Source organism: Calditrichia bacterium, assembly GCA_020634975.1.
In the GTDB taxonomy this organism is placed as follows: Bacteria; Calditrichota; Calditrichia; order RBG-13-44-9; family J075; genus JACKAQ01.
Window position 1 is genome coordinate 1 of the sequence record JACKAQ010000002.1, and the last position, 115,343, is coordinate 115,343.

Annotated in this window: 86 protein-coding genes and 2 pseudogenes (1 of these 88 running past the window's edge); 29 read left to right on the plus strand and 59 right to left on the minus strand. The window is 48.6% G+C overall.

Annotation, left to right across the window (positions count from 1 at the left end; all coding sequences use genetic code 11):
• Positions 1 to 363 precede the first annotated feature (363 nt).
• The 8 genes from H6629_14235 to dacB all read left to right on the plus strand — a co-directional run bounded on the left by H6629_14235 (position 364) and on the right by dacB (position 8,536).
• Entirely contained in the window at positions 364 to 1,377 is a 1,014-nt protein-coding gene (locus H6629_14235; protein MCB9068953.1) for a MoxR family ATPase, read from the plus strand.
• 296 nt (positions 1,378 to 1,673) lie between these two features.
• Positions 1,674 to 2,630, plus strand: a complete 957-nt coding sequence (locus H6629_14240) for a D-2-hydroxyacid dehydrogenase (protein ID MCB9068954.1) — start codon at positions 1,674 to 1,676, stop codon at positions 2,628 to 2,630.
• A gap of 14 nt (positions 2,631 to 2,644) precedes the next feature.
• Complete coding sequence (locus tag H6629_14245; GenBank protein MCB9068955.1) at positions 2,645 to 2,983, plus strand: tRNA-binding protein; 339 nt, start codon at positions 2,645 to 2,647, stop codon at positions 2,981 to 2,983.
• A gap of 102 nt (positions 2,984 to 3,085) precedes the next feature.
• Positions 3,086 to 4,486, plus strand: coding sequence for an alanine:cation symporter family protein (locus H6629_14250; protein ID MCB9068956.1), 1,401 nt, complete (start codon positions 3,086 to 3,088; stop codon positions 4,484 to 4,486).
• Positions 4,487 to 4,491: 5 nt separating this feature from the next.
• Complete coding sequence (locus H6629_14255) at positions 4,492 to 5,559, plus strand: DUF1611 domain-containing protein (protein ID MCB9068957.1); 1,068 nt, start codon at positions 4,492 to 4,494, stop codon at positions 5,557 to 5,559.
• A 3-nt stretch (positions 5,560 to 5,562) separates the two neighbouring features.
• Positions 5,563 to 6,399: an esterase family protein gene (locus tag H6629_14260; protein MCB9068958.1), complete on the plus strand. Its 837-nt coding sequence runs from the start codon at positions 5,563 to 5,565 to the stop codon at positions 6,397 to 6,399.
• Complete coding sequence (locus H6629_14265; protein ID MCB9068959.1) at positions 6,383 to 7,009, plus strand: HAD-IA family hydrolase; 627 nt, start codon at positions 6,383 to 6,385, stop codon at positions 7,007 to 7,009. The genes H6629_14260 and H6629_14265 overlap by 17 nt, the downstream gene beginning before the upstream one ends.
• Positions 7,010 to 7,027: 18 nt before the next feature.
• Complete coding sequence (gene dacB, locus H6629_14270) at positions 7,028 to 8,536, plus strand: D-alanyl-D-alanine carboxypeptidase/D-alanyl-D-alanine-endopeptidase (protein MCB9068960.1); 1,509 nt, start codon at positions 7,028 to 7,030, stop codon at positions 8,534 to 8,536.
• Between the two features lie 199 nt (positions 8,537 to 8,735).
• Here the strand turns inward: dacB and H6629_14275 are convergent, their stop codons facing one another.
• The 3 genes from H6629_14275 to H6629_14285 all read right to left on the minus strand — a co-directional run bounded on the left by H6629_14275 (position 8,736) and on the right by H6629_14285 (position 13,525).
• Positions 8,736 to 10,160, minus strand: coding sequence for an aldehyde dehydrogenase (locus tag H6629_14275; GenBank protein MCB9068961.1), 1,425 nt, complete (start codon positions 10,158 to 10,160; stop codon positions 8,736 to 8,738).
• A 22-nt stretch (positions 10,161 to 10,182) separates the two neighbouring features.
• Entirely contained in the window at positions 10,183 to 11,271 is a 1,089-nt protein-coding gene (locus tag H6629_14280) for a hypothetical protein (protein ID MCB9068962.1), read from the minus strand.
• 157 nt (positions 11,272 to 11,428) lie between these two features.
• Positions 11,429 to 13,525 (minus strand): chloride channel protein, encoded by a 2,097-nt coding sequence (locus H6629_14285; GenBank protein ID MCB9068963.1) that lies wholly within the window; start codon positions 13,523 to 13,525, stop codon positions 11,429 to 11,431.
• 268 nt (positions 13,526 to 13,793) lie between these two features.
• Between H6629_14285 and H6629_14290 the strand changes: the two genes are divergently transcribed.
• Positions 13,794 to 15,887, plus strand: a complete 2,094-nt coding sequence (locus H6629_14290) for a chloride channel protein (protein MCB9068964.1) — start codon at positions 13,794 to 13,796, stop codon at positions 15,885 to 15,887.
• A gap of 311 nt (positions 15,888 to 16,198) precedes the next feature.
• On the opposite strand, the gene H6629_14295 is transcribed toward H6629_14290, so the two are convergent.
• The 5 genes from H6629_14295 to H6629_14315 all read right to left on the minus strand — a co-directional run bounded on the left by H6629_14295 (position 16,199) and on the right by H6629_14315 (position 20,955).
• Positions 16,199 to 16,600, minus strand: a complete 402-nt coding sequence (locus H6629_14295; protein ID MCB9068965.1) for a co-chaperone GroES — start codon at positions 16,598 to 16,600, stop codon at positions 16,199 to 16,201.
• A gap of 47 nt (positions 16,601 to 16,647) precedes the next feature.
• Complete coding sequence (locus H6629_14300; GenBank protein MCB9068966.1) at positions 16,648 to 16,989, minus strand: histidine triad nucleotide-binding protein; 342 nt, start codon at positions 16,987 to 16,989, stop codon at positions 16,648 to 16,650.
• Positions 16,990 to 17,173: 184 nt separating this feature from the next.
• Complete coding sequence (locus H6629_14305; protein ID MCB9068967.1) at positions 17,174 to 17,887, minus strand: 16S rRNA (uracil(1498)-N(3))-methyltransferase; 714 nt, start codon at positions 17,885 to 17,887, stop codon at positions 17,174 to 17,176.
• A gap of 17 nt (positions 17,888 to 17,904) precedes the next feature.
• Positions 17,905 to 19,200, minus strand: a complete 1,296-nt coding sequence (locus H6629_14310; GenBank protein ID MCB9068968.1) for a BamA/TamA family outer membrane protein — start codon at positions 19,198 to 19,200, stop codon at positions 17,905 to 17,907.
• Positions 19,201 to 19,305: 105 nt separating this feature from the next.
• A complete protein-coding gene (locus H6629_14315) occupies positions 19,306 to 20,955 on the minus strand; it encodes a CehA/McbA family metallohydrolase (protein ID MCB9068969.1) in 1,650 nt (549 codons plus the stop codon).
• A 1,013-nt stretch (positions 20,956 to 21,968) separates the two neighbouring features.
• Between H6629_14315 and H6629_14320 the strand changes: the two genes are divergently transcribed.
• Positions 21,969 to 23,795 carry a T9SS type A sorting domain-containing protein gene (locus tag H6629_14320; GenBank protein ID MCB9068970.1) on the plus strand — a complete coding sequence of 609 codons (1,827 nt, stop codon included), beginning with the start codon at positions 21,969 to 21,971 and terminating at the stop codon, positions 23,793 to 23,795.
• A 56-nt stretch (positions 23,796 to 23,851) separates the two neighbouring features.
• Here H6629_14320 and H6629_14325 read toward each other — a convergent pair whose 3' ends face one another.
• The 5 genes from H6629_14325 to H6629_14345 all read right to left on the minus strand — a co-directional run bounded on the left by H6629_14325 (position 23,852) and on the right by H6629_14345 (position 31,099).
• Entirely contained in the window at positions 23,852 to 26,092 is a 2,241-nt protein-coding gene (locus H6629_14325; GenBank protein ID MCB9068971.1) for a cation:proton antiporter, read from the minus strand.
• Between the two features lie 119 nt (positions 26,093 to 26,211).
• A complete protein-coding gene (locus H6629_14330; protein MCB9068972.1) occupies positions 26,212 to 27,219 on the minus strand; it encodes a D-alanine--D-alanine ligase in 1,008 nt (335 codons plus the stop codon).
• A 50-nt stretch (positions 27,220 to 27,269) separates the two neighbouring features.
• Entirely contained in the window at positions 27,270 to 28,721 is a 1,452-nt protein-coding gene (locus H6629_14335) for a glutamate--tRNA ligase (protein MCB9068973.1), read from the minus strand.
• A gap of 22 nt (positions 28,722 to 28,743) precedes the next feature.
• A complete protein-coding gene (locus tag H6629_14340; protein ID MCB9068974.1) occupies positions 28,744 to 29,373 on the minus strand; it encodes a DedA family protein in 630 nt (209 codons plus the stop codon).
• A 7-nt stretch (positions 29,374 to 29,380) separates the two neighbouring features.
• Positions 29,381 to 31,099, minus strand: a complete 1,719-nt coding sequence (locus tag H6629_14345) for a glutamine--tRNA ligase/YqeY domain fusion protein (GenBank protein MCB9068975.1) — start codon at positions 31,097 to 31,099, stop codon at positions 29,381 to 29,383.
• A 249-nt stretch (positions 31,100 to 31,348) separates the two neighbouring features.
• Here H6629_14345 and H6629_14350 point away from each other — a divergent pair, with 249 nt between their 5' ends.
• The 3 genes from H6629_14350 (at position 31,349) to H6629_14360 (ending at position 35,346) form a co-directional block, all read left to right on the plus strand.
• On the plus strand, positions 31,349 to 31,522 hold the full coding sequence (locus H6629_14350; GenBank protein ID MCB9068976.1) for a hypothetical protein: 174 nt from the start codon (positions 31,349 to 31,351) through the stop codon (positions 31,520 to 31,522).
• A 65-nt stretch (positions 31,523 to 31,587) separates the two neighbouring features.
• Entirely contained in the window at positions 31,588 to 33,813 is a 2,226-nt protein-coding gene (locus H6629_14355) for a PQQ-binding-like beta-propeller repeat protein (protein MCB9068977.1), read from the plus strand.
• Positions 33,814 to 33,900: 87 nt separating this feature from the next.
• Positions 33,901 to 35,346 carry a PQQ-binding-like beta-propeller repeat protein gene (locus tag H6629_14360; GenBank protein ID MCB9068978.1) on the plus strand — a complete coding sequence of 482 codons (1,446 nt, stop codon included), beginning with the start codon at positions 33,901 to 33,903 and terminating at the stop codon, positions 35,344 to 35,346.
• A gap of 141 nt (positions 35,347 to 35,487) precedes the next feature.
• Here the strand turns inward: H6629_14360 and H6629_14365 are convergent, their stop codons facing one another.
• The 4 genes from H6629_14365 to H6629_14380 all read right to left on the minus strand — a co-directional run bounded on the left by H6629_14365 (position 35,488) and on the right by H6629_14380 (position 40,658).
• Complete coding sequence (locus tag H6629_14365) at positions 35,488 to 37,158, minus strand: T9SS type A sorting domain-containing protein (GenBank protein MCB9068979.1); 1,671 nt, start codon at positions 37,156 to 37,158, stop codon at positions 35,488 to 35,490.
• A gap of 101 nt (positions 37,159 to 37,259) precedes the next feature.
• Positions 37,260 to 38,741, minus strand: coding sequence for a T9SS type A sorting domain-containing protein (locus H6629_14370; protein ID MCB9068980.1), 1,482 nt, complete (start codon positions 38,739 to 38,741; stop codon positions 37,260 to 37,262).
• A gap of 116 nt (positions 38,742 to 38,857) precedes the next feature.
• The gene (locus H6629_14375) at positions 38,858 to 40,405 is read right to left on the minus strand and encodes a T9SS type A sorting domain-containing protein (protein MCB9068981.1); all 1,548 of its coding nucleotides are present in this window, start codon (positions 40,403 to 40,405) and stop codon (positions 38,858 to 38,860) included.
• Positions 40,287 to 40,658, minus strand: a complete 372-nt coding sequence (locus tag H6629_14380; protein MCB9068982.1) for a hypothetical protein — start codon at positions 40,656 to 40,658, stop codon at positions 40,287 to 40,289. The genes H6629_14375 and H6629_14380 overlap by 119 nt, the downstream gene beginning before the upstream one ends.
• A 573-nt stretch (positions 40,659 to 41,231) precedes the next feature.
• On the opposite strand from H6629_14380, the gene H6629_14385 reads away from it, so the two are divergent.
• The 7 genes from H6629_14385 (at position 41,232) to H6629_14415 (ending at position 52,196) form a co-directional block, all read left to right on the plus strand.
• Positions 41,232 to 44,054 carry a TonB-dependent receptor gene (locus tag H6629_14385; GenBank protein MCB9068983.1) on the plus strand — a complete coding sequence of 941 codons (2,823 nt, stop codon included), beginning with the start codon at positions 41,232 to 41,234 and terminating at the stop codon, positions 44,052 to 44,054.
• A gap of 40 nt (positions 44,055 to 44,094) precedes the next feature.
• A complete protein-coding gene (locus tag H6629_14390) occupies positions 44,095 to 47,709 on the plus strand; it encodes a hypothetical protein (GenBank protein ID MCB9068984.1) in 3,615 nt (1,204 codons plus the stop codon).
• A 78-nt stretch (positions 47,710 to 47,787) separates the two neighbouring features.
• Positions 47,788 to 48,831, plus strand: coding sequence for a PorV/PorQ family protein (locus tag H6629_14395; protein MCB9068985.1), 1,044 nt, complete (start codon positions 47,788 to 47,790; stop codon positions 48,829 to 48,831).
• Positions 48,832 to 49,051: 220 nt separating this feature from the next.
• Entirely contained in the window at positions 49,052 to 50,575 is a 1,524-nt protein-coding gene (locus tag H6629_14400; protein MCB9068986.1) for a VCBS repeat-containing protein, read from the plus strand.
• Positions 50,576 to 50,825: 250 nt separating this feature from the next.
• Complete coding sequence (locus H6629_14405) at positions 50,826 to 50,981, plus strand: hypothetical protein (protein ID MCB9068987.1); 156 nt, start codon at positions 50,826 to 50,828, stop codon at positions 50,979 to 50,981.
• The gene (locus tag H6629_14410; GenBank protein ID MCB9068988.1) at positions 50,975 to 51,520 is read left to right on the plus strand and encodes a T9SS type A sorting domain-containing protein; all 546 of its coding nucleotides are present in this window, start codon (positions 50,975 to 50,977) and stop codon (positions 51,518 to 51,520) included. Before H6629_14405 ends, H6629_14410 begins: the two co-directional genes overlap by 7 nt.
• A 79-nt stretch (positions 51,521 to 51,599) precedes the next feature.
• Entirely contained in the window at positions 51,600 to 52,196 is a 597-nt protein-coding gene (locus H6629_14415; GenBank protein MCB9068989.1) for a trimeric intracellular cation channel family protein, read from the plus strand.
• A gap of 41 nt (positions 52,197 to 52,237) precedes the next feature.
• Here the strand turns inward: H6629_14415 and H6629_14420 are convergent, their stop codons facing one another.
• Positions 52,238 to 53,230, minus strand: coding sequence for a ketoacyl-ACP synthase III (locus H6629_14420; protein MCB9068990.1), 993 nt, complete (start codon positions 53,228 to 53,230; stop codon positions 52,238 to 52,240).
• A gap of 96 nt (positions 53,231 to 53,326) precedes the next feature.
• The gene (locus tag H6629_14425) at positions 53,327 to 54,274 is read right to left on the minus strand and encodes an NAD-dependent epimerase/dehydratase family protein (GenBank protein ID MCB9068991.1); all 948 of its coding nucleotides are present in this window, start codon (positions 54,272 to 54,274) and stop codon (positions 53,327 to 53,329) included.
• Between the two features lie 274 nt (positions 54,275 to 54,548).
• Between H6629_14425 and H6629_14430 the strand changes: the two genes are divergently transcribed.
• Positions 54,549 to 55,649, plus strand: coding sequence for a VWA domain-containing protein (locus H6629_14430; GenBank protein ID MCB9068992.1), 1,101 nt, complete (start codon positions 54,549 to 54,551; stop codon positions 55,647 to 55,649).
• A gap of 244 nt (positions 55,650 to 55,893) precedes the next feature.
• Positions 55,894 to 56,232 carry a DUF2853 family protein gene (locus H6629_14435; protein ID MCB9068993.1) on the plus strand — a complete coding sequence of 113 codons (339 nt, stop codon included), beginning with the start codon at positions 55,894 to 55,896 and terminating at the stop codon, positions 56,230 to 56,232.
• Between the two features lie 84 nt (positions 56,233 to 56,316).
• On the opposite strand, the gene H6629_14440 is transcribed toward H6629_14435, so the two are convergent.
• The 21 genes from H6629_14440 to H6629_14540 all read right to left on the minus strand — a co-directional run bounded on the left by H6629_14440 (position 56,317) and on the right by H6629_14540 (position 77,922).
• Positions 56,317 to 57,846, minus strand: a complete 1,530-nt coding sequence (locus H6629_14440) for a glucose-6-phosphate dehydrogenase (GenBank protein MCB9068994.1) — start codon at positions 57,844 to 57,846, stop codon at positions 56,317 to 56,319.
• 20 nt (positions 57,847 to 57,866) lie between these two features.
• Positions 57,867 to 58,763, minus strand: a complete 897-nt coding sequence (gene gnd / locus H6629_14445) for a decarboxylating 6-phosphogluconate dehydrogenase (protein ID MCB9068995.1) — start codon at positions 58,761 to 58,763, stop codon at positions 57,867 to 57,869.
• A gap of 261 nt (positions 58,764 to 59,024) precedes the next feature.
• On the minus strand, positions 59,025 to 60,467 hold the full coding sequence (locus H6629_14450; protein ID MCB9068996.1) for an aldehyde dehydrogenase: 1,443 nt from the start codon (positions 60,465 to 60,467) through the stop codon (positions 59,025 to 59,027).
• Between the two features lie 26 nt (positions 60,468 to 60,493).
• Positions 60,494 to 61,285 carry an SDR family oxidoreductase gene (locus H6629_14455; GenBank protein MCB9068997.1) on the minus strand — a complete coding sequence of 264 codons (792 nt, stop codon included), beginning with the start codon at positions 61,283 to 61,285 and terminating at the stop codon, positions 60,494 to 60,496.
• A gap of 16 nt (positions 61,286 to 61,301) precedes the next feature.
• Complete coding sequence (locus H6629_14460; GenBank protein MCB9068998.1) at positions 61,302 to 62,399, minus strand: tryptophan 2,3-dioxygenase; 1,098 nt, start codon at positions 62,397 to 62,399, stop codon at positions 61,302 to 61,304.
• Positions 62,400 to 62,581: 182 nt separating this feature from the next.
• On the minus strand, positions 62,582 to 62,950 hold the full coding sequence (locus tag H6629_14465) for a response regulator (protein ID MCB9068999.1): 369 nt from the start codon (positions 62,948 to 62,950) through the stop codon (positions 62,582 to 62,584).
• 4 nt (positions 62,951 to 62,954) lie between these two features.
• On the minus strand, positions 62,955 to 64,391 hold the full coding sequence (gene gatB / locus H6629_14470) for an Asp-tRNA(Asn)/Glu-tRNA(Gln) amidotransferase subunit GatB (protein ID MCB9069000.1): 1,437 nt from the start codon (positions 64,389 to 64,391) through the stop codon (positions 62,955 to 62,957).
• Complete coding sequence (gene gatA / locus H6629_14475; GenBank protein ID MCB9069001.1) at positions 64,381 to 65,799, minus strand: Asp-tRNA(Asn)/Glu-tRNA(Gln) amidotransferase subunit GatA; 1,419 nt, start codon at positions 65,797 to 65,799, stop codon at positions 64,381 to 64,383. The genes gatB and gatA overlap by 11 nt, the downstream gene beginning before the upstream one ends.
• Positions 65,800 to 65,955: 156 nt before the next feature.
• Positions 65,956 to 66,207, minus strand: a complete 252-nt coding sequence (gene tatA / locus H6629_14480) for a twin-arginine translocase TatA/TatE family subunit (protein ID MCB9069002.1) — start codon at positions 66,205 to 66,207, stop codon at positions 65,956 to 65,958.
• 135 nt (positions 66,208 to 66,342) lie between these two features.
• On the minus strand, positions 66,343 to 66,609 hold the full coding sequence (locus tag H6629_14485) for a DUF4321 domain-containing protein (protein ID MCB9069003.1): 267 nt from the start codon (positions 66,607 to 66,609) through the stop codon (positions 66,343 to 66,345).
• 12 nt (positions 66,610 to 66,621) lie between these two features.
• Positions 66,622 to 67,299, minus strand: coding sequence for a phosphoribosylformylglycinamidine synthase subunit PurQ (gene purQ, locus H6629_14490; GenBank protein MCB9069004.1), 678 nt, complete (start codon positions 67,297 to 67,299; stop codon positions 66,622 to 66,624).
• A 2-nt stretch (positions 67,300 to 67,301) separates the two neighbouring features.
• The gene (gene purS, locus H6629_14495; GenBank protein MCB9069005.1) at positions 67,302 to 67,550 is read right to left on the minus strand and encodes a phosphoribosylformylglycinamidine synthase subunit PurS; all 249 of its coding nucleotides are present in this window, start codon (positions 67,548 to 67,550) and stop codon (positions 67,302 to 67,304) included.
• Entirely contained in the window at positions 67,547 to 68,269 is a 723-nt protein-coding gene (gene pssA, locus H6629_14500; protein MCB9069006.1) for a CDP-diacylglycerol--serine O-phosphatidyltransferase, read from the minus strand. Before pssA ends, purS begins: the two co-directional genes overlap by 4 nt.
• Before the next feature lie 83 nt (positions 68,270 to 68,352).
• Positions 68,353 to 69,063 (minus strand): phosphatidylserine decarboxylase family protein, encoded by a 711-nt coding sequence (locus H6629_14505; protein MCB9069007.1) that lies wholly within the window; start codon positions 69,061 to 69,063, stop codon positions 68,353 to 68,355.
• A 28-nt stretch (positions 69,064 to 69,091) separates the two neighbouring features.
• Positions 69,092 to 69,778 (minus strand): hypothetical protein, encoded by a 687-nt coding sequence (locus H6629_14510; GenBank protein MCB9069008.1) that lies wholly within the window; start codon positions 69,776 to 69,778, stop codon positions 69,092 to 69,094.
• A 14-nt stretch (positions 69,779 to 69,792) separates the two neighbouring features.
• Positions 69,793 to 71,091, minus strand: a complete 1,299-nt coding sequence (locus H6629_14515; GenBank protein MCB9069009.1) for an adenylosuccinate lyase — start codon at positions 71,089 to 71,091, stop codon at positions 69,793 to 69,795.
• Positions 71,088 to 72,242 (minus strand): trypsin-like peptidase domain-containing protein, encoded by a 1,155-nt coding sequence (locus tag H6629_14520; GenBank protein MCB9069010.1) that lies wholly within the window; start codon positions 72,240 to 72,242, stop codon positions 71,088 to 71,090. The genes H6629_14515 and H6629_14520 overlap by 4 nt, the downstream gene beginning before the upstream one ends.
• 152 nt (positions 72,243 to 72,394) lie before the next feature.
• The gene (gene truA / locus H6629_14525) at positions 72,395 to 73,126 is read right to left on the minus strand and encodes a tRNA pseudouridine(38-40) synthase TruA (GenBank protein ID MCB9069011.1); all 732 of its coding nucleotides are present in this window, start codon (positions 73,124 to 73,126) and stop codon (positions 72,395 to 72,397) included.
• Positions 73,127 to 73,343: 217 nt separating this feature from the next.
• Positions 73,344 to 74,576 carry an HlyC/CorC family transporter gene (locus tag H6629_14530; protein ID MCB9069012.1) on the minus strand — a complete coding sequence of 411 codons (1,233 nt, stop codon included), beginning with the start codon at positions 74,574 to 74,576 and terminating at the stop codon, positions 73,344 to 73,346.
• 21 nt (positions 74,577 to 74,597) lie between these two features.
• Complete coding sequence (locus H6629_14535; protein ID MCB9069013.1) at positions 74,598 to 77,513, minus strand: insulinase family protein; 2,916 nt, start codon at positions 77,511 to 77,513, stop codon at positions 74,598 to 74,600.
• A 133-nt stretch (positions 77,514 to 77,646) separates the two neighbouring features.
• Entirely contained in the window at positions 77,647 to 77,922 is a 276-nt protein-coding gene (locus H6629_14540) for a DUF2007 domain-containing protein (GenBank protein ID MCB9069014.1), read from the minus strand.
• A 332-nt stretch (positions 77,923 to 78,254) separates the two neighbouring features.
• Here H6629_14540 and H6629_14545 point away from each other — a divergent pair, with 332 nt between their 5' ends.
• Positions 78,255 to 79,397: an AraC family transcriptional regulator gene (locus H6629_14545; protein ID MCB9069015.1), complete on the plus strand. Its 1,143-nt coding sequence runs from the start codon at positions 78,255 to 78,257 to the stop codon at positions 79,395 to 79,397.
• A gap of 130 nt (positions 79,398 to 79,527) precedes the next feature.
• Here H6629_14545 and H6629_14550 read toward each other — a convergent pair whose 3' ends face one another.
• Positions 79,528 to 79,818 (minus strand): hypothetical protein, encoded by a 291-nt coding sequence (locus H6629_14550; GenBank protein MCB9069016.1) that lies wholly within the window; start codon positions 79,816 to 79,818, stop codon positions 79,528 to 79,530.
• A 235-nt stretch (positions 79,819 to 80,053) separates the two neighbouring features.
• Here H6629_14550 and H6629_14555 point away from each other — a divergent pair, with 235 nt between their 5' ends.
• Positions 80,054 to 80,965: a T9SS type A sorting domain-containing protein gene (locus tag H6629_14555; GenBank protein ID MCB9069017.1), complete on the plus strand. Its 912-nt coding sequence runs from the start codon at positions 80,054 to 80,056 to the stop codon at positions 80,963 to 80,965.
• A gap of 159 nt (positions 80,966 to 81,124) precedes the next feature.
• On the opposite strand, the gene H6629_14560 is transcribed toward H6629_14555, so the two are convergent.
• Both H6629_14560 and H6629_14565 read right to left on the minus strand, forming a co-directional pair.
• Entirely contained in the window at positions 81,125 to 81,862 is a 738-nt protein-coding gene (locus tag H6629_14560) for a TlpA family protein disulfide reductase (GenBank protein ID MCB9069018.1), read from the minus strand.
• Between the two features lie 85 nt (positions 81,863 to 81,947).
• Positions 81,948 to 82,274: a hypothetical protein gene (locus H6629_14565; GenBank protein ID MCB9069019.1), complete on the minus strand. Its 327-nt coding sequence runs from the start codon at positions 82,272 to 82,274 to the stop codon at positions 81,948 to 81,950.
• A 303-nt stretch (positions 82,275 to 82,577) separates the two neighbouring features.
• On the opposite strand from H6629_14565, the gene H6629_14570 reads away from it, so the two are divergent.
• The 5 genes and pseudogenes from H6629_14570 (at position 82,578) to H6629_14590 (ending at position 88,535) form a co-directional block, all read left to right on the plus strand.
• A complete protein-coding gene (locus tag H6629_14570; GenBank protein ID MCB9069020.1) occupies positions 82,578 to 83,084 on the plus strand; it encodes a PHP domain-containing protein in 507 nt (168 codons plus the stop codon).
• A complete protein-coding gene (locus tag H6629_14575) occupies positions 83,047 to 84,021 on the plus strand; it encodes a hypothetical protein (protein ID MCB9069021.1) in 975 nt (324 codons plus the stop codon). The genes H6629_14570 and H6629_14575 overlap by 38 nt, the downstream gene beginning before the upstream one ends.
• Before the next feature lie 56 nt (positions 84,022 to 84,077).
• Positions 84,078 to 86,039, plus strand: coding sequence for a DNA polymerase III subunit alpha (dnaE, locus tag H6629_14580; GenBank protein MCB9069022.1), 1,962 nt, complete (start codon positions 84,078 to 84,080; stop codon positions 86,037 to 86,039).
• A 279-nt stretch (positions 86,040 to 86,318) separates the two neighbouring features.
• Positions 86,319 to 87,776, plus strand: a complete 1,458-nt coding sequence (locus H6629_14585; GenBank protein MCB9069023.1) for a family 10 glycosylhydrolase — start codon at positions 86,319 to 86,321, stop codon at positions 87,774 to 87,776.
• Positions 87,777 to 87,927: 151 nt separating this feature from the next.
• Positions 87,928 to 88,535: pseudogene (locus tag H6629_14590) on the plus strand (prolyl oligopeptidase family serine peptidase).
• An 86-nt stretch (positions 88,536 to 88,621) separates the two neighbouring features.
• Here the strand turns inward: H6629_14590 and H6629_14595 are convergent.
• From H6629_14595 to H6629_14670, 16 genes and pseudogenes are all read right to left on the minus strand, one after another.
• A pseudogene (locus H6629_14595) lies at positions 88,622 to 89,655 on the minus strand (sugar kinase).
• On the minus strand, positions 89,652 to 90,173 hold the full coding sequence (locus H6629_14600; GenBank protein ID MCB9069024.1) for a gluconokinase: 522 nt from the start codon (positions 90,171 to 90,173) through the stop codon (positions 89,652 to 89,654). Before H6629_14600 ends, H6629_14595 begins: the two are co-directional and overlap by 4 nt.
• An 8-nt stretch (positions 90,174 to 90,181) precedes the next feature.
• On the minus strand, positions 90,182 to 90,823 hold the full coding sequence (gene eda / locus H6629_14605) for a bifunctional 4-hydroxy-2-oxoglutarate aldolase/2-dehydro-3-deoxy-phosphogluconate aldolase (protein MCB9069025.1): 642 nt from the start codon (positions 90,821 to 90,823) through the stop codon (positions 90,182 to 90,184).
• 20 nt (positions 90,824 to 90,843) lie between these two features.
• The gene (locus H6629_14610) at positions 90,844 to 92,262 is read right to left on the minus strand and encodes a T9SS type A sorting domain-containing protein (protein ID MCB9069026.1); all 1,419 of its coding nucleotides are present in this window, start codon (positions 92,260 to 92,262) and stop codon (positions 90,844 to 90,846) included.
• A 116-nt stretch (positions 92,263 to 92,378) separates the two neighbouring features.
• The gene (locus tag H6629_14615) at positions 92,379 to 94,721 is read right to left on the minus strand and encodes a heparinase II/III family protein (protein MCB9069027.1); all 2,343 of its coding nucleotides are present in this window, start codon (positions 94,719 to 94,721) and stop codon (positions 92,379 to 92,381) included.
• The gene (locus H6629_14620; GenBank protein ID MCB9069028.1) at positions 94,718 to 96,349 is read right to left on the minus strand and encodes a hypothetical protein; all 1,632 of its coding nucleotides are present in this window, start codon (positions 96,347 to 96,349) and stop codon (positions 94,718 to 94,720) included. The genes H6629_14615 and H6629_14620 overlap by 4 nt, the downstream gene beginning before the upstream one ends.
• 12 nt (positions 96,350 to 96,361) lie before the next feature.
• A complete protein-coding gene (locus H6629_14625) occupies positions 96,362 to 98,356 on the minus strand; it encodes a 9-O-acetylesterase (GenBank protein ID MCB9069029.1) in 1,995 nt (664 codons plus the stop codon).
• 9 nt (positions 98,357 to 98,365) lie between these two features.
• Positions 98,366 to 100,261, minus strand: a complete 1,896-nt coding sequence (locus H6629_14630; protein MCB9069030.1) for a T9SS type A sorting domain-containing protein — start codon at positions 100,259 to 100,261, stop codon at positions 98,366 to 98,368.
• 282 nt (positions 100,262 to 100,543) lie between these two features.
• Positions 100,544 to 103,225 carry a DUF4957 domain-containing protein gene (locus tag H6629_14635; GenBank protein ID MCB9069031.1) on the minus strand — a complete coding sequence of 894 codons (2,682 nt, stop codon included), beginning with the start codon at positions 103,223 to 103,225 and terminating at the stop codon, positions 100,544 to 100,546.
• Positions 103,226 to 103,290: 65 nt separating this feature from the next.
• On the minus strand, positions 103,291 to 104,706 hold the full coding sequence (locus H6629_14640) for a T9SS type A sorting domain-containing protein (GenBank protein ID MCB9069032.1): 1,416 nt from the start codon (positions 104,704 to 104,706) through the stop codon (positions 103,291 to 103,293).
• Positions 104,707 to 104,841: 135 nt separating this feature from the next.
• Positions 104,842 to 106,362 (minus strand): outer membrane protein transport protein, encoded by a 1,521-nt coding sequence (locus H6629_14645; GenBank protein ID MCB9069033.1) that lies wholly within the window; start codon positions 106,360 to 106,362, stop codon positions 104,842 to 104,844.
• Between the two features lie 38 nt (positions 106,363 to 106,400).
• Complete coding sequence (locus H6629_14650; GenBank protein ID MCB9069034.1) at positions 106,401 to 107,372, minus strand: PorV/PorQ family protein; 972 nt, start codon at positions 107,370 to 107,372, stop codon at positions 106,401 to 106,403.
• A 10-nt stretch (positions 107,373 to 107,382) separates the two neighbouring features.
• Positions 107,383 to 109,623: a T9SS type A sorting domain-containing protein gene (locus H6629_14655; protein MCB9069035.1), complete on the minus strand. Its 2,241-nt coding sequence runs from the start codon at positions 109,621 to 109,623 to the stop codon at positions 107,383 to 107,385.
• 62 nt (positions 109,624 to 109,685) lie between these two features.
• Positions 109,686 to 112,541, minus strand: coding sequence for a TonB-dependent receptor (locus H6629_14660; GenBank protein ID MCB9069036.1), 2,856 nt, complete (start codon positions 112,539 to 112,541; stop codon positions 109,686 to 109,688).
• Between the two features lie 55 nt (positions 112,542 to 112,596).
• Positions 112,597 to 113,352, minus strand: a complete 756-nt coding sequence (gene kduD, locus H6629_14665) for a 2-dehydro-3-deoxy-D-gluconate 5-dehydrogenase KduD (GenBank protein ID MCB9069037.1) — start codon at positions 113,350 to 113,352, stop codon at positions 112,597 to 112,599.
• A 71-nt stretch (positions 113,353 to 113,423) separates the two neighbouring features.
• Positions 113,424 to 115,343, minus strand: partial view of a T9SS type A sorting domain-containing protein gene (locus tag H6629_14670; protein ID MCB9069038.1) — the 3' portion only. It continues 1,029 nt past the right edge of the window; the window shows 1,920 of its 2,949 coding nt (coding positions 1,030-2,949); its start codon lies off the right edge, out of view; it ends in the stop codon at positions 113,424 to 113,426.

Sequence of the window (115,343 nt, forward strand, 5' to 3'; positions counted from 1 at the left end):
TTTCCGAAACGGGGTTAAAAACATCTTCTGCAATTCGATTACACCGCGTAATAACGATTACGACTTCTATTATTCAACGCGAATTGGGGAATTTGACGCCCGAACTGCAAATGCAGGTTGATGAAAAACTCCGGAAGCTTTTTCAATTGTAGGTGATTTCAAATATTTTTACGACGGTAATAAACAAATTAGTTGTGGATATTGAATGAGGGATATGGCTAACTGACGGGATATTTTTCCGGCAAGCGGGGATTTCTTCATTAGATTAGTTTTCAAAAAGCGTTATCAAAATACTACATTACCAATTTTCTTTATCAACGAATCAGGAAAAAACAAAACCAAATCGAAATAAAAGGAACCTGAATGGAAACACCCACAGAAATGCTCTCGAACGAAACGGTATTGGCTTGTCAGGCAAAAGCGGAAGCGTTGCGCAACAACATCGGTAAAATTATTCGCGGAAAAGACGCGGAAGTGGCAAAAGTTGTGACCTGCATGGTTGCCGGCGGACATTTGTTGCTGGAAGATTTGCCGGGATTGGGAAAAACCAGCATGGCCAAGTCGCTGGCGTTTTCCATCGAAGGGAAACATACGCGTAACGAATCAGACAGTCATGTGGAGTTCAAGCGCATCCAGTTTACCCCGGATTTGCTCCCGATGGATTTGATCGGTACCTATATTTTTGATGATCGCAATAAAGATTTTCTGTTCAAAGCGGGACCGCTGTTCTCGAATATCGTGCTGGCGGACGAAATTAACCGCGCATCGCCGAAAGTGCAATCCGCGTTGCTCGAATGTATGGCGGAAAACCAGATCACCGTTGGGGAGAAAACCTATCCGCTCGATCCTTTTTTCTTTGTGATCGCCACCCAAAACCCCATTGAGTTTGAAGGCACTTATCCGTTGCCTGCCGCACAGCTCGATCGTTTTTTCATGAAGTTCAACTTCGGCTATGTTTCCGAAGATAAGGAAATGGAAATTTACCGCGATTATCTCTCGATCAACAAAATTCCCGAAACTGTTCATCCGGTGATCAAATATGAAGATATCATGATGCTGCGCAACAACGCGGAGTTTGTGTTTGTCCATCCGGAAATTATTCACGCGGTGAGCAATATCGTTCGCCATACGCGTAGCGACGATGCGATTCGACTGGGCGCATCCACCCGGAGCGGGATTATTTATTTGAAATGTTTGCGGGCATACGCGCTGCTGCACGGCCGCAATTATGTGGTGGAAGACGATTTGAAAACGCTGGCGCACAGCGTGCTCAATCACCGCCTGATTTACAAAAACCAGGATGAAGGCGAGGCGGCGCTCAATCGCATTGTGCAACGGGAAGTGGAGCGTTTGGCGAATTTGAATATCGAAAATTGAGTGTGAAACCGGGAGATATTTGACAGGATTAACATAATCGTTTTGTGTGTTACGATAACAGAATGAATTTCTGATAATTTTCAGTGGTCAATTGATACGCCGTTTAAAAGAGAAAAGAGATTCCTGCCTTCGCAGGAATGACACATTTAGCTGTCACCCCTGCGCATGCAGGGGTCTCCCGATAAACGGATAGGCATTATTTTCTGTTAATTCATCCCGTAAATCCTGTAATGCTGTCAAAACAAAACAGAAGCATCATGTAAAGCCTGTCACCCTGTCTAAAAATAGATAAAACCATGAAAATAGTTGTCATCGAAAGCTACACGTTGAATCCCGGTGATTTGAGTTGGGATTCGCTGCAATCGCAGGGCGACTGCGATTTTTATGAACGCACGTCTGCAAAACAACTGGTGGAGCGCTGCCGCGATGCGGAAATTGTGCTCACCAATAAATCCGTGTTTACTGCGGATACATTTTCGCAACTGCCGAAGTTGCGTTATCTGGGGGTGATGGCAACCGGTTACAACGTTATCGAAATCGATGCTGCGAAGAAAAATAATGTGATCGTAACCAACGTGCCGGATTACGGCGCGCCGTCTGTCGCGCAAATGGTATTCGCGCATGTTTTGAATTTGACGCAACGGGTTGCCCATCATCACGATGCCGTGCTGAGCGGAAAATGGGAGAAATCCGGTGATTTTTGTTTCTGGGATTATCCTTTGGTTGAACTGAACGGGCTGACGCTCGGGATTCTCGGATACGGGAACATCGGCAAAGCGGTTGCGAAAATCGCACTCGGATTCGGGATGAAGGTTATTTTCCACACGCCGCATCCGCCGGAAAATCTGCCGGAAAATGTTGTCGCAGTCGATCTCGAAACGCTGTTTCGCAACAGCGATGTGCTCAGCCTGCATTGCCCGCTCACCGATGAAACACATAAAATTGTCAACGCAGAACGGCTGGCGAAAATGAAATCTTCTGCGCTGCTGATCAACACCAGTCGCGGACCGTTGATCGATGAAGCCGCGTTGCGCAATGCGCTCAACAATGAACGCATCGCCGGTGCCGGACTGGATGTGCTGGACAGCGAACCGCCGAAATCCGGTCACCCGTTGTTTGGCGCAAACAACTGCATCATCACGCCGCATATTGCCTGGGCAACCCGTGCATCGCGCCAGCGATTGCTGAATACGGTTGTCGAAAATGTGCAGGCATTTCTCAACGGCAAGCCACAGAATGTTATTCATTCTTGATCGAGTCAATTTCAATGGAAACAATCAATTGGGATGATTTTCAAAAAGTGGCGCTGTGCGTCGGCACCATTATCGATGCGCAGGAATTTCCCGAAGCCCGAAAACCCGCATACAAACTTTGGGTAGATTTTGGGGCGGATATCGGCATCAAACAATCATCGGCGCAAATTACGGCGCACTATTGTTTATCAGAACTGATCGGCAAACAGGTAATTGGTGTGGTCAATTTCCCACCCAAACAAATTGGTCCGTTTATATCGGAATGTCTGGTCACCGGATTTCATGATCAAAATGGCGATGTTATTTTGGCAATCCCCGAAAAGCCCGTTCCCAACGGCACCCGATTGCTTTAGCACAGCAAACGAATATCAACACTGGCAAGATCTGCATTTGTAAATTCCAAACTCAGTTCGTATCTTCACCTTCGAAATTTTCATAAAAAAAGAGGTACCATTTTGCAGAATATCGAACAATGGATTGTCGCATTTGCCGATGCAGCCTGGGGACCGTGGTTGTTGGTGCTGTTGTTGGGGGGCGGGTTGTTTTTTCTGGTGTTTTCGCGATTGATTCCGTTCCGCTATTTCCGGCACGGGGTAAATATTCTTCGCGGAAAATACGACGATCCCAACGACGAAGGGGATATTTCCCATTTTCAGGCGTTATCCAGCGCGTTAGCAGGCACCATTGGCATGGGCAATATTGCCGGGGTTGCTATCGCGATTGCCACCGGTGGTCCGGGTGCGATATTCTGGATGTGGATGAGCGCAATTGTTGGCGTTGCAACCAAATTTTTCACCTGCACTCTGGCAGTGATGTATCGCGGAAAGGACAGCAAGGGGCATTTGCAGGGCGGACCGATGTATGTCATCACCGAAGGTCTCGGCAAAAAATGGCGACCGCTGGCGGTGTTTTTTTCATTAGCCGGATTGATCGGCTGTTTGCCCGCATTTCAGGCCAACCAACTGACGCAGGTGTTGCGGGATGTTATTTTTATCCCGAACGGCTGGGTGGGTGATGATCCCTTTCTGTTCAACCTGATGACCGGGTTAATTATTGCCGGACTCACATCTGTGGTTGTATTTGGCGGTATTGCGCGAATTGGGCAAGTTACCTCAAAGCTGGTTCCGGCAATGGTTGTGTTGTATCTGCTGGCAGCCATTTGGATTTTGGGTACAAACTACACGGAAATCCCTTTTTATTTGAACCTTATTTTTACCGATGCCTTTACCGGTGCAGCCATTGGCGGCGGTGCGTTGGGAACGGTGATTATCACCGGTGTCCGGCGGGCGGCGTTTTCCAATGAAGCGGGCATCGGCACCGAAGCAATGGCACATGGTGCTGCAAAAACCGATGAACCGGTTCGCGAAGGTCTGGTTGCCATGCTCGGACCCTTTGTGGATACGATCGTGGTTTGCACAACAACCGCAATGGTTATCCTCATTTCCGGCGTTTGGAAAACCAGCGCAGATAACGGCGTAACGCTCACCTCTACAGCGTTTGAATCGGCGATGCCGGGCGTTGGCGCGTATGTGCTCATCATTTGTGTGCTGTTTTTTAGCACCAGCACTATGTTCAGCTATTCCTATTATGGCACCAAATGTCTCGGTTTTTTGATTGGCGCAGAGCGTCAACATTATTATAATTACTTTTATGTGGCGTTGATTGTTGTGGCGTCCGTTGTTTCGCTCGATGCCGTTGTGAGCCTCATCGATGGCATGTACGCGCTGATGGCGATCCCGACAATGAGCTCCGCATTGATATTATCTCCAAAAGTGATGAACGCAGCAAAAGATTATTTCCGGCGAATGGACGCCGAAACAGAACTGGGTTACAGACAACAACTTAGCGAGGATTAATATTTATGATTAAGGGCACAGCTATTGTCCTGACGAACGGTTGGTTAAACAACCTGCATGCCAAAACCTGCCACGGACTGCTCCGCGGCACCGAACGATTTGATGTGTTAGCCGTCGTCGATCCCGTATTTGCCGGAAAAGATGCCGGTGAAATTATGGATGGAAAAAAACGCGGTATTCCCGTTTATGCAAACGTTACCGAAGCCATCGAAAAGGTTGGCAAAACGCCCAAATATGCAGTCGTTGGCGTTGCCGTTCACGGTGGGAAATTGCCCAAAGAGATGCGCAGCGAATTGTTCACCGCTATGCGAAAAGGGCTGTCCGTCATTTGCGGATTGCATTCATTTTTGAGCGACGATCCCGAATTTATTAAAATAGCCGAAGAAACCGGTGTCGAGATGTTTGACGTTCGCAAACCCCGCCCGATCAGCGAATTGCGTTTCTGGTCCGGCGAAATTTATGATATCAAAAATGCCGTTGTGGCCGTTTTGGGAACCGATTGCGCGCTCGGCAAACGCACTACCGCCCGGTTTTTGACGGAAACTTGCCGGAATCACGGCATCTCCGCCGAGATGATTTACACCGGTCAAACCGGCTGGATGCAGGGGAATCGATACGGTTTTGTGTTCGATTCCACCGTCAACGATTTTATCAGCGGTGAAATTGAGCGGGCGATTGTGGATTGTGCAAAAGAAGCCAATCCCGATGTCATGTTTATCGAAGGACAATCCGCATTGCGCAACCCCAGTGGTCCCTGTGGCACGGAATTTCTGCTGTCCGGTAACGCAAAAGGCGTTATTCTGCAACATGCGCCCGGACGCGATATGTTCGAAGGTCACGAAGAATTGGGTGTGAAAATCCCCACATTGCTGGATGAAATTGCGCTGATCAAAATGTATGGCTCCCGGGTGCTCGGCATCGCGTTGAACGAGGAATCGTGGACGGATGCCCAAATGCGCAGTTATCAGCAGCAGCAGCGAGAGCTGTTGGGGATTCCAGTGGTGCGCCCGCTGGTTGAAGGTGTTGAAGGATTGTTGCCTGCTATCCGCGAATATATTCAAACGGGAGCGTAATTGATGCGCTTCCGCAACTGGCTGTTCGCCATTTTGTTGATTGCCGGTCCGCTTTCGGCGGCAGTCGTCGAAATCCGCGATGTGCCCAGTGCCGCAATGGATACCACCCTTCAGGCGCTGATTATTTTGCCGGATAGTTATGCTACATCATCGGAAACGCGGTTTCCGGTGATGTATCTGCTGCACGGACACGGCGGCGATCACACCAATTGGAATGCCAAAACCGGTGTTGCGGTGTTGGCGGATGTTTATCAAATGATCATCGTTTGCCCGGACGGGAACGAGGACAGTTGGTATTTCGATAGTCCTTTTGACCCGAAATCGCAATTCGAAACCCATGTGGCAGTTGAAGTCGTCGCATTTGCAGATGCCAATTTCCGAACCATTAACAATCGTTCAGGTCGTGCGATTACAGGGCTTAGCATGGGCGGACACGGCGCATTGTTGCTGGCTGCCCGTCACCCGGAAACCTTCGGCGCTGCCGGCAGCATCAGCGGTGGATTGGATATTCGCCCCTTTCCGGAACGCTGGGGACTGGCAGAAACAATTGGTTCGATCGAAGATTTTCCGGCACGATGGGATTCCCTCTCGGTTGCCGGAAACATTGCCGCGCTCAAATCTGCCAATCTCGCGCTGATCTTCGATTGCGGCGTCAACGATTTTTTTATCGACGTTAACCGCAGCCTGCATCGCGCACTGCTCGATGCGGAAGTGCCGCACGATTACAGCGAACGTCCCGGTGGTCACAGTTGGCAATATTGGGATAATTCCATTCGCTATCAATCCTTGTTTTTCAACATTTACTTCAACAAAGCCCGGCAAAATGACGCACCCGAATAACATCGACTGGATTGTTTTTGACATTGGCGGCGTGCTGATCAACATCGATTTTCAGCCGACCATCGGCATGTTGTCCCAAAGATCCGGATTGCCGGAACAGGATGTGCGCAACGTTTTGCTGGGGCGCTCCGATGGCGGCGGCGTGCTCGCGGATGCGTTGAGCACCGGCAACATCGATCTCAAAACCTATCTCTCAGAAACGATCCGGGCGTTGAAAGGCTGCATATCGCCCCGCGAATTAATCATCCTTCGGCAAGCTGAGTTAACGACTGTAAATAAAGCACTTGCGCAAACGCTGCCCAAATTGAAATCCCGCTATCATCTGGCCTGCTTTTCAAACTCAAACGTGATTCATTGGGGATACATGCTGAAAAATTATGATTTCTTTCGCCATTTTTCAGTGAAAATGGGATCGCATATCGCCGGTGCCCGAAAACCGGATGTTGCGGCATATCGCTATATTATTGAACAGCTGAATGTCGCGCCGGAACGCTGTTTGCTCATCGACGACCGTCCGGAAAACATAGCCGCTGCCCAAACATTCGGCATGCAGACGATGCTTTGCGAAGATCCGCAACACATTGCCAAACAACTTGAACAATTACGATAAACAATGGAATATTGACAGATGAAAACATTTACGAACACATCATTTTTTACCGTTTTGCTCGCAGCAACCGTTTTTTTTGCCGGCTGTTCGGGACGAAGCCAGTTGCGCTCACCGGCGGGATCGATGCAGCCGGTCGAACAATTAGCACATCAAATTGATCGTGCGTTGGCGGATTCGGCGATGTCGCAATCCGACGCCGCGGTAAAAGTGGTGTCGCTGGAAACCGGCGAAACGCTCTATTCGCACAACAGCCAGATGCTGATGCATCCGGCGTCGAACATGAAATTGCTGTCCACGGCTTCCGCGTTGAAAAATCTGGGACCGAATTTCCGGTTTAAAACGGAAGTTTATACGGACTCCGCCGCGCATTCGGACAGCGCGATCACCGGAAATTTATACATCAAAGGCTATGGCAATCCCGATTTGACCACCGACGATTTGCGCTGGATGGTTAATGAATTGAAGAAAAAAGGTGTTCGCAGCGTTTCCGGGAATCTCGTTTGCGATGAATCGTATCTCGATGATCTGTATTGGGGGAACGGCTGGATGTGGGACGATGTTTCCGCATGGGAATGGGCGCCCATTTGCGCGTTGACGGTTAACGACAATTGTGTGGAAATTACCGTTGCGCCCGGTGAAACGATTGGCGCGCCGCTGTCGGTATCGATTGAGCCGGAAACCCGGTTTATGCAGATCGCCAATACCGCGAAAACCGTTGCCGAAAGCGACAGCCAGATTCGCAAAGCATACAAAGCCGAACGCGTTTGGCGACCCATCGCCAAAAATATTTACGAAGTTGCAGGCGGTCGCTATCTGTCAGACAGAACAAGAACTTACACGGTGGATGTCGTTGATGCATCCTATTATGTCGGAACGTTGTTCAGCGAATTGATGCGCGAAGCGGGCATCATGTTTTACGGAAAAATCGAGCGTGGTTTGCTGCCGGAAAATCCGCAATTGCTGATTCGTCACCAATCCGAACCGCTGACCGAAGTGGTGCTGAACACCAACAAAGTGAGCGATAATTTATCCGCCGAATTGCTGCTCAAAGTCGTTGGCGCAGAGGTGAGCGGCACGCCCGGCACCGCTGAAAAAGGGCTATCTGCCATTCGTAAAATGTTGCAGGAAGCGGGTGTGGACAGCACAAGCTATCGTATTACGGATGGCTCCGGTGTTAGCCGATACAATATTATTACGGCGAATTTGCTGATCGAATTGCTCAAATCGATGGATGCGGATCCCCGGGTTTCGGCGGAATACCGGGCATCGCTGCCGATTGCCGGTATCGACGGCACGCTGCGCAGCCGCATGCACGACACCGCCGCACAAAGCGTGTTGCGTGCGAAAACGGGAACGCTCAGCGGTGTGACAACCCTCAGCGGTTACACCGTTACCGCCGACGGCGAAAAATTGGCATTCAGCATGATGATGCAGCATTTTGTGCTGCCCGCATCGAAAATCCGCGCGGTGCAGGATAACATTGGTGAAATTTTGAATAATTTTTCCCGTCGTCCGGTTGCGGAGTGAGGTTTGAAAATTACAAGTTGAGAAATTCAGGTCGGTTTTGCAGGATTTTTAGGGATAACTGCATTCGCAGGAGAGACAATTTTTTTACGGTCACCCCTGCGAATGCAGGAGTGGGGACATTCTTACAATGTTAAATCAATACATATTTCGCATATAAGTATAAATTTGAAAATTACCTTTGCTTCCAAAAATTCTAAACTCAAATCGCGAGTTGCAGCGCCCGCTGGCGATACAAATGTTCGAACAAGTTGCCTTCGTGCGGTTGATCCCAACTGATCCGGTAGGTCGGTAGCGCACCGATGTTCAGTCGCTCCACATGTGGTGATGCGAACAATTCCCGGATAAATGCTTCGTCATTTGTAATTGCCGTGACAACCAGCGAACTGCCTATTTGATGCAATATTTCGTTTTGCGGCGATTCGCAAACGCTGAGATATGGGAACAGAAATTCCGTATTTGCCAGCGGATGGTGGTGATCCGCACAAAAAGTGACGGTCGGCAACAGAAATGTGCAGCCGAAATCCCGCACCAATCGTGAATGTCCGCGAATGGTTTCCGTAACATCAATTGCGCCGGGTTCGGTTAACTGGCTGTCGATCATCTCGCTGATGCGTTCGGCAACGAGGGGATTGGCAAACGCAGGCAATTGCGCCGCCGGATCGTCCAGCGATCGCGCGGTGAACGCCGCAAATTTTTTGGCGATAGCTTCGGCAATTGCCTTGCCGTGACGCGGCACCCACACACCGGATGCGTTGATACAGCTTCGCCCGCCGTTTGCCGCTGCCGAATCGACGATCACGTCGATAAATTCTTCCCAGCGATCGATCAAATCTTCCCCGATGATAATTTTGCTCCACCCCGGACCGTGAATTTGAACACGCGGATCTTTTTTCCACGGCGCAACGGTTGATTTATCGCCAAATAGCATGGAGCGACCGGTTTTCAGCAGAATTTCCGCCGCGCCGGTGTAGTTGGTCGGATAAATATTGAACGCCTCCGGCGGTGCACCGGCAGCGATAAACGCACGGGCAATCCGCAACGGTGTCCACGGTTCCTGGCTGCCCGGTTTCAGCACCAGCGGCACTTTCAACGGGATTGCCGGAACCCACAGCGAATGCACGCCCGGCGAGTTGCTCGGTAGTATGGCGCCGAGGGCGTTTGTTTCGCGGAGGAAGCTGAGCGGGCGATCGTTATGAACCACGTAGCCGCTATCGAGAATTGACAAATCCAGTCCGCGCGTCAATCCGCCAAGTACTGCGCCCATATTTTCCAGTACGTGGGCAATTTTTCCCATATTTGCCCGGCACAACGATGCCGGCATTCCGGTAGTGGCGGAGAGTTGCTGCACATAATCATCTGCGGTTTGGTTGCTGTTTTCATCAATTGGCAAAGTGGCGTTCAGAAATTGATCAGCGGTTTTTTTGCAGATTTCCAGCAAATCAGCAATCGGTATTTGCTGCAACGCAGACTGCGCATCGGCAATATTGCGCAAATCCCGTGCAATCATTCCGGGATTCGCCTGGCTCACTTCCGCAACCGTTTCACCGGACTGAAAGTGGGGGAGTGGCTGCAAATCCAGGCTGCGGTAGGTTTTACCGCCGCGTAAAATGGGGATATGTATCATTAAGTAACCTCTAAATTTTAAATCAGTAAACGCCAACCACAACACTCTGCTGGAACCGGGAAAACAATCGTAAATTGCTCACGCCGTCATACGGGAAATCCGGTAGCGGAACGGCGCGCTCGCCCTCATCGCGTTCGGGGAATCGCGGCATAAAAAATTCGCGGGTTAGGGTGGTCAGCAGCACGCGGCCGGTTTGCCCGTAGTCCACCGGTTCGTCAAGATTGTCCGGGTTGACAATTTCGAAAACGGCGCGCGGATGCGGCGGATAATAAGTGATCGCATAATTATCTGCCGGATCGAACGGTTTGCACACGGCTAAGCCCATCAGCGTGTTGCCGTATGTCGGGCGAAAATCGATGCCGGGCACCAGCTCTTCGCGTGCAAAACGGTGAAATTGGGCATTCATTTCCGTACCGCCGCAAAAAATGCCGCTGATGCCGTATTTGCGCAAATCGATTTTATCGCAAAGCGCTTCCAGCAATTTTGGCGTAGTAAACACGCAGCGAATGTTGTCGTGTGCCCGCAAAATTTTCAACACCTGATCGATCACATGATCTTTATACAGCGCCAATTCCTGGTGTTCGCCGCGTTTGATCAATTTATTTACCCAGCGCGGATCGAGATCGACAAAAAAGCAGATGCCGCCGCGATGCTGGCACAAATGCTCCACCGCCAGCCGCAACCGTCGCGGACCGCTCGGACCAACCATCAGCCAGTCTGCGCCGTGCGGAAATGTTTCGCGCGGGAGGGTTTGGCTGAACATTTCGTAATCCGTTTGGAAATCGCGAATGTTGATGCGCGATTTGGGAATGCCGGTGGAACCGCCGGTTTCGAAAATATAAATCGGTTGATCTGCCAGCGCTTTTGGCACCCATCGCCGCACCGGACCGCCGCGCAGCCATTCATCCTCAAAATGCCCGAGGAGCTTTAAATCGTCGAATCCGCCGATTTCTTTGCGCGGGTCGAAAGCGAGTTTTGTGGCGAAATCGATCCAGAACGGCGTGCCGTTGTTCGGGTCAAAATGCCAACGGACGATTTCCCGAACGTGAGCATCCAGCCGCTCTTTGGCGATTTTTATTGAATTGACCAGTGAAGGCGAAAAAATATCCATGTGATTTTCCTGTTGCGTTGCAGATTGTTGGCGACGATGGCGGCAGTCGCGCCGGAAAAGTTCTGTTGTGATTGCAAATTTATTATAAACAGAAAATGTTGAATCCGCTACTTTTTTCGGAAATTATATGATTTTTCAGGAATGAAAGCGGCTGTTTTTATTGAAGATATTGGATATCCGATTTACGACCCATAATCAGCAGCCGGTCACCGGATTCGATGCAGTAATCCGGCAGCGGCATTGCTCCGGGACGATTCGCAAACGTATGTGCGCCGGTTTGCTGTTTGCGAATTAAAATGACTTCCACTTTGTAGCGGGAGCGAATATTCAGGTCGCGCAGCGTTTTACCGATGAAGCTGTTTGGCGGATCAATTTCGACCAGCGAATACCCCTCAGCAAGCTCGATTGTGCGTTCCTTGCTGACCGCTGTAACCACGCTGTGCATGCCACCGGCGAGATCGTATTTGAAAATTTCCCGGTTATACGCATCGATGACGCCCTTTCGCTGAACGGAACCGACCAGCCGGTTGCTGTCCCGGCTTTCCAGTACCGGCAGTTCATCTACGTTAAATCTGCCGAAATGATGCATCACCAAATCCAGGTTATCGTCCAGATGCAGCGCAACCGGCGGCGGATGGGCAAGATCGGCCGCAATCACCACGCCGGAAAGATAATCCTCATCTTTCAAAAATTGTTTGATTTCGCCGATGGAAAATGAGCCGATCATCTCGTTATTTTCGCGGACAACAAAAAATTCATTGTGCGGGCTGTGCATCAATCGCCGGATTAAATCGGTGAATGACGAATTGCCGGGCACGCGTTCGATATCCGCGTTCAGCACATCGCGAACCTTTATGTTGCGCAATACGTTGACATCGCGTCCCTCGAAGATGTTCAGCCCTTTGCGCTTCAGCTTCATCGTGTAGACGCTTTCCTTTTTGAGATAGGTCGCGATGAGTACGGACATGATGCAACTCAACATCAGTGGGGCAATCACCCGGTAGTCATTCGTCAATTCGAAAATGATCAAAATTGCCGAAATCGGCGCGTGTGTGGTGCCGGCAACCATCGCGCCCATGCCAACCAGCGCATACGCGCCGGAATCTGCGGCAAGCTGCGGCTGCCATTGATGGGTGAGATCGCCGATAAACGAACCGAGCATCGCGCCGATAAACAGCGACGGTGCAAAAACACCGCCGGAGCCGCCGGAACCCAGCGTTGCGGATGTGGCGATAACTTTCAGGAAAATGAGAACAATCAATACCCATTCCACATTTCTGCCCCACAGCGCATCGTTAATCGATTCGTAACCGACGCCGTAAATTTGCGGAAACACCAGCGCGATAATTCCCACAACCAACCCGCCGGCCGCCGGTTTTAGCACCGCCGGAATTTTCAATTGATCGAACCAGTCCGTTGTTCGATACAGCGTGATGATGAACAGCACCGCCAGCAATCCTGCCAGAATTCCCAACACCGCATACGGCAGAAATTCAAACGCGCTAACCACTTTAAAAGCAGGCACTTCGAACGCCGGAAAATCGCCGATAAAATGCCGGGAAATAACCGTTGCCACCACAGCGGAAATAACAATCGGGCTGAATTGGGTGACGCCAAAATCGCCGATGATCACCTCAACCGCGAACAGCGCACCGGCGATGGGTGCGTTAAAAGTAGCGGCAATGCCCGCCGCCGCGCCGCAGGCTACAAACGTGCGTAACCGTCGGGCGGAAACCGCCAGCAGTTGCCCGACGGCCGAACCGATCGCCGAACCGATGTGGATGATCGGACCTTCACGTCCCGCCGAACCGCCGGAACCGATGGTGATGGTTGCTGCCAGAATTTTGCTGATGATCACCCGCGGACGGATCGCACCGCCACGAATGGCAACCGATTCCATTACTTCCGGCACACCGCTGCCGCGCACTTCGTGGGCGATATACTGGACAATCGGTCCGACCAGCAGCCCGCCGACAGCCGGGAGCAGCAGGCGCTGCCACCACGGAATATCGAACAGCCAAACGGTGGAATAATCCCAGGTCTGGAAAAAAATCCGGTGGGCAAATTTGATGAGAAACCGGAAACCGATCGCACCGAACGCGCCCAACGCGCCAATTACGATGGCGGAAATAATCATGAAGACATGTTCCGCGCGACGGATACCGCCAAAAAAAGCCTGCGTTTGGGCAATAAACGCGCGGCGCAACCGGATGAGCTGTACAGTGGATTTTTTAAGCGTTCTGTTTAGCGGCAATCGTATTCAACCTGTTATTTTTCGTGCAAAGTTAACGGCAAAACGATGCAATTGCCATTATTTTTTGAGGGTTAGCGGCATTAAATTGTATTTTGACTGCGATCTGTGACTTATGTGGAAATAAGCCTGAGATTCCTGCATTCGCAGGAATGACACCTACCGGCAATGATATTCCGTCAGTTAAACAAGTACACAAAAATAATCACGCAGCTTTTCTTTTGGGATTTCAACACCTAAATTTACACGCTTGAAAAAAATGAATTTGAAAATGGAAAGAATAAAGAAATTGAAAAAATACATGCGGCTGATGCACCGAAAAGGTGTGCGATTACAGCGCAAATTAGCAGAATTGGGATTGCCGGATTACAGTATCGTTACCATTTTTTCGGTTGCCATCGGTATCGCTACCGGTTTGGCGGCCGTGTTGTTTCATGATACGGTGCATCTGATTCGCCATTTTTTGTTTGATGATATCGGAAATCATTTTTTCGGCAAATGGTCTTGGTTGATCATCGTGTTTCCTGCCGCAGGCATGTTGCTGCAAAGTTTGATGATCCAGTTTGCGCCGGAAGTTGCCGGGCGTCGCGGTGTGCTGGAAGTGATCAAAGCTGTGGCGTTGCGCGGCGGTCACATCCCATTTCGCACTACGTTATTCCATTTTCTGGCACCGGCGATAAATATCGGTTCCGGCGGAACTGTCGGACCGGAAGGTCCGATTGCCCAGTTGGGCGGCGGTGTTGCCAGTAAACTGGGCGCGGTTTTCGGATTATCCGATTCCCGCCGGCGCATGTTTACCGCAGCCGGTTCCGGCGCTGCCATTGCCGCCGTATTTAATACACCATTGGGCGGCGTTTTTTTTGCGCTGGAAGTTATTTTGCTTAACGATTTTCATGCACCCACGTTTTCCGCACTGATTTTGGCATCGGTTTCCGCGAGCGCGGTTTCGCATATGTTTTTGGGTGACCAGCCGGCTTTTGTGTTTACGCAGCTACACAGCGGAACCGTTAGTCATTACTATCTGTATGCCATTTTGGGATTATCTGCGGGACTTGTTTCGCTGTATTATTTGCGATATACCGATCAGGTCAGTCGCATTCTGCGATTATCCGCTATCTCAAAAACACCACGCTGGCTGCGGATGACCACCGTCGGGTTGCTGGTTGGTATCTGCGGTTATTATTACCCGTTGATTTTCGGTGTCGGTTACGATGCCATTAACGCCATGCTGGCAGATGCGCTCAGTTGGAAAACCGTATTTGTTTTATTATTGATGAAATTTGTGCTGGTGCCAATGGTGTTGGGGGTCGGCGGTTTCGGCGGGATTTTTGCGCCGTCGCTGTTTATGGGCGGGTGTCTCGGCTTCCTTTTTGCCACATCGTTAAATGTGCTGGGCGGGATGAGTCTGGATATCACGGCATTCGTTCTGGTCGGGATGGGCGCGGTACTCGGCGGCATCAATTCGATTCCCATTTCGGCAATCCTGATCATTTTTGAAATGACCCGCGAATATTCCTTTATGCTGCCGCTGATGTTGGGTGTCGTTATCAGCACCACCATTGTGCGGCTGGCACTCCGCGATTCCATTTACAACCGTAAACTGGAGCAGCAGGGCTACCGGCTTTCCTCCGGGCGCGATACCAATATTCTCCGCCGCCTGCTCGTTCGCGATAACATGCGAAATGATGTCATGCTGATCGAAGAAAACCTCAGCCTGCCGGAATTGGTAGAGCGAATGCTGGAAAATCCCCATCACACATTTTATACGGTAAACAGCGAGAAAAAAATTACCGGGATGATTTCCGAAAGCGAGCTGCGCCCGATCATCACCGATTACGAAACGCTGCGCTCGCTGGTGGTTGCCCACGATGTTACCCGTCCCGGCGTTATCACCGTTCGCGATGATGACAATTTGCAAAATGTGATGCAGATGTTCGCCAAAAATAACGTGGATGAATTTCCGGTAATATCCGCATTGCAATCGGGAAAGGTGATCGGCGCTATCCGTCGGCAGGATGTGCTGCTGGCATACAATCGCGAAAGCCTGAAGTTTAATCTGGTGGATGGGTTTGCCAATGAAATCCGCACCCTGGAAAAAGCCAAATCGGTCAGCGTTTCCGGCGATTACAGTTTGGCGGAACGTCCGGTGCCGCCGCGGTTTATCGGCAAAACCATTGCGGGCTTGCGGTTGCGAAACGAATACAATGTGGAAGTGCTGATGATCCGGCAGTTACACCCCTTCGCGCATGCCGATGATGCGCATCCGGTAATTATGGCATCACCGGATTACCAGATCCACGAAGGCGATACGCTGGTGCTTTTCGGGAAAGATTCCGCAATCGAAAAAACAGCCAACTGGAAATGACGCTTCCCGGCACTTATAATAATTCTTGTTCTACCGTTCTTGTTACCCATAACCTGTTTTTGCCACCCACGAAGTGGTGCCTTTTTCAAAAGACAGGGGGAATCACAAAGTAATATTACGGCACCATTTTCTTTGATAAAGGCTTGTTTTTAATGATCATAACCCTGTTTTTCAAAACCGTCTTTTTTGATTTGTTTTTTTAAATCTAATGGACGCTGTGGCGAAAATGTGTAACGCTAGTAACTTCATATGAAAATGAGATTATTCTCCGAAGAAGCGCTTTCGATACCTTTGCAGGAATGACGGAGTGGTCACTCAAAATCCAGTGGCGACGTATCATCCGCTTCGAGCGGTGGCAGTTCAACCTGATCGCGGACTAGCAGTAAAATAGCGCTTTGCGGCACCACAAAATATTCTTCATTATCATATTTGATTTCCACCGCGGCTTTTCGCAAAAACAATGCATAATCGCCGATCCGCGCTTCCATCGGGATGTATTTCGGTGCGTTGTCATCGCTGCGGCTCCATGGTTCATCGCCGATCGACGACGGGTCCGCCAGCGGAATGCCCGGCCCAGTTTTGAAAATATAGCCGCGCTGAACGTCGTCGCGTTCTTTCACGGTTTGCGGCAGGTATAAACCCACCTGCGTTTTTTCTTCGGAAGTATCGGGACGAATCAACACGCGATCGCCCAAAACGATAATTTCTTTCATGTTAACCTTTGATTTCAATAGATTTACAGATGTTTAATATTTGCCAATTATCCGGGCGGCCAGGTCATCGCGCGTCCGCCGAGCAAGTGCAAATGGATGTGAAATACGGTCTGATTTGCCGATTTGCCGTTGTTGAATACCAGCCGGAATCCCGACTCGCTGATCTCCAACTGTTCGGCAACATTTTTGGCGGTGCTGATCAATTTGCCCATCAATTGTTCGTCCGCATCATCCATTTCGGATACTTTGCCGATGTGCTTTTTCGGGATGATCAGCGCGTGTACCGGTGCCACCGGATTCACATCGTGGAACGCCATCACATGCTCATCTTCGTAAATTTTTTTGGACGGAATCTCACCGTCGATAATTTTGCAGAAAATGCAGCTCATAAAATCACCTTGTTTTAATTGAACTTGCAGTCAATAATATAATCAATCGGGATGAAAAAATCGGGGAAAATTTTAACCGGGGAGTAATTGCCACAAAGTCGCAAAGTGCGCGAAGGGAAAATGGGATTATTGTGTGTTGCAGGAATCTCCAACCTGACCACATTTATAAATTTGCAGCGAAAAATCATTTCAAAAAAAGAGATTTGATTTGCGTGGCAGCGACAATTGCCGCGGTTTCTGCGCGGAGAATGGCGTTGTCCAGTTTCGCGAAACGGAAATTCGCGGCGTCTGCGATGGCAATTTCTTTTGCGGAAAACCCACCTTCCGGTCCGATCGCAACGCTGATTTTCTGCGTAGAATGTTGGCAAAATTGACCAACCGGCTGCGAAGACGGGTCGAGATGCGCCAACATCCGCACCGTGTTTTCCTGCAATTCTTCTGCAGCCACCCAATCGGAAAAAGACATCGGTTCGCGCAGTTCCGGCAGCCAGGCGATGCCGCTCTGCTTCATCGCGCTGACAGCAATTTTGCGAGAGTGGTCAATTTTAAAATGGCGCACGCTGGTGTGTTCGCAAATCAACGGCTGGATCGTGGCAACGCCCAATTCAGTCAATTTTTCGATCGCCCAATCCATCCGGTTGGGGCGAATGCAGGAAATGGCGATCTGCAATTGCGGTTCCGGACGGGAAATCTGTTCGATGGATTGAATGCTGCACTGAACGGTTTTGCGGGTTTGTCCGGTGATGGTCGCGGTTGCCATCAGTCCGTCGCCGTTGGCGATCGTCACAGTTTCACCCGCGTGTTTGCGAAACACCCGGATAATGTGGTGGCTCTCATCCGGCGAAAGTTCGATCGTTTCGCTGGTTGATAAGAGGTCTGGCGCGTAAAATCGTTCCATTGCTAACTATCTGATTATTAAAAAGATACGCCGGCTTCGATGATCCACTGGCGGTCGCCGGTATCGCTCCAGGCGTGGTCAATTCGCAACAAATAAATATACGGCAGGTGGATGTGCAAACCGGCGCCGTAACCGGTAAAATGGTTTTTCAGCGATAATTCTTCGGAATGATTCCAGGTTGTGCCGCTGTCCACAAACAAGCCCAGGCTCAGTCCGTATTTCAATTGCTGGAAAAACACCGGCATTACCGGAGCGTTTTCCCACGATAAATAGCGTATGGGCACCAGCCCGATCCGCGCTTCAACGTGGTGCATCATCAAATGGCGACCGGTGAGAATTTTGTCGAAATAGCCGCGAATGCGATTGCCGTAGCCGATAAAAATACGGTCGTAAATCGGCAGTTCGGATTCGGGAACGCTGTTGAACGTGAGCAATTGTTTGCCACCGATGCTGAGCCGGTTGTGCAGTTTGAAATAGACGCGGTTATCAAAATTGAATCGCCAGAATTGCGGTTGGTTTGCGGTCAACCCGGTGCGGGTGATGTTCCATTTGACATACGCCCCGTTGCGTGGATATTCGAACAAATCCCGTTTGTCGGTGCGAATTTGCAGCCCGAATTGCGGCACGACATCTGAACGATCTCCAGACACGCTGAACTGCCGGAATTCCACGGGAAATTCCACCCGTTTTACGGATGCTGAAAGCTGGACTGAGGTGTTGAGCGTCAACCGTTTGCCGAGTGAAACACCGCCGCCGATGTGCCGTTCATCGAAATCGAAAAATTTATTGCCCACCATTTTGCCAAAGGCGTTGATGCCAAAAATGAATTTGGCGTTCCGCCCGAGCCAGGGATTATTGTAACGCATAAAAAATGACGGGTTGAAACCCAGCCAGCCGCCCAGCGCCAACTGCTCGTTCATGCCCCGGAAATTGGTGTGCGACAGCGAAAAGCCGTAGCTCACTTTGCTCCAGTCGCGTTCGTTAATAAACAGCAGCGGAACCGGGTAAACATACCATGTTTCGGTCAATTGAACGGTGAGGATTTTGCCTTCGCCCTGCCCGATGATGCCCAATTCCACTCGGTTGAACAGAAATAAATTCATCAACCGATTTTGGATGAGTTGAAAATCTTCGAGATTGAGTTCGGCGGGAAAATCAAACGGTATCTCACGCAATACCACTTCATCGCGGGTTTTTTCGTTGCCAAAAACGATGACACGTTCAATCAAAACCGGGAATGCATCTTCGTTTTGGGCAACCAAAACGCCGCTCGCAGCACCAAAAAACAACAAAAATAATCCAATAAATCGCATAAATCCTCTATTTACAAAACCCAACAGCTTTATCCAGTTGTATTCATCATCGCAATTATTGCCAAAAAACTGTATTAAATCAACGATTTTTTTTGATGGCAGCCGTTACCCGATCCAGATTGGATTGGTGTGGCAAAAACACGGTTCGCCGTCCGGATGATCGCTGAACACCGACAACCGCAGATATCCGGTTGGCAATCCGTGGGGAAAATTGATGGTTTTCTCAATCGAACCTGCCGCCAAAACGGGCTGGATCAGTTGAATGGATTCTTTTCGGGTCGGAACATTTCCGGTGATCAAACGGATTTCATTGATCTTGCCAAACTCCGCAGTGCTTTTCGCGGAAATTTGAGCAGTGAACGGCGTCTCAGCGGCAATAGTTTCGCCGGGAAAATGGCGTTGCCCGTTTTGATCGATGCTCAGCCACGCTGCCGGTCCGTTGGAAATAACCGCGCGTTTTCGGGAAAGTTGCGCCAAAACTGCGGTTTCGTCGGGCTTTTCTTCCAGAAAAATACCGGTGCGGGTTTGCCCGAGCAATTGCTGGCGATGAAAAACCATCTGCAACAGCGGAATTTTCACCTGCCGGAAATTGTTAAAGTTGCCGTGCGCGTCTGTTCCGGCAAAAATGCCGATTTGCTTTCCGGAGAGCAGCGCCTCACGCCATTTTTCAAATCCGTAATCGTAAAAAACATCTTTTCGCCCATTGAGCAATTGCCAGCCGCAGAGCGCCGGCAGATGGCGATCGTCGCGCCGCCAAAACCCGCGATTGAGCACCGCTTTTTGGGAAACCGGCGGCACGTCAAACGGGTGCGCCGCGATAATCAGGGCATCCGGATCGTTGGCATTTACCAGCGAAATCAGCTCCGGCAGCGTAAGCGTCGGTCGGTTGTGCAGCAGACGGTCGCCGCTGTCGCCCGTTCCGGGATAAAACCGGCGATTGCCCAATAGCAGGCAATGCACATTTTCGTTCCGGCTGTTCCCGACCGAAACTTCTTCCCCGGGAATGATGCAAATTTCCGGGTGTGCCGTTTGCGCCGCGTAAATGTGTTGTAAAAATTGATCCCAGCGCGGATTGGGTTGGCTAACGTGCCAATCATCAACCGAGGGTTCGTCGAGATCAAACGAGTGATCGGTAATTGCGAAAAATGACAGCCCGAGCGATTGTGCGCAAACAGCCGTTTCGGCGATGGGCGCACCGAATTCCACCGCGTCATCCGTGAAATTGCTGTGAATGTGGATATCGCCCCAATGCATGCCCGGAAGGGTGGGTAACCCACTTTCGCCAATAGTAATTTGAAACGGCGCGGTTTTCAAACCGCGATAATTATCCTGCACCAACTGTTGTTGCCTGCCGTTAACAATGTATGCCAAGTTCGATAAAATCAGATACTTACCGGGTTCGGGAAAAGCAGTTTCCGGTAGCCAGAATGTATTGCTGGCAAAATATGTGTCGATTGCAGCATTCACCCGGAATGTGTGATTGGCAATAGCTTTTGCATCGCCAAATCGATAAATCGTGACCGAAATATCACCCAGTTTCACCGGAAAACGGTCGGCATCTTTCACAAACAAAAACAACGGAACAGCGTTGCCAACAGTGGCGCGATGCGGTAAATCGAACACTATTTCGGGTTCTTTTTTGAATAGCCGGGAGGGTAAACCGGGAATGCGAAAGTGGATTTCGGCATAACCAATCACAAACCAAAGCAAAAATCCGAGCCAAAATGAGACATCAGGTGGTGTGGAAGCAGTCATTCCCTTGCGCTTTTCAATCGTAATCGGTTACCGTTTTTCATTGGGGAAGTTACAGCACTTCCGGCAAAAATGCCAGATATTTCAGACACCAAAATGCCGGAGGCAATGGCTAATCAATCAAATTCTGGAAAGGGAATTTGGCGAAAAGCGAAAATTTTTTGGTACCTTTTATAACATGTTCATCAACTAACGCGCACTTTTTTGCTAAACTTTATGACGTATCAATTGTTTGGAAATTAGGCTTTTGCCCCTTTTTATCTAATAAAGAAAAACAGGAAAATTTGATCTAAATCTCTAAATAAGTAACAGAAATCGCTAAATTTTCCGATATAAAAAAGGTGCATAACCGGCAACAAATTTATAAAGTTGGCTTTCATTTTTGATCTGTTCATAATTCTGCTGATCTGCGTTTTTGAACAGGTAACGGAGGTTTTAAGATGTTCCACAGGAATGCGGCAAAAAAAATGATGCATACACAACGCAATTTAGTTTTTGTGATACTGCTGATATTTGGATTTTCCAGCAAGGTTTTTTCCCAAAAACCCGGAAATTTAGATTGGTTTGTAGGCGGTAAAAGTTTGATTTCGGAGCTTGGGACAGTAACACCCATATTGGATTATTCTCACAATTTTTCCGGAACCGGGACATACGATAACGGAGAAAAACCGCAATCGAAAGTGTGGTTTCATGCTGGTAAATGGTGGTGCGTTTTTCCGACAAATTCGGGTGTTGCACAATCGGGAACCTGGATTTTTCGACTGGATGTAGATGAATGGACACCTGTTTTGTTGATATCGAATGAAACCAATGTTCAGGCTGATTGTAAATCGATCGGGAGTGTAACCCATATATTATTACATAGTTACGACAATGAAGAAGGATACCTGGTTTCGGTTGAGCATAAACCATCAAGTAATTCATATCAAATTTGGAATAAGCGACCGGGCGGAACCGTTACGATTAGTTTGCCCAGTTCCGAAACAGCAACACTCGAAATTGACTCGGCAAATAAGATGTGGATAGCTTCTGAAAATGGATCTAACATAATTGTAAAGCATAGCGACTATCCGTATACTTCTTTTTCGAGCCAGATAATTATTGCGGGCACGAATTCAGATGATATTTCTGCGATTATTGCGATGCCGGACGCAACCATCGGAATTCTGTGGTCGGATCAGAATGACGAGGTATTCTATTACAAATATCATGTTGACGGCGCAAACGAATCGACCTGGTCAGCTGCCGAAACGATAACCAACGGCGGTACCGGATTTGGAGACGACCACGTTAATTTGGCAGTTTCAAGTGATGGTAAATTATATGCTGGAGTAAAAACTACCGATGGTTCGGATATGTATATTTTGGTGCGCAACGGTACAAATTCCTGGACAACCTATTTTATTGACGGTTCCGGAACCAGACCGATGATCATATTAAGCGATTACCACAGGACTATTTCTTTGGTTTATCAAGATAAAAACGGTGGAACCAATATTGTTTATAGCGAAGCTTCTATGGACAACTTAGTGTTCAGCTCTCGCACAACGCTGATCGCCGGTTCAAATTGGAACGTATCCAGCACAAAACAGGCATATACAAATGAGCTGGTTTTTATTGCATCCAACGCCAGTACTGTGGTTGGTATCTTTTTGAAAGGAAATTCACCGCAGCAGCAATTCGAAAAAACATTTACTTCCGGATGGAATATTGTTGGGATGCCGAGCGACGTTGTGGATTCCAATTACCTCGGGCTGTTTCCGAATGCGGAAAACAACACATTGTATAGCTACGATTCCGGCAGCGGCTACTCCAACGAATTACATATTACCGAAGGAAACGGATATTGGGTAAAGTTTTCATCTTCCGGTAGTGCAGTGTTTACGGGCGATGCGCTTAACACAAATGATCTCGATCTGGCTTCCGGCTGGAACCTGATTTCCGGCATTTCCTGTAGTGTTGCGCTGGATGATGTGACCGATAACAGCAGCATCATCGAACCGGGTACGCTGTTTGGTTTTTCCGGCGGCGGGTATGTTGCGTCCGATGTTATCGAACAGGGGAAGGGCTACTGGATTTACGCCAATTCAGCCGGTACGATTACACTCGATTGCAATCCGCCGGTCGTAACGCTGGCAAAATCGCGCAGTGCTGCGCAAATTCGTTCGGATGTTCGGTTAGATGATCGTCCCCAACTGGTGTTCAGTAACGCGACCGGCACAACTCAAACGCTTTATTTTGCAACTGAAATATCGCCGGATGCGATGGCATCTTTCCAATTGCCACCGGTTGCGCCGTTTCCCAGTTTTGATGTGCGCTACCCGAACGACACCCGTTTAACGGATGAAGATTCGCCGCTTTTGGAAGTCCGATTGATCGATCGAACTGCGATGAGTGCCCGAAATTTACCGCTGAAATCCGGTGAATCTTATGTACTGGATTTAATGGCCGGACGGCAGGTAGTGGAGAGCATCCCGCTTTCGGAGGGTGAAACAATCACATTAGATCAGCCATATTTGACTGCAATTCAATTGCGTAAATCGTTGGAAATAAACGATGTTATCACCAGTTTTGCTGTTGAGCAAAATTTCCCGAATCCATTCAATCCGCAAACGGAAATCCGCTTCCAGATTCCGCAACATGAGTATGTGGAAATCCGTATTTTTAATACGCTCGGTCAGGAAGTGCGCAATTTATTGGCTGAAAACCGGGAAGCGGGGAGCCACAAGATCATCTGGAACGGATTGGATAACGGTGGTCGTGAAGTTGCCAGCGGGACCTATTTTTACAGCGTTGTTGCCGGAGAGCACCATATTGTAAAACGTATGGTGTTGTTGCGTTAAATCCAAATTTGACAGAAATTTATAAACACTAAATCCGGGCAAATGCCCGGATTTTTTTATGTATTTTGAAGCTGCCAGTTGCCGGTTACCAAATTTTCCATCGATTTTAGCTGTGCCAGAACATCCTCCGGCGAAATAGCGTTGAGCAACATATCCACACTTTCCGGATCGGAGGCGATTTTGGCAACATCTGCGAGCATCAGCAAATGGGTTTCGGGATCGCTTTCGGGATTCAGCATTATAATAAACAATCTCGATTTTTTGCGATCGTGTGCATCCAGTAACAATCCCTTTTGCAGCCGCACAAAAATGCAGATCGGTTGCCGGATATCCGTCAAGCGAGTGTGCGGCATAACCACACCGTTGCTGAGGGTTGTGGGGATTTCGTCTTCCCTGGCTAATAATTGTTTGAGGATTTGATCAATATTCAACTCGGGTTGGGTTTCCTTCGCAATACTCAAGGCATGCCGCAACAATGCTTCCAGCGAATCTATGTGCTCCATCGTAAGTATATGTTTTTTCTGAAGAAAGAGTGGCAAATGCTGAACCAGCCGAATGTAGCCGAGCAAGCTGGCATTCGCCATAGTGCCGATATCGAGATCGGTAACGCTGACTTTACCGGATTCCGCAGCCATTAGCGGAATCATTTGGCTGAGCTGATCAGGCGTTAGCAAATTCGCTGTTCGGGAAATCAAATTTGCCTCTTTATTGCGCAAATCATACGACACTTGCGAGGGTTTCGTAAGCGCCTGCCAAACCGGAATTCCCATATTTGATCTCAATGAATCTTTTTTCTCTTCATCGCCAGTCCAGCGGAAAAGGCGATCTTTTTTGACGATTTCCGACCAGCGCAGGCAAATCAGTTGATTGAGTTCGCGGTTATCTGTCAGCGCCAGCACATTGCCGATCCGTGACCGGATTTCATCGGGAACGGTGTTAATTTCCAGCGCATTCCCGATAAATGCGGTGATATCTTCCGCCCGGGATTCGCGAACGGCATCGGGATTTGTGTCCACAATTATGCAGGTTGCTTCCACCTGTTTGCGAATGTAACGCGCAATTTTCCGGGCAAACGCATGACCACCGACGATCAGCCAGCCGTTTTTCTCTTTTTCGCGAACACCCATTAATCCTGCAACTTTTCTGGCGCTAAGTCCCTGAATAAAGATGGTTACGCCGATGACACTAAACGTAAACGCTTCGATAAACGGACCCTCTACGTATCCTTTTGACGTCAGTTCCAGCGCAAAAAGTGACGCCATGGAACCGGCAACAATACCGCGCGGTGCGATCCACGACAGAAACGCGCGATCGCGGGTGGAGAGATCGGTGCCAAATGTGCTCACCAAAATTCCCAACGGTCGAATGAGTAGCATGATACACAGTAGCGTTGCCGCACCTTTCCAGCCGAGATCGACAAAATTTTGCAAATCGAGATTGGCAGCGAGCAGGATAAACAGAAACGCAATCGCCAGATCCGTCAACTCGGATTTGAACTGTTTGATCCGTTTGAGCTGCGGCGATTTGCTCCAGCCGAGCACCAGTCCCGCAACCACAACCGTTAAAATACCCGCTTCGTGCAGCACGATATCCGAAAGTCCGAATAAAATTACGGCTCCGGCGAGTGCAAAAATATTGCCCTGGTCCTCGTGAATCCATTTTTTGGTGAGCATCAGGTGCATAACTTTCCCGCCGAGCAACCCAAAACCGATGCCAATCAGCACCCGAAAGCTAAATTGCTCAAAATGGGAAATTGGTGAACTTTCCGCGTTGAACCACTCAAAGCACAGTATTGCAATAAATACGCCGATCGGATCGATGAGCACACCTTCCCAGTGCAGAATATCGTTGAGCTTTTCTTTTATATTGATCCGTTGCAGCAGCGGGGCGATTACTGTTGGTCCGGTAACGATTATCAGGCTGCCAGCCAGCATCGATAACCCAAATGAATAATCAAATAACAGATACACCACAGCCGCGGTGCCAAACCAGGTGATCAGCACGCCGAAGGTCAGCAATCGCCAGATCACTTGCGAAGCTTTTTTGAAACCTTCCGGGTTCAGGGTCAGTCCGCCTTCAAACAAGATAACCGCAACACACAGAGAGATGATAATTTGCAACCCGCTACCCAGTGAATCGGTGTTGATCAATCCGACAAATTCAGGTCCCAGCAAAATTCCACCGACGAGCAACGGCACAATTGCAGGCACTCGCATATGCCGCCCGACAGTCAACAAAATCACGCCAAAAAATATTGCAGAAACAATTGTGGTAAGCCGTATGTAATATATTTCCATGCGTTAGCCCGTTTTCGTTTGTGGGAAATGGTGATTTTCGGTGAGAATTTTCAGTGACAACATGCTTCACCTGCCGCACTTTTTGTCAGCTGTAATATAATCATTGAGCGGTGGAGATGTCAAACAGCCAATGCCTGGTCAATAATTTCGGTGATCAATGCTTCGAACGAGATGCCCGCAGCTTTTGCCGCTTTCGGCACCAGACTGGTGGCAGTCATTCCCGGCAGCGTGTTAATTTCCAGACAGGAAAACGTGCCATCTGTCCGCAGCCGGAAATCTGCACGGGCATATCCGGCACATTGAATCGCCGAAAATGTGCGCAATCCGGCTTCCTGAATAGCAGCCGCCAACGATTCGGGCAAATCCGCCGGAACGTGGTATTCCGTTCGCCCGCTCTGATATTTCGATTCGTAATCGTAAATGCCGCTTTTCGGGACAATTTCCACGATGGGCAGCGTCCGGTTGCCGAGAATGGCGACGGTCAATTCCCTTCCAGGAACGAATTGTTCGATCAGTACCGATTCGTCAAATTCGAACGCCAGTTGTATCGCAGCGTCCAATTCATCCATTGCATTAACAATGGTTAGCCCGACTGTTGAACCCTGCGCGTTGGGTTTTACCACAAACGGTAGCCCCAATTTTTCGACTGCCTCATGCGAAACCGTCGTTTTGCGGGTGAGGTGAAGCCAGTCTGCAGTGGGCACATCGTTTGCGCGAAATAAAATTTTGGAGAGATGTTTGTCCATCCCAACCGCGCTGGAAACCGTGCCGCTGCCGGTGTAGGGAATTCCGGCGATATCCAGCAATGCCTGAATTTGCCCGTTTTCGCCATAGCCGCCGTGCAGCGCGTTGAACACCACATCAACCTTTTCGGCGAGCAGCCGGTCAACCGTTTTTAACAGATTACGGTTCAGCTCCGATTTGCGTTTTTCGATATCCGGCGGTGTGGTTTTTACCAAATGCGATGTATCAATTGTGTCGATGTCAATGAAGCTGTCGCCGAAGGCGCAGTCGATGGCGAGCACCGTGTGACCGCATTTTTGCAGTGCGCGGCTGACTGCCACACCCGTTGAAAATGAAACATCGCGTTCTGCTGATGTGCCGCCTAAAATTACTGCTGTTTTCATTGACGATCGTCCGACAATTGTTGTGAAATAAATAGTTGATTTAATTGAAATTACAACTGCGAAATCTTGTCCAGTGTTTGACGAATGTAACTCAACGATTTCTCTTTTCCAAATACTTCGATCACGATGGCTAACTCCGGTCCGGAGGCTTCGCCGGTGAGCGCAACCCGCACCGGTTTCCACAAACCTGGTCCTTTGATGCCGGATTCTTTTTGCACGGATTTCATCACCGCTTTAAAAGAATCGTTATCTAGCACATCCAGCGATTCAATTTGGGCAGCCACAGCCGCCAGCGCCGGTTTAGCAGTTTCCTGCTGCAAAATTTCCAGCGCTTCGGGATCAGAAATTTCCAGCGTATCTTTGTAAAAAATTCGTGCGGCTTCAAAAATCTGGTCACCGCGGTCGATCTTTTTCTGCACCGCTGTGATAATTTTGGCGGTTGTTGCCGCGTCGCTCACATCTGCGCCGGCGTTCGCCAAAAACGGTGTCAAAAATGCCACGAGGCTTGCTTCGTCCATTTGGCGAATGTAATTGCCGTTCATCCAATTGAGTTTATCAGTATCAAACACCGCACCGGATTTGTTGACACGATCCAGCGAAAACAGCTCCGCCAACTGCGTCATCGAGAAGAATTCCTCATCAGTGCCGGGATTCCAGCCGAGCAGCGCCACAAAATTAATCAGCGCTTCGGGCAAATAGCCTTTGGCGATATAATCTTCCACTGCAACATCGCCCTGCCGTTTGCTCAATTTGGTGCGATCCTGATTAAGCAGCAGCGGCAGATGCGCCATTTTGGGCGCATCCCAACCAAATGCTTTATACAATTGCAAATGTTTCGGGACGCTCAGTAGCCACTCTTCTCCACGAATAACGTGAGTTATGCCCATCAAATGATCGTCCACCACATTGGCGAGATGGTAGGTCGGGAAGCCGTCGGATTTCAGCAGCACCTGATCATCCACCAATTCATTTTGCACGCGAACTTCGCCGCGAATCAAATCAGTGAAAACCGTTTCGCCATCGTTTGGCATTTTCAACCGGATAACGTGCGGTGTGCCGTCATCAAGTTTAGCACGGATTTCCGCAACATCGCGATCCCGCCAGGTGCCGTCGTAACGCGCCGTTTCGCCATTTGCCATTTGCCGTTCGCGCATCGCTTCCAACTCATCCGGGGTGCAAAAACAGTAGTAGGCGTGTCCGTTTTTCAGCAATTGCATGGCGTGATCGCGGTAAATTTCAGTGCGCTGCGATTGCACATACGGACCAAAATCGCCGCCGACATCCGGGCCTTCATCGTGTTGCAAACCCGCCCATTTGAGGCTGGAAATCAGGTTTTCGACTGCGCCTTCCACTTTGCGATTTTGATCGGTATCTTCGATCCGTAACAAATATTGGCCGCCGTGATGTTTGGCAAGCAGATAGTTGAATAATGCGGTACGCAGCCCGCCAACGTGCAAATATCCGGTTGGGCTGGGTGCGAAACGTGTTCGTACTGATGTCATTTTTTTGTCCTGTATTTGATTTCTAATTGCTGTCCGATGCCCTTTTGCGATTGCGGCGAATGAAAAAAACAATACCGGCAATCACGCCGATTGTCAGCAAAATACCAACAACAACCTGGTTGTAAATATCCAGAAATTGCTGAATTTCCTGCCAGCTTTTCCCGATGAACGCACCGAGATAAATGATTGTCCCATTCCAGATGAGCGCGCTGATGGTTGCGAGCGCAGCAACGTAAATAACGTTAAGTTTCGATAATCCGGCAGATAATGAAATTACCGAACGAATGCCGGATAAAAAACGGTTCGCCAGAATAATCCAGTATCCATATTTTTCGAACAGGTTATTCACTTTCACAATTTTGCGGGGATCGATCCATTTGTTGCGATGTTTATTCATGATAAAATCGCTGGATCGGGCTGCGAGCACAAACAGCGCCAAAAATCCCAGCACGCTTCCGGCAGTAGTGCCGATCAAAACGCCGATGAAGCTCAGGCTGCCGGTTCCCACAAAATACGCTCCAACAAGTGTAACCGTATCGCCGGGAATCGGCGGAAAAATATTCTCGATGAACGCGCTGATAAACAACAGCCCGTAAGCATACATCGTATTCTCACGGGCAAAAATAGTTAGTTGGTTGATGAATTCTTCCAAACGCGTATCAGGATTGTTTGACGATTTTTTTCCACGAACTTTTCAGCTCGACGGTGCGATTGTAAACTGGTTTCCCCGGTTTGCTGTCTGGATCGACGCTAAAATAGGCATGCCGCAAAAACTGGAAGTGATCGCCGGGATTTACTTCCGCCAGCGACGGTTCGGCTTTTGCGTTTACCACCCGCAGCGAATCGGGATTGATCGCGTCCAAAAACGATTTGCCATCCGGCAAATTTCCCGGATCAACTTCGGTAAACAGGTGGTCGTACAGGCGCACTTCGGCATCGATGGCGTGTTCCGCGCTCACCCAGTGCAGCGTGCCTTTTACTTTGCGACCATCATCGGACCATCCGCCCCGTGTCGCGGGATCGTAAGTGCAGTGGACTTCGGTTACGTTGCCATCCGCATCTTTTTTGAAACCGGTGCAAACCACGTAATAAGCATGTTTCAACCGGACTTCCATTCCCGGTGCCAGCCGGAAATATTTTTTGGCGGGGATTTCCATAAAATCGTCCCGTTCGATAAACAGCTCTTTTCCGAACGGCACCAAACGCGTTCCAGCCTCCTGATCTTCGGGATTATTTTCCGCGGTCAGCCATTGCACCTGGTCGTCCGGCCAGTTATCGATCACCAGTTTTATGGGGTCCAAAACCACCATTGTGCGGGTGGCAATTTTGTTCAGATCTTCGCGAACCCAATACTCCAGTTGCTCATATTCCACCATGCTGTCCGCGCGGGTAACGCCGATGGCATCGCAAAAATCGCGGATGGCTTTGGGTGTAAAGCCGCGGCGGCGCATCCCGGAAAGGGTGGGCATCCGGGGATCATCCCAGCCATTAACATGTTGTTCCTGAACGAGTTGCAGTAACTTACGCTTGCTCATCACGGTGTAGCTAAGGCTCAGCCGGGCAAACTCAATTTGGCGGGGATTACCGATGTCCAGTTGCTCCAAAAACCAGTCGTAGAGCGGGCGGTGAATTTCAAATTCCAATGTGCAGATGGAGTGGGTGATGCCTTCAATCGCATCCGATTGACCGTGCGCCCAGTCGTACATCGGATAAATATTCCATTTGTCGCCGGTGCGGTGGTGAGATGCGTGCAAAATGCGATACATCACCGGATCGCGAAAATTGATGTTCGGCGATGCCATGTCGATTTTTGCGCGAAGCACTTTCGAGCCGTCCGGAAATTCCCCGTCGCGCATGCGTTCGAACAAATCCAGGTTTTCCGCAACGCTGCGGTTGCGATACGGGCTGTCGGTGCCCGGCTGGGTGAGTGTGCCGCGCGTTTCGCGAATTTCGTCTGCGGTTTGATCATCCACATACGCTTTGCCGGCTTTGATCAATACAATTGCCAAATCATACAGTTGATCAAAATAATCCGATGCGTAATATTCGCGATCTTCCCAATCAAAACCTAACCAGCGAACGTCATATTTGATGGAATCTACATATTCCTGCTCTTCTTTTACGGGATTGGTATCATCGAAGCGCAGGTTGTATTTGCCGTTGTAATCGCGTGCCAGTCCGAAATTCAGGCAGATCGATTTTGCGTGCCCGATATGCAAATAACCGTTCGGTTCCGGGGGAAACCGGGTGTGCACCCGTCCGCCGTTTTTGCCATTTTTCAGATCTTCTTCAACGATGTTTCGTATAAAGTTCGTAACCGGTGTAATTTCTTTACCTGCGTTGTTACTGGATAACGGATTTGAAGTGTGATCCGCCATATTCAACTCCCTGTGATCATTCGAAATAATAAATTAGCCTTAGAAAACGCTAAATGTAACAAATTATACCGGCTGAAACAAGATGCAATGAAAGGCGTTCGGCAATGCCCGGAATATATGACGGTTGTTTTTTACAGAGAATTTGCAAACAAAAAAACACCTTGAACCGTAAGAAATTTACCTCTAATATGTTGTAAATACCGGAGATTTTATATGATACCATCAGTCTACGGCAGCAATGGGTGTGCTATGCCAAGTTATAGCGAAGAAGATGAAGCGTTATTTGGTGCCGCAATTCTGGGTGGCGGAAAAGGAAAATCCGGTGGTGAAAAAAAGAAATCCGGTAGCGGCGCCGGATGCGGTTTCCTGTTGCTGTTGATCATCATCGCGCTGTTGATTTTCGTGATTTATTACCGGATATAATTAAATAAGTTGACAATCGAAATATTCATAAGTATATCATTATTCATGAATTAAAGGAGCGAAATATGCAGAAAACTCTCCCCGGAAATGTCTTGCAAAAAGGGTTGATCATATGCCTGCTGCTCATCGCTACAGCCGCTGTTGCAGGCGATTGGGCAAGCTGGCGCGGGAAGCATCAGAACGGTGTTTCGGATGAAAAAAATCTGGTATCCGAATGGTCGCAGGATGGCAAAAACCTGATCTGGACCGGCGATTTTACCGGCAGATCAACCCCGATTATTCTCAACGGGCGTGTTTACGTCATCGGGCGAGTAGGGGAGGGCGTATCCATGCAGGAGCGTGTTGCCTGCTTCAGCGCCGAAAGCGGCGAACTGCTGTGGGATTATCGCTACAATGTGCGCAATACTTACGTGCCGTTCAACCGGATCGGTTGGGCGAGCATGGTCGGCGATCCCGAATCGGGCAATGTTTACGCGATGGGCGGCGGCGGTGTTTTGCACTGTTTCGATAAAAACGGGAAAATCCTCTGGTACCGGTCATTGGTGGAGGAGTTTGGCATCCGCACCGGATATGGCGGACGCACAACCAATCCGGTCATCGATGAAAACCGGGTGATCGTCGGTTTCGTTAGTGCGGGTTGGGGCGATCAAAAACCGATGAAACATCGCCACTTTGCTTTCGAAAAAAATACCGGAGAATTAATTTGGACAGCAACACCGGGTGGAGCGTTCAAAGCGCCGAATATTTACAGCAATCCGGTGATAACAGTTATCGACGGTAAACGATTGTTTATCGCCGGAAATGCCGATGGCGTTGTTTACGCGCTGCAATCACGCACCGGCGAAAAAGTATGGGAATTCCACCTCAGCCAACGCGGATTGAATGCGTCTGTTGTTGTGGACGGCAACCGGATTTATGCCGCACACGGCGAGGAAAATCTGGATTCGCCAAAAATGGGACGCATCGTTTGCTTCGACGGTAGCGGCACAGGAGATATCACCGCAACCAATGAAATATGGCGTTTTGATGCTGAAATCGGTTACACATCGCCACTGTTGGCAAACGGTCGGATTTATTATATTGATAACGCCGCAAACATGTACGCCCTCAACGCGACCACCGGCGAAAAATTTTGGGAATACAGTCTCGGAACTGTCGGAAAAGCATCACCGGTTTGGGCGGACGGCAAAATTTATGTGCCGGAAACCAACGGCCGGTTCCACATTTTGGCGGATGCCGGAAGCGAATGTAAATCGTTGAATTTGGTAGAAATAGCAATGCCCGGCGGGAAACGAATGGCGGAAATTTATGGCTCGCCGGCCATCGCGTACGGTCGGGTTTACCTCGCAACTGAAACCGGTTTATTTTGCATCGGCAACCCGGATGCCGCTTTTTCGGTAACGCCGCCGGAGGTATTAGTAGTGGATGAACCTGCCGGAAATGCCAACGGAAAAGCCGCGTTTTTACAAATTTTTCCGGCAGAACTTTTGGCTCGCTCCGGCAATCAGGTTCAGTTGAAAGCCAAATTATATGATGAAAATGGCCGCTATCTCCGCGATGCGGATGCACAATGGCAGGTCAGCGGACCGATTGGCACCGTCGATAAAAACGGCGAATTTACACCAACTGGTGCAACCAACGCCGCAGGGATGATCACCGCAACGTTGGATGATCTCAAAGGCGTTTCCAGAGTGCGCGTTTTTACGGATTTGCCGTGGGAACAAAATTTTGAAACCTATCAGCCCGGAGAAAATCCACCGTATTGGATCGGCGCGAGCAGCGCAAAAAGCCCCGGGGGGAAATACATCGTTGCCGATATTGACGGGAACAAAGTGCTGGAAAAACCACCGGCAGGAAAAGGTATCCAACGCCATTTCATATTCTGGGGACCGTCAGATATGAAAGAATACATTCTGCAGGCGGATGTGATGACCTCGCAGGATAAACGCCGCCGTGGCGATATGGGATTGGTCAGCAATGGCTACGTGCTGGATTTGATGGGAAAAATCGGGCGCATCGAAATACGGGCGTGGACATCTGAAAACAGAATTCGCGTGCAAACCCCGTTTGCTGTTGAAGCGAACACCTGGTACACAATGAAAATGACCATCGATTATACGGATGACAAAGCCATTGTTAAAGGAAAAGTATGGCAACGCGATACGCCGGAACCGCAGGACTGGAGCATTGTTGCGGAAGACCCGTATCCGTCGCCGGAAGGTTCACCGGGTATTTACGGCGTCTCGAATGCAACAGTATATTACGATAATGTAAAAGTTATGCAAAAATAACTTGCGAAATCAACTTCGTGAAATAGCTATTGAAAGTAAATGAATCGCAATAAATCAAACCGAATTTTTTTAAAGGAGCGGTTTCGTATGCAAATAAACAGGAAATTGATGCTGTTACTGATGATGTTCACCGCCGCAATCATTGCGGATGATAAAGGTGATAAAAACCCCGTTTTTCGCATGTATGGCGGCGACCTGAACCGGAATATGACTGCGAGCGCAACCAATGCGCCGGTATCGTGGGATCCGGAAACCGGCGAAAATATTTTGTGGACAGCCCAGTTAGGCTCGCAAACATACACCAACGCGTTGCCGTATGACGGCAAAATTTTTATCGCCACCAATAACGAGGCTGAGCGCAATCCCAAATTGAAAGGGGATCGCGGCGTGATTATGGCGTTTGATCAGCAAACAGGGAAATTTCTCTGGCAATCGACACATGAAAAATTGCCGTCCGGGATGGTGAACGATTGGCCGTTGCAGGGTATTTGCTCCACACCTTTTGTTGAGGGCAAACGATTGTGGTATGTTTCCAATCGTTGCGAAATCGTGTGTGTGGACACCGAAGGTTTTCTCGATGGCGAGAATGACGGACCGTATCAGGATGAAGAAAACACATCGGAAATCGATGCGGATATCATCTGGAAACTGGATATGATTGACGAACTGGACGTTTTCCCGCACAATTTGGCTGCTGGCAGTCCGTTGATCGTCGGCGATATTTTGTTCACCGTAACCGGAAACGGGGTGGATGAAAGTCATATTTTGTTGCCATCCCCGGCAGCGCCGAGCTTTTTGGCGGTCAACAAAAACACCGGCGAAGTTATTTGGGAAGATAATTCACCGGGCGAGCAAATTTTGCACGGCACATGGAGCAACCCTTCGTATGGCCTCGTGAACGGACAACCGCAGGTGGTTTTTGCCGGCGGCGATGGCTGGCTGTACAGTTTTGTGCCCGAAACCGGCGAGCTGATCTGGAAATTTAACTGCAATCCGGCAGAAGCCGTTTGGGAATTGGGCGGTGCGGGAACCAAAAACAACATCATTTCCACGCCGGTTATTTATGACAACCGGGTGTATCTGGGCGTCGGACAAGATCCCGAACATGGCGAAGCGCCGGGGCATTTTTGGGTCATCGATGCTACCCAAAAGGGCGACATCACCGAAACGGCGGTCATCTGGCATCGCAGCGGCGAAGATTTTCACCGGACGATGTCCACCGCCGCAATCGAAAGCGGGCTGCTGTTTATCACGGATTTGAGCGGATTCTTGTACTGTCTCGATGCCGCAACCGGTCAACATTATTGGACTTACGACGTGTTTGCCGCCGTGTGGGGATCGCCGGTAATTGCTGATGGCAAAGTATATATCGGTGATGAAGATGGTGACATCGCTGTGCTGAAAGCTGCAAAAACGAAAGAGTTGATCACAGAAATAAATATGGGCAGCGCTGTTTATTCGACACCCACATTTCACAATGGCGTGATGTATATCGCCAGCCGCACAACGCTGTTTGCGATTGGTCAACAATAGGTTTGCCGGCTGATTAAATTTAATCGTTTAGTTGGATTACTATAGGCAAGAATCTTATTTCACACTTTATATTTGAAGCCAAAAAAAACCTCCGGAAAGTTGATTTTCCGGAGGTTTTTTTATTTAAAAAATGAACTGAATTTATTTTGTTAGCAGCATTTTTTTCGAAGCTGAAAAATTGCCCGCTTTCAAATCGTAAATGTAATATCCACTCGGCAGGTTTGCTGCGTCAAAATCCACTTTGTAGGATCCGGCACCGAGTTGACCGTTTACCAGCGTCGCCACTTTGCGACCTAACATGTCGTAAACATTCAGGGTTACGAATGTGTTTTCCCGCAGGTCAAACGGAATCACTGTGCTTGGGTTGAACGGGTTCGGGTAATTATCCTGCAAAGCGGTTGCCATCGGGATGACGCCGTTGTTGTGCTCAATTCCGGTAATCACGCCGGTAACTGTGAAGGTATCCGGTGCTGTTGTTGTGAAACTGTTGTTTGCGCCATCGCCGGGAGGTGAAATAAAAAAGGAATGTTCGTTGGAATTTTCCATGAACACAATGTTCCCGGCAGCATCGAAATCGATGGTTGAGCGGGCGTTTACATTTTCATCGCCACCGTAAAACATGTTTTCAGTCGCAATGCGAATAGTGTCCGGGAAAAAGCCGTTGATGTCGTCCACCCGCCAGATGCCATCCTGATCGAAACCGCTGCCGGCGCGGGTGCAATAATAGAGAATATCATCTGCGGAGCTGTTCGGGTCGTCGCCGCTATCGAGCAGCAAATCGTTGGCAATAAAGGTTTTTTCTGCGGATAAAAACCACGATGCATCGTTATCGGTTACCGGCAGCGTGCCCGAAATATCGTATTTGCGAATGCCGTTGCCATCCGACCCGAGGTCGATGGACTGGCGAAGGGTAACATACATTGCACCGTCATCATCCAGCATAATTTGGCGCGGGAAGGTGGTGCTGAATTCTGCGACCACTTCCAAACTTGCCGGATCGAAGGTATCGGCAGTGCCGATGTTTCCGCGCAAAATCTGGTTATTTGCAGATACATAAATCGTGAAATCTTCGCCCTCGCCGGTCAAATAAAATCCTGTAGGGAAGGATAAGCCGTCGATAACAACCTGTGTGCTGTAATCGCGATTGATGCGCATCACCTGACCGAGATCTTTCAGCGTTACCCAAACGCGACCTTGCCAGTCGAGTTCTGCAAATAACGGCGCATCTGTGCCGTAATTGACTGTGCCGCCATTGGCTTGGTCTGCCGCAACGAGATACGGATCGGCGTTGGAGCCATCGGGATTATAAATAGCGATTCCCGTTCCAATCGGTCCACCGTCATTTGATGTGAAAATCATCCCGAAATTGCTGTCACTCTGATTTCTGTTTACAGCAACACCACGGGTATAAATGCTGATCGGACCGGAATCAAAAAACATGGTCCAATCTGTTGTAGAGTAATTTGCCTGTTCGGTATAAACTTGCACAACGTATTGGGAATTGGCAGTTGCGCCGGTACCATCCCATTCAACGCTGTTCAAGCCGTTGGCGCTGGCGCCGCCATCAATTGTCGCAACTGTATTGCCTGTGGCGACATCGATGATGGTTACTGTAACAACCGATGCGCCGTCATTCAAATAGTATGATATTTTTGCAACGCTGCCATCCGAAAAATCGCCATCAAACGGGCTGTCGTCCGGGTTGGTGATTTTTATTTGCGATGCAAATACATTGGCTAATGCAGTCTGATTCATCAAAAAAACAGAGAAAACCACAGTAACAATTACACTGGCGAGTAACTTCCATTTCATAAGCAATTCTCCTCTTATAGGATAGTAATTTATAAACCCGGTCATCAGGATGTTCTTTCCTGATGACCGTAAGTTATGTAAAAATTGAAGTTAACAGAAATTTACTTCGTGAGTGACATTTGACTTGTGGCGGTAAAATCGCCTGCAGTGAGCTTGTAAAAATAGTTGCCGGAAGGCAATCCTTGTGCATCAAAAAGGGATTTGTAAGTTCCGGGTTGAAGCTGCTCTTTAACCAGCGTGCGGACTTTTTGCCCGACAACGTTGTAAATTTCCAGCGTCACAAATGCGGATTCCTGCAAATCAAATTCGATGGTTGTAGACGGGTTGAACGGGTTGGGATAGTTCTGTTTCAAATGGAAATTTTCCGGAACCGTGTTGGAAACCGGTTCAACACCCACCAAAAATCCGTCGTAAAACCATTTTTCAACTGCCCAGCCGTAATAAGTTTGGGTGAATGCAGCTTGGCTGAGTTCATCAATATCCACATCGCAAACCGAGGTGTAGCCACCGGCACGGCCATCGCCGGAACCGGAGGAATAATCGCCGGTGCGGATTAAATTCCACTCTGCAATATCAACAGAATCGACTACCCAACCAAACTCCGGATCGATGCGGTGTAAACGTCCATACCGATATCCACCGGATCCGCCACTATAAATAAAGCTGTCAACAGCTGCATAAAGGGAGGGAGGCTCATTCAAATATGCCAGCCCCAAATATGTAACGCGTTGCCCGATACCAATGGTATCCGACTCGGATAATTGGCGTTCGAAAATGGTATCTTCTGTGTATCCGTTTTCGGGATCGCCAACTGCTTTTAAAATTGAATAGCTATCGGATTTGCTGACAAAAACCTGGGTGCCATCGCCGCTTACGGTTAAGCCCATGTATCTGCCTTCGGGTAAATCGATGGTGGAAACCGGTGCATCGTTGTGAACAAATGCATCGCCCCAAGTGGTTCCGGCTGCTCCGATCGGTTTGAAAATCTTGATCTCGTCAGTTTTGGCATCTGAGCCAATAAAATCTGCAACGTAAACATAACCGTTGTCATCAACTTCGATGGCGAAAATGTTCTCGGTGCCGGTGATCATCCGGTAATCGGTTGAAACCAAACCGGTACCGGTCAGTTCGAAAACCAGAATATTGTGGTCGTTGTCGTTATTCGCGACATAAATAAAGCTGTTCGGTCCGCCGCTGGCAATTTGCCATGCACCGGCTAATGTTACCTGATCCAGCCCGGAGGTCCAGTCGGTAAATTGTCCACCTGTCTGATATAGTGGTGAAGTTTGTTGCCCACCAATGGGCGAAGGAACCCGTCCGTTAACGGAATCTGCATCCCAGTATCCAACCAGATAATTGCCATCAACGTTAAAGATAAACGGCTCGGTAGGACCGATCGGATCTTCGGTTACCAGCGCGACAAAACGATTGGCACCAATTGCAGCAACGCTGGAAGTTTGATAGCCTGTACCGTTTGCGGCATCATCGAGAACCACATATTCGGTCATCCAGGTATCAGTCTGGGCAAACAGCGACACAGAAAAAAATGTAACAAATATACTGACAAGTAACTTTTGGCGCATCACTTCGGCCTCCGTGGTTTGTTACAGGATTTGAATATTTAAAAAGAGTGCCATATCAAAAACATGGCACTCTTTTAATAAATTTGCTCGATTAAGAAAGAGTGTTGCCGGGTAGATTAACGAACTAAGGTCATACGCATGGATTTGGCAAAATTACCAAATTTCAATTGGTAAATGTAAACACCGCTGGCAACCTTTTGACCATTGTTATCGCGGGCATCCCACTGAAGGGTGTGGGAACCGGCTGAATATTCTTCATTGTTGATCAGTGAACGTACTTCCTGACCCAAAGTATTGTAAATGGTCAGGCTTACTTTTTTGTTGATCGGCAATGTGAAAGCGATGCTCGTTGTCGGGTTGAACGGGTTCGGATAGTTTTGCGACAATTCATAATTATCCGGAGTGATGATTTCGAACGGCTTAACAGCCAGCGGATCGGACATTGTGGAATCACCCCATTCAAAGAAATACAGGTGATAACCGTCTCTGGCTAACGAAATAGTGTCGCCATCGGCGTTTACGGTAGAATCTATTGTGCTGCCTTTGTAAGCACCAACAAAATCCCGCAAACCGTCGTTATCCAAATCCATTCCGGGTGCAGCAAAAAAGTCGTTGAACAAGCCGCCGATGCTGGTGTAAACATCCGACAGGTTGTAGATTTGTTTTACAGTGTAGCTGCCGGGCAATGTAATGTCCCCGGAACCGTCATATTCAACGTCCAGAACCCTGCCGCCATTTCCGATGTAGAAATCCAGTCCGTCGCCGCTGCTGCTGGTCGGGTGATCCTGATCGCCCATTGCCCATGTGCTGTAAATACCAATATCCCCGACGAAAATTTCTTTGATGTCGGATTCGGTGACAAATGCATCGGAGAACAGACCTTCGATGACCCACATTCTGGCATCAGCACCGGCACCGCCGTGCAGATATACCGCAGGTGCGCCGTTTACTGTTGTGAAAATGGGTTTCGCTTTTACGTTAAATGCGTTGAAAGTAGCAAGCGGAACAACACTACCGGGTGTGTAAGTGTCTTCGCCATCGATTTGAATAAAACCGATGCCTGCGCCTTGGGAGAGGTTTGTCCATCCGGCAACAATAATTTCATCGAATCCGTCAGCGTCAACATCGCCGATTTCTGTGCCGACAGGGACATAGCCATCCGGGAATGTTGCAGGGGGTTGAACCATTCCTTCGTAGGTATATTCATTGACGATATTTGCATCGCCGCCGGAAAATGTGCCGGATTCAACTTCGAGAATATACAGTTTTGCAACAGAAAAATCGAAAGAGCGCGGCGGGAAAAGCAGCTCGCTTTTGCCATCGCCATCAATATCTTGAACGCGAATACCGTTTTCTGTCCGACCGGTGCTGATAACTGCGAACGCGGAATCAATCGATTCGTAGGTCAGTTTAAAAGCCGGCTCGGTTCCGTAGTCGTTATCCATACCGGTAAATTCGTAAAAATAGATACCGCGATTGGCAACATCCAAACTATCGGTTGATGAATAACCGATGGGGAAAATAATTTCCTGCATACCGTTGTTGTCAAAATCGCCCAGTGGTAACCATGCGCGGAGTAGAGCCGCCGCCCGCGCGGACAGGATCGAGTGCTGGCGATGCCCACACAAATTCGAGCTGGTTATCGCCAACCATTTCGTAAACAAATACTCGTCCGCCTTTGGTGTATTCGGTAACGATGAGTTCTGGCAGTCCGTCGTTGTCCAAATCCGGGTTTTGCGCAACCCACATGCCGCGTCCGGCATCGCTGGTTAAAGTGTCACCACCTAAAGTGTGCGGGTTTGCAGTGGCGAGCCTGAATTCATTTTCGCCATCAGCCGGTTGTGCGATTACAAATGTTGCACTGCTGAAAATCATGAATATCAGAAAAATAATTCCCTTTGTAATGTTGTTTGGCATACACTGCCCTCCTTTTAATTTGGGTTTAAGATGATGCTTTAGAAAAGATGTAAATTTCATTAATTAAACAGCAAAAGACAATTTAAGTAATATTTACAGAGATAAAAAAATATTATCTTATTAATAACGAGAAAAAAAACAATGTGTTCCGTAGCCCAATAATAAACCGACATTAATAAAAAATCCCGAAAAATGTCAAGCGTTTTTTTGAGTAATTATATTTTTTTACCGTGAAAAGTAGGAAATTTGTGCTTTTGGTGTTATTTTGATATCTTATTAACCTGTTATTATACAGAATGCCCAAAATTGGTTCTTGACAAAAAAGTTTAACTCTACTAAATTCATAATTGATGATGTAAACTAAATAGGAACATTGTTCGAGCAATGTTTTTACAAGCCGAAACGGCCGCCGCCCACCTGCTCAGGCAGGAAAAATAATAGTAACTGAATTTCTGAACTATTATTTGGACGTTTTTGAGTTCCACACAGATAAATCGAAAATCCGCTTCATCGTGTATTCAGAAGTCAGGATTTAATTCCCACTCATAAATAAAATATTTAAGGTATTTGCGTATGCGCCAACACAGACAGCGTATTTTTACTTTGCTACTCAGTTGGATAATTGCATCACTGGCGTTTGCCGGTACGACCGGTAAAATTTCCGGTAGAATTACAGATGCATCCACCGGTGAAGGTTTGCCTGGGGTAAATATTCAGGTTGAAGGTACAGCCCTCGGTGCCGCAACCGATGCTGACGGTATTTATATTATCCTGAATGTGCCGCCGGGTCTATATAATGTAGAAATCAGCTTTCTTGGATATCAATCGATTCGTGTTAAAGATGTCCGGGTGAATGTGGACTTTACGACTCGCGTGAATCAATCCATTGCACCGACAACCGTAGAAGGCGAAGCTGTGGACGTTGTGGGAGAGCGTAATCCTCTCGTACGACAGGATTTAACAAACACTCAGGTCGCTATTACTTCCGAAACTGTGGAATCGCTGCCGGTTGACCAATTGCGGGATGTTATCGCCCTGCAAGCCGGTATTGTGGAAGATAACGACGGATCATTGCACATTCGTGGTGGTCGATCCAACGAAGTTGCTTTCCAGGTTAACGGTCTTTCCATCAATAATCCGTTCGGTAACTCGCAGGGTGTGGGTATTGCAACCAATGCCATCGAGGAAGTTTCGGTTTCCGCCGGTACTTTTAGCGCGGAATATGGAAATGCACTCAGCGGTGTGATCAATTTTGTGACCAAAGATGGCGGCAACAAAATTAAAGCCTCGCTGAAAGGCTGGACCGGTGATAATATTAGCAGTCGCGAAGAAATATTTTTTAATATAGATGATGTTGATCCGCTGAACAATCAGCGAGCCGAGTGGACGGTTAGTGGTCCTGTGCCGGGCTTTGGCGATAAATTGACATTTTTCACTTCCGGCGTTTATCAAAATGATAAAGGTCATTTGTATGGCATCCGGGTGTATAATCCGGAAGATTTGCTGCGCATCAACGGTAGCCAGTTTAATGTTGACCCGTTTGGTCTGGAATTCGGTCGCGATGCCAGCGGTGTTGTAACCGTTTCGGCGGACACATCGCGCAGAGGTGCCAGCGGTGACCGCGAGATAGTGCCGATGGTAACACGCGAAGCCGTAAATATGACCGGTAAGTTGACATTTAAGCCGTTGAATAATCTTAAGTTAACATACGACGTGATTTTCGATGACGGGACGTCTTATGGCAGTTTCCGGTCGTACCGGTTTACGCCAGACGGTCGCCCGCGAACCAAATCGCAGAACACCAGCCATTCAATTGGCATGACCCACACACTCAGCAAAACTTTGTTTTATACATTGAAATTGGGTGTAAACAATAATAAAGCACGGACAATGGTTTTTGACGATGCCAATGATCCGGGTTATATTCCGCCACCTGACAACGATATCAACCAACTGATTTTACCGCAAACGGATATTTTTATCGGCGGCACGGCGTTGGGGCGCACAACTGAAAAATCCCGTTCCGTTTTGGCAAAACTGGATGTTGTGAACCAGATTCACCCCAAACACGAAATAAAAGTCGGTGGCGAAATTGCCCAACACCGGCTCGATTTGTTGTCCTACAGTCTGATTTTTGATAATGCATCCGGAAAATTTGTGGTGCCGGATGAAAATTACGACCCGGACAATTTGAGCTATGCTGAATACGTTCGCGAACCCGTGCAAGCTGCACTTTATGTTTTGGACAAAATGGAACTTGCGGAAAAATTCATTCTGAACGCCGGTTTGCGATACGAATATTTGAACACTTATGCCAATTACAATCCCGATCTGGCCGGTTCTGTGGATAATCCCGCCGGTGTTGGCGATCCATCTTTGCTGAAAAAAGCAGAAGCAAAACACCGTTTCAGCCCTCGGGTCAGTCTCAGTTTCCCGATTACATCTGAAGGTATTATTCGCTTTTCTTACGGCTTCTTTTTCCAGAACCCAACGTTCCGGAACATTTACGCCAACCCCAGATTTGTAGACGGAAACTTTATTTTTGCACCGTCATTTGGCAATCCGAATTTGGAACCGCAGCGCAGCATCCAATACGAAATGGGTTTGCAGCAGCAGTTTACAGAAGACATAAAGATAGACTTAACAGTATTTTACAAAGATGTTAACGATCTCATCCAAAGCCGTCGTGTGGTTGCCGGTGAAGTTGCCGCAACTCGCGAATTCAACGTTATCACCAACATCAGTTATGCCAGCGTAAAAGGATTTACCGTTGCATTCCTGAAACGGCGTTCGCCGGGCAGCCCGTTTGCCGCAACGCTGGATTATACTTACCAAATTGGCGAAGGTGCTTATGACGATCCCTTGGCTTTGGCGGTGGATACCCGCACCGGTCGCCAGACCGAGCAAAAATTTATCCCGCTCGATTTTGACAGAACCCATACGCTGAACGGAACATTTACCCTCAGCGATCCCGGCAATTGGGCGGTCAGCGCGATTGGCAAATTGCAAACCGGAACGCCGTACACGCCGGCTGTGCCATCCAATTTCCAGGCTGTCGAATTCGAAGTAAACAGTGATCGCCGTCCGCTTTACACCACTGTGGACATGAAAATGGAAAAATTCTTCAAATTTAGCGGTGCACGGTTTTCGATATTTATGCAGGTTGAAAACCTGTTCGATCAGCTTCAGGAACGTTTTGTCTTCTCGAATACCGGCAGTTCGCTCAGCAGCTTGAACGAAACGACCAACCCGTCGCAATTCAACCAGGTGCTCAATGCGATAAACAACAGCCCGGAAAATTTCTTCCCGGCTCGTTTTATCGAAAATTATTACCAGCGTGAAGACTGGTTAGGATCGCCAAGAGAAATCCGAATGGGCGTTTCCTTCGATTTTTAAAATGAAAATATTAAACGAAACTTATAAAATGGATAAACTTATGAATCGATTTCTTGGCAGCATTTTTTGGATGTTAATGGCATTTATGCTGTTTCCGCTATATGCCCAGAACAATTTGTCCAAAGAAGTAAACCTCAAGAAACTGCCGCCATCAGAGCGTTTTAAAATCAATAACGATCACGAAAAAGCCCTCAGAAAATCACTGCAGGATGACTCCCGTCACGATCGTTTTAAAGAAACGATCATCAACGGAAACGAAATTCGGGTGCTGATTACCAATCAGGGATCGATTTCGACACCCAACGCAGATAACTCAAATGCGGATCTCGTTTGGCCCTCCGGTCCGAACGGGTTGGGCTATGCCTATGAATTTGGCCCGATGATCGGTGCGGAAGTGATCGACGCAAATGGAGATACCATCAGCGTGATCACGGACGGTTTTATCTCATTCTCCGACGGTGATTACGAGCCTGGAACCGCCAATAAATGGGGCTGGGAACCGCGACTGGGGTTTTCTGATCAGGCATCCAACGAAGTTGCGACATTTACCGATCTCGATCGCGATCTCGACGGAAAGCCGGACAGTTGGCCTGAAAACTGGTTCAACGAAGCGCTCGGACGCTATGTGTGGCCAGCTTTTTTGGGTGATGACGCTACCACGCCGGACGAAGAAGTATTTTATGTAATGGACGATTTTGACAACGCGGAATTTGAATATTATCCCGTTCCCTCCGATTCCTCCGTTCGCGGATTGGGGCTGGAATTGCAGGTTCGCATGTTCCAGTTCAACAATCCATTGGCGGAAGACCTTATTTTTCTGGTGTATACCATCACCAATGTCAGCGAAAAAACGCTTAATAAAGTGCATTTGGGGATGTTCGGTGATCCTCACATCGGTGGTCCGAATGACTTTTCGGATGACAACGCCGGTTTTATTTCTGCATTTAATGAAGATCCCGATCTGCAAAATGCCCGTAACATGCTGTACGCATGGGATAACAACGGCATCGGCGATTTCGGGCGACGCCCCGGTTATTTCGGCTACCGCTTTTTGGAAAGCCCCGGCATTGATGATGACGGAGAAGATAACGACGGTGATGAGCTGATCGACGAAAGCCCGTTCAACGACGCCGGAACCTTTATTTTCGGACCCATCGGTGAATACGGCGCCCCAAAAGAACACTGGAGCGGTGATGAAGACGGTGACTGGGACCCCGAATTTGACGATGTTGGTGTGGATGGTATTGCCGGAACCGGCGATTTTGGCGAAGGCGATGGCAAACCCAACCAACGCTTTTACCTCGATTTCAATAATAACGGTATTCTCGATCCGGGCGAACCGACCTCCGAAAGCCGTCTCGAAGGCTATCGGTTTGGCGGCGGCGAGCCAAACTTCGGATTTCTGGATATCGCAGAATCCGATCAATTGGGTTTAACCAGCTTTAACGCACTGCTGTTCGGCGGAAACAACCGTCCCCGTAACGACCAGTTAATGTGGGATTTGATGTCGACCCAAAACCAGCGCCCGGAAGATCCGGAACCGGTGATTGAACAGGAAGCGGACAACGTATTTATTTACGGCAGCGGTCCGTTTACGCTGCGTCCCGGCGAAAGCCAGCGCTTTTCCATCGCCCTGCTGTTGGGCGAAGATTTTTCGGATCTGGTGCAGAATGCATCCACTTCGCAGCAGGTGTTCGAATCCGATTACCGTTTTGCTCAGGCACCCCGCAAACCGATCTTGACCGCCGTACCTGGCGACGAAAAAGTGACGCTGTATTGGGATGCTGGCGCAGAGGCTTCGTTTGACCCGTTTGTGGGTCGTGCAAACCCGGATGATCCTTCCAAAGGATTCGATTTCGAAGGATACAAAATTTACCGCAGCCAGGACGAAAGCTTTAACGACACCAAAACCATCACCGATTCGAAAGGAAATGCCTTCCTTTCCGAACCGATTACTTATCTCAAAAACGGTGTGGAATTACCCGCACAATTTGACATTGTGAACGAATACAGCGGACTTTCCTCTATTGAATATACCGGCAGAGGCGTGCGTTACGATTTGGGGAATAACTCCGGATTGACCCACAGTTTTGTCGATTCCAACGGTGTGAAAAACGGTGTCACCTATTTTTATGCGGTTGTGGCATACGATCGCGGTGACGAAAACGCCGGTGTTGCGCCCTCCGAAACCCAGCGCACCATTCGCCGGGATGCGGTCGATCGCCAATATACATTTGATATCAACACCGCCGCAGTGGTTCCCGGCCCGCCCGCAAGCGGTTACATGGGACCCGACCTTTCCAACGGTATGGGTGATAATCTGGCAGCCCAAATCGACGGAAACGCAACCGGAACCGTTGCCGTAAATTTCCTCGATCCGTTGCTGGTTGAAAATAATGTTGAATACAATGTTGTTTTCGATACAACGCGCAACGAAGATGATGAGCTCGAAGTGCTTTACTCCGTTATTCGCGAAGAAGTCAAATCGGTCGAGTTTACCTCCAAAGACACTTTATTTGTGAACCTGAATTTGCCGTATCCGATTTACCCAAGCTCGGTGGAATTGTTGAATGCCGGCGGATCGGTCGTTGATCCCACGCAATACGAATTGCTTTACGAAACAACCCGTATTCGCAGCAGTTCACCCAATTCGTTGCCCGAAGGGCAAAAATTTACCTTGCGTTACAAAAGCGCACCGGTTTATCGCAGCCAGTCGCTCGCCGGCGAAGATAACAACCCGGTGTTCGAAGGTGTTCGGGTTGTTGTTGAAGATCGCGAAACCGCGCTTGATTCCCTGACCGTTGATAGTGGTAAATCCGGCTTTAAAATTATACAAAGTAATACCAATTTCAGCGATGAATTGACGACCATTGGATTAGCAGATGTTGGGAATGCTGCACCATATCCGGCAGACTTCGAAATTCACTTTTTCGATTATGATACAACGGCAGATGGAAAATTTGTAAGCCCGGGCGATACATCTATCGGAACTAATGTTGTTGCGCCGTTTAAAGTGTTTGAAGTAGAGACCGGTCGTCAAGTGGATATTTTCATCAACGAGCCATTCACAGTAATAGATAATAAAAGATGGGACTGGTTTGAGTCAATACGATTGATTCGACCTGGCGCGACCAATCCTACCCAGACAACATATATGGTTCAATTTACCGTGCCGGCAGATACCTTTATGGCTCATGATAGTACAGATTCGCTCGTGTACAGACCCATTTACCCCGGCGAAGGCGATATTTTCACATTCTTCTCCCAAAAACCGTTTGACGCGGGCGATTCCTACCGCTTTACAACTCGTGCTGCAGAATTCAGCAACGAAGCTGCAAAAAATGCATTGCAGGATGTGATTGTAGTGCCGAACCCGTATATCGCTTTCAGCGAAACCGAAATTGCCGGTGTCAGCTCCGGGGATCGTGACGACCGGAATATCCAGTTCCGGAATTTACCACGGGAATGCACCATTCGCATTTACACCATCACTGGTGAATTTGTGGCGCAACTGGACAAAAATGATAACCGTGATTATATCAGTTGGAACCTGCTGACATTCGAATCCCAATCGCTGGCATATGGTGTTTACATTTACCATGTGGACGCACCGGGCGTTGGCACAAAAATCGGACGGTTCGCGATTATCAAATAAGTATTTGCAATTGAAAATAACCGGCGTGTAACAGCGCCGGTTAATTAACGAGAGAAAACAACATAAATGAGACAAAAGATGAGCAATATTTGCAAACAACTGCGAGTGATACTGATAACAATCCTGTTTGGTGCGATGCCCGTTTTGTCCCAAAGTTCACAGGATGTTTCATCAATCGACCGGGCAGGAACGACAGCTGGACAATTTTTAAAGATTGGGGCTGGTGCACGGGCGATTGGATTGGGTAGTGCCTACACCGCATTGACAGATGATATTTTGTCGATCTACTGGAATCCTGCCGGGTTATCCCGCGTTCGCGGAAACGGGGAAGCCACATTCAACCATGCCGAATGGTTAGCCGAAACCAGCTACGATTTCGCAGCTTTTTCGATGAATCTCGGATCGTTTGGTGCGCTCGGTATCCATATCACATCACTCAGTGTTCCCGAAGAGCCCGTCCGCACGATTGATAATCCCGACGGCACCGGCCAATTTTGGGATGCAACAATGATATCCGGTGGTGTCAGCTATGCACTGTCGCTTACCGAGGATTTCTCGATCGGATTTACCGGAAAATTTGTTCAGGAAAAAATATTCAATCAGACTGCCCGTGGCGCAGCAGTCGATTTGGGCGTGTTGTATCGCACACCATTTCGTCGGTTATGGCTCGGTGCAGCTATTTCTAATTTCGGCACCAAAATGCAGCTCGACGGACGTGATCTGTATATTAATTACGATCCGTTTACGCAAAGCGGCGGTGTATCCAACGTGCCCTCCAAATATCGTCTAGAGAAGTTCGAGTTACCGCTAACCATGCGTTTTGGTTTGGCATTGGAAGCCTATAAAAATGATGATATCACTGTGCTGGCAGTTGCTGACGGTGTTCAACCTAACGATAATGGCGAATACCTCAACAGCGGTTTGGAAGTTGGCGTAAAAAACACCATTTTCCTGCGCGGCGGATACAAATCATTAATGATGGAAAATAGCGAACAGGGTTTAACCTTCGGCGCGGGCATACGCTACGATGCCGCCGGAACCAACCTTAAATTTGATTTTGGCTGGGCCGATTATGGTCGCTTGGACAATGTGCAGTTTGTTTCTTTTACGGTGCGCTATTAAATTTAATTGCGACACCCTGAAAACTGATAAAATATCGAAACATACTTGATTTTAAAAATATTAGTGCCTATTTATATACATTATTTGATGATGCATTGCAGGGCAGTAAAACAACAACCCACTCCACGAAAGGAGGTGTATTGCCCTAACAGGATTTGACTTCAGCACTGATTCTTTTTACCCTAACAAACTCTAATCATTTAACCCTCTGGAGGTCAATATGAGAAAATTTGTAACGCCAATTCTTATGGTGGCGATGTTGTTCTCGTTGACAGTATTTGGTCAAAACCGTTTCGACCGTCTTGCTACAATTGATGCAATGCCGGAAGATGTCGGTGGTTTCGGTAACTTTGTTGCCGGTGTCGACTTGGACGATGACGGGCTGCTGGAAATTTATACCGTCAACGATGACTGGTATGATCAGGTTGGTTTGGACCTGGTTCCCCGTATTTATAAGTATGAAGATGGTCCGGACGGATGGGATCTCGTTTGGAGCACCCGTTTGCCCCTCGAATTCCAGAACACCTGGCCGGCCCTCGCTGCTGGCGATCTGGATAACGACGGAAAAGCAGAAATTATCTGGACACCGACCAACAACACCGGTGGTGGTCTGCAGCCGAATCCCGAGCGTATTGTTGTTTTCGAAACCCCGGGTGATGGCAGCAACGGTATGGGTGTAGATAATGGTGACGGCACCTGGCGTCCGAATGCAAGCTGGACAATTGCATCCACGAACAACGCAAACATCCGTCCTTTCAAAATTGTTATTACAGACATCGACAGCGATGGCGTTGATGAAATCGTAGCCAGTTGCCGTGCCGGCGATGGCATCCAGATTTATTCAGTTGATAACGTACCCGATGCAGCCGACAGCTCCGATGTATGGACGCTGGAATTCAGCGGTGTAGCCGGAACGCATTACGATCTGGCTGTTATCGGAAATACCGTTTATGGTATTCAGGATAACGGTAACGTAACATCCGTCAGCTGGGATGGCACCGCATATGTTATTGGTGCAACCCAGGCTGGTATCGCTGGTGGTGGCGCATGGAACTCTGCTCAGGTTGTCGATGTAGACGGTGACACCAATCCTGAAATCATTTTGGCTTCGTGGTCTACCGCGAGCAATAATGTGTATCTGATGCAGCAAAGTGGCGATACGCTGCTTTCATACATGATCAAAGATGTGCCTGCTGAAGCCGGTCGTTTGTATGGCGGCGCAGCCGGTGATATCGATGGTGACGGAATGCTCGATTTCGGTTTTGGAACCCGTGGTTCCACACCGAATGCTGCTATTTTCCGTTTGGAATATCAGGGTGGCGACGTAACAGACGAAGCCAACTGGGCGCTGCAAATGGTTGACGCAGGTGTTTCTGATGCTCAACAATACGATCTGGCAGGAATGGCAGACTTGACCGGCGACGGTAAAGACGAAATTTCCCGCACCCCACCGGAACGCCCGCCCCAGCCGGGCTCCGAAGTTAATATGAATGCTCCCGCCCCAGCCGGTTGTTATCAGGGTCTCCGAAGCAAGTTCGTGCAGATGAATGCACCGATCGTTCAGCGCAGTCTGCAGTGGCGACAATCAACCGAACGCAACCCAGGTCATGGTCGTGCAACGTTTACATTGAGCGAAAACGGCGATGCATTGCATTATATGCTGGAAGGCGATGTAACCGCTTCTCATATTCACGTTGGTGAACCTGATGACGATATGCCGCCGCCACCGACCGGCTCTGGTTAACGGCGTGTTGTATTGGTTAATGATGCCGATATGTTGGTTGATTTCCGGCGAAATGGTTGTAGATGGCTATATCCTGGAATGCCGCAACTGGCAACCGGTGGCGAAAACACAGCAACTTCCGCTGTACCGATTTCCAACTATGTTGTTTGGAGACTCGACGGAGAAGTATCGATGCCGGTTCGCTGCCGGTTAATTCAACTGTAGGCTATTCAGTCCCATTTTTATGCAGCAGTTGTTCCGACACTTGGCGATGGCGAAGGTATGGGTATCTTACGTTGTATCTGCCCATACCGCAGATCCGTTGACAAACTGGAAATCCTTCCCGAAAGATGGCGTTTCTGAAGACAACCTGGCACCATCCGCACCGGCAGTAACGCACCATCCGCACCGGGTAACGCTATGGTAAGTGCAACTCAGGGCACTGTCAACTTGACCTGGGAAGAATCTGTTGATGCAGATTTCGATTATTTCTCCGTTTACAGAAGTGATAATCCGGATGCATTGGGATCTCTGGTCGGCACCACAACCGGTATCGAATTTGTTGAAGAAAATGTGCCCAATGGTGACTGGTATTATCAGATTTCCGCAACAGACTTTAACGGAAACGAAGGCGATTACACTGTAGCATCAATTGTTGTTGGCATTGGTGACGACAATAATCTGCCCAACGAATTCAGCCTCGAGCAAAACTATCCGAACCCCTTCAACCCGTCCACCAGCATTGAATTTGCGTTGCCGCAAACCGTGGACGTTTCGTTGAAAATTTACAACATCCGTGGCCAGTTGGTTAAAACACTGGTTGATGGATCCAAATCTGCCGGCCGTTACAGCTTAACCTGGGACGGAACCGACAATTTTGGTTCGCGCGTAGCCAGCGGAACGTATATTTATTCCATCAAAGCTGGTGAATTTGTAAATAACAAGAAGATGGTACTGCTGAAGTAATTGGCTGTAACATTTGATTTTATGTAGTGAAAAGGGTCTTCATTTGAAGACCCTTTTTTATTCCAAAAATGAGGTGCAGTTGATTTACATTCTGGATTTGATCGGGACATTTGTATTTGCAGTCAGTGGCATTTCCACTGCGCGGGAAAAACAGTTTGATCTGTTCGGTGCTGCGGTGATCGCTTTTGTGACTGCCGTTGGCGGCGGCACGCTGCGTGATGTGCTGATCGGCAGCCAACCCGTCGGCTGGATGATGGATGTAAATTATATTTTGTGCATCGGATTGGCTGTCTTTGCGGGAATTTTGTTAAAAAAACCGGTGCACAATTTGCGGCACACCCTGTTTTTGTTCGATGCCATCGGTATTGGGTTGTTCACCATTTTGGGATTGGAAAAAACGCTGTCGTTTGGTATTTCGCCGGTTATCGCGCTGATGATGGGTGTCGTTTCTGCTGTATTTGGCGGAATTATCCGCGATTTGCTGACCAACGAAGTGCCGCTGATTTTCCGGAAAGAATTTTACGCAACCGCTTGCATTGTGGGCGGTGGGCTGTATCTGGCATTGAAACAGGTGCTTCCGAATGATGATGTGAGTATCGCGATCACCGTTTTATTTATCATCGCGCTTCGGGTGCTGGCGGTGAAAAAAAAATGGGGATTGCCCATTATGTCTTGATGACAATCCCCATCGTAAGTTGTTGTAAATGCTAACGATAATTAGAATCGAATTAGCGCAGAACCCCATGTAAATCCTGCCCCGAACGCTGCGATGCAAACCAAGGTGTTATCCTTTATCCGTCCTTCCTGCCACACTTCGCTCATTGCAATTGGAATGGATGCCGCAGTTGTGTTGCCATATTTTTGGATATTGCTGACCACTTTTTCCTCAGGTATTCCCAGCCGCGAGCCAACCGCTTGCGTGATTCGCAGGTTCGCCTGATGGGGAATCAGCAAATCGAGATCATCAACCGTGTAGCCGGTGGCTTCCAGCGCCTCGTGAATCACTTTCGGAAATTTGGTGATCGCATGTTTGAACACGTATTGTCCATCCATATTGATTTTCACGCCATCACCGGGAATTTCCGGGTCGAACGGAATTGTTTTGGGCAGATACGGCGAAATGCCGGAAAGGGGAGTGGCATGTCGTCCGTCAGCATGAATATGGGTGGTCAGCACACCTTTTTTGGGATCATCAATTGCAGAGAGAACTGCAGCGCCCGCGCCGTCCGCAAAAATAACGGCGGTATTTCTGCCATGTGTAGTTTTATCCAGACAGTGGCTGACGGCCTCTGCCCCAACAACCAAAATATTTTTGTACAATCCGGATTTGATAAAACTGTTGGCGATTGTTACGCTGTAAACAAAACCGGAGCAGGCATTGCGCACATCGATTGCGGGGATGCCGGGAATACCAAGTTTTTCCCCCAAAATGCAACCGCCGCCGGGAAAAACATGGTCGGATATCAGCGTTGCGAAAATAATGCAATCGATATCCGCAGCCTGCAAGCCGGCATTTTCCAACGCCATTTGGGCTGCGGCATGCGACATGCTGCCGATAGTGTCGTTTTCTGTCATCCAACGCCTGGTTACAATGCCGGTGCGCTCCTGAATCCATTCGTCGGATGTCTCCATTAATTTTTCCAAATCATTATTTGTAACCACTCGATCGGGCAGATAATGTCCTAATCCGATAATTGCTGCATTTTTCATTGGATTTCCCCTGCGTCGCGTTTTCAAACTATTGTTTTTTAATGCGTTACAACTGCGTACCAAAATATAATAAAAATTGATGACAACCGCGAACAATCAAACCATCGATTTTCGCGTCAATCTTTCCAACATATCTCTGGTCATCGCATCCAACGAAAAATCCGGTTGCCAACCCCAATCTTTCCGGGCGTTCGAATCATCAATGGAATGCGGCCAGGATTCGGCAATCTGCTGCCGGAAATCGGGTTTGTAATCGCAATTGAATCCCGGTGTGTATTTTTGGATCGATTCAGTGATTTGGGCGGGTGTTAGCGAAAGTGCATGAACATTGTAATTTCTGCGGGACAATTGGTTTGCCGGGGCATCCGCCAAATCCAGAATCGCTTTGATCGCATCCGGCATATACATGAACGGCAGTGGCGTTTGCTGTGCGATAAACGAGGTGCATTTCTGCTTCTGCGATGCGGCAATATACATCTCAACTGCAAAATCGGTTGTGCCGCCGCCGGGCAGCGTTTCTGCACTGATGATGCCGGGATAGCGCAGCGATCGCGTATCGATACCATATTTGTGGTGATAATATTGCATCAGTTTTTCGCCGGCAACTTTGGTTACGCCATACATTGTGGAAGGATTGAGCGCCACATCGTCCGGCGTTTTGTCCTTTGGCGCATCGCTGCCGAATACCGCGATAGTGCTCGGCGCCAGCACTTTTTCAACGGATTTTCGGCGGGCAACTTCCAAAATATTCATCAATCCCTGCAAATTTACTTCGTAAGCCATTTGCGGATTTTGCTCACCATAGGCAGATAAAATAGCCGCCATGTGAAAAATGGTATCGATATCATTTTCGACAACCAGTTTTGCCGTCATGTGCGCATCGAGAACATTTAAATATTTGAAATGACTAAACTTACGGACCATTGCGGTGGGCTTTTGAATATCTGTCGCGATAACTTTTTCCGGACCAAAACGTTTGCCTAATGCCACAACCAGTTCCGATCCGATCTGCCCGCACGCACCTGTAACAAGAATTTGCTTCATGAAATTTCCTATCAGTTAATAAAATGTCGCAGCTTGAAAAGATCATTAAAAAATGGCGTATATTCAAGGAATTGTTGAAATTTTAAACCGTACGCATATAATATTTCCGTCATAAATATAAGAAATTTGAGCATAATGTTGATAATGAATTGTCGAATCCCGTTGCGCCCGGTAAGCCCGGAATCACCCGCAAAATATGCCCTTCGCTTTCGCACCCGGTTGCATTCAGCAGGAAAAATGAGTATGTTAAAGCTGACAAACAGATGAGGCAGTTATGTTAGGCTTTAGATTTTCCGATTTTCAACCGGCTGAAGATAGTGCATCTCAATTTGAAAAATTGCTGGATTTGTTTATGCAAATTTTGACAAAAGTGTCCGGTGATGTTGCCGAAGCGCTCCATTGGCTAAATTTGCTGGACAATAAATATAAATTGACCGACGAAGATTATGGAATGGGCGATTTTATTCAGGATTTGAAAGATAAAGGCTATATAAAAGAAGAAGAACCGGGCAGCGAGCATTTTCGGTTGACCGCCAAATCTGAACAAACCATTCGACAACGGTCGCTGGAAGAAATTTTCGGTAAATTGAAAAAAGCCCAACGCGGCTCGCACAGAACATCGTTTTCCGGTTTGGGCGATGAGCCGACAACCGATCGCAGAAGTTACCAATTTGGCGACAGCATCGAACAGATTGCCATGACCGATAGTTTGCGAAATGCCCAAATTCATCACGGTATTGGAAATTTTCGGATGACCGAAGATGATCTCGAAGTTGTTGAAAATGAGTATAAAACCCAAACGTCTACAGTTTTGATGATTGATATTTCCCATTCGATGATTTTGTATGGGGAGGATCGCATCACGCCCGCAAAAAAAGTTGCCATGGCACTGGCGGAGCTGATTACCAAACGCTACCCGAAAGATACGCTAGATATCATCACATTTGGGAACGATGCCCAGCAAATCGAAATCAAGGATTTGCCATATCTGGAAGTTGGTCCCTACCACACAAACACGGTCGCCGGGCTGGAGTTGGCGATGGATATTTTGCGGCGTCGCAAAAATCCCAATAAACAGATTTTTATGATTACCGATGGCAAGCCAACCTGTTTAAAGGAAGGCTTGAATTATTACAAAAATGCCTTCGGGCTGGACCGGAAAATTGTTAACCGGACCTTGCGGCTTGCCGGGCAATGCCGTAGATTAAATATTGTAATTACGACATTTATGATTGCCAACGACCCGTATTTACAGCAGTTTGTGCGAGATTTTACCCAGGTGAATAACGGCCGTGCATTTTATTCCTCGCTCAATGGTCTCGGTGAATATTTGTTTGAGGACTACGTTCGCAACCGCCGACGCCGGTTACGTTAGATCTTTTAGTTTACCCATCGAATAAATGAATTGGAATTGAACAAAAATCATAAATAATCCAACTTTTTAGTGAAAAATCTAATACATAGACGGATTTAAATTTCGAGATAGCTATTTTATTATTTGAATTTCGTACATAAATTTTGTTTGATTTTCCCTTTTTTAAATGAATTTATTTTTGTAAAATTTTGAGTTATTGTAACGATATGTCCCCATAAAACCATTATTTAAAGGAGCTTAAGCAATGAGTAAATTTGATGAAGCATTAGAACGCTATCAAGGTGAAATGTCCAAATTGGGAATCAAATGCGATGTAGATTTGTTGAAAAAAGTAGCTAAAGGTTTAGGACCGTCCATCTACAACGAAGATTCCTCCAAAGTATCCTGCTCAGACAAAGAAGAATTAGCCCGCGTTAAAAACAATTTTCTGTTGAAAAAACTGGGGATGAAAGACAGCCCGGCATTGGATGCTGCAATTCAGGATGTTTGCCAGCAGCTCGGCAGTGCGAACCGCAATAAATTCCGTGCAATGTTTTATTATTTGTTGGTCAAAAAATTAGGCAAAGAGTCGTTTTACGCTTAATTGTTCATAACATTTTTCAATTAAAAAAGGTTTGATGATTTCATTTCATCAAACCTTTTTTTTAAATCGAATGTAATCAATTGCTTACAGCTCGCAATATTCGCCGTCATCTGCCAAGTTCCGGCAGGGGTAGCGCCAATCATCATCGGGTTCGCCAAATAGTGCGCGCGCCTCCAGCGGCCCCCAGGTTCCTGCGGGATAGCCATAAACCGGGATGTCCGGATTGTTTTCCCACGCCTTCAAAATCGGGTCGACAAACTTCCAGCATGCTTCCACAGCATCACTGCGTGCGAACAGCGTTGCGTCGCCGAGCATGCAATCCAGCAACAGCCGTTCGTAAGCCTGCGGAACGTAAGCATCTGCTATATCTTTATAATGAAAATCCATGTTGACAGTTTTTACATCGAAACCGCTGCCGGGTAATTTCATGTTAAATTTCAGCAAAATACCCTCATCCGGCTGAATTCTTATGATCAGTTTATTACACTCACTGTAAACCGTGCTGGATTGAGAAAATAGTTTGTGGGGCATCTTTTTAAAATGGATCACCACTTCGGTAACGCGGGTTGGTAGGCGTTTGCCGGTTCGAACATAAAACGGCACACCAGCCCAGCGCCAGTTGTCCACAAAAAATTTCACCCCCACATAAGTTGGGGTGCGGGAATCTTCCGGAACGCCTTTTTCCTGCCGATAGCCAAGCTGTTTTTCGCCTCGAACCGTGGCGTTCACATATTGTCCGCGAACAACAAATTTTGGCACATCTGCCTCGCTGATCGGGCGTAATGACTGAAATACTTTGATCGTTTCGTTGCGAACCGCTTCGTCGTTGAATCGCGCCGGTGGTTCCATCGCAACCATTCCCACAACTTGCAGCAAATGGTTCTGGAACATATCGCGCAGTGCGCCGGAGCCGTCGTAATAGCCGCCACGGCTACCCACACCGATATCTTCCGCAGATGTAATCTCGATATGATCCACATAATTGTTATTCCACAACGGTTCGAAAATGCCGTTGGCAAAGCGGAAAACCAGCAGATTTTGAACGGTTTCTTTTCCGAGATAATGATCGATCCGGTAAATCTGGCTTTCATTAAAATGGGTGTGCAGGCTGTTGTTCAATTCCCGGGCTGTTTCAAGATCGTAGCCAAATGGTTTTTCGACGATCAGCCGCCGCCAGCCGCTATCTTCTTCGCTCAATCCCATTTGCGCCAATCCTTTGGAAATATCGCCAAATAAAAATGGGGGAACGGATAGGTAAAAAAGATAGTTTCCGCAACATTCAAATTCGTTATCCACTGCCAACAATTTTTTATGCAGTTGATTGTAAGCGTTGTAATCTTTGAAATCCAGCGCGGTGTAATACAGTCGATCCAAAAATTCTTGCGTTTTTTGGTCGCTGGTTTCGGGATCGCGGGCAAATGTGTTGGCGCCTTCGAGCATTTTGGCGCGGAATTCTTCATCGGTCATTTCTGCGCGGCTGGTGCCCAAAATGGCAAATTTTTCCGGCAGCAACCCGCGTTCAAATAAATTGAATAACCCCGGAATGAGTTTTCGATAGGTCAGATCGCCGGATGCACCAAAAATTACCATAATACAGTTTTGAGGTTTTTCCATAATTTTTCCTTTTTTCCGGGTTATTTGCGTTTGACGGCATGTCCGCCAAACTGGTTGCGCAATGCCGCCAGCACTTTGTTGCCGAACGATTCTTCCTGACGGGAGCGGAATCGGGCAAACAGTGAATGGGTAATTACCGGTGCAGGTACGTCAAAATCGATGGCAGCCTGCACAGTCCAGCGACCTTCGCCGCTATCCGGCACAAAATCTTTGATGCTCTCCAGTTTCGGATCGTCGGCAAAGGCGCGCTCCGCCAATTCCAGCAACCACGAGCGTACCACGCTGCCATATTGCCAAACGTTGGAAATGGCTCGCAAATCCAGGTCATACGGCGATTTTTCCATAATTTCAAAGCCTTCGGCGTAAGCCTGCATCATGCCGTATTCGATGCCGTTGTGCACCATTTTCACGAAATGCCCGGAACCGCTCGGACCGCAATGCAGGTAACCGTTTTCTGGTGCCAACGTTTTCAACGCCGGTTCAATGTGCTGGCAAGCTTCTTTTTCGCCGCCATACATCAGGCAATAGCCGTTTGCGAGTCCCCAAACGCCGCCGCTGGTGCCGCAATCGATATATTTGATCCCTTTTTCATTCAAATCTTCCGCGCGTTTGCGGGTGTCGTGCCAGTTGGAATTGCCGCCATCCACAATAATATCGCCGGCCGAAAGGTGGGGCAACAAGCTCTGAATAACCCTGTCGACGATCTCGCCCGCAGGAACCATCATCCAAACCACTTTTCTTCCGGGAAGTTTGCCGGTGAGATCCTGCATGTCTTTTGCCGCAATCGCGCCATTGGTTACGGCCTCTTTCACCGCATCCGCATTCAAATCGAAAACGACAACTTCGTGACCATCGCGTATCAGCCGGGTGGTCATATTTCCACCCATTTTGCCCAAACCGATCATGGCTATTTTCATTTTGGCTCCTTTGTCAAAGTTTTAGAGTTTTCAGATAAAAGAATAACGAATCTTTGCTGCGTGCGCAAATGCAGAAAAAATTGTTACTGTTTTGTGATAAAATGGTGGTTGGCGGCTAAAAAAATATGGTTTTGAATAAGTGAAAATTTTAGGGCTAAAAGTGCGGCTCAGCACGGAGCCCTGTTACGAAACGTCCGCTTTCGGGAGAATGATCGCGAAACTTCGGTTACGCAAAATAAACGTTTTGATTTTACGACATGATTATATTTTGATACAAACATTTTTTGGCTCAGTGAAAAAGCGCAGCGCCTCAAAACCGCCCTCGCGACCCATTCCGGATTGTTTCATTCCACCGAAAGGCGTGCGCAAATCACGCAGCATCCAGCAATTTACCCATGCAATACCGTAGTTTAGTTGGTTTGACAATCGGTGGGCACGGGTTAAATCTTCTGTCCAAATGGTTGCGGCAAGCCCGTATGGCGTGCCGTTTGCGAGTTGGAGCGCTTCAATTTCATCGTCAAACGGTGCGATCGTTACCACCGGACCAAATATTTCTTCCTGATTGACGCGGCAGTCGATCGGTAGCCCCTCGATGATGGTTGGTTCAAAAAACCAGCCATTGCGGCAGCGTCCGTCCAGCTGAACGGCATTTCCGCCGCATAAAATTTCGCCGCCTTCTTTTTCGGCAAGCTGCACATACGATTTAATTTTCTGCAAATGTTCACCGGAAATAACCGCACCCTGCAATGTGCCGTCGGCTAACGGATCGCCGATTTCCAGATCACGGGCGTATTCCACAAAATCGTTGCGGAACCGTTCGTAAAGCGAGTTTTCCACATATATTCGCGATCCGCACAAACAAATTTGCCCCTGATTGGTGAATGACGACCGCAGGGTTGTGGCGAGCATGTCGTCATAATTGCAATCATCAAAAATGATGACCGGATTTTTTCCGCCCATTTCCAGTGATAATTTTTTGAACATCGGTGCGGCTGTTTTGGCAATTTCGCGACCGGTTTTGGTGCCGCCGGTAAATGAAATTGCTGAAACATCAGGATGTTCGACAATCGATTTTCCGGCAAAATTCCCAAACCCGTGAATAATATTGAGCACACCGGGCGGTAATTCGATGTCATTGCAAATTTGCGCCAGCAAAAATGCCGTCATCGGCGTGATTTCGGACGGTTTGGCGATCACGCAATTTCCGGCGGCGAGCGCAGGTGCTATTTTCCAACTGAACAGATACAGCGGCAAATTCCACGGCGAAATGCAACCCACAACACCCAACGGCTGGCGCAAAGTGTAGTTGATGGCGGTGTTTTCCATCATATGCGATTCGCTGGCAAAATGTAAAATGCCGGATGCGAAAAATCTGAAATTGCTCGCAGCTCGCGGAATATCAACACTTTGCGAAAGCCACAGTGGTTTTCCGGTGTCGTTGGTTTCTGCAAGTGCCAGTTCTTCCAGTTGATCTTCTATTCGCTGAGCAATTTGAAAGAGCATTTTTGCACGATCCTGTGCAGACGTATTTTGCCACTCTGGAAAAGCGTTTTGGGCGGCTTCGACAGCCAGTTGCACATCGCGATGATCCGAATCGGGTAATTTCGCATAAATTTCCCCGGTTGCCGGGTTGGACGTTTCGATATAATTCCCGGAAACCGGTGCGCAAAACTCGCCGTTGATGTAATTTGCAATTGTTTTCATCTGTTTTTCAGTAGTTAAAATTTGGGTTACAGGCAAGCCGTTCTGCCGCCATCCACCGGCAGGTTGATGCCATTAATATACGCCGCAGCCGGCGATGCCAGAAATGCCGCTGCATTGGCAACCTCGTGGGCTTCGGCAAAGCGCCGTGCGGGAATCGATTCGCGCATTTTTGCAGCCATTTCCTCCGGAGTAATTCCGGCGGAATTCGCATGTTTATCAATAATATCGAACAACCGTTGTGTCTCGGTTGCGCCCGGAAGCACGTTGTTTACGGTGATCCCAAATGGCGCCAGCTCACCGGCAAGTGTTTTTGCCCAGCTTGCCACCGCGCCGCGAATGGTGTTGGAAACGCCCAAACCGGGAATCGGCTGTTTTACAGATGTCGAAATGATGTTGATGATTCTACCGTAACCGGCTGTTTTCATTCCGTTTACGAAAGTTGTCGCCAGAATTTGGTTACAAATTAAATGGCGATTGAACGCAGTTTCGAACGCGCTCGTTGCAGCGTCGATGGCGGTTCCGGCTGGCGGACCACCACTATTATTGACCAAAATATGCACCGGTTGGGGATTTGTTGATTGCCAATCACTCAACCGAATCCGGAGTTTTTCCGGCTCGTCAAAATCGCAACTTAAAAAGGTGTGCTGTTGTTGGGCCGATGATGGCAGCGATTCACATATGTTTTGCAGTTTGTCCGCGTTTCGGGCAATCAGCAGCAAATTTGCGCCAAGTTCTGCAAACAATTCTGCAATCGCCAAACCGATACCCTGAGTGCTGCCGCAAACCGCTGCGGTTTTTCCGTCCAATCGAATATTCAAAGCTATTAACCTTCTGTTATTTCTGGGTTTGGGTAAAATAGAAACTGAGTTTTTTCTCGATCTGTTTTGGCAAATCGGGAATCATCGATCGTGGAATCAGAAATGTCGGAATATTGAATAAATCAGCGAAAACGCGATGACTCTCCGCCGTATTTTTCAAATAGCTGTAGCCGGCGGAACCGCCGGTGCCGGTTTTGCGCCCGAGCATTCGCAGCACCATCAGCGCGTGCCGGTAGCGCCATGTGGATAGCAATTCATCCACATCCAGTATTTCCGCGAGCAATTTGAACGGGAGGTGCAAAATCGGCTGATCGCGATACAAATTAATAAACAATCCGGCCAGCATCGCTTTATAAGACAGGCGTCGCCGCCCGTTTTGAACCAGTTCATCGTGCCGGTTTTGATTCAAAATTGTTTCAAAATGTAGCTCTGTCATGTGAATCATTTGTTCGCGGTGTTTTAATTCTGTTTCTGTAAGTTTTTGTTTTGAAAGGAGTTTACGTTCGTCTGCCAACATTTTTTCGACAGAATTGCTGTAGGCATCCAAAAAGTTGAAGCCTTTTAATTCCAGAAATGGCGTTCGCTCCAGCCAGTTTTCCAGCATGTCCAAAAGCGATGGAGAATTTTCGGCTTCGATCAGCGCGTCGCGTTCGGTTTTCTCATATAATTCGTGATAAGCCGTTTGGCTATAGCGAATCCGCTGATCGGTTTTCAGCCCGAGCCGGATTTCCAGCATCCGGAATTGGAAGCTCTGAAATCCCGAGGCAGGGGAGAGGTAGCCGCGAAAATCGAGAAAATCCAGTGCCGTCATCGTTTCCAGAATGCGAATTTGGTCGATCAGCACTTTTTCAATTTCAACAATCCGGTGCAGCCGCTGAACCGCAATCCCGATGTTGCGTTCATCCACATATTTTTCGCGAAACATGGTAATTACTGATTCCAGCTCATGCAATATTTGTTTAAACCATAATTCATACGTTTGATGAATAACGATAAACAACATCTCATCGTGAGATGGCTTCCCGACTTGCTCGCTGATTGGCGATTGGCTGTCCAAAATGCGATCCAATTGAAGATAACCGGAATAGTTTACCGGCGTTTTGTTTTTTGCCATTTCAATTTGACCTGTGAGATTCGGATTTTTTGAAGATGAGTTCGAGCTATTTTGCAATATTTAAATTACAGTATTTGGGTAGTTAGCTATCGCTGTTGTGATAATGACCCGGTTTGTATAAAGATTTTTAAAGCCACACAAATACAATAATAACAGGGTCTTAAAATAAAAAAACAACCGGATCATTGATCGATAAATTCTTTGATCATTTCCTGAAAATCTTTTATCATAAATGGTTTGGGCATAAACCGAACGGAATTTTCTCTCAGAAAATTGTCGAAATAATCTTGCGGCTCGTAACCGGACATAAAAATAATACGTTTTTCCAGATGCGGGTAATTGGGAATTATTTTTTTATAAAGGTCAATTCCGTTGATGTCCGGTAATGATAAATCCATAATAACCAATTGGATAGCATGTGTTGCCAAAGCCTGCTCTGCCGCTTCTCCGGAGCCAGCCAAAACCGCTTCCTGATCCAAAAGTTCTACAACATCGCGAAGTAATTCCGCAATATAATCCTGATCCTCAATAATTAAAATTTTACCTTCCACACGCCTATCCGTTCAATTTCTCTTTTAATAATTGATTTACAACTGCGGGATTCGCTTTTCCGCGGGTTTCTTTCATCACCAGCCCGACAAAAAAACCGATCACTTTATCTTTGCCGCCTCTGTATTCTTCGACCTGTTTGGGATTTTTTTCAATAATTTCATCGATAATCGGCTCTATTTTGCTGGAATCGGAAATTTGGGAGAGTCCTTTTTCATCAATAATCGCCGGTGCGGTTTTGCCCGATTCGAGCATAAATTCATACACCGTTTTGGCGATTTTTAACGAAATCGAATCATTTTGAATCAAATTGAGTAATTCCGCAATGTTTTTTGCCGGAATAGGGTAATTTTCGATCGAAATTTTCTGCTCATTCAACACCCGGATAATTTCGGTCATCACCCAATTGCTGGCGAGTTTGTAATCCGGGCAATCTGCAACAATTGCTTCGTAAAAATCAGCCAGCGATTTGCTGTCGGCAATCAGCGCTGCGTCGTATTCCGGCAACCCGTAATCGTTCACAAAGCGTTGTTTTTTTGCGTTTGGCAATTCCGGCAAACCTGCTTTGATGTCCGCAATCCATTCATCGGAAACAATCAGCGGCGTCAAATCGGGGTCGGGAAAGTAGCGGTAATCGTGCGCTTCCTCTTTGCTGCGCATCGACCGGGCAACGTTGGCGTTGGCATCCCACAACAGCGTTTCCTGAACGATGGTTCCGCCACTTTCGACAATTTGTATTTGCCGGTTGATTTCGTAAATCAGCGCCCGTTCCACATTGCGGAAGGAATTCATATTTTTTACCTCGGTTTTTACACCGAGATTTTTATCGCCTTTCCGGCGAATGGAAACGTTGGCATCGCAACGGAGGCTGCCTTCTTCCATATTTCCGTCGCAAATTTCGAGATAGGTTACCAATTGTTTGATAGCCGTGAGATAGGCATACGCTTCTTCCGGCGATTGAATATCGGGCTCTGTGACGATTTCGATCAGCGGAACGCCGCTGCGGTTGAGGTCCACCAGCGTATCGTGTCCGGCCAGCGCCGGATCGTGGATGGATTTGCCCGCATCTTCCTCAAGGTGAATCCGGTTGAGGCGAATATTTTTTTTCACACCATCAACCTCGATGGGCACAAACCCCGCGCTGCAAATCGGGAATTCATATTGCGAAATCTGGTAACCTTTTGGCAAATCGGGATAAAAATAATGTTTCCGGGCAAATTGACTATATTTCGCAATAGTGCAGTTTGTCGCCAATCCCATCCGAATGGCAAACTCAACCGCACGGCGATTGAGCACCGGCAGCACTCCGGGAAGCCCCAAAATAACGGGATCGGTTTTACTGTTGGCTTCGCCGCCGAATGTTGCGCTGGATGCGCTGAAAATTTTGGATTCTGTCAGCAATTGCGCGTGAACTTCCAATCCAATCACGGCTTCAAATGTCATTTGCAATCTCCTCCACCTGGCTCCCGAATGTCAACAGTGTTGTTTCGTCAAATGTGTTGGCAAAAATTTGCACGCCGATGGGCATGCCGGAAACATCCGTTCCGGCGGGAACGGACATCGCGCAAATGCCAGATAAATTTGCTGTAACTGTATAAATATCAGATAAATACATTTGCAGCGGATCGGCGGTTTTTTCGCCAATTTTGAACGCGGTTGTCGGCGTTGTAGGGGTGAGCAGCACATCCACTTCGGCAAAGGCTTTATCATATTCTGCTTTGATGAGCCGCCGAACCTGCATTCCTTTTTTGTAATAGGCATCGTAATATCCGGAAGACAACACGTATGTGCCCAGCATAATCCGCCGTTTTACCTCCGTCCCGAAACCCTCGCTGCGGGAGTGAACATACATCGATTCCAGATCAGTGGCTTTTTCTGACCGGTGACCGTAGCGCACGCCGTCATACCGGGAAAGATTGGACGATGCCTCCGCCGTTGCAATAATGTAATACGTTGCAATCGCATATTCCGTCAACGGGAGATCAACCGGTTTGGTTTGAAATCCGCGTTTTTTCAATTCGTCGATTATATTGGAAATCCGTTTGCTGATTTCGGGATCCAGCCCATCCTGAAAAAATTGCCCGGGAATACCGATGGTCAGCGGTGCTTTTCTGTTTGCTGAAATATCCGTCAAATAATCGGGAACGGGGCGATTGGCAGATGTTGAATCATTCGGATCAACGCCGGCAATTACTTTCAGCAACATTGCGGCATCCGCAACGCTGCGCCCGAAAGTGCCGATTTGGTCGAGTGATGAGGCATAGGCAACCAGCCCGAACCGCGAAACCCTGCCATACGTTGGTTTTAATCCTACAACGCCGCAAAACGCAGCAGGTTGGCGAACCGAACCGCCGGTATCGCTGCCCAACGCGAGATCAGCCATTCCGGTTGCCACTGCAACCGCCGAACCGCCGCTGGAGCCGCCGCAAACAAAATCCGGTTTCAGCGGATGGTGTGCCGGACCAAAGGCCGAATTTTCGGTGGATGAGCCCATCGCAAATTCATCCAGATTGGTTTTCCCGATGATCAATCCATCCGCATCCAAAATTTTTTGAACAACCGTTGCGTCATACGGCGAAACATATTTTTCGAGAATATTGGATGCGCAAGTTACCGGCTCATCTTTGATACAAAGGTTGTCTTTTAACGCAATTACTACACCGGCGAGTGCACCGAGCGGCGCTCCGGCAGCCCGTTTTTGGTCGATCTCCCGGGCGCGTTGGCGCGCTTTTTCGGCATCAACAAAAATAAAAGCGTTCAAATGTTTGTGGGTTTCAATTGATTGAAGATATTTCTCAATTTCATCGCTGAGTAAAAATTCACCCTGAACAAAGCGGCTGTGTTTTGAAATCGCAGACTCCAAGATAACTGCTCCCTATGTAAACGCATTATTCAAAGCATGAAATAATGTGGTTTCTAAACAAATCGGCCGGCGTTTGATAACCGGCCGATTTATAATAATTGGATTATTGTCGAGGTTTGTAGATTGGACCTGAATGGTATTCGCTCAGGAATTTTCCTGCTGACGCGATTCCGTGTTCTGAGGTTCTGAAGCTCTCGGCGGCGGCGGGGTTTGCCGGGGACGGTCATCAATTTTATCCAAATCGAATTCGTCCTTTAGACCCTTGGTTGCATGTTTAAATTCCTGTATCGATCGACCCAGCGATTTTGCAAGCTCCGGCAATCTTTTGGCACCGAAAAGCAACACCACCAACAAAAAGATGACGACAAGTTCTCCAGCACCCATGTTGAACGGCATAATTTGCCTCCTTAATTAACGAATGAAATTTCCCCTAAAAAACGGTCAAACTTGAAGTTTGACGATTAACAGTGAACTCTAGAATTTACATTCTGTTCAAGATAAATCATAATTTTTTGTAGAAAAAGTGATCCTTTAGTCCATCCAGCGTAACAGATAGGCGATGATCACGATGCCCAAAACGCCAATAATATTGATGTTCAGTGAAAAACCGAGCGTAAAACTAACCACATTCAAATTAACGGTTGCCGGTCCAAAACTGAAATCCACCAAATGGCGCAGAAAAAATTGTTTCACCACACTTTCGGGTAATACCGCATTTATGGCATCGCCGATAACACTACCGACAACACTGCCCATAACCAACAGTAATGCATAATATCCCAGGCCTCTTCTTCGCATATCAATTTTCCGTTAAGCTGTTATAGATTCAAAAATGTAGCGTCCGTCTTCGGAGCCCAGAATTTTTTCCATCGCACGTTCCGGGTGGGGCATCATGCCCAGCACGTTGCCCTGTTTGTTGATAACGCCGGCGATATTATCTACTGATCCGTTGGGATTTGCAGTTTCGCTGATCTCATTTTCGCTGTTCACGTAGCGGAAAACGATCTGATTGTTATCCTGCAAGGATTTGTGCGTATCGGCATCGGCAAAATAATGACCTTCACCGTGTGCAATGGGAATTTTCAACGCATGGTTTTTGGGAATTTTTTGGGAAAACCGGGTAGACTGATTTTCATTTCGCAAATACACATATTTGCAAACAAACCGCAAACCACTGTTCCGCAGCAAAGCGCCGGGAAGCAATCCGGTTTCCACCAGAATTTGAAACCCGTTGCAAACGCCGATAACCGGTTTGCCTGATTTCGCAAAATCGGAAACAGCGCGCATAATCGGCGAAAATTTGGCAATCGCACCGGAGCGCAAATAATCGCCGTATGAAAATCCGCCCGGCAGCGCAACAAAATCGTAACCGCTCAGATCGGCAGTTTTATGCCAGACAAACTCAGCCTGATGTCCCATCAATTGCAGCGCGTGCAGCATATCGCTATCACAATTGGAGCCGGGAAAAACTATCACAGCGCTTTTCACAATCAATCCTCCAGATAAACCAGTTCAAAATCTTCGATCACCGGGTTGGCGAGCAGTTTGCGTCCGGCTTCGCGAGCCATTTCTTCGGCAGCTTCGCGGGATGTGCCGTCCGCAACATTCAGTTCAATCCATTTACCGATGCGAACATCTTCCAATTGATCAAAGCCAAGGTGGATCAGCGCGTTGTGAACCGCTTTGCCCTGCGTATCGAGAATGCTGGGTTTCAGGCGAACTTTAACGGCTATCTTCATTTCGATATATCCTCTGATTCTGTTGGTTGCTGCCCATTCTTTTTGATGGCTTTGATGGCGGCATTCAAAAGTCCGGACAAAATATACATTACCGAAAGCGGAAAAAATAAGCTATGGGGATAAAAAACAATTCCAATGACACAAAAGACAACCAGAAATATTTTCAATGAATTTGCAAAACCGTGACCCAATTTGAAATTGGGCATCATTTCGTAACGAATGTTGCTGATCATTAACAATCCGACCATCAAAATCAGCGCGAAAAACACTTTCGACCAGCGCAGTTGGTTCCACATTTCCAGATTAAACAACACAAAAGTGCAAATCGTAACCGCAGCAGCCGGAATTGGCAATCCGCTGAAATGATCTTTGTGAAATCCTTTGGATTGGACGTTAAAGCGCGCCAACCGAATGGAGCCGAATACCAGTGGTGTAAAGCTGGCTAACAGACCCAAAGTACCCCATTGATAAAAAAAAGTATAATATGCCAGCGTCGATGGCGCTAAGCCAAAAGAAATAACATCCGCCAGCGAATCGTACTGAACGCCAAAATCGGATGCGCTGTCGGTGAGCCGCGCCAATTTGCCGTCCAGAACATCGAGAACGGCAGCAGCAATGATCAGCCAAGCAGCTGTCACAAAGCGGTTTTCGCCTGCACCGGAGCCATATGCGGTTGCAGATAAAATTGTGGAATAATAGCCGCAAAACATGTTTGCCATGGTAAAAAAACCTGGCACTATACTGGCATTTACTCGCAATTTAACTCCTGGGTTATTTAACTAAATTCAGATAAAATATGAATTTAAGATACTTCTGTTTTTGGCAGCTCAACAATGGTTTTTGCTTCTGTCTGAAGATCACCTTCGTTGGGGAAAGTTGCCAAAATGGTTTCGCCGCAGCGCACGGTTTGTCCGGTTTTGACCAAAACTTTGGCATTGATGGGCAGAAAAATATCCACCCGGCTACCATAGCGGATCAGCCCCATTCGTTCGCCAGCGTTTTTCCAGTCGCCTTCACGGAGATTACAAATGATCCTTCTGGCAATCAATCCGGCAATTTGTTTGAACAGCACCTGATGACCGTACTCATTTTTCACACCGATTGCCGTTTGCTCATTTTGCGAAGATGCGGCTTCTTTGAACGCCGCTAAAAATTTCCCGGTGCGATATGCGAGATAATCCACATGCCCGGAAATGGGCATGCGGTTAACATGCACATTGAAAACAGACAGAAAAATGCTGATCTGATGAGTATTTTTTTTGAAATACTCCGTTTCGTGAACCTTTTGAATCGTGACAATTTTGCCATCTGCCGGTGCAATGACGGCCAACGGATTTCGGGGCACATTGCGATCCGGATCGCGAAAAAAATACATATTAAACACAGACAAAATGCCCAAAACGATGCTCGTCGTCAATGAAACGGGGTGTGGAAAAAAATACCACACAACCACGCTAACCAGAAAAACAATGATTGTACCGATAATAATGCCAAGTCCATCTCTGGCGAACAAGGTGTTCTCCTTTGCTTAAATCCGGCGATCAGGCGCCGCCTAAAATACGTTCTTTAATGGATTTATAGGCTTTGAGGTCTTTGTCTTTTCCTTCGGAAAATTTTTCGAAAGAACCGTCTTCCTTCAATCCCCATAAATTAATGGTATCCAATGTCAATTCGTCGCTCAACAGGATCTGGTTGTTGGCTCTGCCAAATTGCAGCGTAAAATTGATCAGCTTCAATTGTTTGCGATCGAAAAAAGATTTCAGCACAGCGTTTACTTTTGTGGCAATGCGCATGATGCTGGTCATGTCTTTTCGTTCGCAAATGCCCAGCGCATATGCGTGATACTCGTTGATCATCGGATGTTTTTTGTCGGCATCCTTAAAATACAATTCCACAACCGGGAATTCCAGCACTTTCCCTTCATCCAGCCCAAAGCGGTCTGCGAGGGATTTGGATGCAACATTATATACCGAAATGATGATCGGGATATCTTCAATTTTACGTGCGGTAAAACTTTTGTCATCTGATCTGCGATTAAAATAAGTGGGAACGTTGTAACTTTCGAGATACTCAAAAAAATAGGTGTTAACCTCGTTATTCAGCATTGCAATTTCTGAAGCATCTTTCTTTTTTCCGCCATCATTAAATGCGACCAACACCTGGTCCGCCTGATTGGTGGCATAAATTTTTTTCCCGCCGTCGTCGACTAACAAATCTTTAATTTCCACAGTAATTCCTCCGGTTATTCAATCAACCCCAGCCTTTTAAAAGGCACGTCGATATTTTTTAAACGATTTTCAAGGTTGCAAATTGATTTTAGTTCGTTTTTAGTTAGGTATTTGAGAATTTCATCGTCTTTTAATAATTCATCCAGCAAAGTGGTGTTATTGTGATACAAATTCAGCGCGTTGCGTTGCACCATCCGGTACGCTGCCTCGCGGGTGATGCCTTTGTCCACCAATGCCAGTAAAATGGATTGTGAAAAAACCAATCCGCGTCCTGCATCCAGATTACGGCGCATATTGTCCGCATTTACAACCATCCCATCCAGCAGATGACGGGTTTTTTCGAGCATGTAATATAACGTAATTGTGGAATCTGGCAAAATTACCCGCTCCACAGATGAATGGGAAATATCGCGTTCATGCCAAAGTGCCACATTTTCCAACGCAGCCACCAGATTGCCGCGAATGAGTCGCGCCATTCCGCAAATGCGTTCGGAAATAATCGGGTTCTTTTTATGCGGCATCGCCGATGAGCCTTTTTGCTTTGAGCCGAACGGCTCTTCCACTTCGAGCACTTCGGTGCGTTGCAGGTGGCGAATTTCCAGCGCGATTTTTTCCAGCGTTGCGGCAACAACGGAAAGCGCAGCAACATATTCCGCATGCCGGTCGCGTTGCAGCACCTGGGTGGAAATTTCTGCCGGCGTCAATCCCAGTTTTTCGCAAACATATTCTTCCACAAACGAATCCATATGGGCAAACGTGCCAACCGCTCCGGAAATTTTCCCGACCGAAATCGTACGGATTGCGCTGAGCATCCGTTCCCGGTTTCGCAGCATCTCGCCATACCACACAGCCAGTTTAAATCCGTAAGTTAACGGCTCTGCGTGCACACCGTGCGAGCGTCCGACCATCACCGTGTTTTTGTAGCGAACAGCTTGTTTTTTCAGGACTTCCAGCACTGCATCTAATTTATTGAGAATCAGCTCGCCGGCCTGTTTCATCTGGATGGAAAGCGCCGTATCCAGCACATCGGACGAAGTCATGCCGTAATGCACAAACCGTGATGATTCGCCAACATATTCCGAAACATTGGTCAAAAATGCAATCACATCGTGATGAATTTCCGCCTCAATTTCCAGAATTCGCTGAACGTTGAAATTGGCTTTTTCGCGGATTTCGGTGACGGCAGATTCGGGAATCCGGCCCAGTTTGGCTTGTGCTTCGCATGCGGCAATCTCTATATCCAGCCAGATGCGAAAGCGATTTTCATCTTCCCAAATTTGCCCGATCTCCGGGAGTGTATAACGATCAATCATCGTATTCTCGGGTTTTGTTCAAGTTTTACGGTAAAATTTTTTTCATTGCCATCGCGGTTAACGGTGAATTGCAGCACTGTGCCAACCTTCAGATCCGTATTGCGTAGCTTCTGGATGAAATCTTCGCGGCTGGTAACGCTTTGGCCGTTCAACCCGGTGATCACATCGTATTCCGTCAACCCGCCGCGATCTGCCGGACTTGATTTTTCAATCGCAGTAATGATTGCGCCGTAGTTGATGGAAAGGTTGAGTGCACGAATGATCCGCTGATTGAGGCTGACCACCTGATCGATGCCTAACCAGATATTCCGGTCGACCCCGCCGTTTTCACGAATTTCTGATACAATATTTTGAATCCGGTCGATCGGAATGGCAAAACCGATACCGATGGAACCCGATTCATGTTGATTTCCGGTATAGATAAATGTATTCATTCCAATAACTTGCCCCAACGCATTTACCAATGGCCCGCCGCTGTTGCCGTGGTTAATTGCCGCATCCGTTTGTATCATATCCAGATACAGTGCACCTTCGTTGGTTCTGCCCCAGTCGCGATCCACCGCGCTGATGACACCGACCGTCACAGTCGGCTGGTCGTTCAACGCTACCAGTCCGAACGGGTTGCCAAAAGCAATCACCCATTCACCGACCATTAAATCATCCGATTTGCCAAACGGGATAAACGGAAATCCGTCGCCATCCACTTTCAAAAGGGCGATATCCGTTGCGCGATCCGAACCGACCAGTTTTGCGTTAAGATGCTGGCCGTCGGTTGTGGTAATTAAGATTTCCCGGGCATTGCTTACAACGTGTTCGTTGGTGACAATAAAACCATCCGCAGAAATAAAAAAACCGGAGCCCAGCGATTCAACTTCTCTTTCGCTCATCCGGTTGCGATAAAATTCCGGAAAAAACAGGCTCAACGGCTCACGTCGTTGAAACCGCTGCACTTGTTTAACATTGATGCCCACAACCGCCGGACTGACGGTTGCAACCGCACGGGTGATCGCATTTTGCCGGGACAAATACAAATTTTCTGTGGAAATTGAGATCGGTTGGGGTTCGGAAACGGTGGCTGCAGGAGAGCCAGTTGTATCTTGTTCAGATTCCTGTTTAACACTTTGGCAACTCAGCGACGGGATGATTAACATGCAAAACAAAAAGCTGATCCACAGTTGCGAAAAACGGAAGCTGCCGGAATTTTTTTTCCGGATTTTCTCGTTTTATGGTTGAATGTCCATCCAGAAACATTTGCCGTTTCCTGAGCAAAATATTCATTTGTTGATTTGTATTTATCATCTTGTTAATAAACAACTTCCTCAAGAACCAACCCTTTTGCCGGTGCCGCCGGACCTGCGGTTGTCCGATCGCAGGATTGAAATATTTCCTGAAAATCGGCAACGCTGAAACGCCCTTTGGCAACATCGACCATCGTGCCGACCAGCGTTCGCACCATGCCGTGCAAAAAGCGATTGGCTGTTACGCGATAAATCCAAAACCCGTTTTCCTGCCGCCAAAAAGATTCGGAAATGATACATCTTTTGTGTTCCGTATCCGTTTCCACCCGGCAAAATGCGCCAAAATCGTGATCGCCGGTTAGCATTGCGGCAAGTTCCGCAAAAACCTCCGTATTCATCGGTTGAAACACTTGCCAGCAATAATTGCGGTGCAGCGCGGATATTTCATTCGTCAAAAAATATTGATACACTCTCGCGGTTGCATCAAAACGGGCGTTAAATGTTGCGCTGACAATTTCTGCGGATTTCACAACCACATCATCCGGCAAATGGGCGTTTAATCCCATTTTAATGTTGTATACCGGCAAATCACGGGTTAGTGGGAAATTGACCACTTGCCCTCGCGCATGAACACCGGTATCGGTTCTGCCGGCTGCCGTAACCCGCACAGTTTCGCCGGTTAGTTTGTGGATCGCTTTTTCCAGCACATCCTGAACCGTAGGCATTGCAACCTGGTATTGCCAGCCGAAATAAGCTGTTCCGTCGTATTCAACAATCAGTTTAACGTTGCGCGTCATTCAATTTCACACCGGATCATACTGCAATTCTTAAAAAAAAATAACCCTGTCACCGGATAAATGGCAGGGGATCATGAATTTATTATCGATTTCTGCTGCAATTGAAATTGTGTGTTCATCTGTTGCAGCCGCTGTATTTGTTCGCAGTTATGAACCATTGTTAAAAATCCCATAAGCTTATAAATATAAGCCATTTCTATGAAAAAGTAAAGACGTTTTAGTCTTTGGGATTTGTGGTTCCCAGCCGAATCATTTTTACATGCTGGATGCGTCGCCGGCTGGCGCTGATCACAATAAACCGGTAATCATCAATTTCTATTTGTTCGTTAATTTTGGGGATGTGTCCGATTTTTACCAACAAATATCCCGCCAGTGTTTCGTAATCACCGTCGGGTATTTTGGTGTTTAGCGATTCGTTGAGGTCATCAATTTCGATGCGCGCGTTGATCATCCATGCGTTGTGGCTCAACTTGCGGATCATCAATTCTTTCGGCGAAAATTCTACATCGATATCGCCAAAAAGCTCGCTGACGAGGTTGGTTGTGGTGACCATCCCCGCAGTGCCGCCGTATTCGTCAAACACAATCGCGATGGAAATATTATTCTGTTTGAAAATGGTGAGCAGTTGTGAGCAGCGTTTGGTATCCGGCACAAACATCACTTCGCGGATGATCGATTGGAGATCCGGCGGATTCTGGAACAGGTCTTTCAGAAAAACTACGCCGACAATCTGATCCAGATTGTCGTGATATACTGGCAATTTGGTGTGTCCGCTTTTTGTGAAATGCCGGTACAGTTCGTCCAACGAAATAGTGTCTTCAACCGCGATCATTTCCGCACGCGGAATAATCGCTTCGCGCACCCGCAGATTGCGGAAGCCGAGCGCGCGCCGCAGATACTCAGCTCCGCGCGGCGTCACATATTCGGCGATGCTCTCGCTTTCGTGCAGCAAAATTTCGATATCCTGATCAGAGAAAAAACGCTGCACTTCGTGATTGCGAAACCCGGCAAAAAACATCAGTGATTCAGAAATTTTACTGATAATTGCAATCATTGGCAAAAACAGGTAATAAAAAAAATGGAGCGGATACGAAACGTATTTGATCACCCAGTCCGCAAGGCTGCGGAAGATGGTTTTCGGTAAAATTTCACCAATGATAAGCGTAAGAAAAACAATGCTTAACCATGTCCATTCCGGATCGATGAATTTGTTAAAATAAATAGTTGCCAGCGTCGCAAAAGCAACGTTGAAAATGTTATTCCCGATCAGTGTGGAATAGAGGAATTTTTCCGGTTTTTCCAAAAAAGGGAGGATAATTGCGGCAATGCGTTCATTTTGACGGCGCCATAATTCCACCCGAACCTTGTTCAGCGAGACAAATGCTGTTTCCGTTCCGGAGAAGAAAAACGACATCAGCAGAGAAAAAATGATGATGATCAGATAGCCCATTTGCGGCGGTTTTGCCCTCGGTTACAACACATTAATAATATTCAGATAATCCGGTTTTTGACGATTTATTTCCTGCAGTGACGATTCGTTTCCGGCAATGGCAACGATGCCGTTATCCCGGAAATAGTCCAGCGCTGCGGCATACGCCGCAAAATCCGCCGGAGTGGTGGACAAAATTTCGTCGCGTAATTTTTGCAAATCGTCGTCCGATTCGCCGATGAGGTAGCGCATCATTGCCGTATTGCCTTTTTCGTCGGGCAATTCGTAGCTGTCAAAATCGCCGATAACGCCAATAATGCTTTTTGTAAGCTCATCCGTATTGATCCGCGCACCGCGCAAAAATTCGCTGCATTGGTCAAATATCTCCAATGTTTTCAGATGGTTAGGATCGCGATACGATAACATCGTGATAATGCCGGAACGCCGGTTAAACTGACACATCGCCCCATACGCGCCGCCCTGAACCCGAACGCGATTCCACAGCCAGCCGGTGCGCAACAATTTGTTGGCAACCAGCGCCGAGCCGTGAAAAGTGTAACCGCTATCAAAAATATTGGCGGCTTTTCCGACAAAATTGATTTTCGCGGGGATACTCAGCCCTTCAAATCCGGTTAACAGTTCGGTTGTCCACGGTTCCCGGTGGACCGGCTTTTGGGGCAGATCGTTGATAAATGCCCGGATTTGCGGCTCTATTTCCCGCCAGTGATCCGCGTCGATGGTGGCGTTGCAAATCAGCGCATCGCGATTGATTAGCGCATCGTGAAACGCCCGGAGATCGGCGACAACGCTATCCCAATCGCTTTCGATCCGCGTAACCAAATCACGTAAAAATATGAGTTGGCTCAGTCCGCCGATTTTTTCGTTAAAGCGCCCGGATTGTGTAAAACAGGCACTTAGCCGGCGCATCACCGTGCCGTGTCCGCTGTTTGTGAGGGCGCTTTCCATTCCGGAACGGGCATCCAGCGCCATTTGCCGGAAGCGATCCCGGTTGTCGAAATTGGGCAGCAGCAACACATCGCGCAGCAGATCCAGCAATTTTCCGGTTTGCGCCGCAGTGGTTTTGCCGTCGAACATCAGCCAGGCTGAGGTTTCCCGCGAATTTTTGGGTGTGTAGGCAATCGGCGATTGCGAAATGCCACCGGTGTCGCGCCCGATCCGTTCGGAAAGCGTGACAAAATCTTCATTTTTTGTGCCCATTTCCAACATCGACCGACCGAATAACGGGAGGTAGGGGAGCAGTCGTTCGGGAATTTGCCGCAAATCGAAGCCGACCGTAAAATACAAAATGCCGCTGGTAAACAAATTGTGATACAACATTGTTTGTTTGCCCGATTCAAGAATGTCGATGGGCAGCGGCGTGTGTTTTTGTTTGAGATCCGACAGTTTCAGCCGGGGGATTTTGGCGAGGTCTTCCGGAGAATCTTGCCGGTTTTGCATGTCGCGCAACAAATGGGTTTCGTTGATAATTTTATTGCGATTATCGTCGGATAATGCTGCGGCAATTTTGTTCAAATGTGCCGTTTCCTCGGCTGCTTCGCGATCCGCCAGTTGCGGATCGGGCACCAGCAACACTCGGGTGCGATGGGTATTTTCGATCAAATATTTCTGGATCATTTTTTCGAACATGCGCGGATTTGCTGCCAAATCTGCTTTCACAGCGGAAAGGACGTTTTCAAAACCGAGCATTTCGATGGGATCGGCGCCAAAAATCCACGGTGACAAAATCCTGCTCATCAGCGAAAGCCCGCGTGGCGTTGAACCGGTATTGTTTTCCCGCAGGCGAAATTCCATGGTGTTCATCGCAGCTTCGATCGTGTTTTGCGACAAGCCTTCCCGCACGATTTGCCGCAGCGAATCGAAGATAACTTTTTCCACTTTTTCCGCATCTTCCGGGTAAATGCCGCGCAAGCCGGTAGTGAAATACATTTCCCTTAAACTGCCGGAAAGACCGTGCCCGGACAAATCGTCGCCTAAACCGGAGTCGATCAGCGCTTTCCACAATGGCGATGCAGGGTTGCCAATCAAAACCTGATCGAGCAGGCTGAAACGCAACCGTTCGGTTAGCACCAGCGTTTCATCCAGTAGCCAGTTGATGGTGACAATCGATTTTTTGGAAATATCCGTGTCCTGCGGGGCGATGTAAACCAGCTTTTCCGTTCGCGGCGATTCGAAGCGCGGCTGCAGCGGAATTTCCCGGTTTACCGGTTGCGGCTCAAATTGGGACAAATATTCATCGAGCATTTCGAGCCGTTTATCTGGCGCATCATCGCCATAAAAATAAACAAACGCGTTGGACGGATGATAATACGTTTCGTGAAATTTTTTGAAATATTCATAGTTGAGTGAGGGAATTTCCTTCGGATCACCGCCGGAATCGACTGCATACAGCCCGTCGGGAAAAATAGAGCGTCGGCTGCCAAAATAAATGGCACGTTCCGGCGATGAGTACGCGCCTTTCATCTCGTTGAACACCACGCCTTTGAAACTCAACGGCGATTCGGCGTTTTCCATTTCGTAATGCCAGCCTTCCTGTTTCAAAATTTCCGGCGAAATGTTCGGGAAAAACACGGCATCGAGATACACATCCACCAAGTTGTAAAAATCCTGTTGATTGGTGCTGGCAACGGGATACACCGTTTTATCCGGATAGGTCAACGCGTTTAAAAAAGTATACATCGAGCCTTTCAGCAGTTCCACAAACGGCTCTTTTACAGGATATTTTCGTGATCCGCACAGCACGGAGTGCTCCAGAATATGTGCCACTCCGTTGGCATTTTCCGGCAAAGTGGGGAACGCAACGCTAAACACCTTGTTTTCATCATCGTTGACAATGGAGAGGACTTCGGCGCCGGTTTTGTTGTGGCGATACCTGTAGGCAATACCGTTAATTTCCGGAATTTTCGATTGTTTGACCAATGTATACGAAGGATGCGACATATTAAATTTTACCAAAGGTTATCGGTTTCGGTTAGCCGAAGTGCGAACGGCACATCAAATTGAATAGCCGAAATGATACAGAATTTTTTTTCGGAATACAATTAAAAATCTTTTCGAGAGGGCGCAGTGCTGATTATTCGGAATCGTCTGCTTCGTCGGTTTCCGGTTCTTCGTATTCGCCGGAAATGTTTTCGGCGATATCTTGCGCGGCTTCCAGATAATTTTCGTCAACCAAAATATAGGGTTGCTCATTGGACGTGTTGAAGCCGGATTCGCCAAACGCGGAACCGAGCCAGTTTTTTTTCAACAAACAGGGAATTTCCTCTGATTTTAAAACATCTGCAATCATTTCCGCAACAATAATGCCGGAAAAGGGGCCGATCTTAACCCATTTTCTTTCCTGTTCCATCTATAGTACCTCCGGTTTTTGCCAATTTTTAGGTCAATTTTCAACGATACATGGTGATAAAAGTTGCACATTGAAGAATGCCGCACCCCGCTTTTCTATTATACAATATAAATCAAGCAATTGAAACTGATTAAGCTGGCGGAAAATTAACAATTATTGTTTTTCGATCAACTAATGGTATCAGTTATTCATTGGGTTCAAATTACCGCTCTCATTTTTCTCAAAACATCCTGGAAAATTTACCCGTAAAACAATTGTAATTTTACGCGAAATGCGCTACTTTTTAAAGCGCCGCCTGCCCAAAAAACCCTAAACGGTGTTTTGCGAAAATCATGACAATTCAACTCAATGTCTGGTCCGTTTTTTACGCCTGCGCTGCTGTGCAGGGCTATTTTCTGGCCGTTATTTTGTTTTCGGTAGCCAAAGGTAGCCGAACCGCAAACCGGTTGCTGGCTTTGCTAATGCTGTTGTTTTCCATCTACTTAAGCGATATTTTTATGAGCAAAGCCGGTCTGTTTTACGAGTGTCCGCATCTGCTGTATTACGGCGTACCGCTGTGGTATTTGTTTGCGCCGCTCTCGTATTTATATGTTCGATACTTGCTTGCCAAGCCGGTTCGCTGGTGCTGGTGGCATATGTTGCATCTTCTCCCGTTTTTTCTGATTATCTACAAATTGTTCCCGTTTTACAGTCTTCCGGCAGAAATCAAAATCCAGTTTTGGACGGGAGTGTTGCAACCGCCCGGTGGCACGATGTATAACTTTTTGTTCAATTTGATGAACCCCGTTCAACTGTTTTTGTATAGCGGATTCATCCTCAAAACCATTTGGCAATATCCCGCGAGACAGGAAAACACAGCCGGCGGCGTTGCTCCCGCGCACTTTCACTGGTTGAAAATTTTTGTCGGATTGATCGCCCTCTTTGCAATTTCTGATTTTGTTATGTGTATTTACTACTTTGTTTACGGCGAAATGGTGACGGAATGGACCCAAATTCCGCTGGCGATTTTTTCATTAATTTTGTATGGTGTGGCGTATCTGGGCATCATTCGCCCGGAGGTGCTTTTTCCGGAAAAGTTACTCCCAAAACGAAATGGCAGTGGGATCAACGGTGCGCAGGCAAAACAATATGCCGCACAATTGGTGCAACTGATGGCATCGGAAAAACCGTTTCTCGATCCCGACCTGAAATATTCTGATCTGGCAATGAAAATGGGTATTTCCACCCGCTATTTGACGGAAATATTGAATCGCGAAATCGGGCAATCCTTCCACGATTTTGTGAACAATTTTCGCGTGAAGGAAGTGCAGGCACGTATGCTCGATCAGGAAAACAGCGATTACACATTGCTTGCAATTGCGATGGATGCCGGTTTCAGCAGCAAATCATCGTTTAACCGGATCTTCAAAAAACACACCGGATTGACCCCGTCACAATTTCTGGCAGACCGGAAATCGCTGCAAGACATGCAATAGTGTTGTTCGTACGGCTAATTTTTGTAGTTGTAACGACGCTTCGTTTCTGCAAAAATGAAAGTGTCTTCGCAAGAATGACCGAGGGTATGTCATTCCTGCGAAGGCAGGAATCTCCGGGCTTTCAACAATGTTATTCGCAAATTAACAAAGCATTGATTTCTGAAAGAATATCTCCTTCGCGATTTTTGCGGTTAACAATCGAAGCCAAATCGTCACAAATTTTAATAAAATCATCCGCCAAAGCAATCTGTTTGTCCCATTCGCCGCAAATGAAGCGACAGCACCGCGAAACTTTTCTACCTTTACTCGCCGCCATAAATTTCAATCCAAATATTTGACAGGGAGTAAACAAATGAATTGTAAAACCATTTATAAAGCGGCGGTAGTTGTTGTGTTTATAGCGACGGTAGCGAGCGCGCAACGGGTAGAAACATTGGTGGCATCGCTAAATGCCAGCGGTGGCATTTCGGTGGATAGCGAGGATTTATTTATGTGGCAGATTTTGGAAATTTGCTCTCAACTGCAACAGGAACAACCGTTTACAAAGTGTCACCCAATGGCAATTATTCGGTTTTTGCAAACGGGTTGTTGGGCGCATCGGGGAATGATTTCGATTCCCAGGGAATTTATTTCAGTCGAGTATTGCCTTAAACAAGGTGAGCAAAATTACGTCCGGCGGTGTGGTCAGCAATTTTGCAACAACCCAGATTTTTTCACCGGTTGGATTGGTGGTTGGCGCGGGCGACACCGTTTACGTGACCAACTGTGCGCCATCGCCGGCACGCATCACCAAAATTACGCCGGATGGTGTCACGAGTGTTTTTGTCAGCGATTCGCTGTTGTGGTGCCCCAACGGATTAACGATGGATGATGCCGGAAATCTCTACACCTGCAATTTCAGCGACGGGAAAGTTATCAAAATAACGCCCGCCGGCGCGGTGAGTGAACTGGCCACGATTCCCGGAAATAACAACGGTCACCTGACGTTTGCGAATGGCAGATTGTATGTGGTTGCCCGCTGTGCCAACCAGATTTATGAAGTGACTTTGGACGGCGAGGTGAGCCTTTTGGCCGGCAGCGGAATTCGCGGCAACGCGGACGGTCCGGCGCTGGAAGCCACATTTTCCCTTCCGAACGGCATTACCGCCAGCTCCACTGGCGATACGTTGTATGTCAACGATGATAAATTTTTGGGCGGTGATTGCATCAACACCCAGCTAAATCCTGTTGCTGTGCGGATGATTATTTTGACGCCAACCGGTGTCGATGCGCCGGACGAATCCCGGATTGAGAATTTTGAACTGAAACAAAATTATCCGAACCCCTTCAATCCGGAAACCACGATCCGTTATGCCTTACCGCAGAATATGCATTTATCGATCAAAATTTTTGACAATAGCGGGCGCGAGCTGCGGACACTGGTGAACACGATCCAGCCTGCCGGTGCCAATGCCGTTGTTTGGGATGGGCGGGATGACGCCGGAAATATCGCTGCATCGGGAATTTATTTTTACCGGCTGCAATCGGAAACCGCTGTTCAAACCCGGAAAATGTTGCTGGTTCGGTAACCGGTTTTTTCGGCGAAACTGTTGGATAGCATCTCACAAAACAGCGTGACACCGGTGGTTTTATGCGGACAGAACCACCGGTTAAAATATCTGTTCTGGTCACAGGGATGACCAAAACACCCATTTTCTTAAGTTCCTGTATATGCTGAAAATAGCGGGCTAATCTGCGCTTTTATTAGAAAATTTGGTTGATAAAGAATTTATTGCAGTTGTCAATTCAGCCAGTTCATCTCCGCCGTGACCGATATACGCAATTTTGCCGTTTTTGTCCACCAAAACATAAAGCGGGATTGAGAAACGGAAATCCGTATTGCTTCCAAAAACACGCCAAAGTGGATCTTGTTTTCCTTTCCCGTTCATAATATGCGGCCAGGTAAGTTCATATTTTTCAATCGTTTTCATGGCTTTGGGGATATATGACTTCGTATCTACATTAACTGCGATGATTTTCAGTTCGTCTTTCAATTCCTTGTCAAGCTGCTGAACCTCGGGAAATTTTTGGATACACACAACACACCACGATGCCCAGAAATCAATCAGGTAATTTGTGCCGAGCAATGATTCTGCAGAAATGGTTGCTCCGTCAATGGTTTGCTCAACAAATTGGGGAACTTTGTCGCCCGTTTTCAGGATCGGAAGATTTGATTCTGATAGTGTGATGAACGAGCCATCCACGGCAATAGAATCGATCACGAAATGTTTACCGCAATATTCAATAATTTGGTTTTTATCTATCCATTCACCTTTTCCATAAATTCGACCGACCGTCATTGTCAATATCGATTTGTATGTTTGTTCCGCGGCTGTAATCGTAAATGTCAAAAACGCCGTCTCCATTCCTTTCTGTGATGCCAATAAGACTTTCACAGGAACCATATTTAAAGACACCTTCTGCACGGTAATGCGGATTCCATCTTAAAATTTTTTTCGATAGTGCCATCACGAGTGGTATAGTGATCGAATATGACTGTGTAGGGCAAGCTTACCGGACCGGAAGCGGTTTGCCGTTCAATCCAGACGACAATTGATGAATCAACTTTGATGGTATATGTTTGGCGTTGATCCGTTGCGCTTCCGAATTGCAAAGCATACTCATTGTCGGACAATCTGTTTTTGTCACTTGAATACCGCCAGGTGCCATGCCTATTTCTGTAGCAGCCCTATTTTCTTCTCCAAACTCAATTAAGGAGATGGACGTTCTTTGTTCATAATTCGTGTTGATCTGTAAATCAATTCTGATCGTTTCCTGCCCCAGCATCACATGAGTAAAACAGAATAACAACATTGGAATGATGCCGTTTTTTCGCATTTTGGCTCCTCTTTTGTCGTTTTTGAGGTTACACGTCGGAAATCGCTGAAAAACATTGCGATTTAAAATGTATCAAATCTGGTTCGGGTTATTTTTTCAAAGGCTTTTAAAAGTTAGTCACGCAAGCTGATAATTCAAAACTCAATTTACTCAAAAGAAAATCATCGCGGATTGCGATTTTGATTTCTGACGAAAGCGTCATTTTCGAATTTATTCCAATTTGCATTTTCGGGGTCAGACGCCTAAATTTATCGGCGAAGTAAAACAGACAACCGGAAAATTTGTAAAAAAGGAGCTGTATTTTTGGATTACGTTCACCTGCATAATCACACGGAATTCAGCCTGCTGGACGGCGCGAACAGCGTCAAAAAGCTGGTCGCAAAAGCAGTGGAATATAACATGCCGGCGTTGGCAATTACCGATCATGGGAACATGTTCGGGGCGCTGGAATTTTACAAACAGTGTAAAAGTGCAGGTATCAAACCGATTATCGGGATGGAAGCGTATATGGCGCCGGGCAATCGCCGCGACCGGAAAATTCGCGGTGTCGGCAATAATACGGCGTATCACCTGCTCATTCTCGCCAAAAACAACACCGGTTACCGCAATCTGATGAAGCTTTCCAGCTACGCCTATCTGGAAGGATTTTATTACAAACCACGCATCGATAAAGAGCTGCTCCGCAAATACAGCGAAGGGCTGATTGTCACATCCGCCTGCATGAGCGGGGAAATTTCCTCATTTCTGCAAGCCGGCGACAAAAAAGGGCGCGATGAAATGCGTGGACGAATACCGCGATATTTTCGGTGATGATTATTATATGGAAATCCAGAATCACAACATTCCCGATGAAGTGATTTACGATAAAGTCTACAGCCTCGCCAAAGAAATGAACGTCCCGGTGATCGCCACCAACGATTGCCATTATCTCAACAAAGGGCATCACGATTCGCACGATGTGCTGGTGTGCATCAGCTCCGGCAAAACCGTGAACGATCCGAAACGGTTGCGTTACGGCACCACCGAGCTGTATGTCAAAAATGTTGATGAAATGTATAAAATGTTTCCCGGAAAAGCGGAGGCGCTGGAACGCACGCTGGAAATCGCCGAAAAAATCGATGTCGAGATCGAAATGGGCGTTCACAAATTGCCCAATTTCCCGCTGCCGGAAGAAGACAAAGACCTTTCGCTGGATGATTTTCTCAAAAAATTATCGTTCAAAGGTGTTGCCAAAAAATACGGCGACATCGATAACACGCTCGAAGAACGGCTGAAATACGAACTGTCGGTGATCGAAAAAACCGGTTTTGCCGGTTACTTTCTCATCGTGCAGGATTTTATCAATCACGCCCGCGAACAGGGCATTCCGGTAGGATTGGGACGCGGTTCCGCTGCCGGAAGCATGGTCGCGTATGCGTTGGGCATCACCAATGTGGACCCGATTCGCTACGATTTGCTGTTCGAACGATTCCTCAATCCGGAACGGATTTCGATGCCGGATATCGACATCGATTTCTGCTTTGAACGCCGTGAAGAAGTGATCGATTACGTTCGCCAAAAATATGGCGAAGAGAACGTGGCGCAAATTATCACGTTCGGAACGATGCTCTCGAAAGGCGTCATTCGCGATGTGGCGCGGGCGCTGGAAATCGATTTGAAAGACGCCGATCGCATTTCCAAACTGATTCCGGTGTTTCAGGGCAAACCGATGAAGCTGGAAAAAGCCTTCGAGGAAATCCCGAACTGAAGGAAATTGCCCAAACCAACGATCCGAAATTTCAGGAGCTGATTCGCCACGCAAAAGTGCTGGAAGGGCTTTCCCGCCATTCCTCCGTGCATGCTGCGGGCATTATCATCGCACCGGAAGACATCACCAATTTTGTGCCGCTGTATCAAACCGAAGATGCGAATAAACAAAAGGTTACGACTACTCAATTTACGATGGGCGGCTGCGAGGAAATCGGGCTGCTGAAGATGGACTTCCTCGGTTTGCGAACGCTAACGGTGATCAGCAAATGTGTGGATATGGTCCAAAAACGCGGTATCAAAATCGATATCGACGAAATTCCGCTGGACGATCCGGCGACGTATGAAATTTTCTGCGACGGCAGCACGGTGGGCATTTTCCAGTTTGAATCGAAAGGGATGCAGGAATATTTGCGCAAACTGCAACCCAACCGCATCGAAGACCTCATCGCGATGAACGCGCTGTATCGCCCGGGTCCGATGGAAAATATCGATACCTACATTGACCGGAAATTCGGTCGCCAAAAAATGGAATATTTGCACCCGCTTTTGGAACCGATTTTGAAGGAAACCAACGGGATCATCGTTTATCAGGAACAGGTGATGCGGGTGGCGTCCGATCTGGCGGGATTCAGTCTCGGCAAAGCAGATATTTTACGTCGCGCAATGGGCAAGAAAAAGCTCGATTTGATGGCAAAAATGGAGGTGGAATTTGTCGAAGGCTGCGCCAAAAAGAATATCGACGCAAAAACCGCCAAAGAGATTTATCAGTTAATTTTCAAGTTCGCGAGTTACGGATTTAACAAATCACACTCGGCGGCGTATTCGATTCTGGCGTATCAAACGGCGTATCTCAAACGGCATTATCCGGCGGAATTTATGGCGGCAACGCTCACGTCGGAAATTAACGATTCCAAACGATTGGTAGTGCTCATCGACGAATGCAAACGGATGGGGCTGGAAGTGGTTCGCCCGGATATCCAGTATTCCGGCGCGCTGTTCGATGTGCCGGAAGATCGCAAAGTCAGCTTCGGTTTGACCGCCATCAAAGGCGTCGGGAAAGGTGCCATCCAAACGATTATCGATGCCCGCGAACGTGTCGGATCATTCACCAATATTTTCGATTTCGCCAAAGAACTCGATTTGCGCGCCTGCAACAAAAAGGTGTTCGAAGCGCTGGTTCAGGCCGGTGCATTCGATTCGCTGGAAGGCAATCGCGCCCAGAAATTTGCGGTTATCGAAATGGCGCTCTCGTTCGGTCAAAAATGTCAGGAAAAAGAGCAGAACAAATCGCAAATCAGCCTGTTCGATATGCCATCGGATAACGGCGATACGTTGGCGGAATCGCTGCTGCAATACCCGCCGATGCCCGCTATCGAGGAATGGCCGCTCAAAGACAAGTTGCAACGGGAAAAGGATTTGCTCGGATTTTACATCAGCGGTCACCCGATCGACAAATATGCCAACGAAATCAAATTATTTTCCACCGTCGATTGGGATAAACCGGAAACCTATCGCCCCGGAACGGTCGTCAAACTTCCCGCGATGATTAGCATTCTGAAACGGCACATGGATCGCAAAGGTCGCTTTATGGCTTTTGTGACGTTTGAAGATAAATTTAATTCCTTTGAAGGTGTTGTTTTTTCCAGCACTTACGAAAAATATGCCGAATATCTCCGCGACGGTGAAATTGTGTTCGTCACCGGAAAAGTGGACGATGCCGGCGACCAAACCCTGAAAATGCTGGTGGATGAGGTAATCCCGATGAGCGAATCCCGCAACCGGATGGCCGGTTCGATAAAACTGAAAGTGGACACGAGCAATATTTCGGAAGATCAAATTGACGATCTCTATCGCCTGATCCAAAACAGTCGCGGCTCAATTCCGTTATTTTTTAACGTTTACACCAACGGCAATGGCGAAGCGCTGTTGCTGAAATCCCGGCGATTCAAAGTGCTGCCAACGGATGATTTTTGGTGGAAGCCCGCAAAATTCTGGGTGACTCCGCGGTCGAAGTAACCTGATTTTTCGCGATTGATATTCACAAAACGTTTTGCCGCTGTGACACGGATGTTCACGGATGATGAACTATTGTTGAAAATTATATTTTTTAAATCTGCGTTTATCCGCGAAAATCCGCGGCCAAACGGTTGTCTTTCTTTTGAAATTGCTGAACCTGTTTCCCAATCACAATTAACAATTTTGGTGCCCCGTGCGAAATCTGCAAATCCGGCAATTCAGCCTGTGTTTTTCTCACTATTTTTTTGACAACCTGCGCAACCCGCAAACCCGCTACGGTTGAAATTCCGTCTGATATTCCCCAAATTTCCGGGAATTCCGGGCGGTTTGGGTCGCAACTGTGGCGAATATCGATTGCCCTGTGAACCGGGACTCTCGCCAGAAATACAGCGGCAGGAAGCGATTGCCATTCTCGACAGCGTCAAATCGCTGAATATGAACGCGGTTATTTTTCAGGTTCGCCCGCAATGCGATGCGTTGTATTTGAGCACGCTGGAGCCGTGGTCGTATTATCTGACCGGCAATCAGGGTGTGCCGCCCGTGCCATTTTACGATCCGCTGGAATTTTGGGTTCGCGAAGCCCACAAACGGGGACTGGAATTGCATGCGTGGTTTAATCCGTATCGCGCCCACCATCCCTCCGGCGGCGCAATTTCCGAACATTCGATTGTCAAAAAAATGCCTGGATTGGCCAAAGATTTGCAAAACGGCTATTGGTGGCTCGATCCGTCCGTGGCGGAAACCCAGCAGCATTCGCTGGATGTGATAATGGATGTCGTCCGGCGATACGATATCGACGGTGTGCATATGGATGATTATTTTTATCCCTACAACAACGGCGAATTTCCGGATAACGACAGTTGGGAAAACTATCTCGCCGGTGGCGGAAAATTGAACCGGAAAGACTGGCGTCGCGATCACGTCAATCGTTTTATAAAAACACTGTACGAATCGATCAAATCCGAAAAACCGCAGGTGCGTTTCGGGCTGAGCCCGTTCGGCATCTGGCGACCGGGCAATCCGCCGTCCATTCGCGGATACGATCAGTTTAACATGCTTTACGCTGACGCTAAATTGTGGCTCAATGAAGGATGGATCGATTATTGGTCACCGCAATTGTATTGGCCGGTGAACCAGATTGACCAGAGTTATCCGGTGCTGCTCGGCTGGTGGTCGCGCGAAAACCGGCATTCGCGGCACATTTGGCCGGGATTGTTTACCAGCCGATACGGCAACGATGAAAATACGCGGGAAATTATCAGCCAGATTATGATCGAGCGGGGTTTCCAGCATGAAAATCCGGGTCACATTCATTTCAGTATGCGTGCGTTGATGAACGACAGCAGCGCGATCGCCGGAAATTTGCGCAGCGGACCGTATCGACGTCCGGCGTTGCCGCCCGCTTTTCCCTGGCTGAGCAATGACGCTCCGGCTGCACCGGAAATCAATTGCAGCATCAGCGGCGATTCCATTCTCGTGAAATGGTCGCATCCGGATTCGCAAAATATCTATCGCTGGGTGGTTCAGACACAATATGAAAGCGGTTGGTCTGCCCAAATTCTCGGACGATTTGATCGCCAAATCACGCTACCGATGACCCAATCTGTTCTGTCGAAAGAGCAATCAACCGACAGCACCCAAGTTTATCAAGAATGGAGTTTACAAACGATTGCTGTTTCTGCAGTCGATCAATTGAATAACAAAAGTTTGCCGGTGACATTTTTGGTTTCACCGTAAATTTTGAGAAACAATAGGAGTTAAAAAATTGCGAAAACTGATTTTATTTACCGGCTTTTTTGCCAGTCTATTATTTTGGCAATGTGCGGCGTCCAAACCGCCGGTTGCTGCGGGTGAACAAACGGCACAAACATTTCAACGGGAAATAAAAATGACCGTTGCCGGTGAATATCTGTTGTATTTGCCACAAAATTATGAAACGAGCAAAGATAAATGGCCGCTGATGCTGTTTTTGCACGGCGCCGGCGAACGCGGGGATGATTTGGAAAAAGTGAAAGTTCACGGCCCGCCAAAACTGGTTGCCAATGGAAAAGAATTTCCATTTGTGCTGGTTTCGCCGCAATGCCCGGAAGGAATGTGGTGGTCAACCGATGTGCTCGATGCGTTGCTCAATGAAATTACGGAAAATTACAACATCGATGAAAACCGGATTTATGTGACCGGATTAAGCATGGGCGGATTTGGCACGTGGGCGTTGGCGGAAAAATATCCGCATCGGTTTGCTGCGATTGCGCCAGTTTGCGGCGGGGGAGATCCGGCGGCGGTGCCCACATTTTCACATCTGCCGGTTTGGGTGTTCCACGGCGCGAAAGATAATGTTGTGCCCATCGATCGCTCCGAAGCAATGGTGAACGAACTGAAAAGAATGGCGCAGATGTGCAATTTACCGTTTACCCGGAAGCCGGGCACGATTCGTGGACGGAAACCTACGATAATCCCGCGCTCTACGAATGGTTTTTGAAACAACGCCGCAAATAATGTTGGGTCAATAATTTAACAAAAGTGCCGGACATTTTCGAAATTGAAATGCCCGGCACCTGATTAATTATTTCAACAATCAAAAATTAACGTTCCACCCGACCGGAACCGCTGCCACCCGCCAGTTTTTCAACCTCACTGACAGAAACCAGATTGAAATCGCCGGGAATTGTTTGCTTCAGACAGGATGCAGCAACGGCAAATTCCAGCGCATCTTTGCTGCTCGATTTGGTAAGCAATCCGTAAATTAATCCGCTGGCGAACGAATCACCGCCGCCCACGCGATCAACAATTTGAATATCGTAGCGTTTCGAGCGATACGGTTCGGCGCAATCACCGTCATCCAAAAGCATGGCACTCCAGCCATTGCGCGAGGCGGAAAAGCTCTCCCGCAGGGTGATTGCGACAGTTTTGAAATTGTAAGTTTTTTTCAACGCTTTCGCCACGCGAAAATAAGCGGCTTCGTCGAGCGTTGCGGCGTCAACATCGGTGTGTCCGGCTTTCAACCCGAGGCTTTTTTCGGCGTCCTCTTCGTTGGCAATGCAGACATCCACATACGCCATTAGCGGTTGCATCGTTGCCTGCGCTTCGGCTTCGCTCCACAATTTCTGCCGAAAATTGAGATCGCAGCTCACCGTAACGCCGGCGGCTTTTGCGGCTTTGCAGGCTTCGATAATTGCGGCACGCGGTTTCTCGCCCAGCGCCGGCGTTATGCCCGTCCAGTGAAACCAGCTTGCACCGCTAAATACCTGTTTCCAATCAACTTCGCCCGGTTCAATTTCTGCTACTGCGGCGTGTGCGCGATCGTAAACGACCTTTGACGGACGTTGGCTGGCACCGGTTTCCAAAAATAAATGCCCACGCGATCACCTTTTCGCACGATAAAATCTTCCTTCACGCCGAAGCGCCGCAGGTGGTTGACCGCTGACTGCCCGATTTCGTGTTTCGGCAACCGCGACACAAAATAGCTTTCCAGACCGTAGTTGGACAGCGCCACCGCAACGTTGGCTTCGCCGCCGCCGTAAGTAACATCAAATTGCTGCGCCTGCACAAATCGGGTGAATCCCGGTGTCGATAGGCGCAACATTATTTCGCCAAAAGTAACCACTTTCTTGCTCATTTTTTCTTCTCCAACAGTTGAATCCATTTTATTTGCTGTTTGATGTGCCGGAAAATTTCCTCCGGCGATTGGGAAACATCAATTTTCGGGATGCCGGGCGATGGCTCCAGTGTTTCAAACTGGCTTTTCAGCAATGCTTCCGGCATGAAATGCGTATCGCGATTGGCGATGCGTTCGCGAATCAACTCGAAATCGCCGTGCAAATGAACAAACCAGACTTCGCTGCGAACCAGCAGGGTTAGCAATCGGCGAATGCGGGTGGTCAGCGCAGAGCAGGTGACCACAACCGGCGAAATTTCCGCATTGATTGCGGCTGCCAGCGATTCGATCCACGGTCCGCGATCCGCCTCCGTGAGCGGTTCGCCACGCGACATCTTTTGGATATTCACATCCGGGTGATGGTCGTCGCCTTCGATGAAAATCATGCCCGTTTGACCGGCGATAAATTTGCCGATCGTCGATTTTCCGCAGCCGGATACGCCCATCAAAACTATTGTTTTTAATGAAATTGCAGACATAAAATACCTCAGCGGACGCTTTGAATGCTTTGCCGGAGGATTCGGGCATTTTCGGTTAATTTGGCAAAATTGCCGTCTGCAATTGCCTGTTTGTCCAGCAACGCTCCGCCGACGCCAACAGCACATGCACCGGCTTTCAGCCAGTCACCCGCGTTGGTCAGCGAAACGCCGCCGGTGGGCATCAGGCTCAGGTGCGGCATCGGTGCTTTGATCGCTTTGAAAAAGGGCATCCCGACCACATCTGCCGGGAAAACCTTCACGATATCTGCACCGGCTTCGTGGGCGGTCAAAATTTCGGTTGGTGTGAAACAGCCCGGCATCACCGGCAAATTGTATCGATGCGCCGTTTGGACAATCTCCGTTTTGAAAATGGGACTGACCACATATTTTGCACCCGCGTTGATCGCCAGTCGTGCCGTTTCCGAATCGAGCACGGAGCCGACACCGATGAGCACTTCGCCGGGCAATTCCCGCGATGCTTCTTCGATCACTTTCAGCGCGTTGGGCGTAGTCATCGTAATTTCCAGCGCGGAAATACCGCCTTCCAGCAATGCCTCCGCCACTCGCAACAGCTTCTGCGAATCGCTCATTCGGATCACCGCGACTGCGCCATCATCGATTATTTTTTGAACAATTTCAAATCGAGACATTTTTTCTCCGAAAAATAATTTTATTTTAACAATAACATTTTCAACAGTTTAGATACGCCGGATGTTTCCAGTCGCGCAAAATACACACCGCTGGCGACCGTTGCTGCATCCCAGACAACGGAATATTCGCCGCTATTCTTGTGTCCGTTCACCAATGTTTGAACCGCTCTGCCATTCGCATCAAAAATTCGCAACGTTACCATTCCTGGGGTTGCAATTTGGTATTTGATCGTCGTTTGCGGATTGAACGGATTGGGGTAGTTTTGCAGCAATTCCGGCGAATCCGGCAGTGCATCGGATCGATCGTTTATGCCCGTTATCACGCCCGAAACAACCGTATCGATATTCGAAAACGTTGAATTTACATCCCAATTTTCCGCACGAACGCGGTAATAAAATGTGAGATTCGGCGGCAAAAAGGCATCCGAATAGGTCGTCACATTTGCGTCCACCGTGGCAACATTCACCCAATCTGTGCCGTTCATGGAGCGCTGGATCAGGAAATTGGTTTCGTTGTCAGACAAATCCATCCAGTTCAGGTCAATTTGGGTGATGGAAACAACCGTTGCCGAAAAATCAGCAGGCGTTTCGGGCGCAACGCCGCTTTCTGGCTCTTCGATTGAGAAAGATTCGAATCGCACCTGCTCATCCCGCAAATATGAGGGGCTATTCAGGCTGCGGTAAATGCCCCATTTCGGTCGGTTGAAGGATGCGCCGTCGCGCCACATATCGAGCAGATAATTGCTGTAAAACAGTGCAGTTGTGCCATCCTGCTTTTTAACTTCCAACTCAATCTTGCCGGTTTCGGAATACAGCACGCGGCAGGTGGCTGCCAGCCATTGCCCTTTCAGTTCGGGCAAATCCGTGCGGATAACGGTCGTTTGACCGCTGTTGGATGGTGCAAAACGCAATTCCATTTGGTCTGGATTGCCGTATCGCAACGTGATGGTGATGATCGGCATTGAATCGTCGCTGCCGCCTTTGGGCTTGATTTGAAAGACATGCGTAAAATTCGGCGATGCCTGAAATGCGCTGTCCAGTTTGAATTTCCAGCGATAAATATGCGTTTCGCCAAATGTGCCGACCAGATTTGCGGGCGAGGGATCATAAGTTTTGATCTCGTTGCGCTGCCGGTCAAAATTGATGCAGCGATCGTTATCCGGCGTAGCGTGAATGTGGAACACAAATACGTTGGTTTGCAAAACATCGTCCCATTCTTCGGTGATGTGCCGACCGAAATCGCCGTGTCCGCAGTCCGGCACTTCGTGGGCTGTGCCGCCCAAAATGCTGTCGATTAATTCGTAAGTATTGCCCGGACCGTCGGCACTTAAAACCACCGGTTGTGCGGATGCACTGGCAAGCCATCCGATCCACATTGCCAGAAATACCCATCTGGTCAACCCGGATTTGTTCATCTGAAAATTAATTTTTGATAACAATTCCAAACCCTCCGAAAAAATAAAATTGATTCTTACTTTTATAGCTTCAAAAAAACCGGATTGAAAGTTGGAGAATCCTCTATTCGCAGGAATCTCCCGCACGGGATTATGAAATGTCAAAACACTAATTGCTTGATTTCATTTGACTTAAGCTGGACAATCTCATGCGTTTTCTGAAGCTCAGTTGATTGCGAATTACCGGAAATTTGCACCTGGTTTTCCATTCGGGAAATGATGCGAAGGTCCCATTGTTGTTGCGGCGTTCGTCGCAAAATCAGGTCAACCGGTGATTCAAACGCCATTGTTTTGTCTGCAGTTTTGAACCGTTGCACCGTTAAAAAAATGATCGTATCGCCGGATTTTTGCAAAACTATTGCTGCGTCCGATTCAAATGTATCAACTTTTTGAAGATTCTTGCCCGGATTTTTTTGAATTTCCCAATCATTTGCCACGATTTTTCCCGGCGATTCTGCCATTGAAACCGATTCGCGATAGCTGGCAAAGGGGAATAGCAGCGTTGTAAAAGCTATTTCTGTTGTCTCTTTGATTGAAAAAACTGCGTGCTGTTTGCCGTCGCGACCGCCGAAGTCGATCCGGTAATTCGCCGGATTCAATTGCACGATGTCCAGTCCACTGCCGTCGGGAAATGTGGATCGCAGCCAATCACCATCTTTTTGTACGGTATATTTGCCCTGCCAGATTTGTTGAAAATCGTGCGGCGCATTTCCCGAAAAACGATCCCGCACAATCCAGAAACCGTCTTTCACGAACAAAATTTCCCGCGAATATGCCACGCCGAGTGAATCGAATCCGTCATGCGTTCCGGCAAAATAATCAAAATCTGCTGTGGTTTGCCATGCGGTAACTGTGGATTTTGGTAAAATTCGCCATTTCCCGAACCCGGATTTCCCGCTGTTTTGCCGCCAGCCTCGCCCGAGCGGAATGCTGTCCGCCAACGCCACATTTTTCACCCACGAATTTTTCCAGTAGCGATAACCCGGAATATTGTAGTTTACCTGATAATTCGGCAAAATTTCGTGCCCGTTGGCAAACGCAGTGATGCTTAGCGCTTCACCGTGTTGGTGATCCGGTTTTTTCGCGGAAATCCCGGCGGAGATGGTCATCTGTGCGCCGGTTTCGTGCCAGCCGTTGCGCATTACAAAATAGCCGGTTTCCGGCAGATCGACCGATCCAACTGTTGGCGACGCACTGTTCATCGCATCAAATCGTGCCAGTTGCTGCTCCCGCAACAGCCAGAAAATAGCATCCGGCAACGCATCACCGGCAAAATATTTGTAAACCGGATCGTCAAACAGCAGCGTGCCGATGGCCATTACACCGTCAATTGGGTTGTTTTCGGCATACGGGCGATCGGTGTCATCCTGCAGCACGGGCGTACGGCGATTCGGCTGTGCGATGTTTACCAGCGCATCGAACATTTTCCGGAATCGCGTGACATATTCATCCGGAAGTTGAATCCCGTTCAATTTGGCAAGCTGATACACTCGGAAATAATTTTCGATATCGCCGTTGTGATAGTGCACCGACCGCTCAAATTGGAACCCGTCGTCGTTTACTTCCTTTTTCAAATGCGCCAGCAATCCGGCAATTGCCTGTTGCTGCCACTGCGCCGCATCGCGAAAATCCGGGAAAACCGCGGCAATTTCGAACAGCGCCACCAATCCGCGGGTGTGGTGATTGCCGTAACTGAAATTTTCGGTGCGCTGCGCCAATTGTGCGGCGTGGTGCAGCATGGTTTTCAGAAATTGCAATTGCTGCGTGTCGCCGTAAATTTCGCTGCCCAAATACATGTGGTGACAAAACAGCCAGTTTTGCACCCGTTTTCCGGCGCGAAATCGTTCGTAAATGCCGTTTCCGGCATCGTCATATTTTCCGGCTGCAAAGGCGCGATTGAGATCGGCAATCTGCCGCACAAAATAATCGGGATAAACCGGATTTTGCTGCTCGTAATAAAACATCAGCGCCATATCGGCAGATTTTTGCTGGCGGGCGAGATGCCGCAATTCATACGCCGAAACCGAGTCGCCGGTCAAATCAACGAACGGCAGTTGCCAGTGCGTTTCCGGCGCGAAATGGGTCGTCTGGTATTCGGCAAGTTTGGCGTGCCCGTTGCGATTGCCGGGATAGCGGCGTTGGTAATCCGCGAACCGAGCTGCCACATTGCGCCAATCAAAAAAATAGCGTTTCGTTGATGCGTTTCGCAGATGTTCGAGCAGTTTTGCGATCGCCGAATCCGTATTCCCCGTATCGCGCAATTCGAGGATTGTTTGCAATTCAGGCGCATCAGCTCGCAACAGCGACAGCAATTCCGCATCGCTGAGCAACCGATTTGCCGGCACAGTTTCGATAGGCGAATCTGCCGTTGCTGTTGAAACGCAGAAAGAAATAATCAGCGCAGCTATTTTCAAAAAATATAGATATTTGCGACGTTGTATCATTCCGACTGCAACCGTTTCGAAAGTTGAAATTCATACAGCGACGGCACCGCAATTCCGGTGCGATTCACGCCCTCAAAATAGGTATTCGGACCGTATTCGAGCTTCACCGGACGGTTGGCTGAGAAACCAACAAATCGTGCAAATGGTCCGTCCTTTATCGGTTTGATGACCACGGAATCCTGCGCGATGTTGTCCGCAAATGTTAATTGAATATTCCAGAATGTGTTGAATTTTCCGTGGGTCGGTTTCCAATATCCGGCGCCGCCGTGCATAAATAAATCGAGCGGATTTTCGTTTGCGGAAATGCGGATGTTGTCGAACAAATTCTGGTGATTGGTGCCGCAATGCTGGTCGAGAGAGGGCGTTTGCAGGATGTCCACATCTGTGTAAACGCTGCCTTTTGAGAAGGTGTTGAACGAAATGGAATGCTCTGTCGGGCAATCAACGGTCATGTTTTTGACCAAAAAATGGTTCACTTTGCCGACATGCGTGGTGTAGTGGGTGCGCCGTCCGCTGAATTTGATGTCGGTGATGGTTACGTTGGCGCAATCGTCGCTCAAAATGGCGTTGTCCGTGTTTACAAAATGCACGTCGCGAATCCACGAATGAGCGGTGCTGGTCAAATAAATAGCGTTATAACCGTGTTCGAGATGGTGCCCGCCGTATTCGGTTTCGGGGAATTCGATGCGCAGGTGCTCGATGCCGATTTCCGTTTGCACCTCCGCCGGTGCGATGGCGCAATTCCATTCCGCGCGAACATCGTGCAGCAGCGGTTCTTTGATGCGAATGGTGTTGCCATCGATTTCGGTGATGGTCACGAGTTGCTGAATCAGTTCGCGTTCGGGATTTTCCCAATGCCGTTCGCCGATGCGGAAATCGCCTTCGCCATACATATGCGTCAGCAGCGACGATGTTTCGCCGAGCGGATTGAACCACAGTAATTTCACCAAATCACCGGATTGCAGCGTTTCAGTTGATGCGGCAGTGAAATTGTGTTCGCCGCGTTTCCCGTTCTCGATGTGCGTGATAATTGGCGTCGGTTGGTCATTTTCTTCGAGATACGGGTAAATCCGTTTGCCCGGCATGCGCGTCCAAATGATGCCGCCCGTCCACGAAAACGGCGAAAACAGCTCGCCGGATTTCACCCGTTTGTCGTATCGCACCAGATATTCGTTCAGCTCCGCCAGTCCCTCTGCCAGCGGCATGTCTTTCATCGGAATGGGGAGGTAAATGGTGGTGCCATTGTTGCCGCTGCCGGAACCCTGCAACACAAAATTGCTGCGGTCGATATACAGCATTTTCGACAGAATGAATTTTCCGGCGGGAAATTTCACTACCGCCACGCCCGGCTGTTCGTGTGCCGCCGCCACAGCTTTCAAGATGGCGTCGGAATCGTCCAGTCCGTCATCGGGAATCGCGCCAAAATCTGCAATATTGATGGTTGCGGCGTGATCCGGCAGCGATTTTTCACCCCAGTGATATCCGGCGAATGAAAAATCGGGCAGATATACTTGCGTATCGGAGAGAATTTCCGGCGTCCATTGTTGTTGCGATTGCGTTTCGCCGCACGACATCAACATCGCAGCGCACAGCGCCAAAATGATCCACATTGATTTGAAAATGTTCACGGTGTCAACCTGTCAGTTTTGTTTTTTGGTGATGCCATCCCAATCATCGGTGCGGAATGGCGATGCAGGTAAGTTGCTGTTATTTATTAAATTGCAGTCGGGATCAGATGCCCAGCCATAGCGCACCGCAACGGGTTCGGCGATTGCCGGGTGCCATACTTTTACGCGATTGTCGGCGATTGCCGCTTTCGCACCTTTGAAATTTTTGTCGCTACCGGAAATGGCAAAACCGGTGAGCGAATCGCCGTTGGCGCGCAGCCCGTCTGCGAAATCAAATTCGATAAAAATCGCCCCGTTTTCAACGGAATTTCCGCGATACAAGGGGCCGGAATATGGTACGGATTGTTGATAATTTTTGTTGAGCGCGATGAGCGCGAGCCGTCGCCCGACTTCCTGTTTATTTTTTGGATGAATGTCGTCCGGATTGCCGATGTCGATGGTCACCGCCATGCCGGTGTTCGGCAAATCGAGCGCCATTTGCTGCGCCTCGCGCAGTTCTGCCCACTTGCTTTCAAAGGGTTGCGGATCGGGTTGGTAAAAATTGGCGATCTGCACAAAATAGAATGGCAACGTCGGTTCGTCCCATTTTTCGCGCCAGTCGGTGATGCACCTGCGGAACAATTCGCGATAGCTAAATGCCTGTGAAATATTACTTTCGCCCTGATACCAGATCACCCCCCGAACCGGGAATTTTGTCAACGGTGAAACCATCGCGTTGAATAAAACGGTGGGACGTTTGTGCAAATAGGGGCGTTTCGGCGCCGGGGATTCGCTATTATCCAACGCAATTTCAAAACGCCAGTCACCCGCCAGCGGAATCGTGTCAATCGCCGGAGAAGCGAGATACAGCTGATCCGCCGCACCCCAAATACCGCCGCGACTGCCGACATCCAGCACCCGGACGGCAATGGTATTTTCGCCGCTGTGCAGCCAGTTTGCCGGAACGCTGTATCGCGTCGGGTGATTGCGTTTCAGGTGTTCGCCGGCTTTTTTGCCGTTCACGAAAGTGATGTCAAAATCGTCGATGGTATCGAGATTGAGCACCCAGTCGTCGCCGTTTTCGGGCAACTCAGGAATCGTGATGGTTTTGCGAAACCAGATCACCCCGTCGAATGATTCGTAACCCACGCGATCCCACAAAGTGGGCAATTTCATGGATTTCCAGCCGGAATCGTCGAATTCGGGCTGTGCAAATGCGGTGTCATTCTGGAATCCGGCATCTTTTTCGAGAGTATTTTCGTACCAATTTTTGAGATCGTTTTTGTAGGTTTGCAGGATTTTCTCATCCGACTGCACCGTGCTTTTTTTTGCATCGGCGATGGCATCGCGCAAATTTGCAACATCCGAAAGTGCGGATTCGCTCATCCACGCTTCCACATTTGTGCCGCCCCACGAGGAGTGGATAAGTCCAACAGGAACATTCGTTTCGAGAAAAATATTCCGTCCGAAAAAATAGGCGACTGCGGAAAATTCTGCGATGGTTTCCGGTGAGCAGCGTGACCAGCCGTCGCTTTGCACATCGCTTTGCGGGATTGCCGCCATCGCTTTTTCGACGGTGAACAGCCGGATTTCCGGGTAATTTGCCTCGCGGATTTCCCGCTCAAAATTGTCGATTCGTCCCCAACTCGCCAGCGGCATGTTCATGTTCGATTGACCGGAGCAGACCCACACCTCGCCGATGAGAATATCCTCAAAACGGAGCGATTGCCGCGCGGTCGAAACGTCCAGCGAAAACGGCCCGCCGCTCGATGTTGCCGGAAATTCCACCGCCCATTCGCCGTCCGGCGATGTGGTTGCGGTTTGCTGCTGTTCGGCAAATTCAACGGAAACGGTTTCACCCGGATTTGCCCAACCCCAAATCTTGATCGGCTTGTCCCGTTGCAAAACCATGTGGTCGCCAAATAATTTGGGCAACTGCAAATCGCGGTTCTGGCTGCAGGAAATCAGCAGCAAAACGATCGCAAACAGGACCAATTTTTTGCAAAAATCTTTTGGGGGAAGTATCATTTTTCGACCTTATTTCAGCAACATCATTTTACGGGTTTGGCTGGCTGCGGTGCTGTTCAGGCGATAAAAATAAATGCCGCTGGACATGTCCGCTGCTTCCCAAATTACCGAGTGCAATCCCGTTGATTTGATGCCATCGACCAGCGTTTGGACGAGCCTGCCGGTTACATCGAACACCTGCAATTGCACGACGTCGGTTTTTGGCAGCCGGAAACTGAGCGTTGTAGTAGGATTAAATGGATTCGGATAATTTTGATAAAGCTCTGTTTCTTCTGGAATTAGCGGATTCGATTGCCCCTGATCTTCGTCGATGCCGGTGAGCACGCCGCCGCGTTCGGCAAGTTGCGCAACAAACAGCGATCGCGGGTTCAGTCCCGGCTGATTGCTGCCTTCGATGTAGCCTTCCGGCTCAGCAAACGAGTTCGGCGGCTTTTGTCCGGTGATGTATCCGGCGCAGCCGATGGCGTAATTTTGGGCGGTTGGCGGTTGCTGGACGTGGATTTCCGCACCGTTCACATCGCAATTCCAGGTGATCGAATGCGCGGCAGACCAGCCGTGGCTGGTGCCAAAATAGCCGCGATTATACAACCCGATACGCCGGGGATTGTAGCCCGATCTCGGTCCGTCCAGTTCCCGGTGATTGTCGTAAAGCAAACCCTGGCTCCAGCGGCGATGCCCTTCGCTGCCGGCGTATGCGCCTTCCGATGTGCAATCCAAAAACACAATGCCCGATGCGCGACTGTTGCCATTTGATACATAGCTGTGCCGCCCAAAACTGGCGTGGCAATTTTGGAAAAGAATCAATTGCGATGCGCTGTATGCGTTAAAATTATAGCGTCGCTCGCCGTCGATGAGCGACACCGGATCGATCGCCCGGCAGTTGTAAACCGTGACACGCGTTGCGGTATTTGTGTAAACGCCGGAATGCCCGAAATGCAAAATTGTGCAGTCGCGAACCCAGGCATCTTCGACGGTGTGCAGATAAATGCCGCTCCACGCATGATTTTCATCGGTGCCGCCGGCGGTTTCGATATCGATCCGCAAATCTTCGATCCCGATGTTGGTTTTGAGCAAATTGCGGCTGTATTTGTAAATATATGATTGCGATAGCGCCCGGATCAACGTGTTGAATACCGGGGCATCGATGGTAATTTTGTTGCCGTTAATTGCGGTAATATATCGATTAAAAACAATAGGTTGGCTGTCCACTTCCCAGGGAATATCCTCCGGTTCCGATCCCGGCTCGCCGGAATGCGTGCCGCCGTAATCGATGGCTGCCAGCCACGCTTCGGTGCAGGGGTGAACAATCACGATGTTGTCTCCAACGGCGTATGGCGAAGCGTCGCTCACTTCAAAAACGCGATCGCCGACAAAAACGGTGTCTGTGGTGATGTTGCGAGTGGTTGCGGAAACCGAATCGCGCCAAAGCGTTGAGGACGCGCCACCGGCGATGATCACATCGCGTTTGCCGGGAATGTTGCCGGTCGCGTGGAGAATGGTGTTGCTCGCCGGATCGTCGCCGTCACCGACGCCGCGCAGCACCACGCCATCCGCGTTGATCCGCAAATTGAAGCGAATCTGGTAAATGCCCGCCGTCAGCAGCAGCGCACCGCGAAAACCATTGGTATCCTGCGGCATCGCCGAAACGGCATCGATAGCTGCTTGCACATGAGCTGTGTTGTCGCCGGAAATGGGGGAGATGCTCATCACGGTCGGCACATTTGGCAGCGGCTCGTTGCTGTTTTTGTATCCCGCGTAACTGAAATCCGGGATGCGGTTGCCCAGCGAATCAGCGACGTAAACCAGTTTGCCGTCGTTGCCAAAATACACGATTTCCGATTGCCAGGTTTGCGCCTGCAGCGTCCCCACAACCGCGATGATTATCGTAAAAAACAGGCGTTTCATTGTTCTCTCGTTGGCGGTTAAATTCGTAAAAATTGTTGCCGCAGAGGCACAGAGCACGCAGAGGATTTTACTGTATGAATAGGTATAATTTTAACTTTTCGAATAGGAATCTCATGCATTCGCAGGAGTGACAGATTGTCTTTCCTTTGTCATTCCTGCGAAGGCAGGAATCTCATGTTCATGAAAGTTAATGACCAATTACAGCTAATAAGTTCTCAGTGAACTCCGTGCCTCTGTGGCATCCTTTGTTAAATTTTCCGGATTATCAATTGCATTATACAATTATTTTAATAACAACAGCTTACGTGATAGAATTTTTCCGCGAAATTTCAATTGATACACATACACGCCGGAGGCAAAATTCACAGCGTTCCAGCGTACGGAATAGCTGCCCGGTGCGTGAAATTGATCGACGATTGTGGCAACCTGCGATCCGTCGATCGCATAAATTTTCAGAGAAACCTGCCCGGGTTTTTCGATCGCGTAACCGATGGTCGTTTCCGGGTTGAAGGGATTCGGGTAATTCTGGAATAACGCAAAACCGGTTGCCGGTTCGATGCCCGGATCATCCCCGATGCCCACAGTTTGCGACGCCCAGCGCAGGTCGCCGAGTGTTTTGCCATCGCTGGCCAAACCGGCGAGCGGCGTGCCGTTCGGGAGCATAAAATTGCCGTTCGACGGATCGGCGTATTGCGGATCGATCCCGACCATTCCGGTACCGATGCCCGCGCTGCGATTGGCAATTACCGGACCAACGTTGAACGTATCGCAATAGCTAATTGTGGCAACCAGCCCTTCGATAATCACGGCTGCGCTGTCCGCCGGACTGTTGCTGAAAATGCTGTTCTTGATTTGCGCGGCATCGCAATCTTTCGCGTAAACGATGCCCGTTCCGTCGCTGCCGCAATTGTCAAACGTGACGTGATCGATGCGCAATCGCGGTTGCGGTGTGAATGGCACCTGATCGCCGCCATACACAAAAATTGCCTGTTTCGCGATATTCCAGAACGTGCAGTTGCTGAATTCCAGCCAGTCCACATTGAATTCGCTGCTGCCGATGGCTTCGTCTTTGAGGCTGATGCCGATACCGGCGGCATCGGAAAACAGGCAGTTGCTGAACACAATCGAATCCGCGAACGTGCCGGGATAGGCGTAAAAAAAGCTGCCGTCGCTGCCGTCGTTGACATCGCGGAACAGGCAATTTTCGGCTTTCAAAATGTAATTGCGGTTCATCGGCGCATCAGTTGTTCGGATGAGATGCGTTGCCGGCGTTGCGCTGCCGGACATGCCGTCCAGTTCCAGATCGCTCAGATAAAGTTTGCCGCCATCGATAATTTCAAAAATGGTGCGCGACGTTGCACCCGCTGCCGTGTTGCGGATCACCGGACGATCGGTGCTGTCCGCCGCGCGGATGGTCAGCGCAACGGATACCGCGATGTTGCCGTCGTTGGGAAATTCGCCGGGCAGGAGTTCGAGAATATCGCCGGGCAAAGACAGTTGCACCGCATCCGAAAGCGCGTTGGCTCCCGGCGCAACCTGTTTCACGGAAATCGAGAGCGGATACCAATCCGCACCGGTGTTTTCACCGGAAACCGGGCGAATGAGGATCGGCTCTGCGGAAAATTCATCCGCGCCGATGTCTTTGGCTGCATCGCGTGGTTGACCGTCCACGTCGTTTGTAACGTCCGGGTAATTGCCAACCGCCGCATCAATCAGCGGACTGGTATTTTCCGGTCGCCACAGCGAATCAATGGCAAGTACCAATTGCGGATCGACAGCGGTTATGCCGGGATTGGCATCGATGCCCAGCGGCGAGCCGAACATCACGTTACCCTCGTATTGCATGTTGACCGGCGTGTCCTCGTAATCGATAATCTGTCCGCTGTTGGTCGTGTAAATCACGTTATTGGCAATCATGCAGTCGAGCGGTGGTAGCGATAACTCGCTATCTTTTCCCGCGCCGACCAAAATCGTGTTGCGGCAATTCACAAAAGTATTGAACATCACCAACGCACGTTTCACCTGAAAATAGCGGTTCAGCGGTGAATTCGGCACGCCATTCATAAAAACAAGCGGGCTGTGATAACCGCTGCCGTATAAATCCTGGAAATAGTTGTTGTAAACTTTGTGGTCCTCACCGATGATGCGCACGCCGCCCGCGCCGGTGTTGTTCGCACCGAAAAAGAAGTTGCCGTAAACCTCTGCAAAATTGCCGTGGCGCAGCGTGAGAATCCCGTCGCAATTGTAAAAAGTGTTGTAACGGAAGGTGTTGTGACCGGATTTGTTGGAAATGATTTCGGTTTCGCCGTTGCATTCCTCAAAATAATTGTATTCAACGGTCGTGTAGGAATCATACATCGACCAGTCGCTGGTGCCGATGCGAATGGTCTCGCCGCCGTTGAAACCGAGTTCCGGACGGAAGGCAAAATAGTTGTGATCGATCCGGTGATAATTCGGCGTATTCGACAACCAGACCACCAGCGTTGTGCCGGAGTGGGTTTTGTTGCGGAAATAGCAGTGATCGACGCGGTTGTTTACGCCATACAGCGACACCCATTTGTAATCTGTGTTGATGTTCGATGGGTTGTAATCGACGATGACCGTGTTGGTCAATCGCGAGTGGTTGGCGAGATTTCCGCTGTTTTCCCGAAATTCAATGACCGAACCGGAGGGACGGCTGCCGCCTTTGAAATACAATCCGGATACAATCAGGTAACTCCCGGCAATGCGCAATCTGGACGATCCGTTGAGCAACACGCGACCGGGCGTTTCTGCCCGCAGCAAAATGGAATCGCCTTCCGTTCCATTGGCTTTGAACAGGATTTCTGCGTTTGTCCAGATGCCGTTGGTCATCGTGATCGTATCGCCGGGCTGAACTTGCTGCAGCGCCGCGGAAATTTCGGAAGGCGTCGAAGCCCAAAATTCCTCCGCGATCAGCGAAACGGGTAACAGCAACACAGCCATTATCCATAATTTTCCAAAAAAGCGGGAACGCCCGGAGGCGCTCCCATGTGCACAAATTTCATTACTCATTTCAGAAGCATCATCTTTCTGGTTTCGGATGTTACGCCGTTTACATCCAGTCTGTAAAAATAAACGCCGGAAGTCAGACCGCTGGCATCGAACGTTACTTGCTGTTCACCGGCTGACTGGATTTCGTTCACCAATGTGGTTACTTCCGCACCGGTGATATCGAAAACGCGCAGCACAACCGCGCCGTTTTTCGGCAGAAAATAGCTGATCACCGTTCCCGGGTTGAAAGGGTTCGGGTAATTTTGGCGCAGATAAAATTCGACTGGTGTGTTGAAACGATCATCGTCGATACCTACCGCATCGCAGTTGCCTGCCCAGCGTTGATCGCTGATCGCCACGCCGCCAAAGCCTTTGTTGCACACTTGCGAATTGTTGGCAAGGGTGTAATCCAGATTTCCGGGATCGGCGTAATTGGGATCGTATCCATAAACTGTGGATGAATCGACCGTGCCGCCTTTGGTTGCGCTGATGCGACCGGAACCGGGCTCCGGCGCTGTAAACGAATTCACGTTGAACGTATCGATATGGCTGACAACCGAGCCGAGTTCCTGAATTTGTAAAACATAATCATCGCGACCGTGACCGGATTCCCGGGAATTGGTTACCAGAATATTCCGGGCGATTGTACCGCGATTGTTTTTCACAAACATCATCCGGGTTGCGCTGGCGTTGACGGTCAGGTTTTCGAATAATGCGTAAGCATCTTGGGTGCTGGTGTCCAGATCTGCATAAAAACGGATGCACTCGGCATCGATATTTGTGAATGTGCAGTTGCGAACAATCAGCGAATCGAGTGCGCGATCGATGGGATATTTTTCCGTTTCGGAGATGCGGATCGCTTCGTATCCGGTGTTGGCGAACGAGCAATCTTCGATGCGAATCGTTCCGGCATCCACGCCTGTCAAAAAGTAAAATCCGTGACCATCTTTCGATAAGTCTTTGTCTTCATAAAAGTTAACGAAATCGCAATTGCGAATGGTTACGTTTAAACCGACTTTCGGCTGCGGGAATCCGTCCGGACCTTCGCCGACGCGAATGGCGTATTTCATGCCGTGGGTTGCCGGGTGTCCGCCATCAAAAATGACACCTTCCACAACAAAATCATTGTGAACGCGGAAAATTTCCAACTGGGTGCCGTTGGCGTCGCTGTGGGTGAGGATGGGTTTATTGGTCAATCCCGGTGCCGCAACAATGGTTAACGGGTGTTTAACTTGAAAATAAACCGTATCGGTGGTGGTGTACACGCCGCCATCGGTCACCAAAACCAACGAATCGATCATATTGTTGAACGCAAAATCCATAGCCAATTTGAAATCGAACTGATCGTCCACTTCAATTTTGCTGGCGAATAGCGGGTTTGCAAACATCAGCAGTATCATGCTGATAAAACCTGTTATCGCTAATTTCTTCATAATGCCTCCTGGTTTATTAAATGTGAGTAGATACAATTCATGAATTGTATCTACCATTATCATGAATTGTATCTACCATTATCATGAATTGTATCTACCATTATCATAAATTGCATTTACCCATTGCTGTTACAATCAAAATTGATACGCGTAACCGAGATAAAAATTATTCAACGATTCCTGCACATAATTGGTGTTGCTGTAATAGGAATCGTGGTAGCGCAGCCGGCGCCATTCGTATGCTGCGTCGATGCGACCGAGATTCCACAATTTCAAACTGGCGCCGAAAGAATAGCTATCCGATGCGGGACCTTCGTCGTCGAAAGCTGCGCCGTCGGGAACAAACGTTACCGGCAAGCTGCGATAGCCACCCATCACCGAGAGAAATTCCGTCGCGCGATATTCGATGCCAAATCGCAGTGCCCGGTAATCTGCCCATTTCTGGAACAATGAGTCCATCGGCTGGCTGGTCATCCGGTAATCGGCATCGCCGTATGGCGCGATATCGATGTCCATCGCAAAAGTAAAATTATCCACCGGCGTAACACTCAGCCCGAGCTGGAAAGTTGCCGGAACATCAATTTCATCGGTGCCACTGCTGTTAGTTGTGGTTGCTGTGCCAATTCCGCTGTTCACAGTTTCGTTGGTTGACGCTAATTGCCAGTCCCGCGCAATGGTGTAGGGCAGCCCGATTTTGGCACCAACGTTAAATCGCTGGAATTTCAACAACATGCCCAAATCAAAACGGGTTGCGCTAAAATCAGATTTTCCAGTGGTTTGTGTGGTGAGCGTATCGTATGAAAACCGGAATTTATTGTTACCGACCAGATCAAAATATCCCACTTTGTCGAGCAATTGGCGGTCGTCGGTTTCGGCAGACATGACGTTTACGGCAACGCCCAGTTCCAGCATTTTGAACGCCTGAACCGCAACCGCGCCGTTGATGTTGGTAACATTTCCGTCCCGTTCGCGCAAAAAGCGATGCCAGTTAAAGCTGACCGTATCCGTTGTGGTACCAACCGGCGGATTGCCGTAGAGATTGAAACCGATATGCGGATCGAGATAGGTATCGTTGCGATCGAAATCGTCGATCAGAATATTTTGCGAATATCCCGCAGCGACAACCAGTTGACGTCCGCCCAATGCGAATGGCATTGCCGCCATCACATTATTCAAGCCGGATTCGCTGAGTTTTTGTTTCCAGTCCGCAGCTTCGTCGCTGAAAGGATCGAGCCCCATATCCGGTTCGCGGATCTCGTACGTCACCGAATCGAAACCGAGCGTTCCGGCCAATTCGTGATCCCACATGCCGTTGTATCGCGCTTCGGGCGTGTACAGCCCTTCCAGATAAAACGGCAGCGTTTGGTAAATGCGGTTGGGGCGATATTCCTGATTTTCCTGCCAACTCCGGCTTTGGGATATCGAACCGATGGAAAGCTGCAACGAAGTGATGCCTGCCAAACCGGCCGGATTACGGAACAGATTGCCCAAATCACCGGAAAGCGCGGTAGTTGCACCGCCCATCGCCATGGCTTTGACACCCACATCCTGCGGCGTTGCCAATCCCTGAAAAGCCAGTTGATCTCCGCGACGCTGGGCAAAAAGGGATACTGTCACCAGCAATGTTGCTAAAACGATAAATACTTGTTTGTTCATGGTTTATGACCTCAATTTATGTCGCGCCTTGCCCACCGTTATTGTAAAGAAAGTCCCACCGAAAACCGGTGAACGCCGCTTAACAGATCGCCGTAATCGTTATACGAATAGTCAAAACGATAGCCTTTGTAATTCATGCCCATGCCGAGGGCAATGCCTTCTTCATCGTAATTCATTTTGTAGCCGCCGCGCAAAAACAGCAGATTGCTGAACCCGTATTCCAGCCCGACGTTGTATTGCTGGTCGTAATCGCGCGGTTGAACCATGTCGAATGCGACCTGAACCGAATGCGTTTCGGAAATGGTGCCGAGATTGGCGGACGGTCCCATCAAAAAGCCGCTGATGCCGATGTTGAAGGTTTGCGGCAGCGGAAAATCTTTATCGATAAACGCCACATTTTGCCCGAAATGGCGCACCGCCGCGGAAATCTGCACCGTTCGGAAACCGGTGTTGTAAATCAACCCGCCGTCAAAAACCACGGCGCTGGCGCTTTCCAGCCACAAATCTTCCCGGACAAATTTGGCGGTGATGCCAAATGAAAATTGTTCAGTCAACGATCGCGCCCACGAAACGCCGAGAACCATCGCGCCCGGCGAAAATGTGTTACCGGTCAGTCCAGGCATGTACACATCGTTTTCGTTGAAACCGAGTTGCGAAACAGTGGTTTCTTCAATTTCTCCGACATCCGTCAGCAAAGCCTGAAACCCCAAAACGCCCCAGGTTCCGGCATTCCAGCCGATCGCCAGCGAGGTATGTTTTACATCAAAAAAGTAATCCATGTATGATGCTTCGACATCGAACCGGCGAACGGTCGTCAGCGCTCCGGGATTCCAGAATACCGCATCCGCGCCAAAAACGGCAGCGGAATACGCCTCACCCATGCCGGTGGAGCGCGCGCTCATGCCCACTTTCAGAAATTGAAAAGAGGTGGTGCCCACTTTTTCAAATCCGAAAGCAAGGGTTGTTATCAAAAGCCCTAAGCTTATAATTTTATTGAAATTGGTGATCATGATGATCTCCTCACTTGATTACCACAAATTTGCCATGCGTTTGTTTGCCTTCCGGAGTGGTGACCACATAAAAATAGACGCCGGAGGCAATTTCCTGATCGTTACGGGATGCCTGAAACCATGCGACAGAATACACCGGTGTGTTGTGTTCGATCGTTTCGATCAACTGTCCGGCGTATGAATAAATGCGAATGGTGCATTCCCGGGGGAGTCCGTAAAACCCGATTTGTCCGGCGGTTGCGCCGCCGCCGCTAAATCCGGAGGAAATGCGGAAGGGGTTGGGAACGGCGTAAATTTTATCACCCTGTTCCGGGCTGAAATTATCCACCGATCCGATATTTTTTTCAAATTCCACAATATTGGTGCGACCGCTGGTGTTGCCGTTTTCATCGACCGAAATCACCGAATAAAAGCGTTTTTCGCCCACTTTGAAATTTTCATCGGTATCGATGAATTCATAAATATCGTCGCCGGTGACAGCGCCTTTTTGGAGCGTGCCGATCAATTCCCACGGTCCCATTCCGGCGATGCTCCGGTAAATCTGGAATTCCTGCAAATCGCCCATCAAACGGGGATGGGTAAATGCTTCCAGATCGCGCGTCCAGCGAATGCGAACTTCTGCGCTGACCGTATTTTCGATCGTATAATTCGGGGCAGGGAAGGGGACGGGAATTTTATAGCTGCCGTCTTTCGGATAATCTTCCGGCCACACCGGCAGTTGCGGTTCTTCGCCGAGATACGCCGTAAACGCTTTGTGGGCAACCTGGGTAACGTTGCGAACGTCGCTGTTAACATAATCCGGGTAACCGTATTCCGTGAGATAGTTTTCAGTCATCACTTCGCCGTCAATTGTGTAGCGGCGATCCAGCGATGGCGTGTTTGCCCACTGCGTGATGGTTTGTCCGCCCTCGATGCGTTTGCCGGGCTGCGCGCCGTAACCAACTACTTCGGCAAGGGCGTATTCCAGTTTGTCACCGTGATTGAGGGTGTACGGTCCGAAAACGATGTGCTTTTGTCCCGCATCCGCGCTTTGGCGATAGGGATACGCGGCACGTCCGATCCAGCGCGGGCTCGGCGGCTCCGGCCAGGTGGTGCTGCCGGGGGCATATCTGCCGCTCCAGCGGTTGTCCGGATTGATCGATTCGACCATCATTTTGGAGCTGCGGGTGTTCCCGGTGCTCACTTTGTTCGACCACGGCTGTTTGATGCGCAGGTTTTCCGACAATTCGTAATATTCGCCAAAATTGGTGCGTAAAATTTTCACCGCTTCGGATTCATTTCGCGAAAGATCGAACGGATCGACAATCGCGAGATGAGTGGTATCGTATTGCAACATCGCCATTCCCGGTGCCTGCGGACTGGTGAGTGCGCCGCCGTTCAAACCGGTTTCGGCAAATTGCCGGAAAAGCTCTTTGTTCGGCTCCGGTTTTGCGATCTGGTTTTCGCTGCCGGTTCGCAAATTCATATTGAAAGACAGCCAGTAATCCGCGTCCCAAAAACCGTTTTGGTCTCCGCGATAAATACCGCCCTCATACAGCCATTCCTGATAATGGCGCTGATAGCCATACATCGATGGCGCCCAACCGTAAATGAATAATGGCATGAAATCACGCAGTTGCTCAGTTTGCTCGATGGTGCTTTCGTCGCCGTCTGTATCTCCGGTGTATTCGAGGGTGTATTCGTAAATGATCATATCATCGTAATCGGGATAGCTCCACGCCCGCGATGTCCGGGTGACGGTTACGCCGATAGGCGTTGCCCATTTCGCGATGATAATTTCTTCCGCTTCATCCGGGTTGTAATCCGGGTTAATGCTGCCGTCATCCAACAGCGGGAAATTCTCGATTTCCACGAGCGACAACGGATAGCTCCAGACATTCACGGTAACTTCCGCCTCGCTGGCGCCGATGCCGCCGCAAAAAGCATACATCCGGTTGGCAAGTTCCGGTTTGCTGGCGAGGTTGGCAGCCATATACATGCCGCCGCCGAGAATATTGTGTTGACCGCTGTAATCCAGCCCCTGCACAATCGTTGCGGAGCGGGACGGCCATTCCATCAACGGGAAAGAAGTCCGGTTGCCCTGCTCTCCGGTTTGCCAGCCGCGCCCGATTTCCCCGGTGTTGAACACGGTTTCGTGCAGCATGCCGCGATCGTGAATACGGAAATCCCGGAAACCCTGCGCAACCATCGCCGGACTTACCGAAACGATCAACATCAGGATCAGTGCAGCCGTTTTTGTTAAGGTTTTCATTCTGTTATCTCCAAAAATTTCTTTCGTTTTCCGCATGACATTTTCAAATCGTTGATCCGAAATCAGAATCGCAGATACATGCCAAAGCGATAATGGCGCGGTTGATTGGCAACCAGATACACGCCCCGGCTGGTGTTGTACGGATCGTTCTCGTATTCAGTCAGGAAAATGTCGTTTCGCAGATTCCAGTCTTCCGCGGTTTCTTTATCGCCGAATGCGCGGGAATATGAAAACACACCCTGATTGAGCAGGTTGAACGCTTCGAAATAGAGATTAAACTGCTGTTTCTGAATGACAATCCCTTTTTCGATGCGCATTTTCCAATCTTTTTCATTGGGCGTGCGTTGGTTAAATTGCAAGCCCTGACCGGTGTTGTCGAACGTGTACGGACGTCCGGTCATGTATCGGAAAGTGGTGCTGAATTTCATTCTGCCAAACGGGTGATAGCCCAACACGGAAAAAAAGTCATCTTCATTTGTGTTAAAGCGCAGGTTGAAAACCGCTTTGTGGGTTCGGTCGAAGTTGAGATACACATCGCCGAGTGCCGGCAGGTTTTCGGTAAACAGCGCGCCGTCTAATCCGGCTTCCTGAAAGGTGAGTGGTGCATCCAACGTATTCGGGCGATTTGCGGTTGCAGTTTCGTAATTATAGCGGACATATCCGTTAATAAATCCGCCGGTTTTTTCGAAACTGATGTGAAATCCTTTGATGTCCGCATATTCCCGGTTGACAAATGTTTGGTAGGAAACATCCTGAAAATCTTTGTAAATGGCATCCTGAATCAAATTGGTAACATCTTTATAATATGCGCTGACATCCAGCCGGACATCCTCGGTGATGCCCTGCACCAAACCGAAATCGTATGAATTGGTTTTTTCCGGTTCCAACAGCGGATTGCCCAAATACACAATACCGTTGCTCGAATTTACCTGATTGTAAAACACCTGGTTAAAGCTGGGACGCTGGGTAAACGTGCCGTAATTCAGGTGAAAAACAGAGTTTTCGGAAACGGGGAAAGAAACGCCCACACGCGGTTGAACGATCACTTTCATATCCACATTTTCAACGGCGTCGGGATCGCGGAACGGGGCGTACGGATTTTGAAAAAAGGTGGTTTTGAGATCGTAAAAATCGACCCGCATACCAGCGTTGGCAATCATGCCGGAAAATTCCATTTTATCCTGAATAAAAAATGCGCCTTCGATGGGGAAGTTGCGGAAATTCAGATTCCGGAAGTTGCCGGGTGTGGACAAGCTTTGTTTCATATCCACATTCAGATCGTAATAGGAAAACTGCAATCCGGCTTTCAGCAGGTTGAAGCGGTTGATCTGGCTGCTCAAACTGGCATCGAGATTGAAGGAATGCACTTTTTCATCGCCGTAATCGTCCTCCGGACGACCAACGCGGTGATTGGATGGCGCAGTGTAATCCACCCAGTTGGTGTTGTTCGAATAATCTTCGATAAATTCGCCGTCATCCAGCAATTCGATGCGCTGTTCGGTGAGCAAATTCAGCGATTTCATCCGCAAATCCATGTAAGTTGAATTGCTGAAAACGTGGTTCCAGCTAAACCCGAACTGCTGCGAAACCGAATTTTCTTTGGCGATACTCAGCGTCCGGTCGAACATCCAGCGCAGATACGCGCTGCCGATATCGTTGCGGAACTGGCGATCGTAAATATATTCAAATTTTATTTTGTCCGACACGCCGAGCTGATAAGTGATGTTCCCGACAAATTGGCGATCGATATCCGCCTGTGTGGTCGGAATAATTGGCGAGATAAAATTTTGCCGGGTGGCAAAAAAGAGCTTCGCTTTTTTTGAAATCGGTCCGCCGGTGGAGAAATCGAGCCGGGTATCGTATCGGTTATCGTAATCCATTCCGACGCCGCGAACTGCCTGCATCCACAAAATTTGCGAAATCCGGGCAACGCGCAGCGAATCCTGATGGGTCAGGTTGCGCGGCGGCCACACATTAAACGGCGGCAAATATGTGGGTCCGAAACCGTAGCTGATATCATACAACGGATTCCCGTCGATCGGGTCCGGTTGCAGCCATTGTTCGAGATCCATCAGCAAATTGTAAAATTGCAAATATTGGGCATCGTAAATGCTGCCGGCTTTCGGGTCGTCCCCGGTGCCTGTCCATGTTTTGTAATATGGCAGGTTGGACGAAACTTCCATCCGGCTGTTCCATTTGTTGCCGCCCTCTTTGGTGACCATATTCACCACGCCGGATTGGGCATTGCCATATTCCGCGCTGAAACCGCTGGTGTAAACTTCCACCTCCTGCAGCGCAGTTGTGATGGGACGAAACGCGCGCGAACGGTTGAGCGGGTTCACAATGCTGCTGCCGCTGACGAGATACAACGCCTCGCCCTCGCGTCCGCCGCGGAAGTTTTCGCCAACCACATCCGCCTGCAAAGAAAGAATATCCGTCACATCCGTTACACCGGCGATGCTCTGAATTTCTTCTACCGTATAGGATTGTTTGGTGGCGGTAACATCTTTCTCAACGCCGAGCGGTTTGTATGCGGTTACCAACACTTCTTCGGCTTCCACAGATTGAGTGGCCAGCTGAAAATCCAGCCGGGTGGTTTTGTCCACTTCAACCCGCACTTTTTGTTTCACCTGATCCTGATAACCAACGTAAATCACCCGAACGTTGTAAACGCCCGGTCGCAAATTGAGGATGAAAAAGAATCCGTCCACATCAGATGCGGCGCCGGATGGCGTGTCCAATTCCACAATTTCTTCGCCGTCCCATCGGGATTCGACGACGACGTTTGCGCCAATCAGCGCTTCGCCGGTTTCGCTATCGGAAATTTTGCCGGAAATTTTACCGGTTTCGCCGGCAAAAATCCCGAGAGATCCGCCCATCAATAGCGCGAGACACCACAGTATTTTTCGCACTATCATAAACTGTCCTCCCGGTTATGTTGAAAACACATTGAACTTGACCTCTGTTTATGGGTTAACGCGCCATCCACCCGCCGTCCACGGTGAGCAAATGCCCGTTTACATAATCTGATGCTTTTGATGCGAGAAAAATAGCCACACCCGCCAGATCTGCCGGTGTTCCCCAACGTTCCGCCGGAATTCGTGCGCTGATCGCGCTGTTCCGTTCCGGATTTTCCCGCAGCGCTTTGGTGTTGTCCGTAACCATGTATCCGGGTGCAATTGCGTTAATGCAAATGCCATCCTTTGCCCATTCGTTTGCCAAAGCTTTGGTAATTTGCGCGACCGCGCCTTTGCTGGCCGCATACGACGGCACCGTAATGCCGCCGGAAAAACTGAGCAGCGAAGCGATGTTGATAATTTTGCCATAATTCCGTTTCATCATATCCCGAGCGCAAAGCTGGCTCAAAAAGAACACGGTTTTGGCATTCAGATCCATCACGTCGTCCCAATCTTTTTCCGAGAAATCGATAGCCGGTTTGCGGCGGATAATCCCGGCATTGTTGACCAAAATATCCACTTTGCCGAAATTGTCCAGCGTGGCGTTAACCACCTGTTCCATCACTGCCATTTGGGAAAGATCGCCGTGCAACGTGAGCACTTTGCGACCCATTTTGCGAATTTGTGATGCAACTTCGTCCCTTTCGCGGTGATCAACCAGCACAATATCTGCGCCGGCGCTGGCAAGCCCCAACGACATGCCGGAACCCAAGCCGGTGCTGCCACCGGTGACAATTGCTGTCTTTCCTGATAAATCAAACCAATTCATAATAGTCACATTTTGTTTAAATATCGCGTCGCTGCCAACCGTACGGCAGCGACGCGATGGATGGAAAATTCAGATTATTTCATCAAAATCATCTTCTGGATTTTTACAAAATTTTCAGCTTCGAAACGGTAAATGTAGATACCCGTGGCAACGGAACTGCCCAGATCATTTCTGCCATCCCACGCTATTTTGTAAAATCCGGGTTCGAACGATTGGTTGGCGAGTGTGCGCACTTTTTGTCCGAGAATGTTGTACACTACCAGCGAAACAACGCTCACCTTCGGCACCTGGAAATTGAAATTGGTGCTCGGGTTGAACGGGTTCGGGTAGTTCGGGCTGATATCGAACACTTTCGGCAACGCCGAATCGTTATCGATGCCGACCATCAGTTTGAAGATTGCCGTAACGGATTTGTGCCCATCCATCGTCAGCGAATCCGGGTTGTTATTGCCGGTGAGATCGCCGGTCCATTCCAGAAATTCCCAATTGGCTTCCGGAATTGCGGTTAACGTGACCACTGTTCCCGGATCGTAAGTTAAACCGATCGGCGGGGGGCTGAGGGTTACGCTGCCGGAATCGACAACCGCAACTGTCAGAGAAACGGTAACCGGCGTGTTGGTTGCCCAATTCAAATCGCCGATGGCTTCGCCGTCCGAGCCGAGCCCGTACAGGTGCGAAGTTGGCAGCAAGGTGTAATTCAGGCTGTCTGCGGCTTCGTATTGCGGATCGATGCCATACAAAAATTCCTCAGCAACCGTTGCGCCTTTGGTGCCTTTGATCGGCACGGGCAGCACGTTGAAAGTATCGATGTGGGTAATTGTGGAGCCGTTACCCTGAATTTCCATGATATCCGCATCGCGACCGTGACCGGATTGGCGACTATTGGAAACGATGATATCGCGAACCACTGCGCCGCCGCTGTTTTTCAGGAAAAATACCCGGGTGGCGGAATTGTTGATGGTGATGTGCTCGAGAAATACCGGCGCATCGGCAGTCAGCGTATCGAGATCGGAGTAGTAACGGACGCATTCCGCATCGATATTCGTGAATGAACAGTTGCGGATAATCAGCGAATCCAGCGCGCGATCGGTCACATATTTTTCCGTTTCGGAGATGCGGATTGCTTCATAACCGAAGTTATCGAAGGTGCAATCTTCAAAACGAATGGTTCCGGCAACCAGATCAACATCCAGTTTGATGGCGTGACCGTCTGCCAGCGGGTTGTTCAATTCGTAGAAATTTTTGAAATCGACATCGATTGCGGTGACATTTGTGCCGGTTCGAACCGAATCTGTGCCGGTGTAATGCCGCAGGCGAATCGCATATTTCATACCGTAGCTGAGCGGATGTGCCCCATCGACCACCACGCCGCGCAGATAAAAATCATCGAAAACGCGAAACACATCGAGGTTGGCGTGTTCGGGATCGCTGTGGGTGATAATGGGTTTTTCCGCCAAACCGTCGGCAGCGACAATCGCGAGCGGTTTCAAAATCGCCACGTCGGAAGTGCTGTAAGAGGTGTAAACCCCGCCGCTGGTCACCAGCCGGATGGTATCAACCGATGCGTTATTGTTGGCAAATTCGACCGCATCGCGCAGATCCCAGGTGGTGTCGATTTCCAGAACGTGGTTGGGCACCACAATTTCCTGGAAAACGGCGGTCACGGCTTTGTCGCCATTCATTAAAATAGATTCCGGGTTGGTGGCGGTTGCCACATCGCCCTGCCATTCGACAAATTCCCAGCCGAGTGCGGCTTCGGCGGTCAACATAACGACGGTGCTGCTGTCGTATGTGCCCAAAACCGGTTCGGGATCGAGTAAAATTGCACCCTGCCCGACGGTGTCGAGTGTCAGCGTGTATTGGGTGAAAATGCTCGCGAAGCTGGCGGTTACCTGCATATTGGAATCGACCGCCACGGTGATGGGATTTTGGGTATCGTTCACATCGCCAAACCATTCCACAAATTCCCAATTGGGGCGGGCGGTTGCGGTGAT

Excerpts from the sequence above, each read along its gene's own strand:
- H6629_14235 (MCB9068953.1), top strand. The coding sequence starts at position 364 with ATGGAAACACCCACAGAAATGCTCTCGAACGAAACGGTATTGGCTTGT.
- H6629_14240 (MCB9068954.1), top strand. The coding sequence starts at position 1,674 with ATGAAAATAGTTGTCATCGAAAGCTACACGTTGAATCCCGGTGATTTG.
- H6629_14245 (MCB9068955.1), top strand. The coding sequence starts at position 2,645 with ATGGAAACAATCAATTGGGATGATTTTCAAAAAGTGGCGCTGTGCGTC.
- H6629_14255 (MCB9068957.1), top strand. The coding sequence starts at position 4,492 with ATGATTAAGGGCACAGCTATTGTCCTGACGAACGGTTGGTTAAACAAC.
- H6629_14260 (MCB9068958.1), top strand. The coding sequence starts at position 5,563 with ATGCGCTTCCGCAACTGGCTGTTCGCCATTTTGTTGATTGCCGGTCCG.
- H6629_14265 (MCB9068959.1), top strand. The coding sequence starts at position 6,383 with ATGACGCACCCGAATAACATCGACTGGATTGTTTTTGACATTGGCGGC.
- dacB (MCB9068960.1), top strand. The coding sequence starts at position 7,028 with ATGAAAACATTTACGAACACATCATTTTTTACCGTTTTGCTCGCAGCA.
- H6629_14275 (MCB9068961.1), bottom strand. The coding sequence starts at position 10,160 with ATGATACATATCCCCATTTTACGCGGCGGTAAAACCTACCGCAGCCTG.
- H6629_14280 (MCB9068962.1), bottom strand. The coding sequence starts at position 11,271 with ATGGATATTTTTTCGCCTTCACTGGTCAATTCAATAAAAATCGCCAAA.
- H6629_14290 (MCB9068964.1), top strand. The coding sequence starts at position 13,794 with ATGGAAAGAATAAAGAAATTGAAAAAATACATGCGGCTGATGCACCGA.
- H6629_14295 (MCB9068965.1), bottom strand. The coding sequence starts at position 16,600 with ATGAAAGAAATTATCGTTTTGGGCGATCGCGTGTTGATTCGTCCCGAT.
- H6629_14300 (MCB9068966.1), bottom strand. The coding sequence starts at position 16,989 with ATGAGCTGCATTTTCTGCAAAATTATCGACGGTGAGATTCCGTCCAAA.
- H6629_14305 (MCB9068967.1), bottom strand. The coding sequence starts at position 17,887 with ATGGAACGATTTTACGCGCCAGACCTCTTATCAACCAGCGAAACGATC.
- H6629_14310 (MCB9068968.1), bottom strand. The coding sequence starts at position 19,200 with ATGCGATTTATTGGATTATTTTTGTTGTTTTTTGGTGCTGCGAGCGGC.
- H6629_14315 (MCB9068969.1), bottom strand. The coding sequence starts at position 20,955 with ATGACTGCTTCCACACCACCTGATGTCTCATTTTGGCTCGGATTTTTG.
- H6629_14320 (MCB9068970.1), top strand. The coding sequence starts at position 21,969 with ATGTGGATAGCTTCTGAAAATGGATCTAACATAATTGTAAAGCATAGC.
- H6629_14325 (MCB9068971.1), bottom strand. The coding sequence starts at position 26,092 with ATGGAAATATATTACATACGGCTTACCACAATTGTTTCTGCAATATTT.
- H6629_14330 (MCB9068972.1), bottom strand. The coding sequence starts at position 27,219 with ATGAAAACAGCAGTAATTTTAGGCGGCACATCAGCAGAACGCGATGTT.
- H6629_14335 (MCB9068973.1), bottom strand. The coding sequence starts at position 28,721 with ATGACATCAGTACGAACACGTTTCGCACCCAGCCCAACCGGATATTTG.
- H6629_14345 (MCB9068975.1), bottom strand. The coding sequence starts at position 31,099 with ATGGCGGATCACACTTCAAATCCGTTATCCAGTAACAACGCAGGTAAA.
- H6629_14350 (MCB9068976.1), top strand. The coding sequence starts at position 31,349 with ATGCCAAGTTATAGCGAAGAAGATGAAGCGTTATTTGGTGCCGCAATT.
- H6629_14355 (MCB9068977.1), top strand. The coding sequence starts at position 31,588 with ATGCAGAAAACTCTCCCCGGAAATGTCTTGCAAAAAGGGTTGATCATA.
- H6629_14360 (MCB9068978.1), top strand. The coding sequence starts at position 33,901 with ATGCAAATAAACAGGAAATTGATGCTGTTACTGATGATGTTCACCGCC.
- H6629_14365 (MCB9068979.1), bottom strand. The coding sequence starts at position 37,158 with ATGAAATGGAAGTTACTCGCCAGTGTAATTGTTACTGTGGTTTTCTCT.
- H6629_14370 (MCB9068980.1), bottom strand. The coding sequence starts at position 38,741 with ATGCGCCAAAAGTTACTTGTCAGTATATTTGTTACATTTTTTTCTGTG.
- H6629_14380 (MCB9068982.1), bottom strand. The coding sequence starts at position 40,658 with ATGCCAAACAACATTACAAAGGGAATTATTTTTCTGATATTCATGATT.
- H6629_14385 (MCB9068983.1), top strand. The coding sequence starts at position 41,232 with ATGCGCCAACACAGACAGCGTATTTTTACTTTGCTACTCAGTTGGATA.
- H6629_14390 (MCB9068984.1), top strand. The coding sequence starts at position 44,095 with ATGAATCGATTTCTTGGCAGCATTTTTTGGATGTTAATGGCATTTATG.
- H6629_14395 (MCB9068985.1), top strand. The coding sequence starts at position 47,788 with ATGAGCAATATTTGCAAACAACTGCGAGTGATACTGATAACAATCCTG.
- H6629_14400 (MCB9068986.1), top strand. The coding sequence starts at position 49,052 with ATGAGAAAATTTGTAACGCCAATTCTTATGGTGGCGATGTTGTTCTCG.
- H6629_14405 (MCB9068987.1), top strand. The coding sequence starts at position 50,826 with ATGGCGAAGGTATGGGTATCTTACGTTGTATCTGCCCATACCGCAGAT.
- H6629_14410 (MCB9068988.1), top strand. The coding sequence starts at position 50,975 with ATGGTAAGTGCAACTCAGGGCACTGTCAACTTGACCTGGGAAGAATCT.
- H6629_14420 (MCB9068990.1), bottom strand. The coding sequence starts at position 53,230 with ATGAAAAATGCAGCAATTATCGGATTAGGACATTATCTGCCCGATCGA.
- H6629_14425 (MCB9068991.1), bottom strand. The coding sequence starts at position 54,274 with ATGAAGCAAATTCTTGTTACAGGTGCGTGCGGGCAGATCGGATCGGAA.
- H6629_14430 (MCB9068992.1), top strand. The coding sequence starts at position 54,549 with ATGTTAGGCTTTAGATTTTCCGATTTTCAACCGGCTGAAGATAGTGCA.
- H6629_14435 (MCB9068993.1), top strand. The coding sequence starts at position 55,894 with ATGAGTAAATTTGATGAAGCATTAGAACGCTATCAAGGTGAAATGTCC.
- H6629_14440 (MCB9068994.1), bottom strand. The coding sequence starts at position 57,846 with ATGGAAAAACCTCAAAACTGTATTATGGTAATTTTTGGTGCATCCGGC.
- gnd (MCB9068995.1), bottom strand. The coding sequence starts at position 58,763 with ATGAAAATAGCCATGATCGGTTTGGGCAAAATGGGTGGAAATATGACC.
- H6629_14450 (MCB9068996.1), bottom strand. The coding sequence starts at position 60,467 with ATGAAAACAATTGCAAATTACATCAACGGCGAGTTTTGCGCACCGGTT.
- H6629_14460 (MCB9068998.1), bottom strand. The coding sequence starts at position 62,399 with ATGGCAAAAAACAAAACGCCGGTAAACTATTCCGGTTATCTTCAATTG.
- gatB (MCB9069000.1), bottom strand. The coding sequence starts at position 64,391 with ATGACATTTGAAGCCGTGATTGGATTGGAAGTTCACGCGCAATTGCTG.
- tatA (MCB9069002.1), bottom strand. The coding sequence starts at position 66,207 with ATGCCGTTCAACATGGGTGCTGGAGAACTTGTCGTCATCTTTTTGTTG.
- H6629_14485 (MCB9069003.1), bottom strand. The coding sequence starts at position 66,609 with ATGCGAAGAAGAGGCCTGGGATATTATGCATTACTGTTGGTTATGGGC.
- purS (MCB9069005.1), bottom strand. The coding sequence starts at position 67,550 with ATGAAGATAGCCGTTAAAGTTCGCCTGAAACCCAGCATTCTCGATACG.
- pssA (MCB9069006.1), bottom strand. The coding sequence starts at position 68,269 with ATGGCAAACATGTTTTGCGGCTATTATTCCACAATTTTATCTGCAACC.
- H6629_14515 (MCB9069009.1), bottom strand. The coding sequence starts at position 71,091 with ATGATTGATCGTTATACACTCCCGGAGATCGGGCAAATTTGGGAAGAT.
- H6629_14520 (MCB9069010.1), bottom strand. The coding sequence starts at position 72,242 with ATGTTAATCATCCCGTCGCTGAGTTGCCAAAGTGTTAAACAGGAATCT.
- truA (MCB9069011.1), bottom strand. The coding sequence starts at position 73,126 with ATGACGCGCAACGTTAAACTGATTGTTGAATACGACGGAACAGCTTAT.
- H6629_14530 (MCB9069012.1), bottom strand. The coding sequence starts at position 74,576 with ATGGGCTATCTGATCATCATCATTTTTTCTCTGCTGATGTCGTTTTTC.
- H6629_14535 (MCB9069013.1), bottom strand. The coding sequence starts at position 77,513 with ATGTCGCATCCTTCGTATACATTGGTCAAACAATCGAAAATTCCGGAA.
- H6629_14540 (MCB9069014.1), bottom strand. The coding sequence starts at position 77,922 with ATGGAACAGGAAAGAAAATGGGTTAAGATCGGCCCCTTTTCCGGCATT.
- H6629_14545 (MCB9069015.1), top strand. The coding sequence starts at position 78,255 with ATGACAATTCAACTCAATGTCTGGTCCGTTTTTTACGCCTGCGCTGCT.
- H6629_14565 (MCB9069019.1), bottom strand. The coding sequence starts at position 82,274 with ATGCGAAAAAACGGCATCATTCCAATGTTGTTATTCTGTTTTACTCAT.
- H6629_14575 (MCB9069021.1), top strand. The coding sequence starts at position 83,047 with ATGAAATGCGTGGACGAATACCGCGATATTTTCGGTGATGATTATTAT.
- H6629_14600 (MCB9069024.1), bottom strand. The coding sequence starts at position 90,173 with ATGTCTGCAATTTCATTAAAAACAATAGTTTTGATGGGCGTATCCGGC.
- eda (MCB9069025.1), bottom strand. The coding sequence starts at position 90,823 with ATGTCTCGATTTGAAATTGTTCAAAAAATAATCGATGATGGCGCAGTC.
- H6629_14615 (MCB9069027.1), bottom strand. The coding sequence starts at position 94,721 with ATGATACAACGTCGCAAATATCTATATTTTTTGAAAATAGCTGCGCTG.
- H6629_14625 (MCB9069029.1), bottom strand. The coding sequence starts at position 98,356 with ATGATACTTCCCCCAAAAGATTTTTGCAAAAAATTGGTCCTGTTTGCG.
- H6629_14630 (MCB9069030.1), bottom strand. The coding sequence starts at position 100,261 with ATGAAACGCCTGTTTTTTACGATAATCATCGCGGTTGTGGGGACGCTG.
- H6629_14635 (MCB9069031.1), bottom strand. The coding sequence starts at position 103,225 with ATGGCTGTGTTGCTGTTACCCGTTTCGCTGATCGCGGAGGAATTTTGG.
- H6629_14640 (MCB9069032.1), bottom strand. The coding sequence starts at position 104,706 with ATGAAGAAATTAGCGATAACAGGTTTTATCAGCATGATACTGCTGATG.
- H6629_14645 (MCB9069033.1), bottom strand. The coding sequence starts at position 106,362 with ATGAACAAACAAGTATTTATCGTTTTAGCAACATTGCTGGTGACAGTA.
- H6629_14650 (MCB9069034.1), bottom strand. The coding sequence starts at position 107,372 with ATGATCACCAATTTCAATAAAATTATAAGCTTAGGGCTTTTGATAACA.
- H6629_14655 (MCB9069035.1), bottom strand. The coding sequence starts at position 109,623 with ATGAAAACCTTAACAAAAACGGCTGCACTGATCCTGATGTTGATCGTT.
- H6629_14660 (MCB9069036.1), bottom strand. The coding sequence starts at position 112,541 with ATGATAGTGCGAAAAATACTGTGGTGTCTCGCGCTATTGATGGGCGGA.